Annotated in this window: 118 protein-coding genes and 7 pseudogenes (1 of these 125 only partly in view); 72 read left to right on the forward strand and 53 right to left on the reverse strand. The window is 67.9% G+C overall.

The genetic code is table 11. The features are described 5' to 3' along the window. Window positions 1-467 precede the first annotated feature (467 nt). A pseudogene (locus AB0L97_RS21320) lies at window positions 468-686 on the forward strand (helix-turn-helix transcriptional regulator); the annotation flags it as partial. A 24-nt stretch (window positions 687-710) separates the two neighbouring features. Here AB0L97_RS21320 and AB0L97_RS21325 read toward each other — a convergent pair. Further along, window positions 711-1691 carry a zinc-dependent alcohol dehydrogenase family protein gene (locus AB0L97_RS21325; protein ID WP_364432123.1) on the reverse strand — a complete coding sequence of 327 codons (981 nt, stop codon included), beginning with the start codon at window positions 1689-1691 and terminating at the stop codon, window positions 711-713. Between the two features lie 99 nt (window positions 1692-1790). Between AB0L97_RS21325 and AB0L97_RS21330 the strand changes: the two genes are divergently transcribed. Next, window positions 1791-2360 carry a TetR/AcrR family transcriptional regulator gene (locus tag AB0L97_RS21330; RefSeq protein WP_364432126.1) on the forward strand — a complete coding sequence of 190 codons (570 nt, stop codon included), beginning with the start codon at window positions 1791-1793 and terminating at the stop codon, window positions 2358-2360. Window positions 2361-2510: 150 nt separating this feature from the next. On the opposite strand, the gene AB0L97_RS21335 is transcribed toward AB0L97_RS21330, so the two are convergent. Beyond that, complete coding sequence (locus tag AB0L97_RS21335) at window positions 2511-3476, reverse strand: DMT family transporter (protein ID WP_364432129.1); 966 nt, start codon at window positions 3474-3476, stop codon at window positions 2511-2513. Between the two features lie 280 nt (window positions 3477-3756). Here AB0L97_RS21335 and AB0L97_RS21340 point away from each other — a divergent pair, with 280 nt between their 5' ends. Next, entirely contained in the window at window positions 3757-4320 is a 564-nt protein-coding gene (locus AB0L97_RS21340) for an RNA polymerase sigma factor (protein ID WP_356965622.1), read from the forward strand. Further along, window positions 4317-4688, forward strand: a complete 372-nt coding sequence (locus AB0L97_RS21345) for a hypothetical protein (RefSeq protein ID WP_355075117.1) — start codon at window positions 4317-4319, stop codon at window positions 4686-4688. Before AB0L97_RS21340 ends, AB0L97_RS21345 begins: the two co-directional genes overlap by 4 nt. A 208-nt stretch (window positions 4689-4896) precedes the next feature. Here AB0L97_RS21345 and AB0L97_RS21350 read toward each other — a convergent pair whose 3' ends face one another. Together AB0L97_RS21350 and AB0L97_RS21355 are read right to left on the reverse strand one after the other, a co-directional pair. Then, a complete protein-coding gene (locus AB0L97_RS21350) occupies window positions 4897-5082 on the reverse strand; it encodes a hypothetical protein (protein WP_364432134.1) in 186 nt (61 codons plus the stop codon). 483 nt (window positions 5083-5565) lie between these two features. Further along, entirely contained in the window at window positions 5566-6462 is an 897-nt protein-coding gene (locus AB0L97_RS21355) for a LysR family transcriptional regulator (protein ID WP_364432137.1), read from the reverse strand. Between the two features lie 100 nt (window positions 6463-6562). On the opposite strand from AB0L97_RS21355, the gene AB0L97_RS21360 reads away from it, so the two are divergent. Both AB0L97_RS21360 and AB0L97_RS21365 read left to right on the forward strand, forming a co-directional pair. Beyond that, window positions 6563-7405: a TIGR03620 family F420-dependent LLM class oxidoreductase gene (locus AB0L97_RS21360; protein ID WP_364432140.1), complete on the forward strand. Its 843-nt coding sequence runs from the start codon at window positions 6563-6565 to the stop codon at window positions 7403-7405. A 51-nt stretch (window positions 7406-7456) separates the two neighbouring features. Continuing rightward, a pseudogene (locus AB0L97_RS21365) lies at window positions 7457-7570 on the forward strand (ABC transporter permease); the annotation flags it as partial. Window positions 7571-7703: 133 nt separating this feature from the next. Here the strand turns inward: AB0L97_RS21365 and AB0L97_RS21370 are convergent. Further along, window positions 7704-8261, reverse strand: coding sequence for a helix-turn-helix domain-containing protein (locus AB0L97_RS21370; protein ID WP_364432143.1), 558 nt, complete (start codon window positions 8259-8261; stop codon window positions 7704-7706). Between the two features lie 74 nt (window positions 8262-8335). Between AB0L97_RS21370 and AB0L97_RS21375 the strand changes: the two genes are divergently transcribed. The 6 genes and pseudogenes from AB0L97_RS21375 to AB0L97_RS21400 all read left to right on the forward strand — a co-directional run. Further along, window positions 8336-9562: an FAD-dependent monooxygenase gene (locus tag AB0L97_RS21375; RefSeq protein WP_364432146.1), complete on the forward strand. Its 1227-nt coding sequence runs from the start codon at window positions 8336-8338 to the stop codon at window positions 9560-9562. Window positions 9563-9631: 69 nt separating this feature from the next. Next, window positions 9632-10102: a DIP1984 family protein gene (locus tag AB0L97_RS21380; RefSeq protein WP_355075129.1), complete on the forward strand. Its 471-nt coding sequence runs from the start codon at window positions 9632-9634 to the stop codon at window positions 10100-10102. A 557-nt stretch (window positions 10103-10659) separates the two neighbouring features. After that, window positions 10660-11133 carry a hypothetical protein gene (locus AB0L97_RS21385; RefSeq protein WP_364432151.1) on the forward strand — a complete coding sequence of 158 codons (474 nt, stop codon included), beginning with the start codon at window positions 10660-10662 and terminating at the stop codon, window positions 11131-11133. A 414-nt stretch (window positions 11134-11547) separates the two neighbouring features. Then, window positions 11548-12768, forward strand: a complete 1221-nt coding sequence (locus tag AB0L97_RS21390; protein ID WP_364432396.1) for a helix-turn-helix domain-containing protein — start codon at window positions 11548-11550, stop codon at window positions 12766-12768. A 282-nt stretch (window positions 12769-13050) separates the two neighbouring features. Continuing rightward, complete coding sequence (locus tag AB0L97_RS21395; RefSeq protein ID WP_355075138.1) at window positions 13051-13275, forward strand: hypothetical protein; 225 nt, start codon at window positions 13051-13053, stop codon at window positions 13273-13275. Between the two features lie 51 nt (window positions 13276-13326). Next, window positions 13327-13512, forward strand: a pseudogene (locus AB0L97_RS21400) (CoA transferase); the annotation flags it as partial. 56 nt (window positions 13513-13568) lie between these two features. On the opposite strand, the gene AB0L97_RS21405 reads toward AB0L97_RS21400, so the two are convergent. Then, window positions 13569-14189 (reverse strand): hypothetical protein, encoded by a 621-nt coding sequence (locus AB0L97_RS21405; protein ID WP_355075140.1) that lies wholly within the window; start codon window positions 14187-14189, stop codon window positions 13569-13571. Between the two features lie 74 nt (window positions 14190-14263). On the opposite strand from AB0L97_RS21405, the gene AB0L97_RS21410 reads away from it, so the two are divergent. From AB0L97_RS21410 to AB0L97_RS21430, 5 genes are all read left to right on the forward strand, one after another. Next, complete coding sequence (locus tag AB0L97_RS21410; protein ID WP_364432156.1) at window positions 14264-14395, forward strand: hypothetical protein; 132 nt, start codon at window positions 14264-14266, stop codon at window positions 14393-14395. Window positions 14396-14613: 218 nt separating this feature from the next. Next, window positions 14614-16464 (forward strand): SCO2524 family protein, encoded by a 1851-nt coding sequence (locus tag AB0L97_RS21415; protein WP_355075144.1) that lies wholly within the window; start codon window positions 14614-14616, stop codon window positions 16462-16464. Between the two features lie 10 nt (window positions 16465-16474). After that, a complete protein-coding gene (locus AB0L97_RS21420) occupies window positions 16475-17389 on the forward strand; it encodes an SCO2523 family variant P-loop protein (RefSeq protein ID WP_355075146.1) in 915 nt (304 codons plus the stop codon). Beyond that, window positions 17390-18400 carry an SCO2522 family protein gene (locus AB0L97_RS21425; protein WP_355075148.1) on the forward strand — a complete coding sequence of 337 codons (1011 nt, stop codon included), beginning with the start codon at window positions 17390-17392 and terminating at the stop codon, window positions 18398-18400. Window position 18401: 1 nt separating this feature from the next. After that, entirely contained in the window at window positions 18402-19373 is a 972-nt protein-coding gene (locus AB0L97_RS21430; protein WP_355075150.1) for an SCO2521 family protein, read from the forward strand. Between the two features lie 12 nt (window positions 19374-19385). On the opposite strand, the gene AB0L97_RS21435 is transcribed toward AB0L97_RS21430, so the two are convergent. The 4 genes and pseudogenes from AB0L97_RS21435 to AB0L97_RS21450 all read right to left on the reverse strand — a co-directional run bounded on the left by AB0L97_RS21435 (window position 19386) and on the right by AB0L97_RS21450 (window position 21857). Further along, window positions 19386-20207 (reverse strand): hypothetical protein, encoded by an 822-nt coding sequence (locus tag AB0L97_RS21435; protein WP_355075152.1) that lies wholly within the window; start codon window positions 20205-20207, stop codon window positions 19386-19388. A gap of 1 nt (window position 20208) precedes the next feature. After that, window positions 20209-20685 (reverse strand): GNAT family N-acetyltransferase, encoded by a 477-nt coding sequence (locus AB0L97_RS21440; protein WP_355075154.1) that lies wholly within the window; start codon window positions 20683-20685, stop codon window positions 20209-20211. Between the two features lie 233 nt (window positions 20686-20918). Further along, a pseudogene (locus AB0L97_RS21445) lies at window positions 20919-21026 on the reverse strand (3-hydroxyacyl-CoA dehydrogenase); the annotation flags it as partial. 177 nt (window positions 21027-21203) lie between these two features. Continuing rightward, window positions 21204-21857 carry a TetR/AcrR family transcriptional regulator gene (locus AB0L97_RS21450; protein WP_364432164.1) on the reverse strand — a complete coding sequence of 218 codons (654 nt, stop codon included), beginning with the start codon at window positions 21855-21857 and terminating at the stop codon, window positions 21204-21206. Between the two features lie 37 nt (window positions 21858-21894). Between AB0L97_RS21450 and AB0L97_RS21455 the strand changes: the two are divergent. Beyond that, window positions 21895-22089 (forward strand): annotated as a pseudogene (locus AB0L97_RS21455) (hypothetical protein); the annotation flags it as partial. A gap of 71 nt (window positions 22090-22160) precedes the next feature. Here the strand turns inward: AB0L97_RS21455 and AB0L97_RS21460 are convergent. Continuing rightward, window positions 22161-22670, reverse strand: coding sequence for a threonyl-tRNA synthetase editing domain-containing protein (locus AB0L97_RS21460; protein ID WP_364432167.1), 510 nt, complete (start codon window positions 22668-22670; stop codon window positions 22161-22163). Window positions 22671-23225: 555 nt separating this feature from the next. Between AB0L97_RS21460 and AB0L97_RS21465 the strand changes: the two genes are divergently transcribed. The 6 genes from AB0L97_RS21465 (at window position 23226) to AB0L97_RS21490 (ending at window position 26829) form a co-directional block, all read left to right on the forward strand. Then, window positions 23226-23519, forward strand: coding sequence for a WXG100 family type VII secretion target (locus AB0L97_RS21465; RefSeq protein WP_364432170.1), 294 nt, complete (start codon window positions 23226-23228; stop codon window positions 23517-23519). Between the two features lie 32 nt (window positions 23520-23551). Further along, window positions 23552-23872: a WXG100 family type VII secretion target gene (locus AB0L97_RS21470; protein WP_364432173.1), complete on the forward strand. Its 321-nt coding sequence runs from the start codon at window positions 23552-23554 to the stop codon at window positions 23870-23872. Then, the gene (locus AB0L97_RS21475; RefSeq protein WP_364432176.1) at window positions 23869-25383 is read left to right on the forward strand and encodes a hypothetical protein; all 1515 of its coding nucleotides are present in this window, start codon (window positions 23869-23871) and stop codon (window positions 25381-25383) included. The genes AB0L97_RS21470 and AB0L97_RS21475 overlap by 4 nt, the downstream gene beginning before the upstream one ends. Before the next feature lie 18 nt (window positions 25384-25401). Beyond that, window positions 25402-25659 (forward strand): hypothetical protein, encoded by a 258-nt coding sequence (locus AB0L97_RS21480; protein ID WP_364432179.1) that lies wholly within the window; start codon window positions 25402-25404, stop codon window positions 25657-25659. Window positions 25660-25922: 263 nt separating this feature from the next. Further along, window positions 25923-26309, forward strand: coding sequence for an HIT domain-containing protein (locus AB0L97_RS21485; protein ID WP_364432182.1), 387 nt, complete (start codon window positions 25923-25925; stop codon window positions 26307-26309). A 340-nt stretch (window positions 26310-26649) separates the two neighbouring features. Next, window positions 26650-26829 carry a hypothetical protein gene (locus AB0L97_RS21490; protein WP_364432185.1) on the forward strand — a complete coding sequence of 60 codons (180 nt, stop codon included), beginning with the start codon at window positions 26650-26652 and terminating at the stop codon, window positions 26827-26829. Between the two features lie 379 nt (window positions 26830-27208). On the opposite strand, the gene AB0L97_RS21495 is transcribed toward AB0L97_RS21490, so the two are convergent. After that, window positions 27209-27514 carry a hypothetical protein gene (locus AB0L97_RS21495; RefSeq protein ID WP_364432188.1) on the reverse strand — a complete coding sequence of 102 codons (306 nt, stop codon included), beginning with the start codon at window positions 27512-27514 and terminating at the stop codon, window positions 27209-27211. Window positions 27515-27698: 184 nt separating this feature from the next. On the opposite strand from AB0L97_RS21495, the gene AB0L97_RS21500 reads away from it, so the two are divergent. Next, window positions 27699-27974, forward strand: coding sequence for a hypothetical protein (locus AB0L97_RS21500; RefSeq protein ID WP_364432191.1), 276 nt, complete (start codon window positions 27699-27701; stop codon window positions 27972-27974). Between the two features lie 154 nt (window positions 27975-28128). Here AB0L97_RS21500 and AB0L97_RS21505 read toward each other — a convergent pair whose 3' ends face one another. Further along, window positions 28129-28344, reverse strand: a complete 216-nt coding sequence (locus tag AB0L97_RS21505) for a hypothetical protein (RefSeq protein ID WP_364432195.1) — start codon at window positions 28342-28344, stop codon at window positions 28129-28131. A 584-nt stretch (window positions 28345-28928) separates the two neighbouring features. Between AB0L97_RS21505 and AB0L97_RS21510 the strand changes: the two genes are divergently transcribed. The 8 genes from AB0L97_RS21510 to AB0L97_RS21545 all read left to right on the forward strand — a co-directional run bounded on the left by AB0L97_RS21510 (window position 28929) and on the right by AB0L97_RS21545 (window position 34784). Further along, window positions 28929-30410 (forward strand): phospholipase D-like domain-containing protein, encoded by a 1482-nt coding sequence (locus tag AB0L97_RS21510; protein ID WP_364432198.1) that lies wholly within the window; start codon window positions 28929-28931, stop codon window positions 30408-30410. A 68-nt stretch (window positions 30411-30478) separates the two neighbouring features. Further along, entirely contained in the window at window positions 30479-31396 is a 918-nt protein-coding gene (locus AB0L97_RS21515; RefSeq protein WP_364432399.1) for a helix-turn-helix transcriptional regulator, read from the forward strand. Next, complete coding sequence (locus AB0L97_RS21520) at window positions 31386-31592, forward strand: DUF397 domain-containing protein (protein ID WP_364432201.1); 207 nt, start codon at window positions 31386-31388, stop codon at window positions 31590-31592. Before AB0L97_RS21515 ends, AB0L97_RS21520 begins: the two co-directional genes overlap by 11 nt. Before the next feature lie 236 nt (window positions 31593-31828). Further along, window positions 31829-32194: a hypothetical protein gene (locus AB0L97_RS21525; RefSeq protein ID WP_364432204.1), complete on the forward strand. Its 366-nt coding sequence runs from the start codon at window positions 31829-31831 to the stop codon at window positions 32192-32194. Between the two features lie 32 nt (window positions 32195-32226). Next, window positions 32227-32367, forward strand: coding sequence for a hypothetical protein (locus AB0L97_RS21530; RefSeq protein WP_364432207.1), 141 nt, complete (start codon window positions 32227-32229; stop codon window positions 32365-32367). Between the two features lie 195 nt (window positions 32368-32562). Continuing rightward, window positions 32563-32985 carry a hypothetical protein gene (locus AB0L97_RS21535; RefSeq protein WP_157170822.1) on the forward strand — a complete coding sequence of 141 codons (423 nt, stop codon included), beginning with the start codon at window positions 32563-32565 and terminating at the stop codon, window positions 32983-32985. 76 nt (window positions 32986-33061) lie between these two features. After that, window positions 33062-33907 (forward strand): LLM class F420-dependent oxidoreductase, encoded by an 846-nt coding sequence (locus AB0L97_RS21540; RefSeq protein WP_364432211.1) that lies wholly within the window; start codon window positions 33062-33064, stop codon window positions 33905-33907. Window positions 33908-34037: 130 nt separating this feature from the next. After that, window positions 34038-34784: a DUF6882 domain-containing protein gene (locus AB0L97_RS21545; protein WP_355075187.1), complete on the forward strand. Its 747-nt coding sequence runs from the start codon at window positions 34038-34040 to the stop codon at window positions 34782-34784. A gap of 9 nt (window positions 34785-34793) precedes the next feature. Here the strand turns inward: AB0L97_RS21545 and AB0L97_RS21550 are convergent, their stop codons facing one another. Further along, on the reverse strand, window positions 34794-35987 hold the full coding sequence (locus AB0L97_RS21550; protein ID WP_364432215.1) for a hypothetical protein: 1194 nt from the start codon (window positions 35985-35987) through the stop codon (window positions 34794-34796). A 425-nt stretch (window positions 35988-36412) separates the two neighbouring features. Here AB0L97_RS21550 and AB0L97_RS21555 point away from each other — a divergent pair, with 425 nt between their 5' ends. Together AB0L97_RS21555 and AB0L97_RS21560 are read left to right on the forward strand one after the other, a co-directional pair. Continuing rightward, complete coding sequence (locus tag AB0L97_RS21555) at window positions 36413-36997, forward strand: hypothetical protein (protein WP_364432218.1); 585 nt, start codon at window positions 36413-36415, stop codon at window positions 36995-36997. A 123-nt stretch (window positions 36998-37120) separates the two neighbouring features. Next, complete coding sequence (locus AB0L97_RS21560; RefSeq protein ID WP_364432221.1) at window positions 37121-39076, forward strand: GMC family oxidoreductase N-terminal domain-containing protein; 1956 nt, start codon at window positions 37121-37123, stop codon at window positions 39074-39076. Between the two features lie 17 nt (window positions 39077-39093). Here the strand turns inward: AB0L97_RS21560 and AB0L97_RS21565 are convergent, their stop codons facing one another. From AB0L97_RS21565 to AB0L97_RS21595, 7 genes are all read right to left on the reverse strand, one after another. Beyond that, window positions 39094-39468, reverse strand: coding sequence for a DUF742 domain-containing protein (locus tag AB0L97_RS21565; protein ID WP_355075194.1), 375 nt, complete (start codon window positions 39466-39468; stop codon window positions 39094-39096). Then, complete coding sequence (locus tag AB0L97_RS21570; protein WP_355075196.1) at window positions 39465-39881, reverse strand: roadblock/LC7 domain-containing protein; 417 nt, start codon at window positions 39879-39881, stop codon at window positions 39465-39467. The genes AB0L97_RS21565 and AB0L97_RS21570 overlap by 4 nt, the downstream gene beginning before the upstream one ends. 30 nt (window positions 39882-39911) lie before the next feature. Then, window positions 39912-42239 carry a nitrate- and nitrite sensing domain-containing protein gene (locus tag AB0L97_RS21575; protein WP_364432226.1) on the reverse strand — a complete coding sequence of 776 codons (2328 nt, stop codon included), beginning with the start codon at window positions 42237-42239 and terminating at the stop codon, window positions 39912-39914. Window positions 42240-42937: 698 nt separating this feature from the next. Further along, window positions 42938-44644: a 3-deoxy-7-phosphoheptulonate synthase gene (locus tag AB0L97_RS21580; RefSeq protein ID WP_364432229.1), complete on the reverse strand. Its 1707-nt coding sequence runs from the start codon at window positions 44642-44644 to the stop codon at window positions 42938-42940. Between the two features lie 50 nt (window positions 44645-44694). After that, window positions 44695-46164, reverse strand: coding sequence for an NAD(P)/FAD-dependent oxidoreductase (locus AB0L97_RS21585; RefSeq protein WP_364432232.1), 1470 nt, complete (start codon window positions 46162-46164; stop codon window positions 44695-44697). A gap of 786 nt (window positions 46165-46950) precedes the next feature. Then, window positions 46951-47433 carry a nuclear transport factor 2 family protein gene (locus AB0L97_RS21590; protein WP_364432235.1) on the reverse strand — a complete coding sequence of 161 codons (483 nt, stop codon included), beginning with the start codon at window positions 47431-47433 and terminating at the stop codon, window positions 46951-46953. Window positions 47434-47600: 167 nt separating this feature from the next. After that, window positions 47601-48257: a TetR/AcrR family transcriptional regulator gene (locus AB0L97_RS21595; RefSeq protein ID WP_364432238.1), complete on the reverse strand. Its 657-nt coding sequence runs from the start codon at window positions 48255-48257 to the stop codon at window positions 47601-47603. A gap of 172 nt (window positions 48258-48429) precedes the next feature. On the opposite strand from AB0L97_RS21595, the gene AB0L97_RS21600 reads away from it, so the two are divergent. Beyond that, complete coding sequence (locus tag AB0L97_RS21600) at window positions 48430-48921, forward strand: GyrI-like domain-containing protein (RefSeq protein WP_364432241.1); 492 nt, start codon at window positions 48430-48432, stop codon at window positions 48919-48921. A gap of 154 nt (window positions 48922-49075) precedes the next feature. On the opposite strand, the gene AB0L97_RS21605 is transcribed toward AB0L97_RS21600, so the two are convergent. Both AB0L97_RS21605 and AB0L97_RS21610 read right to left on the reverse strand, forming a co-directional pair. After that, window positions 49076-49228: a hypothetical protein gene (locus AB0L97_RS21605; RefSeq protein ID WP_355075209.1), complete on the reverse strand. Its 153-nt coding sequence runs from the start codon at window positions 49226-49228 to the stop codon at window positions 49076-49078. A 192-nt stretch (window positions 49229-49420) separates the two neighbouring features. Further along, a complete protein-coding gene (locus AB0L97_RS21610) occupies window positions 49421-50029 on the reverse strand; it encodes a helix-turn-helix domain-containing protein (RefSeq protein ID WP_364432245.1) in 609 nt (202 codons plus the stop codon). Between the two features lie 55 nt (window positions 50030-50084). Here AB0L97_RS21610 and AB0L97_RS21615 point away from each other — a divergent pair, with 55 nt between their 5' ends. Together AB0L97_RS21615 and AB0L97_RS21620 are read left to right on the forward strand one after the other, a co-directional pair. Further along, window positions 50085-53270 carry a carboxyl transferase domain-containing protein gene (locus tag AB0L97_RS21615; RefSeq protein WP_364432402.1) on the forward strand — a complete coding sequence of 1062 codons (3186 nt, stop codon included), beginning with the start codon at window positions 50085-50087 and terminating at the stop codon, window positions 53268-53270. A gap of 183 nt (window positions 53271-53453) precedes the next feature. After that, the gene (locus AB0L97_RS21620) at window positions 53454-53576 is read left to right on the forward strand and encodes a hypothetical protein (RefSeq protein ID WP_364432248.1); all 123 of its coding nucleotides are present in this window, start codon (window positions 53454-53456) and stop codon (window positions 53574-53576) included. A gap of 54 nt (window positions 53577-53630) precedes the next feature. Here AB0L97_RS21620 and AB0L97_RS21625 read toward each other — a convergent pair whose 3' ends face one another. Further along, window positions 53631-54806 carry a serine hydrolase domain-containing protein gene (locus tag AB0L97_RS21625; protein WP_364432251.1) on the reverse strand — a complete coding sequence of 392 codons (1176 nt, stop codon included), beginning with the start codon at window positions 54804-54806 and terminating at the stop codon, window positions 53631-53633. Window positions 54807-54961: 155 nt separating this feature from the next. Here AB0L97_RS21625 and AB0L97_RS21630 point away from each other — a divergent pair, with 155 nt between their 5' ends. The 7 genes from AB0L97_RS21630 (at window position 54962) to AB0L97_RS21660 (ending at window position 61347) form a co-directional block, all read left to right on the forward strand. Further along, entirely contained in the window at window positions 54962-55375 is a 414-nt protein-coding gene (locus AB0L97_RS21630) for a YciI family protein (RefSeq protein ID WP_355075219.1), read from the forward strand. Window positions 55376-55377: 2 nt separating this feature from the next. Beyond that, a complete protein-coding gene (locus AB0L97_RS21635; protein ID WP_364432255.1) occupies window positions 55378-56619 on the forward strand; it encodes a DUF6596 domain-containing protein in 1242 nt (413 codons plus the stop codon). Between the two features lie 80 nt (window positions 56620-56699). Continuing rightward, window positions 56700-57344: a pentapeptide repeat-containing protein gene (locus AB0L97_RS21640; RefSeq protein WP_356965676.1), complete on the forward strand. Its 645-nt coding sequence runs from the start codon at window positions 56700-56702 to the stop codon at window positions 57342-57344. Window positions 57345-57512: 168 nt separating this feature from the next. Then, on the forward strand, window positions 57513-58553 hold the full coding sequence (locus AB0L97_RS21645) for an AraC family transcriptional regulator (RefSeq protein ID WP_364432259.1): 1041 nt from the start codon (window positions 57513-57515) through the stop codon (window positions 58551-58553). Between the two features lie 495 nt (window positions 58554-59048). Next, the gene (locus AB0L97_RS21650; protein ID WP_364432262.1) at window positions 59049-59870 is read left to right on the forward strand and encodes a protein phosphatase 2C domain-containing protein; all 822 of its coding nucleotides are present in this window, start codon (window positions 59049-59051) and stop codon (window positions 59868-59870) included. 35 nt (window positions 59871-59905) lie between these two features. Beyond that, the gene (locus AB0L97_RS21655; protein WP_364432265.1) at window positions 59906-60766 is read left to right on the forward strand and encodes an SDR family oxidoreductase; all 861 of its coding nucleotides are present in this window, start codon (window positions 59906-59908) and stop codon (window positions 60764-60766) included. Between the two features lie 53 nt (window positions 60767-60819). Then, window positions 60820-61347: an AAA family ATPase gene (locus tag AB0L97_RS21660; protein WP_355075229.1), complete on the forward strand. Its 528-nt coding sequence runs from the start codon at window positions 60820-60822 to the stop codon at window positions 61345-61347. A gap of 16 nt (window positions 61348-61363) precedes the next feature. Here the strand turns inward: AB0L97_RS21660 and AB0L97_RS21665 are convergent, their stop codons facing one another. From AB0L97_RS21665 to AB0L97_RS21685, 5 genes are read right to left on the reverse strand one after another with little or no spacing between them, the layout of a single operon-like run. Continuing rightward, window positions 61364-62869, reverse strand: coding sequence for an FAD-dependent oxidoreductase (locus tag AB0L97_RS21665; protein ID WP_356965686.1), 1506 nt, complete (start codon window positions 62867-62869; stop codon window positions 61364-61366). Window positions 62870-62921: 52 nt separating this feature from the next. Then, window positions 62922-63857, reverse strand: a complete 936-nt coding sequence (locus tag AB0L97_RS21670) for a glycosyltransferase family 9 protein (RefSeq protein WP_364432269.1) — start codon at window positions 63855-63857, stop codon at window positions 62922-62924. Next, on the reverse strand, window positions 63854-64171 hold the full coding sequence (locus AB0L97_RS21675) for a hypothetical protein (protein WP_356965690.1): 318 nt from the start codon (window positions 64169-64171) through the stop codon (window positions 63854-63856). The genes AB0L97_RS21670 and AB0L97_RS21675 overlap by 4 nt, the downstream gene beginning before the upstream one ends. Beyond that, entirely contained in the window at window positions 64168-64626 is a 459-nt protein-coding gene (locus AB0L97_RS21680; protein ID WP_364432273.1) for a hypothetical protein, read from the reverse strand. Before AB0L97_RS21680 ends, AB0L97_RS21675 begins: the two co-directional genes overlap by 4 nt. Before the next feature lie 57 nt (window positions 64627-64683). Beyond that, a complete protein-coding gene (locus AB0L97_RS21685) occupies window positions 64684-65019 on the reverse strand; it encodes a hypothetical protein (protein ID WP_364432276.1) in 336 nt (111 codons plus the stop codon). A 195-nt stretch (window positions 65020-65214) separates the two neighbouring features. On the opposite strand from AB0L97_RS21685, the gene AB0L97_RS21690 reads away from it, so the two are divergent. Then, complete coding sequence (locus AB0L97_RS21690; protein ID WP_355075241.1) at window positions 65215-65634, forward strand: CBS domain-containing protein; 420 nt, start codon at window positions 65215-65217, stop codon at window positions 65632-65634. Between the two features lie 12 nt (window positions 65635-65646). Here AB0L97_RS21690 and AB0L97_RS21695 read toward each other — a convergent pair whose 3' ends face one another. Genes AB0L97_RS21695 through AB0L97_RS21705 form a run of 3 tightly spaced genes read right to left on the reverse strand, consistent with a single transcriptional unit; the run spans window position 65647 to window position 67205 of the window. Further along, window positions 65647-66366 (reverse strand): metallophosphoesterase, encoded by a 720-nt coding sequence (locus AB0L97_RS21695; RefSeq protein WP_355075242.1) that lies wholly within the window; start codon window positions 66364-66366, stop codon window positions 65647-65649. Window positions 66367-66371: 5 nt separating this feature from the next. Further along, window positions 66372-66641: a BON domain-containing protein gene (locus AB0L97_RS21700; protein WP_355075244.1), complete on the reverse strand. Its 270-nt coding sequence runs from the start codon at window positions 66639-66641 to the stop codon at window positions 66372-66374. Further along, window positions 66642-67205: a nucleotidyltransferase family protein gene (locus tag AB0L97_RS21705; protein ID WP_355075246.1), complete on the reverse strand. Its 564-nt coding sequence runs from the start codon at window positions 67203-67205 to the stop codon at window positions 66642-66644. A gap of 141 nt (window positions 67206-67346) precedes the next feature. Between AB0L97_RS21705 and AB0L97_RS21710 the strand changes: the two genes are divergently transcribed. Beyond that, window positions 67347-67772 (forward strand): ChaB family protein, encoded by a 426-nt coding sequence (locus AB0L97_RS21710; protein ID WP_364432282.1) that lies wholly within the window; start codon window positions 67347-67349, stop codon window positions 67770-67772. After that, window positions 67759-68271, forward strand: a complete 513-nt coding sequence (locus AB0L97_RS21715; protein WP_355075250.1) for a DUF6328 family protein — start codon at window positions 67759-67761, stop codon at window positions 68269-68271. The genes AB0L97_RS21710 and AB0L97_RS21715 overlap by 14 nt, the downstream gene beginning before the upstream one ends. Window position 68272: 1 nt before the next feature. Here the strand turns inward: AB0L97_RS21715 and AB0L97_RS21720 are convergent, their stop codons facing one another. Further along, a complete protein-coding gene (locus AB0L97_RS21720; protein WP_364432286.1) occupies window positions 68273-69484 on the reverse strand; it encodes a glycosyltransferase in 1212 nt (403 codons plus the stop codon). Between the two features lie 384 nt (window positions 69485-69868). Between AB0L97_RS21720 and AB0L97_RS21725 the strand changes: the two genes are divergently transcribed. The 11 genes from AB0L97_RS21725 (at window position 69869) to thpD (ending at window position 78815) form a co-directional block, all read left to right on the forward strand. Then, window positions 69869-70282, forward strand: coding sequence for an STAS domain-containing protein (locus tag AB0L97_RS21725; protein WP_355075253.1), 414 nt, complete (start codon window positions 69869-69871; stop codon window positions 70280-70282). 90 nt (window positions 70283-70372) lie between these two features. Continuing rightward, on the forward strand, window positions 70373-71056 hold the full coding sequence (locus tag AB0L97_RS21730; protein WP_364432290.1) for a PAS and ANTAR domain-containing protein: 684 nt from the start codon (window positions 70373-70375) through the stop codon (window positions 71054-71056). Window positions 71057-71224: 168 nt separating this feature from the next. Beyond that, window positions 71225-71656, forward strand: a complete 432-nt coding sequence (locus AB0L97_RS21735) for an anti-sigma factor (protein WP_355075255.1) — start codon at window positions 71225-71227, stop codon at window positions 71654-71656. Then, window positions 71646-72431, forward strand: coding sequence for an RNA polymerase sigma factor SigF (locus tag AB0L97_RS21740; RefSeq protein ID WP_364432294.1), 786 nt, complete (start codon window positions 71646-71648; stop codon window positions 72429-72431). Before AB0L97_RS21735 ends, AB0L97_RS21740 begins: the two co-directional genes overlap by 11 nt. A gap of 513 nt (window positions 72432-72944) precedes the next feature. Then, window positions 72945-73292, forward strand: coding sequence for a hypothetical protein (locus AB0L97_RS21745; RefSeq protein ID WP_356965703.1), 348 nt, complete (start codon window positions 72945-72947; stop codon window positions 73290-73292). 446 nt (window positions 73293-73738) lie between these two features. Then, on the forward strand, window positions 73739-74449 hold the full coding sequence (locus AB0L97_RS21750) for a response regulator transcription factor (protein WP_355075261.1): 711 nt from the start codon (window positions 73739-73741) through the stop codon (window positions 74447-74449). Beyond that, the gene (locus AB0L97_RS21755; protein WP_356965705.1) at window positions 74436-75545 is read left to right on the forward strand and encodes a HAMP domain-containing sensor histidine kinase; all 1110 of its coding nucleotides are present in this window, start codon (window positions 74436-74438) and stop codon (window positions 75543-75545) included. The genes AB0L97_RS21750 and AB0L97_RS21755 overlap by 14 nt, the downstream gene beginning before the upstream one ends. An 84-nt stretch (window positions 75546-75629) precedes the next feature. Continuing rightward, on the forward strand, window positions 75630-76232 hold the full coding sequence (gene ectA, locus AB0L97_RS21760) for a diaminobutyrate acetyltransferase (RefSeq protein ID WP_355075265.1): 603 nt from the start codon (window positions 75630-75632) through the stop codon (window positions 76230-76232). Beyond that, window positions 76229-77506 carry a diaminobutyrate--2-oxoglutarate transaminase gene (ectB, locus tag AB0L97_RS21765; protein ID WP_355075267.1) on the forward strand — a complete coding sequence of 426 codons (1278 nt, stop codon included), beginning with the start codon at window positions 76229-76231 and terminating at the stop codon, window positions 77504-77506. The genes ectA and ectB overlap by 4 nt, the downstream gene beginning before the upstream one ends. Beyond that, window positions 77503-77901, forward strand: a complete 399-nt coding sequence (locus AB0L97_RS21770) for an ectoine synthase (protein WP_364432301.1) — start codon at window positions 77503-77505, stop codon at window positions 77899-77901. Before ectB ends, AB0L97_RS21770 begins: the two co-directional genes overlap by 4 nt. A gap of 8 nt (window positions 77902-77909) precedes the next feature. Then, complete coding sequence (gene thpD, locus AB0L97_RS21775) at window positions 77910-78815, forward strand: ectoine hydroxylase (protein ID WP_355075271.1); 906 nt, start codon at window positions 77910-77912, stop codon at window positions 78813-78815. Between the two features lie 94 nt (window positions 78816-78909). Here thpD and AB0L97_RS21780 read toward each other — a convergent pair whose 3' ends face one another. The 4 genes and pseudogenes from AB0L97_RS21780 to AB0L97_RS21795 all read right to left on the reverse strand — a co-directional run bounded on the left by AB0L97_RS21780 (window position 78910) and on the right by AB0L97_RS21795 (window position 83531). Then, on the reverse strand, window positions 78910-80073 hold the full coding sequence (locus tag AB0L97_RS21780; protein WP_364432305.1) for a lactate 2-monooxygenase: 1164 nt from the start codon (window positions 80071-80073) through the stop codon (window positions 78910-78912). Window positions 80074-80422: 349 nt separating this feature from the next. After that, window positions 80423-80803, reverse strand: a pseudogene (locus tag AB0L97_RS21785) (rRNA adenine N-6-methyltransferase family protein); the annotation flags it as partial. 294 nt (window positions 80804-81097) lie between these two features. Then, a complete protein-coding gene (locus tag AB0L97_RS21790) occupies window positions 81098-83254 on the reverse strand; it encodes a hypothetical protein (protein ID WP_364432308.1) in 2157 nt (718 codons plus the stop codon). Between the two features lie 142 nt (window positions 83255-83396). Further along, window positions 83397-83531, reverse strand: coding sequence for a hypothetical protein (locus tag AB0L97_RS21795; protein WP_364432310.1), 135 nt, complete (start codon window positions 83529-83531; stop codon window positions 83397-83399). Window positions 83532-83658: 127 nt separating this feature from the next. Here AB0L97_RS21795 and AB0L97_RS21800 point away from each other — a divergent pair, with 127 nt between their 5' ends. Both AB0L97_RS21800 and AB0L97_RS21805 read left to right on the forward strand, forming a co-directional pair. Next, the gene (locus tag AB0L97_RS21800; protein ID WP_364432313.1) at window positions 83659-84741 is read left to right on the forward strand and encodes a dihydrodipicolinate reductase; all 1083 of its coding nucleotides are present in this window, start codon (window positions 83659-83661) and stop codon (window positions 84739-84741) included. Continuing rightward, the gene (locus tag AB0L97_RS21805; protein WP_355075281.1) at window positions 84738-85229 is read left to right on the forward strand and encodes a carboxymuconolactone decarboxylase family protein; all 492 of its coding nucleotides are present in this window, start codon (window positions 84738-84740) and stop codon (window positions 85227-85229) included. Before AB0L97_RS21800 ends, AB0L97_RS21805 begins: the two co-directional genes overlap by 4 nt. 16 nt (window positions 85230-85245) lie before the next feature. On the opposite strand, the gene AB0L97_RS21810 is transcribed toward AB0L97_RS21805, so the two are convergent. Both AB0L97_RS21810 and AB0L97_RS21815 read right to left on the reverse strand, forming a co-directional pair. Further along, a complete protein-coding gene (locus tag AB0L97_RS21810) occupies window positions 85246-85953 on the reverse strand; it encodes a hypothetical protein (protein ID WP_364432317.1) in 708 nt (235 codons plus the stop codon). 77 nt (window positions 85954-86030) lie between these two features. Next, on the reverse strand, window positions 86031-87593 hold the full coding sequence (locus tag AB0L97_RS21815) for an amino acid permease (protein WP_364432320.1): 1563 nt from the start codon (window positions 87591-87593) through the stop codon (window positions 86031-86033). 151 nt (window positions 87594-87744) lie between these two features. Between AB0L97_RS21815 and AB0L97_RS21820 the strand changes: the two genes are divergently transcribed. Next, the gene (locus tag AB0L97_RS21820) at window positions 87745-89118 is read left to right on the forward strand and encodes an FAD-dependent oxidoreductase (protein WP_364432323.1); all 1374 of its coding nucleotides are present in this window, start codon (window positions 87745-87747) and stop codon (window positions 89116-89118) included. 5 nt (window positions 89119-89123) lie between these two features. Here the strand turns inward: AB0L97_RS21820 and AB0L97_RS21825 are convergent, their stop codons facing one another. Both AB0L97_RS21825 and AB0L97_RS21830 read right to left on the reverse strand, forming a co-directional pair. Further along, window positions 89124-89513 carry an ankyrin repeat domain-containing protein gene (locus AB0L97_RS21825; protein ID WP_355075288.1) on the reverse strand — a complete coding sequence of 130 codons (390 nt, stop codon included), beginning with the start codon at window positions 89511-89513 and terminating at the stop codon, window positions 89124-89126. Between the two features lie 27 nt (window positions 89514-89540). Continuing rightward, window positions 89541-90176: a UdgX family uracil-DNA binding protein gene (locus AB0L97_RS21830; protein ID WP_364432327.1), complete on the reverse strand. Its 636-nt coding sequence runs from the start codon at window positions 90174-90176 to the stop codon at window positions 89541-89543. 125 nt (window positions 90177-90301) lie between these two features. Between AB0L97_RS21830 and AB0L97_RS21835 the strand changes: the two genes are divergently transcribed. Continuing rightward, entirely contained in the window at window positions 90302-91609 is a 1308-nt protein-coding gene (locus AB0L97_RS21835) for a glycosyltransferase 87 family protein (protein WP_364432330.1), read from the forward strand. Window positions 91610-91633: 24 nt separating this feature from the next. On the opposite strand, the gene AB0L97_RS21840 is transcribed toward AB0L97_RS21835, so the two are convergent. Next, window positions 91634-92080 (reverse strand): nuclear transport factor 2 family protein, encoded by a 447-nt coding sequence (locus AB0L97_RS21840; protein ID WP_364432333.1) that lies wholly within the window; start codon window positions 92078-92080, stop codon window positions 91634-91636. Window positions 92081-92153: 73 nt separating this feature from the next. Further along, the gene (locus AB0L97_RS21845; protein WP_355075296.1) at window positions 92154-92345 is read right to left on the reverse strand and encodes a hypothetical protein; all 192 of its coding nucleotides are present in this window, start codon (window positions 92343-92345) and stop codon (window positions 92154-92156) included. Window positions 92346-92455: 110 nt separating this feature from the next. On the opposite strand from AB0L97_RS21845, the gene AB0L97_RS21850 reads away from it, so the two are divergent. Continuing rightward, a complete protein-coding gene (locus tag AB0L97_RS21850; protein ID WP_364432336.1) occupies window positions 92456-93649 on the forward strand; it encodes a GNAT family N-acetyltransferase in 1194 nt (397 codons plus the stop codon). A 58-nt stretch (window positions 93650-93707) separates the two neighbouring features. After that, entirely contained in the window at window positions 93708-94472 is a 765-nt protein-coding gene (locus AB0L97_RS21855; protein ID WP_364432338.1) for a trans-aconitate 2-methyltransferase, read from the forward strand. A gap of 13 nt (window positions 94473-94485) precedes the next feature. Here the strand turns inward: AB0L97_RS21855 and AB0L97_RS21860 are convergent, their stop codons facing one another. Next, window positions 94486-94770 carry an ANTAR domain-containing protein gene (locus AB0L97_RS21860; RefSeq protein ID WP_355075299.1) on the reverse strand — a complete coding sequence of 95 codons (285 nt, stop codon included), beginning with the start codon at window positions 94768-94770 and terminating at the stop codon, window positions 94486-94488. 173 nt (window positions 94771-94943) lie between these two features. Between AB0L97_RS21860 and AB0L97_RS21865 the strand changes: the two genes are divergently transcribed. Beyond that, entirely contained in the window at window positions 94944-95225 is a 282-nt protein-coding gene (locus AB0L97_RS21865) for a hypothetical protein (protein WP_355075301.1), read from the forward strand. A 37-nt stretch (window positions 95226-95262) separates the two neighbouring features. Here the strand turns inward: AB0L97_RS21865 and AB0L97_RS21870 are convergent, their stop codons facing one another. The 4 genes from AB0L97_RS21870 to AB0L97_RS21885 all read right to left on the reverse strand — a co-directional run bounded on the left by AB0L97_RS21870 (window position 95263) and on the right by AB0L97_RS21885 (window position 97135). Next, on the reverse strand, window positions 95263-95463 hold the full coding sequence (locus AB0L97_RS21870) for a hypothetical protein (RefSeq protein ID WP_157170965.1): 201 nt from the start codon (window positions 95461-95463) through the stop codon (window positions 95263-95265). A gap of 177 nt (window positions 95464-95640) precedes the next feature. After that, window positions 95641-96060 (reverse strand): MerR family transcriptional regulator, encoded by a 420-nt coding sequence (locus tag AB0L97_RS21875; protein WP_355075304.1) that lies wholly within the window; start codon window positions 96058-96060, stop codon window positions 95641-95643. Window positions 96061-96069: 9 nt separating this feature from the next. After that, window positions 96070-96624, reverse strand: coding sequence for a class I SAM-dependent methyltransferase (locus AB0L97_RS21880; RefSeq protein ID WP_364432343.1), 555 nt, complete (start codon window positions 96622-96624; stop codon window positions 96070-96072). Between the two features lie 340 nt (window positions 96625-96964). Continuing rightward, window positions 96965-97135, reverse strand: coding sequence for a hypothetical protein (locus AB0L97_RS21885; protein ID WP_355075308.1), 171 nt, complete (start codon window positions 97133-97135; stop codon window positions 96965-96967). Between the two features lie 489 nt (window positions 97136-97624). Between AB0L97_RS21885 and AB0L97_RS21890 the strand changes: the two genes are divergently transcribed. The 3 genes and pseudogenes from AB0L97_RS21890 to AB0L97_RS21900 form a co-directional block, all read left to right on the forward strand. After that, window positions 97625-98386 (forward strand): hypothetical protein, encoded by a 762-nt coding sequence (locus AB0L97_RS21890; RefSeq protein ID WP_355075310.1) that lies wholly within the window; start codon window positions 97625-97627, stop codon window positions 98384-98386. A gap of 72 nt (window positions 98387-98458) precedes the next feature. Then, window positions 98459-100075, forward strand: coding sequence for an FAD-dependent monooxygenase (locus AB0L97_RS21895; RefSeq protein WP_364432348.1), 1617 nt, complete (start codon window positions 98459-98461; stop codon window positions 100073-100075). A 155-nt stretch (window positions 100076-100230) separates the two neighbouring features. Further along, window positions 100231-100833 (forward strand): annotated as a pseudogene (locus AB0L97_RS21900) (phosphoribosyltransferase); the annotation flags it as partial. Here AB0L97_RS21900 and AB0L97_RS21905 read toward each other — a convergent pair. Together AB0L97_RS21905 and AB0L97_RS21910 are read right to left on the reverse strand one after the other, a co-directional pair. Beyond that, window positions 100814-101935 (reverse strand): CapA family protein, encoded by a 1122-nt coding sequence (locus AB0L97_RS21905; RefSeq protein ID WP_364432351.1) that lies wholly within the window; start codon window positions 101933-101935, stop codon window positions 100814-100816. The pseudogene AB0L97_RS21900 and the gene AB0L97_RS21905 sit on opposite strands and share 20 nt — an antisense overlap. Before the next feature lie 89 nt (window positions 101936-102024). Then, window positions 102025-102564 (reverse strand): hypothetical protein, encoded by a 540-nt coding sequence (locus tag AB0L97_RS21910; RefSeq protein ID WP_355075316.1) that lies wholly within the window; start codon window positions 102562-102564, stop codon window positions 102025-102027. A gap of 726 nt (window positions 102565-103290) precedes the next feature. Here AB0L97_RS21910 and AB0L97_RS21915 point away from each other — a divergent pair. Further along, entirely contained in the window at window positions 103291-104067 is a 777-nt protein-coding gene (locus tag AB0L97_RS21915; RefSeq protein WP_355075318.1) for an MHYT domain-containing protein, read from the forward strand. Window positions 104068-104233: 166 nt separating this feature from the next. Continuing rightward, window positions 104234-105202: a TIGR03557 family F420-dependent LLM class oxidoreductase gene (locus AB0L97_RS21920; RefSeq protein WP_355075320.1), complete on the forward strand. Its 969-nt coding sequence runs from the start codon at window positions 104234-104236 to the stop codon at window positions 105200-105202. Between the two features lie 177 nt (window positions 105203-105379). Here AB0L97_RS21920 and AB0L97_RS21925 read toward each other — a convergent pair whose 3' ends face one another. The 3 genes from AB0L97_RS21925 to AB0L97_RS21935 form a co-directional block, all read right to left on the reverse strand. Beyond that, the gene (locus AB0L97_RS21925) at window positions 105380-105991 is read right to left on the reverse strand and encodes a TetR/AcrR family transcriptional regulator (RefSeq protein WP_364432356.1); all 612 of its coding nucleotides are present in this window, start codon (window positions 105989-105991) and stop codon (window positions 105380-105382) included. Further along, on the reverse strand, window positions 105988-107619 hold the full coding sequence (locus AB0L97_RS21930; RefSeq protein WP_364432359.1) for an FAD-binding oxidoreductase: 1632 nt from the start codon (window positions 107617-107619) through the stop codon (window positions 105988-105990). Before AB0L97_RS21930 ends, AB0L97_RS21925 begins: the two co-directional genes overlap by 4 nt. A 100-nt stretch (window positions 107620-107719) precedes the next feature. Beyond that, window positions 107720-108757 (reverse strand): cupin domain-containing protein, encoded by a 1038-nt coding sequence (locus tag AB0L97_RS21935; protein ID WP_355075326.1) that lies wholly within the window; start codon window positions 108755-108757, stop codon window positions 107720-107722. A 363-nt stretch (window positions 108758-109120) separates the two neighbouring features. Here AB0L97_RS21935 and AB0L97_RS21940 point away from each other — a divergent pair, with 363 nt between their 5' ends. Then, window positions 109121-111135: the start of an amino acid adenylation domain-containing protein gene (locus AB0L97_RS21940; protein ID WP_364432363.1), read on the forward strand. Its footprint extends 7093 nt past the window's final position; the window shows 2015 of its 9108 coding nt (coding positions 1-2015); the start codon lies at window positions 109121-109123; its stop codon lies off the right edge, out of view.

The raw sequence follows: 111135 nt of genomic DNA on the forward strand, positions 1-111135 counted from the left end.
AGCTGTTGGCGCGGAACTGATGACGGCGGGAATCGTCGCTGCGATCAAGGCAACGATGGTGAGTTTCGTGTGGTTCATGGTCTCCCCCTTGGGTGCTGCGATGCATGCACATCAGCAACTGTTGAGTTGCCCTCTGGGATAAGCCCTCTCATTCATCTACTTGGACGTGGCCGTTCCAGACGCCGTTCCATTATGGGATATACATCACATGCCATCGGCCGTGGCGTCGTCAGAAGAGGGTGTCGCGGCCAGCAACGGCCGTAGCCGGTGGGTCCACACTGGGCTGGTTCGGCGTCGATATCGACCTCGATCGCACCGACGAGGTCAATGTTGTCCGAGTGGGCCGGTGAGATATGGGCAGGCTATTGATTTGCGCGATTTCACCGGCTCTCGTATTCAACTGCGCCCCAAGTGATGTGATCTCATCCAGATCGGTCTTCAGCGGCTCGACCATCGGGAGCTCTCCATTGTTAGCACCAAATCCCCGCTACAGCAGGCGCGAACGCATCACTCCGGAGGCGGCGGGGTTGCGGCCCGGCCTGGCCCATCGACGGGTGCCGGGGTTGCGGCGCGAGGAGTTGGCGCGCGCGGCGGGGGTCTCGGTCGACTACTACGTGCGCATGGAACGCGGCAGCCTCGCAGGCGCCTCCGAATCCGTCCACGACGCCCTGGCCACCGCGCTGCAAGCCCCGCTGCACGCAACGCGAGGGTCAGATGGTGACGACGATTTTGCCGACCTGATGTCCCTGTTCCAGGTGATGGTGTGCGGCGACGATGTCGTCGAGGGTGAACACGCTGTCGATCGTGGGGTGCAGGGCGCCGGTGCGGATTCCCGCGGTCAGGAATGCCGCGATGCGGCGCACCGCCACAGGGTCGAGGGTGTGCTCGAAGCTCATGTACCGGATCATCGTGATCGGGCTGGCCGGGAACGGCGCGGGCCGGGGATCGAGCCAGCCCACCGTGACCAGGGTGCCGCTGAATGGCTTTGCCGCGTCGGCCAATTGGGCCAGGCCGGGACCCATGACGGAGTCCAAGACGATGTCGGCGCCGGCCCCGGCGGTGTGCCGGTGCGTGGCCTCGACGACATCGTCGTGGTCGGTGACGATGACAGCGGCGGCGCCGGTGGCCAGCAAGATGTCCCGCTTCGCGGCGTGCCGGGTGACGGCTAGGGGAACAGCGCCGATCTGGTTGGCGATCTGGATGGCGGCGAGGCCGACAGAGCTGGAGGCGGCGGTGATCAGGACATGGTGACCGGGTCGCATCGCGGCCTTCTCGACGAGGGCGCCGTAGGCGGTGGAGTAGGCCACCCATAGCGCTGCGGCGCTCGTGGCGTCCAGTCCGGCGGGTCGAGCGATGACCCGATCGGCGGGCAGGACGATGTGTTCGGCGTAGGTGCCGTTGATGTCCATGTCGGGCACGGCGGTGACGACGACCGCATCGCCGATCGCCCATCCCTCGACCTCGGCGCCGAGGGCATCGATCGTTCCGGTTGCTTCGACTCCGAGACGGGCGTGTGGCATTCGGATCGGCCGCGGGGACATGCCCGCACGCACCATCTGGTCCAGTCGGTTGATGCCGATGGCTTCGACCTTGATTCGCACCTCGTCGATGCCCGGGTCGCCGACCGGCTCGTCGATGATGCGCAGGACTTCGGGGGCGCCGGTCTCGTCGAAGACGACGACTCGTGACATGGAAGGCTCCTGACTCGAATTTCTTGTACAGTCGTTCTAGGAACAATTTCTAGTACAGTCGTTTTAGGAATGTCAATCCGCGAACGAGGGAGCGCAACGATGGCAGGGCGGCCGGTCGACCATCGACACCGGGAAGAGCTGCTCGAGGCGGTGGTCGACTACACGATCGAGCATGGGCTCTCCGAACTGTCGTGGCGGCCGGTCGCGGCAGGCCTCGGGGTCTCACCGACCACCCTGGTGCACCACTTCGGCACCAAAGAACAAATGCTTCAGGCCATCCTCGAGCGGTTGCGGCGGCGCATGTTCGCTGCCACCGGTGCTGCGGCGGGCGCGCATCCCGACCTTGCGACGGCAGCCCGCGCGGTCTGGACCCGCAGCTCCGACCCGCGGCGGTGGGCGGAGTTCAAACTGTTCTTCGCCGTCTACGGGCGCGCTCTGCAAGCTCCGCGCCAATTCGCCGACTTCCTCGACCATGTCGTCACCGACTGGAAGATCGCACTGTGCGAAGCCCAGGCGTCCGACACCGACCCCGAGACCGCGGCTCGCACAGCCACATTGGTGATCGCCACGATCCGCGGCCTGCTGCTCGACCTGCTCGCCACCGGCGACCGCGACCGGGTCCAGGACGCCGCCGAGAGCTTTCTGGGAACTCTCGAGCGCCGGGCGTGACCATCGCGGTGACCCGCGGGCGACACCTCAGGAAATCTCGCTCGGCTAGACGGGGCGGCCGGTGAAGCCGTAGGCGCAGAAGTTCCACACCTCGGGGTCGAGTGGCGACGGTCATCTCGCCCGCTCGACGAGACTTACCGGCTGCGGATTTCAGGCGGCGGCGTTTCGCGAGTCGCCCAGTCGTTTCCGGACGGTGGCCGTGATCCGGCGTCGTCCGGAGCCGGACGTCGAAGCCGCGTAGGCGCTGACGAGTATCAGTGCGCAGCCGGACAACTGGAGCATCGTGGGCTGCTCGCCGAGGACGACCGCCGCCAAGGCGAGCGCACCGACCGGGGTCAGCATGAGCATGGCCGCGCTCACCGTGCTGCTCAGGTGGGCGGTGGCCAGGGCGATCAACAGCCAGCCGCCGATCTGTCCGCACACCGCCGTCAGGGCCAGCCAGCCCAGAGCCGCCCAGCCCGGCGTGAATGTGACCCCTGGCCACAGCGCTCCGACGACGGCCGCGGACAGGAGCACCACCCGGTAGGACTGGACCACCTGCCCGTTGTGCCCGCCGCGGCGCAGGAGGAACAGGAACGCCGAGTAGCACAACGCGGCGAGGACGGCGTGGACCGTGCCCGATACGGGGTCGCTGCCGGAGGCTCCGGTCTCGAAGACGCCGCCGGTGAGCAGGATGCCCGCCACCAGGAACGGCGAGACGACGAGGAACGCGCCCCGAATCGGCTCGCGGTCGATGAGCAGCGCCAGCAGCGGAACGATGACGACCTGCGCGTTCACCAGCACCGCGGTCAATCCGGCGCCGACCTCGTAGATCGCTCGCGTCCACAGCAGCGCATCCGCGGCGAACAGCACACCGGCGGTGACGGCGACCGCGGCCTGTCGCCAGGACAGCGCACCTTCCCGGCCCCGTTCACCACCGGCCAGCGGCCACAGCAACGGCAACGGCAACGCACAACGGAAGAACGTGGCGGTGGCCGGTGCGACGCCGGACAGATCGATGAAGACCCCCGAGGTCGCGACGCCGAGCGCGCCCACGGCCATCGCCGACCGGGGCCGTGCCCGAACTCCGCGCGACACCGCTCCCAGAAATCGCTGCCGCCGCGAACCATTGAGCATCGGCCGACGCTACAACCGAAGGATCGGCGAGGGCATCCGATTATCCGCGCGATGGCGAGGTGCGCAGGCGATTGGACCGGAGCACTGGTTCGAACGCGCGTGGCGTCGTGCTGAGATTCGGTGTGAATCCTTTTCCCGAGGTCGGTCCTCTCATAGTCGTGCCGGCAATCGGGTCGGCACGGTAACGAGGAGGTCGTTGTGATCATTGCCGCTGTCGCTGTCGCCGCCGTGCTGGTCGGCTGGTGTAGCGTGACGCTGCTTCGTCGCCGGAGCCGCTCCCGTGACTGACCGGATCTGGCCCGACGAACAGTTGGTCGTGGCAGCGCGCGAGGGCGACGCCGCGGCGATCACCACACTGGTATCGGGCTCCTATCCGCATGTCCGCCGGTTCGCCCACACACTGTGCGCCTCCGCCGAAGACGCGGAGGACGCCGCACAGGAGGCGCTGATCATCCTCTACCGCAAGATCGGGACCTTGCGGGCCTCCGGCGCGTTGGCGTCGTGGATGTTCCGCATCGTCCGCAACGAGTGCCTGCGGCAGTGGCGAACGAAGACCAGGCAGCCCGAGCCGATTCCCGACGCCGCCGTGGCGTCGGCCGAGGAGGAGGCGGTGCGGCGGCTCGAAGCGGGCCGGGTGGCGGCCGTGATCGCGGCGCTGCCCGCCGACCAGCGGCGGGTACTGATCATGCGCGATGTGCAGGGATACAGCGGCCGCACGGTCGCGGGCATGCTCGGGCTCAGCGTCGCGGCGATGAAGTCACGGCTGCACCGCGCCCGCGCGACGGTCCAGCACGAGCTGCGGAACACACCGTGGCCGGACTCCGGAGAGGAGCGAACGAAATGACCGACGAGCGAAGCTTCGCCAGCGCCTCGGTGCCCCGGCACCTGGCCCGCGGTGTCGCGGGCTTCGGCGCGCTGATCGGCGCGATCGCATTGCTGCCGGTATTCGGGGCGTTCAGCTTGCTGCTCGCGCCGGTGGGTCTGCTCGCACTGCGCGGGTGCCCGACCTGCTGGGCGATCGGATTGGTGCAGACGATCTCCCGGGGCCGGTTGCGGCGTTCGTGCGTCGACGGTCAGTGTCGATTGACCCCTGCCGGGCACGGTCGGACAGAGCACACGACAGTCGATCAAGTGCCCGACTCGGCGGTATCGCTCTTCGCCGATCACCGTGTCGCGGTTCGGTCACCGCGGGACTTCTCACGCCGGGACTGACGGGGCCGTCGTCCATCGAGGTCGAGCGCATGATCGCGGGGTGCGCTCGGCTCGGTGCGGTCCGGGTCGCTGTGCGCCGCTGAGCTGCCGAATTCCCTCCGGACAGGTCGAACGAGGTCGTCGCGATGGACGGCGACATGGCGCTATCGCGGTGGCGATGTGGGTTGTACGCTCCGGCGACTCGAGTCCGAGTCCGAGTCCGCGATGATCAGTCGGACTTCACCGGCGACCGCGCGACCTCGGGAAGTCCCCCGATGACACCGTCGGCTTCCGAAGCGTGAATCTCCTTCTCGCTCAGGCCGAGTGCGGTGAGCAGCTCCGTGTTGTGCTGGCCGAGCAGGGGAGCGGGCCGACGGTGATCGCGGCGCGGGTTGCGGGAGAACCCGACCGGCACGGTGCTGTGGCTGGCCGTCTCGGCGGCAGAATGGGCGACCGGCTCGAAGTGCTCCCGGAACCTTCACCTGTCCAGCAGCACGTTCCGGACACGATTCACTGGCGCGCGACTTCGCGCCGGATGGGGAACGAAGAGATACCGCCTCGACGTCGTCGCGACCAGCATCGTCGACGTAATCCAGCACGCGGGCGGATGGTTGTTCGACCGCTCGGTCGCCGGGTGGGATGTCACGGCGCTGGTGACCGACCCGTCGGACACGCGATCGCTGCGCATCCTCGGCGCGGAGGTGCTCGACCTCGAGCAAGTGCTCGCCCCGCGCGGGCAGGGGCGTCAGCCGCACGCTCTCGCGGTGGCCGCCGACGTCTGCGAATGCGATCGCCGGGCGCGCCGGGGTCTGCTGAAGGCGCTGGACGACGGCGGCGTGCAAGTGGTGTTCTGGGGTGAGTCTCGAACCGCCTCCCGCGCGGGCGCATTCCGCCCGCGTCACATCCCGTTGTCCGCGTCTGCCGTGGCGTCGCCGAACGCCGAAACCGCGCAGGCGACGGTGCAGCAGGCGTGGTCTGAGAGCTGCTCGAGGGTGATCACGCTGCCGGTGATCGCTATCGGTGGTGTGACCGGCAGTACGCGGACTCGGAGGGAATCGGTTTCGGCGATCTGGTCCGCCGGAAGCAAGGCCCAGCTGTGCGGGTCGGAACCGATCTCGACCACGGCGTCCTGGGTGGTTCCGATAGGCCGGCCGAACTTCGGACGCACTCCGGCTTCTCGGAACGCGGCGTCGATGGCGTCGTGCAGCGGCGGATCGGACTGCCGGGACGGGACCCGCAGTGCGTCCCCGGCCAGGTCGGTGATGGCGGCTACGCCGCGCGCCGCGGCGGGATGATCTCTGGACACCACCGCGCGCAGCGGTTCCGACCAGGTCGGTGAGACGGTGAGCCCTGGCGCGGAGACCACACCGCGGGCCAGCGCCAAGTCGAGTTCGCCGCGCCGCAGCGCGTTCAGCCGCTCGACGACCGGCAGATCGACGAGGACGACTTCGAACGCCGGGGTGTGTTCGCGCAGCGCATCGATGCCGCGCTCGAGGCGGGCGGTCAGTCCTGCCGTGGTGCCGATGCGTACTGTCGCGGCGGGCCGACCGGCGACAGCGCGAACTCGGTCGGCGGCGGCGAGCGCGTCCCGCGCCGCGGCGAGCACGCGACGCCCCGCCTCGGTGAGCTGGACGCGGCGTGGCGATCTGTCGAACAGCCGGACCCCCAGTTCTCGTTCCAGTCGTGCGATCTGCTGGCTGACCGCCGGTTGCACGATGCGCAGCCGCTCGGCGGCCCGGCCGAAATGGAGCTCCTCGGCGACGGCGACGAAGTATCGCAGAGCACGTAATTCCACTGTGCCTCCCGTCGGTACCTGCGGCGATCACATCATGTTATTGCTGCGCAGCGGAATCGGGTCTGGCTGCCTCCAACCATCCCGTGCTGGAGTCGAAGTCATGAGCATCGAACTGGGTACGCTCGGAGCCCACCTGCGCCACAGCGAGGTGACCCTGCGGCAAGCGGCCGAAATCGAAAGATCCGGGTACGGCGCGTTGTGGCTGACCATCTCGCCACCCGCCGATCTGACCGTGGCCGCGCGGATACTCGACGCCACAGAGCATCTCGTGGTCGGCACCGCCGTGGTGAACATCTGGACCACCGACGCGAGGACGGTGGCCGCCTCCTACCACCGGATCGCGGCCGAACACCCCGATCGGTTGATCCTCGGGATCGGCGCCGGACATCGCGAAACGGATCCGGAGTACGCGTCGCCCTACGACGCGATGGTGGCTTACCTCGCCGAGCTGGCCGACGCCGGTGTGCCCTCGGACCGGGTGGTGCTGGCGGCATTGGGGCCGAGGATGCTGCGCCTGGTGCGCGACCGCGCCGCCGGGACGATCCCGGTTCTGGTGACGCCCGAATATATTCGGCGAGCGCGGGAGATCCTCGGCGCTCGCCCGCTGGTGTTGCCCGGCCAAATGGTGGTGCTGGACAGCGACGTCGAACGAGGCCGCACGACCGGCCGAGCCCACGCCGCGGCCCCTGCCTTGCACGTCGCCAACTACACCGCCAATCTGCGCCGCATCGGCTTCACCGACGCCGACCTCACCGAGCCGGGCAGCGATCGCCTGATCGACGCTCTCGTGCTGCACGGCGATCCGGCCACCGTGGCCGCGGGCATCCGGGTCTCCCTCGAAGCGGGCGCGAACCACATCGGCCTCACCGCCCTCGGCCACGACCCGATCGGCACGCTCCGTACGATCGCCGACGCGGTATTCAGCGCCGTGCCACGGAACTGACACCGGCTACCCGTTCGTTCACGAACCGCCTGGCCTCATCGAATTCGCCCGATGCAGGCCGTCGGAGGGCTGTTCGCCATGTCGACGGACGCGGTGCGGTTCTTGTTCCGGAGACCGTTCCAGATCAGAGCGTTCCTCGAGCAGTCATGGTTCATCGTGCGGGTTCGATCGGCACGGAAACGCCACCGGCACCGCTGTGCTGGTTCGGCTTCGAACCCGGTCGCTCGACACCACTCGCCACTGGAACCTCACCCGGGCGTGTGGCAGGCGAAAGTGGCGGTGTCCCGCGTCGGCGATCTCAACGAGTGGGATCGGTGATGCGGCGCAGGGCTTCGGCGAGGTCGCTTCCGGTCGGCGCGCTCTCGGGGTCGATGAGGTATTGCGCCGCGACGCCGGTGAGCAGGGCTTGATAAAGGGTGCCGAGACTGCGCGCCGCGGCGGTGTCGGTTTCGGCGACGCCGTCGAAGAGTCGGGCCAAGCCGGAACGGGCCTCGTCGAGGTTCTCGGCGAGCCGGGCGCGGGCCTCGGGGTGGGCCAGCGCGTCGAAGGTGGCCGACCACACCCCGCGATGGGCGGCGAGCGTGGCCAGCACCGCGTCCCAGCGGTCGGCGAAGCGCTGCCACGGGTCGGTCTCGTCGGGCAACCGGGTGAGCGCGTGTTCGAGATCGGCGCCCCATTCGCGGGTCGCCTCGGCCAGCGCTTCGGTGAGCAGGGCCTCTTTGGTGCCGAAGTGGTAGCCGATGGCCGCCATGCTCACCCCGGCGGCGGTGGCGATGTCGCGCACCGTGGTACGTGCGTAGCCCTTGTCGAACAGGCAGCGGCGTGCGCCTGCCAGCAGATCCTCACGGTTTCCCATATAGATCATGGTAGCGCAATCGCCTTAGACATTTGTCTTGCGCAGATGCGCAACACGGTTGTACGGTTCGTGGCATGCGGCAGATGAGCAATCGAAACGTCCTGATCTCCGGCGCCAGCATCGCCGGTCCCGCCCTGGCCTTCTGGCTCAAGCGCTACGGGTTCACCCCGACGATCGTGGAGAAATCGCCGACCCTGCGCGAGGGCGGGCAGGCCATCGACGTGCTGGGCACCGCCACCGAGGTGGTGCGGCGCATGGGCCTGCTCGACCGGGTGCACGAGATGAGTACGGGCAAGCGCGGCACCTCCTACGTCGACGCCACCGGCAGAACGCGGGCCAGCATCAGCAGCGAGACGTTCAACGGTGTCGGTGCCAACGGGGACACCGAGATCCAGCGCGGCGATCTCGCGCGAGTGTTGTATGAGGCCACCAGGGACGACGTCGAGTACCTCTTCGGCGACTCCATCACCGCTCTGGAGCAGGACGAGGAGGGCGTGCGGGTGAGCTTCGAGCACGCCCGGTCACGCACCTTCGACCTGGTCATCGGCGCCGATGGTGTTCATTCGAACACGCGCACAATGGTTTTCGGTCCGGAGTCGCAGTTCGCGCGGCATATGGGCTACTACATCTGCATCTACACGATCCCGAACTTCCTCGACCTCGATCACTGGGAGCTGGACTACAACACTCCCGGCAAGATCGCCGGAGCCTACAGCGCCCGGGAGAACACGCGAGCCAAAGCGATTTTCGCGTGGGCATCCGATCCGATCGACTACGACTACCGCGACATCGAGCAACAGAAGAAGATCGTCGCCGACACCTTCGCCGGCCTCGGCTGGCAGGTGCCGCAACTGCTCGCCCACCTCGATCCCGCGCCGGATTTCTATTTCGACGCGATGGCGCAGATTCGCATGGACAGCTGGCACAAGGGCCGCATCGCCCTCGTCGGTGACGCAGGCTACTGCGCGTCACCGCTGTCCGGGCAGGGCGCGGACCTCTCCCTGGTCGGCGCCTACACCCTCGCGGGCGAGTTGGCCGCCGCCGCAGGCGATCACAGCATCGCGTTCGCTCGCTACGAAGAACGGATGCGGCCCATGGTCGACGCCTGCCAGAAGTTCGCCGAGGGCGTGGGCGGGTGGTACGCACCCGCGAGCAAGGCGATGATTCGCTTCCGCGATCTCAACGTGCGCCTGCTGCCGTACCTGCCGTGGCGGGGCCTGATCGGCGGCGCCCCGCAGAAAGTCGCCCGCACCATCTCGGCCGGAGATTACGCGGACCTCGAGCGAGCCTCAGGGCGTTAATTCGGGTGACTCCTACCGTGACATGGTCGATACTCGACCGTTCATGGGTCGATGTCCGGAGGTGGGGAAGTGAAGTTGGCGGAGGCGTTGGCGTTGCGCGCGGATTCGGCGCGCCGGATCGAACAGTTGCGTGCTCGGATCGTGAGTAACGCTCGCTTTCAGGAGGGGGAGGAGCCCGCTGAGGACGCGGCGGATCTGCTGGCGGAGGCGGGACAGGTGCTCGGTGAATACGAGACGCTGATCCGGCGCATCAATCGGACCAACGCCGCCGCGCGGATCGGAGACGACGGCACCTTGACCGACGCGCTGGCCCGCCGGGATGCGTTGCGGCTGCGGCACTCTCTCGTCACGGCTGCGGCGGACGCCGCGGCGGGCAAGGGGCAGCCCGGGTACGCGCGCCAGTTGCGATCCGAGTTGAAGATGTTCTCGGCGTTGCCGGTTGCGGAACTGCGCGGGCAGGCCGATGACCTCGCCAAGGAACTGCGGGAACTCGACGTGCGCATCCAGCGCTCCAACTGGGAGGTCGACCTGCTGGATTGACGCGAGAGGTGGAGCGGGTAGCCGTCACGGAGGCGTGCACGAACCCGACGGGCCGACGGGATATCCGGCCCACTTTCTCGGCGCACGAGGGGCAGTGCGAGGGGTTCGATTCCCCGTCTCACACCGCAGCCCAGCACCGCGCACACGAGACAGTGCACAGCACACAGCACACCACCATGTGCAGATCCGTGACGACGAGGGCGGGTAAGGGGCACTCCACCTCTCGCGTCGACCCCAGAGTGCGCCGCACGGCAGGGGCGGCAGGCCGGGGCGTACGTCGTCGTCGACGGTGATGACGAATCCGCTGTGGGCGCCCAGGTCCGCGACGTCCGCGATCTGCGCCGTGCCCGCGTGGTAACCCCGGCGAAAGCGCCCGCGTCGAAGGTCCGATCGGATTTCCGGCGCGCTCCGTGTGGGCGGCCCGGGACATCAGGGTGCCCGGTCGCGCGGAGCGCCTACGCAGCAGCAGGGCGAAGAGCAGCACGAGGACGCTGGCGAAGGCCAGACCGCCCAGCCGGGTGGCGCTGCTCGCACCGGCGGCTTGGAGCATTTGGAGCATGTCGATCGGCTCGGCCGGTTTGCGCGCTGGGGTCTCGGTGGCCGGTGTCGCGGCGACACCGGCCACCGGCACCGCCGACAACGTGCCTGGCTCCGGCCCGGCCTGCGCCGAACCCGATCTACGTGGTCCCGAGTTCGCCGAGGTCACCCTGTTCGAGTACGTCGGCGCGGACGACGACAGCGTCATCTCGGTGGCCCCGGCGACCTGCCGGGGCTGGGTCCCAACGCACCAACTGAGCACGTGCTCGGTGATTCGACCGCTTGCGCACACGGTCCTCGACGTGCTGTTCTTCGCCGGCGCGGCTCCCGCTTCTCCCACTCGCGCCCGGCCGGGAGTGGATCGGGAGATGTGCTACAGCGCTCCAGCGCCGAGTAGGTTTGTGCGCCGGCCACCCTCTAGGGCTTGGGTGACGCCGGCTCGATCCACCCGTATCAATGGCTCGATGCGCAGCAGCAGGCCCGCTGGACCTTGATTAGGGAAACGAACTTCCGAGGGCTGTCGGACTTCCATTGGTCGCATGGTCGACCGAGTTCCGCGCGGCCCAGGCAGACCGTGTCTGCGGCGGATGCGTACGCGAGAGGGCGTGGATTCGCGCCGTTGCACTCGCCGGTTACTCTCTTTTCGACCACTTGCCCGGGCTATGCTCGAATCGTCGCTCGCGCCATCTCGGCCCATCGGCGGCAGTGCAGTCGAACCGCCATTGTGAACAATCACTATCGCTTGCCGACCGCGCTTGCCGAATATCACGTTACTCGGAGTAAACCGTTCTCTACGTTCTTGCGCTGGCTACGCTGGTGCAATAGCTCAGTTAACGGGGGTGGAAGGAAGCTCCACCATGGCTCTCACCTTCGCCGGACGGCAAGGACTCACTGTATCCGGTCGGCCCATGTCGCTGCCGCTGAAAGACGTGCGCGCCTTGTCGCGGCAGATGGTCGGGCATTTTGTCGAAACCGTCGCACCCTGCGGCACCTTGCCTGGTGACGCGATCCATGGCGACATCACCATCATCACCCGTGTGTGCTTGGAGCTGGCAGTCAGCATGCTGGACGGCAGCAACATTTCGGAGAAGACCGGGCAACTCGAGGAGGCTGCGGCGCAATGGGCTCGCGAAGGTGTGCCCATCGGTACCATTCACCACGCAATCCATGAGGGTTTCAAGATCGGCTTCGACCTGGTGGTGTCCACAGCCTTGGCCGAGCAGCGTGCCTCCGGCTCAGCTGACACCGATCCGATGCTCGCCGTCAGTACGGCCGATTATCGAAGCATCCTCGACGGCGCCAAACTCGTCGTCGAAATGCTCGACACCATGACCACGGCGGTGTCGGCGGCCTATGTGCGTGAACTGCGCGCGGTCGTGTCGGAGCACCACACCGCGGTGCACACGCTGACCTCGGCGCTGCTCGGGGGCCATCCCACTTCCACCATGGCCCGAGAGTGTGGCATCGACATCTCCGAGCGCTATCGCGTAATAGCCCTCGCCATTCCGTCTCACCCGGACGAGTCCAATCCGGTGCTGGACGCGAAAGTCGTTGCCCGCCGCAAACTCCGGCGGGTGCAGGCGGAATTGGCCACCCGCTGCGACGATACCGTGCTGTCGCTGCTTTCGGTCGACGGTGGCACGCTGCTCATCCCCGCCGATCACATCACCAAGGGCGCCCTGAAGGAACTGATCGGGCATCTGTCGCGGGCGGCTCGCGTGCACATCACCGCCACCGAGGTGACCGCCTCTACCGACACCGTGCCCACCGCCGCGGATCAAGCCCACGAACTGCTCGACATGGTGACCCGGCTCGGGTCGGTGCCGGACCTGTACCACTTCGACGAGCTGGCTCTGGAATACCAGCTCACCCGCCCCGGCCCTGCCCGCGAACAGCTCGGGTCGCTGCTCGATCCCCTGGATGAATATCCGGAACTGCTGGAGACTCTGCAAATCCATATAGCGCACAACCTGAACCGCCGGCGCACTGCGCGGCTACTGCACGTACACACCAACACCGTGGATTACCGGCTCAAGCGGATCGGTCAGCTCACGGGTTTCGATCCGGCCGAGGCGAGCGGGCTTTGGCGCCTGCGTTCTGCGTTGGTCGCCCGCACATACCGCACGTGATCGGCGTGCGGTCGAGTGGGTGTGGAATCACTCCAGTCGATCAGCGTGCGCCGTTCCCGGTCGCAGCGCGGTAGCGCTGACGCCGGGCGAGCGTCAGTAGATGCGATATAGGGGCATGTTTGCATTCTCCATTCATGCCCGGACCCGACCCGACCGATTATCCGTGAACCAAAATCAGCAGGAGGCCGACATCGATAACGGTTGAAATGCATTGGGCCAGAGTCGAAGAGTTGGAAACCGAACATGAATGATATGCGAAGAACCGAGGTCGAAGGATTTCACGTGACATGGCGGCTGTTCCAGGATCACTTGATCTCCATCGTCGCCGTCCACGAGGCATCCGGCGTCACGCCGATCGTATCCTTCGGTCCCGAGAACTTTCCGGATCTCGCACAAGCGCGAGAACTCCTTCCGGAAATGACCAAGTTGTGGGACGCGGTACGCCATGACTTCTGGACGAAACTCATTCCGCCGCAACCGCGGTGCCGGCAGCGGCGATGGAAATGATTTCGAAACCAGATCAGTCCCGGCGCCAGCGCATTCGACCGCTCCACCCTGGGACAGCAGCGCCGCCCGCTCGGCATTCCCGCCGCCGCGGTCGGCGACCTGCCGGAAGCGCTGGATGCCAGCCCCGAAATCGTGGTGACGGCGGGGATATTTCGTTTGGTCGGCAGCCCGATCCGGATCGCCGGTTACGAGCCCCGCTACGCGCCACCGCCGCGATTGGGCGAGCGCGGCAGCTGAGGCCGTGACCGGCGGGCCTGTGCGGGGCGGCCGCGATCACGAAGCCGGACGAGGCACTAGGCCTCGGGGCAAGGCGTGAGCCACCACCATCCGCCTGCCAGCTCCGTCGTTGGGCAGATAGGATCGCCGAACCCGTCGTACGGCCCGGCTCCGGGTGTTCCGGTGAAGTGCCCGTAACCGATTGCGCCGTCCGGGATTCCGACGTAGTCGGGCACGAACCGTACCGGCTGTCCACCGCTGGTGCCGATGACAGCCACCTTGCAGTTCGCCGAAACGAAGCACAGGTGACGCGGTAGCGCGACACCGTAGTAGTCGCCTGCGCCATGCTCCGGCACTTCCACTGTGGCCGCCGCTGCGAACGCTGGGCGCTCGAGCTGAAACCGGGTCCACGCGGCGGCCTCGGGTTCGAGGATGAGGAAGACAGGTCCGCAGAGACCGATCACCGCGAGTACCGCCGTGACAGCCAAGGGCCACCGCTGCGCGTCGCGTCGCGCCTGCCACAGCGCGAGAGTGAACAGTGCGATCGAGATCAGGAACGCCAGCGCGGACAACGGCAAGGCGAGGAGCCACAGCTGAGTCAGTATCCAGCCGCGATGCAACGTATAGCCGAGTGTGACCACAGTCAGGAGAGCGGCCGCAAGAGGTGGCGTGGCCGAACCAAGCGTCTTCACGAACACAACGGCAAACCTACGTCGGCTGTGTGGAGAACTCGTGCGTGCGGTGTGCGGATGGTGTGTGCCGGGCGTGCTCGATGCGGTCACGACCGGTGGACGTCAGGGCGGTGCCGGCCGCCCTGGATTACGCGACGACCGCGGAGGATCTCTCCTTCCAGACCGCGGACTTCCGCGCGGTGATCAGCAAACACACCGCGGGCCGGGGCTGACGCCGCGTCGCCGGTCGCGGGCAGCGACGCCGGAACAGTAGCCGTGCAATAGCCCGTCGGACGCGCGAAGATTGCGCGGAACCAGATGCACCGCAGGATATCTCGCGGCAACCGGCGGTCCTGGAAAGGGTGCTTGGCTAAGTGAACATTCGCGGGGCACACTCTAGGTAACGACGTCCGGCGCCGCCGGTCGAATGCGGGGGCGAGGTCCGAGAAAGATGAGGATTCGGCCGAGGCAGCAGTTGCTCGAGCTGTGGCGAGCGGTGCTGGCCTACTCCTATCGGAACGGAACGTGGACGTGGGGCGGGCGCGACGGCGCCAACTCGATCAGCGACGCCGAACAACTGCTCTGCCTGCTGTATCCGGCTACCGAGATCGCGGCGTTCGCGCTGGACCAGCCGAACGACATGAGTCCCGACGTCCGGTCCGCGCTCGCCCCGTTCGGCGAGGAGACCCGCATCGGTGGCGTCCTGGTCGACTTGGTGGAGGACTATCTGCGCCGCTACACCGGACCCGACGGCGAACCGGTCTTCGCCAGCGGCTCCTACTTGCGCTCGGGCGACGACACTCCGCTCACCCCGGGTCAGCAGGCGGTGGAGGTCGTCGACTCGTACTCGATGTCGTTGAGTCTGTGCATCGCGGCGCTGCGATTCCTGCGCGGATTCATGCGCTTCGTCAGCGGTGAGGTCCGGCTGGAGGCTCGCCAGCTGCGCGAGCGGATCCCCATGGTGATCGAACAGGTCAGCGCGCGGCTCACCGCGGCGATGGCTGGCCTGGTCCGCAGTTTCGTCATCCACACACCGGAGCCGAAGACCGAATACGGTCAATCGATCGTCTACATGCTCAATCAGTCCCGTACGCCGTCCGACGAGGTCATCGAACGGCTGTCGACACAGCTGGAACGCCTGCGGGTGCAGGCGGCCAACGAGGTCAGGCTCAGCCAGACCACCGAGATCGATATCGCCGACGACGGGCGGCTGTTCGAATGCGGATGGAGCTGGGGCATCGTGCGCAGCGCCGAACCCATCGACCTCGTGCCCGGCCGGGTCAGCAGCACGCCCGGGCACGCCGAATCTCGTCCCTACCTGTACTTCACGGCCGTCGCGCTGGACGGCATCAGCGACCTGTCGTCGCAGCGCATCCGGGAACTCGATCTGCTGACCGACGAGCAGCGCACGCTCGCCGACGCGCTGCAGTTGCGCTTCGAGCTGACCCGCAACTACTGGTCGAGGGTCGCCCGCTTCGACAGTGGCCGCTGGCCGCTGGAGGACATCCCGTGGCGTACCTCCGACGGCGAGGAATCGGAGTACTTCAGTCTCGTGGTCGCCGCCGTACTCATCCAGGACCTGGTCTACCGGGAGAGCACCGAGGATCTGGCGCGCACAGTGTCGGTGCTCGATCAGCTTGCCCGCCGGGGGCGCATCACCAGCCGGTTCACGGTCGATGATCCGGCCGCGCCATTGCACTTCCCGGGTGTGCGACTGAACCTGGCCGGCAGCGAGGACGTCGCCGACGGATCCCGATTGATCTGGTACGTCCCGGATTTCGCGACCTTGCTGCTCAAACGCTGCCTGGATGCCGCACGCCTGCGCACCGACGTAGACACCCGCGATCGGTTGATGGAACTCGCCGAGGCGGCGATGGATCACCTCGACCGGCGGGTGCTGCGGAACGGCTCGGTGGTCGGTTTGTGGGACGACATCGGCAGGCTGGTCGGCACGGGCGACATACGGACGGAAGGGCCGTCCTGGTTCGTCACGGAGCGAATGATGGAGTGCTTGGTCATCGCGTACAGCACCTTCGAGCAACCGCCGCTGGCTCCGCAGGCGATGGTCGCCCGCGCGGTGGACCTGCTCAGCGAGGCCGAGCATCTGCTCAATCAAGAGGAACTGGAGGTCGAGGGCCAGGATCGCTCGCCGAAACAGGCTGCGATCAACCGGATCCGGCAGTCGCTGGACCGGGCCCGCCGCGTGCTGCGCGAACGTCCCGGCACCGCCTACAGCCTGGCCACCCAGGCGTTGGTCCAGCTCGACGAACTGGCCTACGCCCGCCGGGACGCGACACGGTAGGGGCGGCATCGTGCTGGTGTTCTCCACCTCCGACAAGGGCGGCACCGGACGGTCGGTGACCAGTTGCAACATCGCCTACCGGCTGTGCCGTTCCGGCCTCAACGTCGTCTACGCAGACTTCGACCTCGGCTCGCCCACGGCCGGTGCGCTGTTCGAGATCGGCGCGGCCGAACGCGGCGTGCCCAGCGGCGGCGTGCATTCCTACCTGCTCGGCGAGAGCGGAACCGTCGCCCGCGTCGACGTGGGCGCGGCGACCGATCGGCCGGAACTGCGCCGGATCGGCCCCAACTCGGGGCGGCTGGTGCTGCTGCCGGGAGACGAGGGCGGCGCCGAATTCCTCACCGACGACGACGCGGTGGTCGAGCGCTGCGCGGAACTACTGGTCGCGCTGGATCACGAGTTCCGGGTGGTGTTCGTGGATCTGAGCGCGGGCCGTTCCGCGGCGCTGCAGATCGTGTTGCAGGCGACCGCCTTACCGCAACTGCGCGGGCTGACCGCTCGATGGTTGATCTTCCACCGCTGGACGCGCCAGCACATCCTGGCCGCCGCCGGCCTGGTGTACGGCTCGCACGGATTGCTGAAGGCCGGAGCCGAGTGCGGCCACGACCCGGAGGAGTTGCTCGGGTCGGTGCGTTACGTGCGCACCGCGGTGCCCGACGCCAACTGGGACGGTGTCGCCCAGCGCCCGGCGCAGGCGGCGTGGCTGCAAGAGCAGGACACCGCGCTGCGGCGGCTGGCCACCGCCAAACGGCTCGGCACGACGGCGGTGCTCGGCTCGACCCCGATCGAGCCGGTGCTGCAACGGCGCGAGCAGCTCATTCTCGACGCCGACGTCAACGCCCAGATCGCCAACGAGCAGACCGCGCAGGCCTATGCCGAGCTCGCTCGACGACTGGTCGACAACGCGACCTGGGAGAGGCTGTAGATGGGGGAAACACAGGGCTACAGCGAGGCCACGGAACAGCCGCGAATCGCTCAGGTCCCGTTGTCGCACTTGTCGATCGAGGTCGGGCATTTCTATCTCAACGACATCAGTTCCGACATCGAACGGGTCGGCGCGGAGTTTCGCCGCATCGTCCCGCTGGTATCTGCCTTCACCGAGTCGGCCAAGGTGCAGTTCGGACCGAACGCCCGGGTCAGCACCTGCTACCTGATCGACGACTACTTCCAGCCCGACACCGACCCCGCCGCCATCCTCACCAAGCTGCTGGGCGCCGCGGACGAAGCCGGGTTGGTCATCGACTATCTGGCCCGGGAGTCCGCCTGCTGGCGGGCCTCGAGGTTCGTCGACGGTGTGGCGTTCGGTGAGCCGATTCCCGTGGCGGAGATGGTGGCCGCGCGCATCGTCGCCGAGCCCGCGCCGCCGAGCACGGGCCGCAGGCCGCCGACCGCGGAATCGGGCTGGCTGTGCAACGGGCGGCGGTCCTCCGAGGACGAACGCGGCCAGGCCATGCGGCAGCGGATCTATCAGCCGCCGGAGGAGTTCGGCCGCCGCGAGCATTCGATCTTCCTGGACGTGGAACTGTGGAGCAAGCACGTCGTCGACGGGGTGGCGGTGACGCGCTGGTCGTGCCCGTTCCTGGCCGCGGTCTGGCATCTGCTGCGGCTGGGCATGCTGCGCTACCACGGCGCCGCCGTGGTGGATCCGCAACCATGGCGCCGCGAGGATCTCGCGCCGCGCCGCTGGCACGACATTCCGCCGGTGGTGCGGCTCAATCCGTCCGCCGCGCCGTTCGCCGCTTACAAGACCTTGTCGATGCTGCCCAAGCGGTACATCGGCATCGAGCACGCGGTGCGGCTGGTGCTCGACCATCTCGATCTCGACGACGACGTGGTCGAACAGACCATCGTCCGTGGCGGCGGAGAGGTGCCACCGGTGCCGGTGCCGCGCGCGGTCAGCGAACGGCTCTCGCACCTGCTGCTCGACGGAGCCTGACATGGCCTCGACCACGCCTTTGGTCGTGCTCGGTGAAGTACGCACCTGCCTGCTGCCGTCGGCGACCGCGCTGACCGGACCCGAGGCCTGCGATCTGCTGGCGCTCATGCCGGGCTGCACGGTGCGCTGGCGGGAGCGGCCGGGCACGCTGGCGGTGTCGCCGACCACCGCGGTCGGCGTCGATTGCGATCTGGCCGTGGGCGAGCAGACCGCCCACATCGTCGGGACCGTGGCGACCAGCGCGGTCCTGTCCGGCGGCCGCGTGCTGCAGTCCAGCGCACGCACCCAGGTGGTCCGCGCGGCCAACCGGCGCAGGCAGACGTGGTCGCACTACCTCAGCCGCAAGGGCGTGACCGAGGTCATCAGCCGCCTGCCCGAAAGAAGCGGCAGCGCTGAGGCTTTGGCCGAGGGTTATCTCACCGGTCCGGTCGGCTCCGAGACGTTGGACCTGGCTTCGATCAGCGAGCGGCTGCTGGCTCGCCTGCGCGCCGACACCAGGCTGGACCAGAAGCCGCCGGTGCGGACCGGCGCCACCCGGTTGCGCTGGGTTGCCTGGATCGGGGGCGGTGCGGGCCCCACCGCCAAGCTGCACCTGGACGACGCCACCGTGCGCACCGTCCGGATGCGGGTGCGCAACGAGGCCGATCTGCATGAGGCGCAGCGGTTCTGCGAGGACCTGGCCGCGCACGACTGGCTGCTGACCGTCGTCACCGACGCGCTGGCCGAGGCCGACCGCTTCCCCTCGCACAGTCGCGAACGCACCGACATCCTCGCCCCCGTGCTGGAGGATCTCACCGGACTGTGGATGCCGGGAGCGCACACTCCGGCATCGATGCGGACGTTGTGGCAGAAGTTGCAGACGGATCCCGGGTTGTCTCGCCAGTGGAACGCCCTCGTCGCGCGGTTGCAGAACCGTATCGCCATAGCGACGCTGGACGCGCTGCGGCACAAGGCTTTCGACGCCGAATGGTAGCGCCGCGTCGCGCTACATCCGGAACCACTTGCGCACCAGCAGCGCGAAGAACACCGACATCGACACCGTGCCCATCCACGCTTCCACGGCGAACAACGGCCGGGCGATCGGGCGCAGATCCTCGGTGTCACCGGGGCCCAGGGGATTGATGAAGCTGGTCACGCAGGTATAGACGGTGGCGGCGGGCGAGGGATTGCCGTTCAGGGCCAAAGCGGCGACGGTGAACAGCACCAGCTGCACCGCGACCCAGCCGAGCAGCCAGAACGGCCGGTACCCGTAGCCGCACAGCACATACGACAGTTGTCCGGTCCACCGCCGCCAGCCCGGCGGCAGCGCGAGCGTGCGCGCCCGCGCCAAGCGCAGACCACAGCGGTCCTGCGCTTCGTCGTCCTCGTTCATCCGGTACAGCGCGGCGCCTCTGCGATAGGCGAGGGCGGCGTGACCGGGCAGACGCGCCGCGGAGAGCTGAGCGCCCAACTGCTCGTACACCTCGGCCAGCATGGTGTTCTGTCGACTGCTCAGCCGCAATGGGCCGCGGAATTCGAGTTCCGCGGCCAGCAGCGCCGCCGGGATCGCGCTCGGCACCCGCCAGCCGGCCTCGTCGGGTATCGGTTGCCGTGCGGCGGCGTACAGATGCCGGAACACCAGGGAATCGGAGCGCCGCCGCGTGCTGGGCGGGTCGTAGTCGGCCAGAATAGCCTCGGCGTGCGCTGCGAACCGCTCCAGTTCGGTCTGCTCGGAGCGCTCACCCCGATCGAGTTCGGCGGTGTATTCGTCGGCGCGCCTTGTGATCCGGGTCGAGACGGATGCGACGAAGGGCGAGATCTCCCCCATATCACGAGTCTAGCGGTCGGCCTTTCAGCCGGTATTCGAAAACGTCGCGGGGCTCGCCGGGGCCGAAATACCGGTCGTCGTGCTCGACGAACTCGAAGCCCGCTCGTTTGAACAGGTTGCTTGCGTGCTGATTGTCCGGCCGCACGGTCAGATACACCACTTCGGCTCCCACTTTCCGGCACGTCTGCAGTGTGCGGCTCAGCAGGCCGCGCCCGTACCCTCCGCCCTGGTGCCTCTTGGCCACCGCGAAGGTGAACAGCAACGCCCGGCCCTTCTTCTCCAGGGTCAGCGCGTAACCGATCACCGTGCCGTCCACCTCCACGACCAGCCATTCGGATCCGTGCAGGTCGAACAGTTGGCGCAGCATCAGATACAGGTACGGCTCGGCGAACACCTCGGCCTCGATGGCCGCGATGTCGTCCAGATCGGCGAAGCAGGCCCGCCGGTATTCCGGCTGAGGCGCTTTGGCGATGTTCATCCGCTCCCTACTGCCAGGGCATAGGCCGTCCGATTCCAGCTTAAACGTCACTCACCGAGCGGGGTCAGTGTAGAACCAGCGAAATCGTTCCCCGGCGCGGCGGGCGGTCGGTGTCGCGTCCGCGCCGGACGACCCGGACGCTGCCGCGAGGCTGTAACGGAGGCAGTCGGGCTCGCTCGCCGCGCAGCGGGCTACTTCGGCGGGAAGCGCAAGGCGGCGTCGAGGCGGATGACTTAGACGTTGAGGTAGTCGTTTTCGATGATGGCGGCGGCCAGCTCGGCGTACTCCTAGGAAGGGCCCATGCGCTCGGGGAACGGCACCTGCGGGCCCCAGTAGGCCTCCTCCGTGGGTGTCGACCGAGATGCGCAGGGGCCCGAGCGATTCCGCTCCGGCTACGGCGGCGAGCACAGAGTCGCGTCGGTGGCGTCGGTGTGCATGTAGCGGATTCCGAGTTCGGTCTCGAAGATCGGGCATGCACCCGAGTGTAAGTTAAACTCTCTATTGGGAGAATGGAGTTCTCAGTCGCGAGCGAAACCGTGGGCGCAGAAGTTCCATACTTCGGACGCGGTGATCGGATGCTGCGTCTCGTCGTCGGCCGCTCCCGCGGATTGCGCGGTGAACATGACGGTCTGCATGACCATGGCCGCCGTCCGGCGCGAATCGACCTCCGGGCGCAGTTGGCCCGCGTTCTTGGCCAGGTCCATCAGTTCGGTGAACAGCGCCAGCATCGGCGCGTGCGCGACCTTCACGTGATCAGGATGCGAGATCAGCAGCTGGGATGCGAAATCGGTGAACAGTGGGCGTTGCGCCGACGGATCCGGCCGGCACAGCTCGAACAGCAGCTCGACGGCCACCTGGAGTTTGTCCAGCGGGTCGGTCTGGCCGTCGGCGGCGGCGCGCAGCTGGTCGGACGTGCGGCTCAGGGCGTCCTCGAAGAGGGCGAGCAGCAGTTCGTGTTTGCCGTCGAACTGCAGGTAGAAGCTGCGCAGGGACTGCCGTGAGCGGTCCACCACCTCCTGCACCGTGAAGTCCGTGCTGCCCTTCTCGGTGATGATCGCCTGGGCGGCGTCCAGGAACCGCTGCACGCGCTCCTCGGCGCGCAACTTGGCGGTGCGAAGGGAGCGCTCGACGGCGCGCTGCTTCCAGGCCGGTTTCTCGCTCGGGCTGGTCACGGGCGCCTCGGTCCTCGGTCATATGCAGAGAACATGAATGCACTGTATCGGAGAACGGTGTGTCATCGGGTTCTCGAGTCGCCGTGTCCGCCCAGTTGTGAGACTATCCTTTCCTGATACGAGAATAATATTCTCGCAACCGAGTGACGTACTCGACGCCGCCTGGGTGCGTGCCGCCGAGGACGACGAGGTCGCGGTCATCGTGCTGCGCGGTGCGGGTGAGCACTTCTCCCACGATCACCACCGGGATAAGCCATTGCGGGCGGCGGAAATGCGCTTCGCGCGCCCGCTACTTCCCGGCGGTCACGGGCTCGTCAACGCGCGGGGCTCGGAGCTCGAGCGTTCAGCTCTCACGCCTTCGAGCCGGGCGCGATCGTTGCGGTCGGCATGAATCGGCGGGAGGCGGGTCATCCGTTGCTCCCACTCGCCGTCGCGTACTTCCATGCGCCAGGTCTTGTTCCAGCCGAATGGCATCATGTGCACGGCGAAGTCGTGATCGCGCAGGTGTTCGGCGATCCGGGCGAGCACGGTTCTCGCCGTCGTGGTGTCGCATTCGTGACCCGGCCGGGTGAGATGCGAGAAGCCATTGATGACGATCCAAGTAGTGTCGGTCTTGCGCGCGATACGGCGGATCGCTTTGGCTGCGGCACGGGCGAACGTCGCGTCTCCGCACTCGACACCGATGAGAAGAAGCAGGCACTCGCCGAATTCGTGCGTTACTCCTGGTATGTCGGGCTCGAGCGGCATCGCGGCGGAACTGGGAGTGGTTACGGCATAGTTGAGTGTTCGACAACGTTGACTCAATATGTTCACGCCGAGTCCTCACCTGGAAACCATCTGATCACCAGCCAACCGTCATCGCCCTTGATGGCCGGCCGCAGTGTGAACTATAAAGGCCGACCATCGCCGCGGCGCCTTCCCTCGGTTGGAGGGCTTGGGCCACCACTCGGACTGAGGAGCCTGCCGTGGTGCCGACTACATCGAACACTCAGATCTACACCTTGCGTGCCGACAAGGTCGGTTACGCCGAGATCTGCGCCCCGTGCCGACATCGCACAGGTCGCCGCTGATCGACCTGAAGCCGTAGATGAGCCCATGGAGTGTTACGAAACTGGGATGTTCTCGGGCACTCGCTCGTCAGCACTTGCTTCGACCTGCAGATCCCGGAGCCGCCCTCGCGCGGTCCGCCTGTCGGGCGACGCTCGCCCATCACACTCGGTTTTGGGTCGGAAGATCCGGTGTGAGAGTTTGAGTTTTAGATGGAACCGAATGACTGTCCGGTGCGTCCAACCATTCGAAACCATCCTGTGGGGGGATGAGAGGGCACAGCAGTTGACGTACGACCCGTCCGCCACAACCACGTTCACCGTGGTTCCTGAAACCGTCTCCGATGCAGGGCGCTATGTGCAACAGACCGCGCAGGCCCTCATCAGCGGGTTGCATTCGGCCAGTGCCGAAGTCGACGGGCTCATGTCGAGCTGGCGCGGCGCGGCGGCCAGCGCATACGCGGGCGCCTGGGACGAGACCCATAGTGCCGCACTCGAGGTGTTCGAAGCGCTGGCCGACATGGCCGACTTGCTGGGCGTGGTGGTCGACCGCAGCGCGGCCGCCGATACGGAGGCCGCGAACCAGTACAGCTCGTTGAGCTTGCCCCCGATCTGACCGCGATCCAACCGAAACCGCTGGGAGAACCCGTGACCGAGTATCGCGTCGATCTCGCGCACCTGGAATCCGTAACCGCCCGAATAGAGGGCCTGAACGGATTTGTGGCCGATTCCCTGGTCGAGATAGACGAACGCATAGCCGCTCTGAAAGGAACATGGAACGGTGAAGCCGCCGAAGCTCACGCCCTGGCTCACGCCGAGTGGACCGCTGCCGCTGCGAAGATCCGTGACGGGCTCGCGAGGATGAAGTCCGCCGCCGCGTCCGCTCGCAAGGAATACGAGGACGTCGTAGCGGCCAATCTCGCCATCCTCGGGCGTGGCGGTAGCGGTGGCGGCGGGGCCCCGCGGTGACCGTGCTCGACGTGTCGGTGCCGGTCTACTACGACACCGCGCAGAAGTTAGCCGATGCCGCGTCGCGATTCTGGATGTCCATCGATGACGAGTGGCCGAACATGGCCATGGCTACGAATATGGCGGGCTCGTATTCGGATGCGAAGAAGTGGGGCGAGTCCTACGACAATCGGGCCGCTGCCATTCTGAGCATGGTATCGAAAATCGCTACCGCCGCGCACGACTACGCCACGATATTGCAGACCCTCGGCTACAACCACGAGCTGGCCGAACACAAAGCAACCATCGGTGAGGCAGCGCCTCCACCCGCCCAGCCCCCGCCGTTCCTGCCTCCGGTGGTGGTGTGCCGAATCCCGTTGCCCTCGGCCGGCGGTCCCGGAAATGGCTTGGTCGATGAGGGCATCGGGCTCGCCGAGATGATCGGCATCATCGTGCCGGACGGCAACGCCACGACCATCTCCAATGCGGGCGATACGTGGGCGCGGACTGCGGCAGCCGAAGCGGTGGCATCTTTCCCGGCCGCGCTCGAGGCGGCGGCCATGGCCTTCGATTCGCTCACCGCACCCGAAGTCGCGTTCATCGATGAAGACCTGCGCACGGTCAAGGCTTCCGCCGAATCGGTGATCGCCGCGATGAACGATCTTGCCCAATCCTGCCGCGACCACCGTGTCGCGCTGGACGAGCTACGCGCCAACCTCGAGACCCAACTCGAGGCGATTCGGGATGCGCTGCTGACCGAGCTGGCCATCAACGCGGCCATCTCGATTGCCTCGAGCTGGATCACCTTCGGCGTCTCCGCGGCTGTCGGTGTTGCCGGTGCCGCTGCGATCTGTGCGCGGTATGCCCGGCCGATCCGGCTCATGATCGAGCAATGGCAGACCGAACGCAGGATCGCGGCCGGGGTGAAGATGGACGAGGATATCGCCCGGCACGTGCGGGACCTGGAAGCTCTCCCGGGTGGGCGCCTGCCGGTCAAACCCGATCCAGTGGGGCCGCCGAAGAAGGACCCGATCGAGCTGCCCAAGATCGAGCACCCCGAAGGCATTCCTAAGGTGGATCTACCGCGGGCGGATATCGATACGATCGGGCGCTACACCGGAAACAGTGCACCACTCAACACCGCCATCCGATCCGGCGAGCCCTTGACACCCGCACAGATAGCCGAACGCGACGCGATGGACGCAGCATTGGACAAGTGCCCCGTCTACCAGGGGGCGGTGACCCGGCGCGTGGACATTTCCGCAGAAGACCTGGCACGGTACGAGCCCGGATCAACGATCATCGAAAAGCCGTTCACCTCGGGGTCCGCGACACCGGAGGCTGCGAAGGACCTGCCGGTGGAAATGCAAATATGGTCGGCAGACGGCCGCTACATCGGCCACCATTCCGGCGTCCCCGAAGAACTCGAAGTCGTATTCAAAACCAATACACCGTTCAAAATCGAAGACAGGTTTCCCGATCCGGAGACAGGGCGCATCATCATCCAAATGCGCGAACTGCCCCGGCCCTAGAAAGGACAAAGAAGGACGATGCCAGAAGAGGTCAACGGGAAGATTTTTTACGCACCCGGCGAATACCCGTATGAGGACAATATTTCAGACGAGGAACTGGCGAAGATCAAAGCGGGATTCGCGGCATTCAACGCACGCCGCGACGCCGTACCGGAAAACGAGCGAATCCACTTGCGCGACCGGTTCGGAGACGAAGACAAATTAGGCACCCCGCAGGAAGCCGAGTACCTGGCCGAAGTGGAGGAGCGCAAGAAGCGGGGCGAGTACTGGGGGTAACCACGCGGGTCGGGTCGGGGCGGATGCTCATCGGGCGAACTGTGAGCACCCGACGGCACGGTCTCTCCGGAGCGAATCAGTTGCTCGGATCAGATTCTGAGCCGGAGTGGGCGGGCGCTTGATTGCCGTACAAGGACTGGCTCTGAACCAGGGTGATGCTCTTGCGATCTCTTCAGCGTGGGGCTCGCTGCCGCAGCAGCGGTACTGTGATCCGCATGCGGGGGTGCATGATCTGCGACAAACACCGTGGGAGCGGACCGCTGGTGAGCCCGGTGATCCATGCCGATGAGCTCGTGCTGGTGACCCACCGGCCTGCCCACGGCGAATGGGCGCGGCCGGGGTACCTGTTCGTCGAGCCTCGCCGCCACGTCGCGGCCCTCGACCTGCTCGACGACGCCGAGACAGTAGCGCTTGCCCGCTCTGTCCGCTCGTCGATCGGCGCCCTGCGCCGGGTCCTCGAACCCGCCCACGTCTTCACCTTCGTCGCCGGCCTGAGCGTGGCCCACGTCCACCAGCACGTCTTCACCCGCCCATCCGACACCGCACGAGATGTGCCGTGGCACAACGCCGATACCCCGGACGCACCTCGGATCCCCGCATCCGAACTCGACGCGCTGTGCGCCGAACTGGCGGCGGCGCTGCCAGGCTGAGGTAGATCAACTCGACCTTCGGTTCGCCAGACTGAACGGCTCACCGTTCTGCGGTCGGCGCTGATTGCGGCTCAGTTGCCGGGATGGGCGTCGCGGTCGTGGCTGGTGGGGTGGCCGTCCTTGTCGTACCACTGGCCGTTCGCGTTGCGGGTCCAGCCATGGAAAGCGATACCCGTTTCGCGTGGTCGACAAATTTCCTGGACCAGATGGTCATACCATCATTCAAATGCGAGAATTGCCCAAGTAGGAAGGAACCCAGTAATGCCCGAAAAAATCGGAGGACAAAACCTTCTGCGCACCGGGTGAATACCCTGGCGACGATGATATCTCTCCCGAGGAGTTGGAGAAGATCAAAGCGGGATTCGCGGCCTGGAATGCCCGCCGCGACGCCGTACCACCAGAGAAGTGCAAGCATCTGCGCGACCGGTTCGGCGACGAGGACAAACTGGGCACTGACGAGGAAGCTGCATACCTGGCCGAAGTGGAAGAGCGGAAAAAGCGCGGCGAGTACTGGGGGTGATCCTGCGAACCCGGTTTGGGCGCGTAAACGCGTCGGGTCGCTGGCCTGCTTATAGGACGGCGGCCATTCGCCGCCCCCACATCTGCATCATGTGCGGTCACGTCGTCTACACGCCGCGCGTCTTCGCGGACTGCGAGCACCCGACGACAGGGTCGACGTGAACCGATCAGTTGGTCAGATCAGAGTCGGCGGCTACTTGATGTCGTACGGGAGTGCGACTCAAACCACGTGACAACAATTTTGGTGATTTTACTGTCGGCTTGTGGAACTGGCCCTCGCATAGGTGCCCGACTGCCGTCTGCCTCTGATCGAATGACGCAACCCTTATGTCGGCTTCGGCACAGAAGGCAGTCTTGAACCGGCCGACCGGCTCGGAGGCCTACACGAAGACTCCTTCGTGCCACCAGCGATCGGGGTCGCTGAACCAGGGGCCGACCCGGCCAGCGCCGAGGACGCGTAATTCGCTCAGGTCGATGTTGTATCTCCGGTAGAGTGCGACGATTTCACACAATCCGCCTTCATCGACGGCTTCGAGATCGATGGTGAGGTACAAGGTGCGCACTCGTCCGTAGTACGACTCGACGCAAGCGATCTTGTCTAGCCACCCGAAGAACGCCGCCTCGTCCTCCGGCGAATAGTAGGTGACGCCGGTGGCCTCGATGACCACGGTGCCGATGTCGCTCACCGTGACTTCCCGCCTGGATACACGTTCGTATAACCACCTTTCTTCACCGTGAACCCTATCGGTGCGACCCGGACATCATCGAGTTCGGCAACCGAAAGTTTCACCGTGCTTGCTGATCCGGGATACGTGCAGCACGCCGGGCGTTGCATTGATGCAGTGGTGGGGGCCGTCCCACGGCGACCACATGCGCCGCACCTACGGCGACGACGACCTGAATTCGAAGGGGCGGAGTGACCAGCGCGAGACCGACGATGTGAGGTCGATCTTCGACCTGCTGTACATCGTCTACACGCAGCGGCGCCGCGCCCACCGGTATAGCGGGGGCGTACCGATTGGACTTTCGGAGGACATCGCCTTCACGATGCTGGAAGCGATACTCGCCGAACCCGGCTACGACCCCACCTCGGTATACACCCGCGGGTCTACCTGCAAAATGTGTTCCCACGCAGCGACGCGTTGAAGAACGAGGCGACGCTTCGCGCAGCATAGGTGCGTCGCCGCGCCGACGGTACATCCGGAGTCGTGTGCGCTCCGGCGGCCCTTCGGAGACTACGCGTCTTGCTCGAACCGATCCCACCCCGCCAGGCGTTGCGTGATCGGGACAGACAGGACTCTCATCCTGCGATGTTTCGAATCGCCGCCAGCGCGTCGTTGATCTCGTCTTCGTAAAAGCCGGTTCGGTAGCGCGCTTCCTGGCTGCCCAGAAACTGAAAGGTGAGATCCAACAGAGGTGGCCACACGTCGGCGATGGACGTCGGCAGGTGCCGCACGAAGTCGCCGGTCGAGTCGGCCGCCTCCTCGTCGCCCCCCTCGCCTTCGGAGGCGACCACCCTCACTCGCGTATCCGGGTCCAGTTGGCGGGGCACGGAACGGACGAGTCGCTGCAGGCAGTCCTGGACCCCGGCATCCCAGCCCAAGGGAATCAGGAGGTCTTCCCGAACATTCGATATTTGAAGAGTGAGTTGTCGAACCGCTTCGAACCGTTCGACACTCAGAGGAACCTCTCGTCCAGGCCGAACTGAAGTCATTCCCTGCTCCACTCTGCGTCACTCCAGATCGTCAAAGTACACCTTTCCTTTCCTTGGGAGTGTGTCGCTTCTTGCAGAATGCGGTCACCGCTGATGTGTTCGAGTTGGATGCCGAGCAGGCTGAGGTGCCAGGTCAGGTAGTCGTCGGTGACCGGGGCTGTGTCGAGTACGGACTCTCGATTGCCGCGGAGAGGCGTCGGTGAGGTCGTCCTCTGCTGGGCGGGTGAGCAGGTTGCATCGTCACACCGGGTCCGTGAAGTCGCGGACCAGCAGGGCGGAACGGGATCGCGGTGACGATGCTCACCGAGAAGGCGAGCGACCGCGCAGTACTGTGAATCGGTCACCTGCGGTGCGGGTGTCCGGCTGGACGAGAGAACTGACTACCCATGAGCGACGAGCGACAAATCCTCATACCCGGCGAAACCTGCTGGCAGATCGCACGGGCCGACCGGCTGGCATGCATTGTCGACGCGGCGGACTATTTCCGCTTTGCCAAGTCCGCCATGTTGCAGGCCCGTAAACGCATTGTGCTGATCGGCTGGGACTTCGATACCCGGATCAAGTTCGAGCCGCAGGAGAAGACTCTCGAAGGGCCGAATCGGCTGGGTGAATTCCTGTCCTGGCTGCCGAAACAGCGACCGGATCTCGACATCTACCTGCTGAAGTGGAATGTCGGCGCGTTCGCGGCGATCGGCCGTGGGATGACACCGATCTTCGTCGTCAATTGGATGACCGATCGGCGGTTGCACCTGGAAATCGATGGCGCGCACCCGATCGGTTCAGCGCACCATCAGAAGATCGTGGTGATCGACGACGCGCTCGCCTTCTGCGGTGGTATCGACATGACCGTCGATCGCTGGGACACCAGCGACCATCGGGACGACAACCACTACCGAACCGAGCCGAACGGCAACCGGTACGGACCATGGCACGACGCGACCACCGCCGTCGACGGCGACGCGGCGAAGGTGATCGGCGAATTGGCCCGGGCCCGGTGGAAGGCGGCGACGGGAGAGCAGTTGGCCGCGGTCGACGAGATCGCCGGTGACACGCTGTGGCCGGACGGGTTGGAGCCGACGATGCGGTCTGTGGATGTCGGTATCGTGCGGACCTTCCCAGAGCTCGCCGACCGCGCCGAAGTCAGGGAGGTCGAGGCGCTGTATCTGGCGGCGATCGCGGGCGCCACGCGGTCGTTGTACATCGAGAGCCAGTACCTGGCCTCGCGCACTCTCGCCGAGGCGATCGCCGCGCGGCTACGTGAGCCGAATGGTCCGGAGATCGTGCTGGTACTGCCGCGTCACGCCGATGGCTGGCTCGAGCAACAGGCGATGGATGGGGCTCGCCGCCGCTTACTCCATCTGTTATGGAAGGCCGATACCGAAAACCGGTTCGGTGTCTACTATCCCGTCACCGAGGCGGGCGCGCCGATCTACGTCCACGCCAAGGTGCTGGTGGTTGACGATCGGCTGCTGCGGGTGGGATCGTCGAACCTCAACAACCGCTCGATGGGCTTCGACACCGAATGCGACCTGGCCGTCGAGGTCACCCCCGCCACCGAGGAAGGTGACCTGCTGCGGGACACCATCCTCGGTATCCGGCGCCAGCTGATCTGCGAACATCTCGATGCCGAACCCGCGAAGTTCGACGCCACACTCGCCGAGACGTCGTCGCTGCTGCGCACGGTCGAGACCCTGCGCGGCAACGGCCGGACCCTGGTGCCGTTCGAGCCGGGGACCGTCGAGGACGAAGACAGCCCACTGGCGGACAACGAATTGTTGGATCCCGAACGCACGCCACCGCGCCTGCGGAACAACCCGTTGCTGATCCGGGGTATCCGCAGGCTGAAGACAGCGGTGGGTGTGCGCTGACCGCGAATCGCAACGACCAACCGCCGAACGTCGTTCCAGATGCGGTGACGGTGGTCGGCAGCACGCCTATGACGTTGCGCAGCAATTGTCGGCAGCTCAAAGCCGACATTCGCGGGACGGGAGGCGTTCCACACCGCAGCCTCGGCCGCTGCCTGCGCGGCATGAGGCAGGAGGCGGGGTTGTCCATCGAAGTGGCGGCGCGGGCCATCGGGCGCGGAGCGGGGACGCTGCACCGTTTGGAAACCGGTGCGCCGAACGTGGTCGTCCGGGAGGAAGATCTGCGGCGGCTGTGCAGGCTGTATCAGCGGGTGGACATGCTGCCGGTGTTGAAATCGCTCGCTGCACAGGGGAGGACGCCGTCGTGGTTGGACGAGTTTCCCGATCAAGTGAATCCGACATTCAACGCCTACATCCAGATGGAGGCGGCGGCCTCCCATCTCACGAGCTACCGTACTGATCTGCTGCCCGGCATCTTTCAGATCCCCGAGTACGCGCGTGCGCTCGACCGGGTGTACTTCCCGATGGATACCGCCGAGGAGATCGAGCGGAGGGTGAGGGTTCGTCGCAACCGGCAAGGGTTGATCACCCGCGATATCGCCCCGCTGAACGCGATGCTGTTGCTGGACCAAGCAATGACCAGGCGAGTGGTCGGTAGCCCTCGCGTCATGTCGGTGCAGTTGCGGCACCTGGCGGACCTGCCGCCGAATGTTCGCGTGCAGGTGCTTCCATTCGGGGCAGGATATCCGCTGGGGACTTCCACCGGACCGTTCACAATTCTGGACTTTGCAGCAGACAACGACGGGCGGGTGCTGGAGCCATCGGTGGTCTACGTCCAGAGCTACACCGGTGATATCTATCTGGAGCGACCAGGCACTGTTCGCCGCTATCGGGCTGCAATCGAGGTCATGCAGCGGGTAGCGTTGGACGTGCCGAGTAGCAAACGCCTGTTGCGGCAGGCAGCGAAGGAGTTCGACTGTGTCCGTTGATCTATCCGGAGCGCGCTGGTTCAAGAGCACTCGTAGTTCCGCCGGTAGTGACTGTGTCGAGATCGCGCATCTGGACGGCGGGCGCGTGGCGGTTCGTGACTCGAAGAATCCTCACGGTGGGGCGTTGGTGTTCACGCCCTCGGAGTGGGATGCGTTTCTGTCGGTCGCGCGGGGCGGCGAGTTCGACCGACCTTGAACTCCGCCTGCTCGATCGCCGGTGTTCATCGAGGACCGCAGTAGGTACGCTGCTGCGGCCAGCAGTACTTCCGAGACCGAGGGCTTCGACGGATATCGTGCGCTACATCGGCTGCGTCGGCGGGTCGGGGGACCTGCCGACCTCCCCGCGCAGTGCACCGCCGATATCAACGATCGACGGTGTCTTCAGAATCGGCACCGCATACATTTCATGACGCGGCGAGACCGATGAGACCGATGAGTACACCGATTCCGCCGCGAACGTTGACCGACCTCGAAACCAGTGTCGCCATGAAGCTGCTGTCGTCGGGCGACCCCTGCGCCTCCGAGTACCAGGCGCAGGTGCCGTATTCGCAGGTCGTCGCCACCTGGGGTATCGGTTCACCCAGCATCGATCTGGCGGTGCGGGCCGGTGCGGTGCGAGCATCCGGTTCGCCGGACGGGATCTTCGCCAGCGGAGGGGTCACCGACCGCAACGGATCACCGATCGGCGAGGTCATACTGTGGGTCGAGAACGGCTGGCTCAGCGGAATCGAGTACGCCTGGTATACGGACGAACGCCCGCACGCGCTGCCCGAGCCCGGTCGAATCGAGCTTCTGTAGCGCGAGATGATGATTGGGCCATATTGAGCCGCATGCCGCACACCGAGATCGAGATCACCGCGGAGTTGGTGCGGGATCTACTGCGTGACCAGCACCCCGACCTAGCCGACCGCCCTGTGCGGCTCGGCGCGCGTGGCTGGGACAACCAGCTGTGGCGGCTGCGATATCAGTGATGCGCTCGAGCTTCGGCTCGTAATCCCTTCGGGTCGATGCTGTATCTGCGGTACATGTCGTGCGGCGTAACGACTAGAGGTTGATCACGGATAAGACGTGCAGCCGGGCCGGTGTTCTCGAACTCCCGGTACCGAGGCCCGGCGGCCGTGTATCCGGGCATGTCGATCAGTGTGCAGACTCAGAGGGGAAAGATCATGCGCTCAGTTACCAAATTGGCCACGACCGCCGCTGCCGCCGTAGTGGCCTGCGCCCCGGCGTTCGTCTTCGCCGGTACCGCCTCGGCCGAGGCCGTCAACCTCCCGGTGCTCTACACCACGGCGACGGAAGCGGGCCTGTGCTACGGCACGATTCGCGGGAACGTTGACCAGGACTCCTCCCAGGGACTTCACCTCACCAGCGCCTTCGAGGGCATCGGCACCTGCGCCACCACCGCCTACGTCTCCTGGCACAACATCGACACCGGCGCGCGGGGGAACACCACGATCAAGCTGGTCGGCTCCTGGTACAACTCCGCCACCATCCCCTCCGGCCCCGGCCACGTCGAGTTGTCCGTCACCACAAAGGAAATCTTCCACTCGCCCGATTCGGTCCAGGTGCAGTACGTCATCCCGGGGTGATCGGCAGTGAAGCCGGGCATCACGGCCGCGGCAAGTCGCATTGGCGGCCTCGGGTTCGGCAGGTAACTTCGAGCAAATGGATGCCGGCGTAGCCTACTTCCCGACCCACGACGGCCTCGGGCCCGCGGAACTCGCTCGAACCGTTGAGGAGCGCGGCCATCGGTGGCTGATGTGGGCCGAGCACACGCACATCCCGGCGGCGCGGAAGACGCCATGGCGCGGCGAGCAGGGCGCGCCGCCGCTGCCGCGAAAATACGCGCACACCTACGACCCCTTCGTGGCGAGCGCCTACGCATTGGGCGCCACGAAAGCGCTGCGGGTCGGGACCGGTATCGCGCTCGTGGCCCAGCGCGACCCGATCATCACCGCCAAGGAGGTCGCGTCGCTCGATCATCTGTCCGGCGGGCGATTCGACTTCGGCATCGGCGCAGGCTGGAACCGTGAAGAGATGGCGAATCACGGCACCGATCCACGGACCCGGATGAAGCGCATGGGCGAGTACGTCCGAGCGATGAAGGTGATCTGGACGCAGCACGAGGCCTCGTTCGACGGCGAATTCATCTCTTTCGACCGGATCTGGAGCGACCCCAAGCCGATCCAGCGGCCGCACCCGCCGATCCTCGTCGGAGGCGGCGGGCCGACGGTGCTGGATCGCGTGCTCGAATACGGCGACGCGTGGATGCCCAATCACGGCCCCGGGATCATCGAGCGGATCACCGAGCTGCGCGAGCGGGCCGATCGCCCGATCGACGTCGTCGTGATGGGCGCCCCCGTCGACGACCTCGAGGCTCTCGAATCCTATGCGGAAGCGGGAGTCGACCGCGTGCTCTTCTGGTTGCCGTCGGCACGCCGGAGCGTCGTCGATCGCGAGCTCGATCGGGTCGAGGCGACGATGGCCGAGTTGCACGACCGCCCGGTGTGAAGTCGGAGGTGGAGTCGCCCCGGTTTCCTCCCGCACCCTTTGCCGGGACGGCCGCCCGCTCGGGGCTGAGCACGGCCCGACAGCCGGTCCGGAAGCGGAGCGATGGCTCCGCGTTGACTACGCTGACGCGGTGTCCCAATCCGTGCCACTGACGAGACTTCTCGATGACGCGGGCTTGCTGTCGCTCGAGCACCGCCTGCACCTCGAGGAGGTGCTCGGCGCACACGTGTTGGAGGCCGACCTGGACGGACGTCGGCTCGAATTCCTCGGTGACGAAGGCTCCTTCGTGTGCACCGACGTCCACCTGCTCGGAACGGCGGATGCCGACACGTGGCTGTGGGGATGGGTCAACCCGTGGGGCTACCCGCCGTCGCTGCTGCGCGCGGCGGAGACGGTGCGCGAGTTCGGGTCCCGCTACCGTGTCGCCGAATTGTGTTCGGCCGAACTGCCCGTGGTCCTCGGTGGCGCGGCGCCGGAGCCTTATCAGGTGGCCGGCTTGATGGCGGATGCCGCGAAGATCGTCTGCGGGCGCTGGAACTCCTACTGTGGTGTCATCGATGGCGCCTGCGTGGCGTTCCTCATCGACCACCCGGCCTTCGAATTGCCCGCGCCCACCCCCTCCGGCCTCGCTCGCGTGCTGGCGCACGGCTTCGGAGCACTGCCACTGACGGATCACCGGCGTGCCGTGTACAGCTACCTCACCCGGCGGGGACTGAACACCGAATTCCTCGACGACTACCGGTTGCTGGAATTCGGCGACGACGGTCTCGCCGGCGAGGTCGAGTTCGACGCTTCGGGTCGGATCGCGAACCTCGATATCCGGATCGTCATGGACGGGATCGACGCACCCTTCGAATCGCAGCCCCAGCCGGCGTGAGCCGCCCGGTCAGCTCGGCGGGAACTGTTGCTCGAACCAGCCGATAATCTCGGGGACGGCTATCCGTGCCGTTCCGGCGTGGTCCACGTCGCCAAGGTCCCGCAGCGTGGCGTCGCCGCCGCCGAGAGCTTGCAAGCAGTGCTCGGCATTCGGAAACGGCACGGCGCGGTCGCCGCGGGCAGCGTAGAGGTGGACCGGCACCCGCGGCGTCCAGTCGCAGGTGCCGTCGCTCTCGGTGATAGCCGCCGCGGTGGCGCCGGTCGGCTCGGCGGCGGACCGGACGAACCCGGGGGTCAGCAATTGTCCGGGGGTGGGCGCCAGCGAGGTCACGATGGTGATCTCGGTGTGGAAGCCGTCGAAGAGTTCTTCGACTTTGTCGGCGTAGGGCTGCTGGAAGGCCTCGGTCGGGTCGTCGTAGAGGTGGTGGATCCGGTTCATGGAAGTGATCCAGTAGGAGAGGAAGAGCACCGCCGCGCCCGGTAGGACCCGCCCGTCCAGTGCGGCGGGCGCCTGGACGTGCCGTAGGTCGTAGGGTCCGCTTATCGGGGCCAAGGCAGCCACCCCGAAACCCGGGATCGCGCCGGAGGCCAGCGCTTTCCCGAGCGCCATCGCGGCGTGGCCGCCTTGGGAGAAGCCGGTCACCAGCACGTCCGGATCGAGCTCTCGGCGCTGCTGGGCCACGAGGGAAGCGGTCGCGCGCAACAGGTCGGCCGAAGCGCTGACCTCCGAAGGCGCATGGGTGTAGGGATGCGTTCCCGGACCGTTCCCGAGGCCCAAGTAGTCCGGTGCGGTCGCCGCGTAGCCCGCGGCGGCGAAGGCCACCGTACGCAGCCGATCGGGGAGGTTGCGGGTGTCGACCGACGGCGCGTCGCTCTTCAGCGTCATGGTTCCGTGCTCGTAGCTGACCACCCGCAGCCGCCGGGAGTCCGTGCGCGGCAGCGCCACCAGCCCGCTGGCGGTGGTCGGGTCGCCGTGCGGGGTGATCGTCCGGTACTCGATGCGGAAGGCGTCGACGCCGTTGCGCACCGGAGTGGAGATTCCACCGTTGGTCAACAGCGCGGCGGTCTGCTCGGGCGGCAGACTCAGCAGGGGCGTCGTGGAAACGATCTCACCGCGGGCGGGCGGCGGTTCGTGTTCGGTCCCGCAGCCGGCGGCTGCCAACAGGACGACCACCGCGACCAGGCAGCGCCTCAGACGGTACATCCGTCGGTCCTCTCGACGATCATCGGCTTCGTTCCATCATCGCGCGTACGCGTACAGGTCGTCGGGCGGTGCGGCCGAGCCGCCGGGATCTGGGGGTGGTTTCGGGTCTCGTGGAAGGCTCGAAGTTCGCGGCGGGCGGAGGGAAGCCGCTCCGATCGTCCGCATCCCCCGCGTCCGGTGCCTGGTCGTAGCTGATCCGGCCACACGCAGTTCACCCGACCGTTAAGTAAATGGCTGTTTCAAGCAATATAGGCTATCTACCAGTCCAGAGAAGCGATATGTTATGAATCATTATCGTCGACTGTGGTAGTTCGGTGTGGTTGCTACCCGGGCGGCGTGGGGTTGTCGGCGCTACCCGGCCGACGCCGTCCGGGCGGCGTCGACACCCCATCGCGGCTGATCGAGGGACTACCCGAGGAGTGGGCATGAGCACGCCGACGGCGAGCGCGACTACCGAGATCTACTTTCGCGCGGCGGCCGCGACCCTGGTCGAGGCAGCGACGGTGCTTGCGGACTTCGGATGCTCGCCGGTCGACGTCTCCGGGATACTCGAGCGCTCGCGCCGAGTCGAGCACGCGCTCGGCGTGGTCATCGGCAACTTGACCGCCGCGCTGGAGTCCGAGCCCGTGGCCGCCGACGGCGCGCAATTGTCCGAACTCGGGCGGGCGCTCGGCCGCGTCGTCGAACGGATCCGGGCGGCAGCAGCGCTCGCGGACGCCTGCCTCGTCACGTCGGTGCCGGACGAGGTGCTCGAAGTCGTGATGACGATAGGTCGCTGCGCGCATCTCACCGCTGCGGCAATGGGCGCCTGCGACCAACCGCTGCTCGGGTCATATCGCGCCGAGTTGCTGCGTCTCGCGGTGCACGCCGAGCGGACGTTCACCCGGTGGTCGCTGTCGCGGCCACGGACCGGCGCGAACCCGACGGCGGAACTCGGCAAGGCGCTCGTCTCGGTCGTGCACGCGTTCCTGGCGGTCGGTTACGCGGCCGCGATCGTGATCAGGGCGTGAACGCTATGTGGCCATGCATTCTTTCCGAGCGATTCGAAATCACCAGGGCAAACGGGTCTTTAGTTAGTGGTTGTTCATGTCGTGTGATAGAACTCACTGGCGAAACGAAGGGGACTGTTCGACATGGAACCAACAGCCAAGCAACGCGCGGCGATGAACGTCATCTGCGACACGTTCAACCCCGGCGACGGGTTGACGCTGCCGTCGGCGAGCGCGCTCGGAGCCGTTGACACCGTCTTCCAACTGCTGGGGCGCAATCCGCGCGATGCGGAGAAGAAGCAACTGGCCACGCTGCTGAACCTGTGGGATTCCCGGCTGACCGGCCTGCTCACCGGCAGCGGTCTCCGGCGCTTCTCCCGCCTGTCGCAGGAGGAGCGGGAACGGGCATTGCTGCGGCTGGCCGATTCGCGTTTCGAATCCGTGCGGGTGATCTTCGGGGCGCTCAAACAAGCGTCGCTGCTGTCCTACAACATCACTCCCGGCCCGACGGGCGTCAATCCGCTGTGGAAGGAGATCGGGTATCCGGCCCCTTCCGGTCCGCTGACCACGGCGCCCGCGCCCGTGTTGACACCGCTGCGCTGCACCGAGACGACCGAATTCGACTGTGATGTAGTGATCGTCGGTTCCGGCGCCGGAGGCGGTGTGGCCGCTGCGGTATTGGCCGAAGCGGGCCTGGACGTCGTGGTGCTGGAACGCGGAAACTACTACGACGACCGCGATTTCGGCGCGGGCGAGCTGGACGGGTTGCAACACCTGTACGCACCGGGGCCGCCGGGCACCGCCGACGGTCAGATCACCCTCGTCGCGGGCACGTGCCTGGGGGGTGGGACGGTCGTGAACTGGAGTACGTCGTTGCCGACGCCGGAGGATGTCCGGGCGGAGTGGGCCGCCCTGGGCGCCGCCCAGTTCGCCGAGGACGAATTCGGCGACGCGCTCGACGTGGTGCGGCGGCGGCTCGGTGTCACCGATCGGCGGTCGGTGCTGTCGGCTCGCGACGGCGTTCTCGAGCGCGGCGCCCGCGCGCTCGGCTGGGAGGTGGACACGTTGCCGCGCAACGTGACCGATGCCTGCGACGCCGGTGTGGAGTGCGGCCGGTGCGGTTACGGCTGCCGCCTGGGCGCCAAGCAGTCGGTGACCAAGACCTGGCTCGCCGATGCGGCGGATCGGGGCGCGCGACTGGTCGTGGACGCCGACGTGCGGCGGATCAGTGTGCGAAATGGTCGCGCGGAAGGCGTTTCGGCGGTCACGTCCGACGGCCTGGCGATCGAGGTGCGCGCTCGTGCGGTGGTGGTGGCGGCCGGTGCGATCCAGACTCCGGCGTTGCTGCGGCGTTCCGGGCTGCGCAACCAGAACATCGGCCGCCACCTGCGCCTGCACCCGGCGGCCGCGGTGTTCGGGGTGTTCGAGGAAGAGATCCGGCCGTGGGAGGGCGGCTTGCAGACCCGGATCTGCCGCGAGCACAGCGATTTGGACGGCAACGGCTACGGCGTGATCTACGAAACCGGCCCGATCCATCCCGGTCTCGCCACCGGGTTCATGAGCTGGCGCGGCGCCGAGAACCATCGGACCACCATGCTCGATTTCGCGCGTTCGAACGCGATCGGCATCATCACGCGCGACCGCGATTCGGGCACCGTGTCCGTCGACCGCGGCGGTGAGCCGATCGTGAACTACCGGTTGTCGGACTACGATGCCGCCCATTTGCACACCGGGTTCGAGGGGGCGGCGAGCATTCTGGAAGCAGCGGGTGCGCAGCGCATCTTCTCCGGGCACCAAGCGGGTGTCTCCTACGAACCGGGCCGCCGCGGCTCGCATGCCGATTTCGCCGCCGCGTGCCGGGCCGCCGGGTACGGACCGGGGCAATGCTCCCTGGGCGCCCTGCACATCATGGGTTCGGCGCGGATGGGCAGCTCAGCGGAAACCTCGGCCACCAACCCGGACGGCGCCACGTGGGAGGTGGCGAACATCGTCGTCGCCGACGCCTCCAGCTTCCCCACCGCGTCGGGCGTCAACCCCATGGTCTCGATCGAGGCGATCGCCTACATGAACGCGAAAAGGCTTGTCGCGCGGTTGAGCTGAATACCGGCCGGGTCGGGTCAGAGCGCGCGGATGCCGTCGAGCACCGCGCGCAGGAGGCCGAGATCCGATTCCGACCCGGCCGTGGGCTGCGCCGACCGGTAGATCAGCCTGCCGTCGTCGAGCAGATCGCCGATGAGGACCTTCGTCATCGTCAGCGGCAGGTTCAATCGCGCGGACACCTCCGCTACCGACTGCGGGGTGCGGCAAAGCTGCACGATGGCGGCGTATTCCGGTTCGGTGCGCCGCAGTGCGGTGCCCGGCGCGCCATCGACCACCAGGGTGACCAAGTTCAGTTCCGGGCGCACGGCACGACCCCGGCCGCGGGTGATGGCGAAGAGCCGGACCATCGGACCGGCGTCTTCCTCGTACCAGGGATCGTGCTGATAACTCATGGCTGTGTCGAAGCGGGTGGGTGCGGGCGCGTGTCGACCGACAGATGTGTTCCGACTCGCTGCACCGTCTGATTCATTTCGTAGGCCACCATACCCATATCGGCGGTCTCGGACGCCAGCAGTGCCAGGCAGGCGTTGGTTCCGGCCGTGGTGACGAACAGCACGGCGTGGTCGAGTTCCACCACGGTCTGGCAGACGCCGCCGGCGTCGAAATGGTGGCCGACGCTGCGGGATAGGCTGTGCAGCGCCGATGCCATCGCGCAGAACCGCTCGGCGTCGGCCTTGTCCAGTTGGGCCGAATGGCCGATCAGCAGCCCGTCGGAAGACAGCAGCACCGCGGATTTCGCTCCGACCAATCCGGTGACCAGCTCGTCGAGCAGCCAACCGAGGCCGGTTCCCTGGGAAGTAGTCATCGTCGCCTTCTGCAGAGGGGGGATTGCGGACTAATCGAAGTCGGGACGCTTCCGGCGTCCCTGGCGGGTGCCGTTCTCGATGGCACTCATCAGATTGCGTGCTTCATCGGCGGTCCGCTGTCGTATCGGGGCGGCGGGCGCCGTCTGCTCCTGCTCCTGGGGAGATTGACGGCGGCGGCGTGGGAGCGGCGGCCTGGCGTCCGCGGCCGGACCGGGATCTGGTGTGGCCGCGGTGTCGAAGCCACGGTCGTCGCCGTGCGGGATCGGTGCCGGGGCCGGTCGCTCGGAGGCCGGGGTGAACCATGCCGATCGGCCCGGTACCGGCGCCGGTCGAGGCGGGAGGTCGTCCGGCGTCTGCGGCCGCACGGGTTCGATGGGGTCAGCGTCGCTCTGCTCGCGCGGCGAGGTCTCCGACCGCAGGAGTGCGCTCGGAATGAGCACCACCGCCCGCACGCCGCCGTAGGCCGACTCGCCCAGACGTACCGAAACACCGTGCCGGTGCGCCAATTTCGCGACGACGAACAATCCGAGCCTGGTGTCGCTGGACAAGGTCACCACACTGAAATCCGGTGGGTTGGACAGCAGTTCGTTGCGCGCGGCGAAGTCGGCCTCCGACATGCCCAAGCCCTGGTCGATGATCTCGACCGCGACGCCGCGCCCGACCACGACGCCGGACACCTCGACCCGCGCTTGCGGGGGTGAGAAGGCTGTCGCGTTGTCCATCAGCTCGGCCATCAGGTGGATCAGGTCGGCGACGGCGTTGCTCGACACCTGGAGTTCGGGCAGCCTGCCGGTCTGGATCCTGGCGTAGTCGAGACTTTCGGCGACGGCGGCGCGGACCAGATCGATCAGTGGAACCGGCTTGCGCCACCGTCTACCCGGCTTCTCGCCGCCGAGGATGATGAGGTTCTCGGCGTTGCGGCGGGCCCGCGTCGCCAGGTGGTCGAGCTGGAACAGCAGCTCGAGCTGGTCGGCGTTCTCCTCCTTGCGTTCGGCTTGGTCGAGCAGCGCCAACTGGCGGTGCACCACGACCTGGCTGCGATGGGCGATGTTGAGGAATACCGCGTTGACGCCCGTTCGCGTCTTCGCCTCGGCGACCGCGGCGGACACGGCCGCGACATGGGCGCGGTTGAAGGCGTCGGCCACCTGGCCCAATTCGTCGGAACCGAAATCCAGTCGGGCCAACTCGGCCTCGGAGTCGATGCTTTCGCCTCGGCCGAGCCTGCCCATGAGATCGGGCAGCTGCTGGTCCGCCAGTTCCAGTGTGTCGCGCCGCAATCGCCGCATTCGCCCGATGAAGCGATTGGCCATGATCAACGCCGCGAGGAAGGCGATGGTCGCGACCAACAGCACCCCCGCGCCACCGAGCATGGACCGCCGCGCGGTTTCATCGCCTCGCTCGCGCGCGATCTGGTGCGCGTCGCGGCTCTGGTCGTCCCAAAGCTTCAGCAGGGCCGCCGAGACCTGGCCGGAGGCCTCTTGCCAGGCCGCGACACCCATGGGCAACGACGACGTGGTCCTGGAGGCCGAGCGGCCGCTCTGGGTCCTACCGGTACCGGTGGACTCGTCGGAGTCGGAGCCCGCCTCCACCGGACCGCGCACCAGCACCGCGTCCTGCATCGCGACGAGCTTCTGATAGGCCGGTCCGGCGGTGATCTCCTGGAGTTGGGCGAGTCGCTTGTTCTTCAACACGCGGCCGGAGTAGGCGACCTCACTGCGGAATTCGCCTACCAACCGGCTGAATTCGGTCAATTGCGCGGGAGTGTTCTCGCCGACGGTCAGCGCCACCGCGCCCAGGGTGTCCGCCATCGACAGGGCTTCGGCCGCGCGTAGGGGCTCGACGCCGTAGTTCAGTTCCATGGCGATATCGGCTTCCGGCGCCACCCGTGCGGCGAGCGTCGACGCGGCGATGATCGTGCCGATGACCCCGCTGAAGACTTCGAAAACCTCGTGCGGCGCGGCCTGCCGGGTGTCGACCCCGCCGCGCAGCGTCGGAACCATCGCGAACAGCTTGTTGTAGCCCTCGATATCGGAGGCGGACCCGCCGGGATTCAGTTTGCGGGCGGCATCGCCTTTCGCCATCACCCCCGCCAGCGCCGCGTCCGAACGCTGGCGTGCGGCGGCGAGCCCGCGGGCGACTTCGGTGTCACCGGCCAGGGACAACAGCGACAGGCGACGCTCCTCCTGGAACGCCTGGACCATGAGGATGGCCGGTGCCGTCGTGCTGCTGGCCAGCTCCGCCCATTCCTTGGCCGCCTGGGCGGATCGCACCAGATAGCCGGCCGCGCCCACACCGATGATGAGTAGCGTGACGCTCGATATGAGCACGATCGCCAGCAGGCGTACCCGGACACTCACTCGACCACGGACATCACGCCGGCTCGACCGAACCACTCCCATAGCGGATTCGCGCAGCTCTGACCACTTGCTCACGGCTGGAAAATGCCTACCCTCTGACACGGCCCCGCCCGACCCGGGCGGCACCTCACCTGTACCCGTTCCGAAGAATAACGAAAGTGTAGCGGTTCGATCGCGAATCCCACGGATTCGCTTGGACCAACAAGTGAATCGAAATTATTCCGAAATTCGAGCACGCGAGCTCGGGTGCGCCGGGCTCCGCGCGTGATCGTCGACCGTAAACGCGCCCGGAAGGATTGCCACTCGGCGGTATAGCGTAGCCGATCCGCAGCTGCGAGAACCAGAGCGAACATCAATCTCTAACTTACCGATGGTTCTGGTCGTATATGGACAGCTCGTTCGATTCCTCAGCTGTCCGCCTGTGCGATATGGGTGATCGGTACCGTGTCATCGGACCAGACACCGAGAAGGGCAGCCCAATGTCCACGGAACCGGGTGATGATATAGCGCCCACTTCGATATCCGATTCCCGCTGCTGGCAATAAATCCGTCGCTCGATCGCCACACCGGCACTCGCCGCCGCGACCCGCGCTGTTCGTGCAAGCGTTGCGAAGTCCCGGAGCGCCGCCGGGTGCCCGGCGAACGATTCCAGCGTGGCTCTCGTTACCGGACCGTCGGCGCCGCGCCGGGAGTTCGTGTCATCGCGGTGACCAGGTGGCCCGCAGTTCGAGCGCGGCGATAACGCGATGAAGCGTTTCGACGGGGTCGGGGCCGCATTCGAGATGCAGGCCGCCGGGAACGGTGCCGGTCGTTCGGCACGTGTCGAAGAACGCGCGAATCACGTCGGCGACATCGTCGGCACCGAAGTCGCCGCCGCCGTGCGGCATGCGCGTGGACGGCATCGGATCGCACACCCAGCAGATCGGTGTGTCACACGCGGCGGCCGCGGCGAACAAGGACGGAAGCGTATCGAGGGTACGGGCGACGCCGAGTCGGGGGACCAGTGTGAGCCGCCCCGGCTCTTTCCGCGGATTCAATGTGCGACAGAGGAACTCGATGTCGTCCGGGGTAGTGGCGGGGCCGAGTGCTACCGCGACAGGGTTACCGGCATGGATGGCGACCCGCATTCGGTCGTGGGCGAGAGCCCCCGCCCGATCGTCGAGCCACAAAAGGTGTGCCGAGCGATCCCACCATCGTTCGTCGGGTCCCTGGCCGGGCGGGACGACCGGTTCGCGGGAGATGCGCAGCAGCGGTAGCCAATTGTGCAGTTCACTGGCGCCCGGCGGTGCGATCGCGGCGACGGGCAACAGCCCGCTCACCGCGCGGAGCAGGTCGCGTCGCACCGGATCGTGCGACCGGTCGGCGGCGCGGCGCAAAATGTTCACGCACAGCGTGATCGGCAAGCGGTCGGCGGGCCACTCGTCGAGCGCCGCGGCAGCGCGGAGGTCGCCGCGGTGTCGTCCGGGCGCTCGTTCGATGGTGACCGTCGCTGCTCCCAGCCCATGCGTCATGACCGCGGCCGCCGCGTACGTCAGTGCCCTGCGCGCGGCGACCGTTCTGGTGTCGTCGCCGGCAGAGGCGTCGTCGCGGCCACCGAGGTGCAGGACGAAACCATCTCCCCGTGCTGCTTTCGCCAAATCCGCTGTGAGAACCTCGCATTCGTGGGGTTGTACAGGCCCGGGCCGCGAATGCCGCAGGCGGATGGGTGGCGCTGCGGAGTCCGCACCCCGCTGTACGCTGCCCAGGAATTCGTGCGCCTCGAACAGTCGGCTCGCCACCAGGAACGACCCCGGCCGCGCGGGTTCCGGTTCGTCGGCCCAAGGCGGATCGGCGCCGGCCGTGGCGGCGTGGTCGGGTGGGATGACGTCCGGGTTGAACGACTCCCGGATGTAGCAGAGCGGCCGATCCCCGAGGGTCATGACGTATGCCCGTGCCGCGCAGAGGCGACCGTCCGGCCACCGGACCACGCCGGTCCGCAGGAGATGCCGCCGCTGGGATACGCCACGGGAGATGAGTCCGGTCCCGATCGGCACCCGCACATCGTCCATACCGGAAGCGGCCGCGCCCGCGCGCACCGCGACGACGTAATTGATGGATGCGGTGACCAAGTCGGCGTTGACCAGGCAGGAGCGGCGGACGATGACGCGATCGGAACCGGATACGCCCAGAGCGTCGGTGACCGTGGTCGGCAGCCGACCGGCCGCGATGTCGTCCTGACGCAATACCCGCACGTGCAGGTCGGTGCGAAGTATCGCCGCCAGCGCGGGGGTGGTGAATCCGTCACTCGCCAGCAGCATCCTGGTCAGCGGGTGGTCGAATCGCCCGATCTCGTCGTGGGTGCGCAATCCCGAACCACCGGGCGGGCGATCACCCGGTGGTTCGGGGCCGGTGTGCGTGATCGTCACGACCGGCTCCGTGCAGTGCCTGTCACGAGGAATCCGTGCCGGTACCGGCGCTAAAGGGTGGTGGCAGCCGTCGGTGGGAGAACGGGACGAGCCACGGCGGCGATCTCCGCTTCGGTCCGCGGCCGATCGGTGAGGCCGAGCACCGGCTCGGTCGTGATGCGCAACTGGCCGGTCGTCGTGTCCGCCAACGGGTCGCGCCAGTGATCCCACACGACGGACATGTCGAGGTGGCCCATGTACTCGAGGTTCGCCGACTCCGCGTGCAGGCCTTCGGCCGCGGAGATGATGGTCGCGGTCGCGGCGCGCTGTTGCACGCCCGAGGACTCGTCCATGTCGGTCAGGCCGGCCATGATCTCGGTGAACTGCGCCTGCTTCGTGTCGCCGCTGTGCCCGGTGGTCAAGGTGCCCGCGTGCGCGAAATACTCCTCCGAGCCCACATACTGCTCGTACATCCGCGACACCAGGACGAGGAATCGCGTGTAGGCCCGGCGATAGGCGTCCTCGTAGAAGGCCAGCGCGGCGGACTCGCTCAGTTCGCCGCGCAGGATCGTCGCGATCGCCGCCGCGGCGACCAGGCCGGAGTACGTCGCGAGATGCACGCCGCTGGACAACAGCGGATCGAGGAAGCAGGCCGCGTCGCCGACGACCACCCAGCCCGGACCGCTGAACCGGTCGGAGGTGTAGGAGTAGTCCTGCTCCGCCTTGACCTCCGCGACCTGCCGCGCACCGACGAGCAACTTGCTCATCGCCGCGCTGTCGGCGATGGTCTGTGCGTAGTACGCCTCTCGGCCGAGTTCGCGGAGTTTGGGAGCGGCTTTGCGCGCCGAGACGACATAGCCGACGCTGTGGCGGCCGTTCGAGAGCGGAATGTTCCAGAACCAGCCGCCCTCCGGCGTGGAGACGACGTTGATCGCGCCCTCCGGGCTGTCCGGATGTAGGTGTGCGCCTTCCCAATACGACCACACGGCGACGTTGCGGAAGGCGGGATGCTGCTGACGATCGACGACCTGGTGTTTGGCCAGCACGCCCGCGCGGCCGGAGGCGTCGACGAGAAAGTCGATCTCGGTGGTGTGCACTTCGTCGTCACCGTCGACGGTCCATTCCACGGCCGTCGGCCGGTCGCCGTCGAACAGGACGTTGGTGACCGTGGCCTGCTCGATCACCCGCGCACCCTGCTCTGCGGCGTTGCGCAGCAGCAGTTCGTCGAAGACGTCGCGCTGGACCTGCCAGGACCAGGCCTCGGCGTCCACGAGCTTGGACCAGTCCAGCAACCAGTTGTCGTCCTGCCACTGGAAGTGGCCACCTCGTTTGATCTGGAAGCCGTGGGCGGCCACCGCGTCGTAGGCGCCGGAGACGCGCAAGGTCGACAGGACCGAAGCCAACAGGCTCTCGCCGATGTGGTAACGCGGGAACTTATCTCGTTCCAGGAGGGTCACGCGGACCCCCGATTTCGCGAGCAGGGCTGCGGTGGTGGACCCGGCTGGGCCGCCACCGATGACCAGAACATGCGGATTGTCCATAGCGAACTCCCTGGAACTGCCGACAACGGATCGTGCGCCCGCCTCAGTGGTGGAAGGACTCCGGGCGAGCCGCGGTCTTCGACGCGTCCGAATCAAACTTTGCCACTGATTAGCTAAACTAACGGTGCACGGTTCGATTGTAGCAATTGATAGCCAAACCTCAATAGACACAGGCTATTTGGCAACCCCTGGTCTATCCGCCTGTGGGTTACTGGAGGGTTGCCAAAATGCCCGCAGGAGACCTTGCCGCTGGACTGTCGTCACTGGGCATGAGCTGCGATGCCGAAGATGGTGAACATCGCATCGTCTGTGGAAACCGTTGCGGGAGCGAGTGTTTCCCCAGCGCTATGCGGTCGCGGCGGGGAATGTGGAGGTCAGGGTAGGCGGCGATGACATAGGTCGTTCGGTCATCACCCCTCTTTCCCAACGGATCCAAGGATACGGCGGACCCTCGCGTTGCACGAGTCGTTCACCAAGAGTTACCGCGCTGGTGACCAGGTCTCCGCTTCGGCCAACTCCCGGCGACGGTCCAGGCGAGCGGATGACATTGTGGCGCGGCGGATTTGCCGACCCTTCTGACCTGCGCGGTAAAGAATTTCGCGGTGTCGGTGGTTGTGACACTCCGGTGGGCGAACTCGGTGGCGTGCGCCGAGCCGTCATCGCGGGGGCCGCGAACGGCGACACGACCGCCAAATCATCCAGGAACGGGCGTTCGCGATCACGGAAGTCGGTGTCGCGTCGCGTGAAAGCGGCGGAGTGCCGGGAAATGAGCGAGAAGGGGCGAGTTCAGGCAGGGCCGCGTCCGGCGGCGACCCGGCCCGCGACGGGCCGTACGTCGCGGTGGGATATCAGCCACTCGCCGTCGTATTTCTCGTATCTGTCCTGCACCAGGCCGATGGTGGTCCAGTCCGCGGGGCGGTTGGTGTCGGCGAATTCCCTGGTGGTGAACCAATGCCATACCGTGGCGTAGGCGGTGAGCAGCGGGCCGTCCTCGGTCCACTCGATGGTGGCCTGCCCGGCGACATGCGCCACCATGGCGCGCTGGGATTTCGGCGCGCGGCTCATGTACGCGGTGAACTCGTCGCGTCCGTGGAAGCGCACCACCGGGCCGGGCATGATCCGGTACTCGATCAGCGCGTCCGGTGTGAAACATTCGACGAAACGTTCGCTCTCCCCGGTGTCCGCGAGTCGGAAGAAGTGATAAAACGTGCGGTAGATCGCCCGCTCGGCTTCGATGGTCGCGAGCAGATCTTCGGGTGAGCCGGTCACGTCGGTCCTTTCCCGGCGACAAGGTATCGCGCGGCGAGTCGTACGGTGTCGAATTCGGCGGCAGCGGTACTTCGCAGGTGCGCTGCGGCTCTCGCCAGGTGCGGCGGACGCGGTGCGCTCCTGCGCGTCGACGGTGGAGGCGGTTTCCAAGCGGACGGCCTACGGGCTCAGGGGGTTTCCGTCGCTTCGTAGGCGCGCAAGAAGGTGTCGACCCCCGTCGTGGCGACCGCGCGCATCTCGGTGGTGGAGACCTTGCGGGTGCCCAGCCGTGAGCGGCCCTCCATCGGGCCGGTGATCAGCGCGAGGAACTGTTCCGCGGCGGTGGCCGGGTCGCACGCGCGCAAGCGGCCGGACAGCGACAGGCGCGCCAGCCGATCGGCCAGCGCATCGGCCAGTTGGTCGGACGTGCGGCTCACCACGATGTCGATCAGGTCGGGGAACTGGGCGACCTGCCCGTAGGTCAGACACCGCAGCGACCGGGATCGCTCGGAGCAGCAGACCCGGATCAGCCGGTACGCCAGGTCCTCCAGCGTGGCGCGCAAGTCGGGGCCGGGGTTGCGCAACCGGTCCACGACCGCCAGGTTCTCGGCCAGCACCGCGTCGCCCGCGGCCGCCAGCGTGTGCCGGAACAGGGTTTCCTTGTCGTTGAGGTGGTTGTAGATGGTCGGCTTGGCGACGCCTGCCGCCTCGGCGATCTCCTGCACACACGCCTGCGCGTAACCGCGGCGTGCGAAGACCGCGAACGCCGCGTCCAGGATCGCCTGCCGTTTGTCGATCCGCCCGCGCGAAGCCGCCTGTCCGGCTTGCGATGTCACTGCTGCCACTCCCGCAGTCTAGTACGCCGACGAATATCAAATTGAACCGGCTGGTACAAAGCTTCGCATGTTTCGGCTCGAGCCCGTGACCATGAGACCCGGCGCACGGCGGCACCGATGAGTTTCCGGCGGTCACGGCGTCGTTGGTGAGGGAGTATCCGCGACCTGATCAAGGAGAATCATGACCGACGACCTGGCTGCCGCCTCCACGGCCGATCCCGAATTGCTCGATGTCCCGGAGGTCACCACGGCGGTTATCCGTGACCGTGTCCCACCCGCGGGCTTGCGAGACTTCTTCGACCGGTCGTTCCGGATCCTGCCGGAGGTCGTCGCCGGACAAGGCGCGACGATCGAGGGGCCGGCATTCTGCGTGTATCGGGCGGAGTCCGATGCCACGCTGGATCTGGAGGTGGGGTTCGCGGTCGACCGGGGCCTGCGCCCGGAGCGCGACGTCAGGGCCGGTTGCCTGCCCGCGGGCCGCGTGGCGAGGATCGTGCACGCCGGTGGATTCGACGGCTTGGCTGCCGCCTGGGAACACCTGCGGGCCTGGATCGATGAGCAGGGACTGGCCGCGGAGCCGCTGCGGTGGGAGGTCTACCTGACCAAGCCCGCTCCGGACATGGACCCCACGGATCTGCGCACCGAGCTGAACTGGCCGGTAGCGCAGCGATGATCGAACCCGCGCCCGCCCGACGGCGCAGCCGACGAATTGTCGGCGGCAGCTTCGGCGGGACGGCGTCGAATCGAAGACCTCGCTTCGAACGCGTAACCAGCGGCGTCCCGGAATCTCACGACGCTGATCCTCGCGTCGGCCCGGCTTGGCGGCTTCACGTATCGGGGTCTTCGTCTCGGTCGGTGTTGGGCCCCGGGCCCGCCAGATTGCCGGAGTTCTCGGAGTGGCCTTCGAGAATGCCCTTTTCCCGCGCGTTCGATGTTTCGTGCGAGTCGTCCTTGTCGGTGGTGTCGTGGGGCTGATTCATGACTGCTTCTCCTCGGGAAAGTCGGGTGTCCAGTCCGGGTGGGGCTATCGCGAATCGGCCTACCCCTGGAGCTGCGCGGCAAACCGAGGGGAGCGCCCGGTCCAGCCATATTGGACGCGGCGCTCGACGGGTTCAATCGCGCTGTAAGTCAATTCAATGCGTGATGCACGGCTCTCGCGGTGCGGTGGCGGGCTACAGACCGAGCAGAGTTTCCGCGACCTTTCCCATGGCCTCGCGATACTCCGCACGGCTGGATTCGTCGGCGGTCCGACGCGCGAGGATGCCCGCGGTGAGGGTGTAGCCGATCGTTTCCGCGATCACCCGCGGCGTCGCCACCGGGGTGATGCGGCCCGCGTCGAGTTGACGCTGGAGATACCGGGTGAAGCGGCGGATCGGCCGTTCGGTGATCTCCTCGGACAGCGCCGCAACCTTGGGGTCCACGGACCCGCGCTCATCGATCAGGCGCAGCAGAGGTCCCGCCGCGGCGACCGCTGTGGCAAAGGATTCGATGGTGGCGCGCAACATATGCCGCGGATCTTCGTCCTCGATGCCCGGCTCCTGCGCGGCGAGGAAGTCGTCGCGCACCCGCTCGGCCAGCGCGAGGAAGATCTCCTCCTTGGAGGCGAAGTACACGTACATCGTCGCGCGGGAGACGCCGGCCTCGGCGGTGATGGCGGCGACGGTGGTGTTGTCGTAGCCGCGCTCGGCGAACACGCGGGTCGCGGCGTCGAGCAGATCGCGGTGCCGGGAGGTGTGCGAGCGCTCCCGCGCGGCGCGCACCGACCAGGTGGACTGGGTCACGCCGATATGGTGACCCATATTGACGTTGACGTCAATGTCAACGAGACTGGGCGGCATGCAGGTCGTCGTGGCGAACAGGGGAGAAGTAGCGGTCCGCGTGTTGCGCACCGCCCGGGAACGGGGTTGGCGAACCCTCGCGGTGCACACCGCCGAGGAACGAGACGCGCTGCACGTCCGTCTGGCCGACGATGCCGTGCCATTGCCCGGCGTGGGAGCCTCCGCCTACCTCGATGTCGCGGCCGTCGTCACGGCGGCGAGGAAGGCGGGCCCCGGCGCGTTGGTGCACCCAGGCTACGGATTCCTCAGCGAGAGCGCCGAATTCGCGAAGGCGTGCGCGGCGGCCGAACTCGTGTTCGTCGGTCCGTCGCCCGAAGCGCTCGACATCTTCGGCGACAAGACCGCGGCACGCGCGGCGGCCGAGCGCGCGGGTGTCCCGGTGATCCCGGCGAGCCCCCGCGGCGCGGACATCGCCGAGGTGCGGGCACTGCTCACCGCGCATCCCGACGGGGTGATGGTGAAGGCCGCGGCGGGCGGTGGCGGGCGCGGTATGCGTGCGGTGCGCGAGGCGACCCGCCTCCCGGAGGTGTTCGAACGCTGCCGCGCGGAGGCGTTGGCCGGATTCGGTGACGACGCGGTCTACGCGGAGGCGCTGATCACCGGCGCGCGGCACATCGAGGTTCAGATCGTCACCGACGGAGCCGTGGCGGCGGCGGTCGGCGACCGCGATTGCAGCGTGCAGCGCAGGCAGCAGAAACTGCTCGAGGTCGCGCCCGCCCCCGAATTGCCGGCCGGGTTGCGCGAGCGGTTGCATCGCTGGGCGGTCCGGCTCGCCGAATCCGTCGGCTGCCGCGGTGTCCTCACCGTCGAATTCCTGGCGCGCGGCGACGAGGCGTGGTTTCTCGAGGTCAACCCGCGGCTGCAGGTCGAGCACACCGTTACCGAAGCGGTTCTGGGAATCGATCTGGTGGCGGTGCAATGCGATCTCGCCCGCGGCGCCACGCTGGCCGATCTCGCGCTCCCCGATCCCGGTTCCGCGCGCGGTTACGCGGTGCAGGCGCGCCTGAACGCCGAAACCGTCACCGCGGGCGGCGACGTGCTGCCCGGCACCGGCACGCTGACCCGGTTCGCGCCACCGACCGGAGTCGGCGTACGGGTCGACACCGCCGCGTTCACCGGTATGCGGCAGGACGCGCGCTTCGACTCGTTACTGGCCAAGGTCATCGCCTGCGGACCGTCCTATCCGGCCGCGCTGCGCCGGTGCGCCGACGCGCTGGCCGAGACCGTCGTGACCGGGGTGGACACCAATATCGCCGTGCTGCGCGCGATCTTGACGGATCTGTCGGAGGGCCGCGTCGTGCCGACCACGTGGTTCGAGCGGAACGTCGACGAATTGGTCCGGCGGGCGGATGATTTCGCCGTCGTCGTGCCCGCTGCGCCCGACCGGGAAGAGAGCGCGGCCGCCGAAGTGACGCTGGACGGCGACGAGGAGGCGGTGCGGTCGCCCATGGGTGGCACGGTGGTCGCGCTCACCGAGCCCGGCGTCGTGGTCGCGGCGGGCGGCGAGGTCGCGGTGCTGGAAGCGATGAAGATGCAGCACGTGGTGCGCGCCGAGCAGGACCTGCGCGTGTGCCGCCACGTGGCGGCGATCGGCGCGGTCGTCGATTCGCACGCGCCGCTGCTGACCTTCGTCCCCGCCGAGCACGAGGGCGCGGTCATGGATCACACCGCGGTGGACCTGGATGCGGTGCGCGCCGACCTCGCCGAAGTCCACGCCCGCCGACGGGGAGTGCTCGACGAAGCACGGCCGGAGGCGGTCGCCAAACGCCATCGGCTCGGGCGGCGCACCGCCAGGGAGAACATCACCGACCTCGTCGACGCGGACAGCTTCGTGGAGTACGGCGCGCTCGCGGTGGCCGCCCAGCGCCTGCGTCGCAGTCCGGAGGACCTGATCGCGAACACGCCCGCGGACGGCCTGATCGCGGGCGTGGCCACCGTCGGCGCCGAGCGATTCGGTCCCGGCCGCTCGCGCGCGGTGGTGCTGTCCTACGACTACACGGTGCTGGCGGGCACCCAAGGGATGCGCAACCACGTCAAGACCGACCGCATGCTGGAACTCGCACGCGAACAACGGCTTCCGGTGATCTTCTTCACCGAGGGCGGCGGCGGCAGGCCGGGCGACACCGACTATCCCGGCATCTCCGGTCTGGACGTGACCACCTTCCGCGCGATGGGCGCACTCTCGGGCCGGGTTCCGCTGATCGGCATCGTGTCCGGACGCTGCTTCGCGGGCAACGCGGCGCTGCTCGGCATGTGCGATGTCGTGATCGCCACTCCCGACGCGAATATCGGCATGGGCGGCCCCGCCATGATCGAGGGCGGCGGCCTGGGCGTCTACGCCCCGGAGGACATCGGCCCCGTCGAGGTGCAGCGTCGCAACGGCGTCGTGCACATCGTGGCCGCGGACGAGGCGGAGGCGGTCGCCACCGCGCGGCGCTATCTCGCCTACTTCCAAGGCGACATCGAGGAATGGACCGCGCCGGACCCGCGGCTGGCGCGGCACGTGGTTCCGGAGAATCGGCTGCGTGCGTTCGATATTCGTGCCGCGATCGAGGCCGTCGCGGATGTCGGGTCGGTGCTGGAGCTGCGCCGCGACTGGGCGGCCGGGATCATTACCGCACTGATCCGGGTCGAGGGACGGCCGTTCGGTTTGATCGCCAACGACTGCCATCATCACGGCGGGGCGATCGATGCTCCGGCCGCCGACAAGCTCAGCATGTTCCTACGTCTGTGTGACGAGCACGGCTTGCCGATCGTCTCCTTCTGCGACACACCGGGCTTCATGGTGGGCCCCGACGCGGAGAAGGACGCCACGGTGACGAAGTTCAGCCGCCTGTTCATCGACTCCGCCGCGCTGTCGGTGCCGCTGGGCACCGTCATCGTGCGCAAGGGCTACGGTCTGGGCGCTCAGGCCATGGCGGCGGGCTCGTTTCGCGCTCCCCGGTTCGTCATCGCCTGGCCGACCGGCGAGATCGGCGGCATGGGCCTGGAGGGCGCGGTCCGCCTCGGGTTCGCGAAAGAGCTGGCCGCCATAGAGGATCCGGGCGAGCGGCAGCAGGCGTTCGACAACCTGGTCCAGCTCGCCTACGCCAACGGCAAGGCTCTCACCGCCGCCACCGTTCTGGAAGTCGACGACGTCATCGATCCGGCCGATACGCGCCGCTGGATCCGTACGCTGCGCTGACCGGTACGGCTGCCAGGGATCCGGCGCGACCCGCCACGCGCTTCGGGTCGAGATCATGATCCGCACGCGCGCCCTATCAGGCGCCGTGCCAGGACGGTCCGTCCTCACCGCGGGATCGAGGACCGGCGAGCCGGGCAACGCCCGCGACACATCCACGGCAGAGAGACCTGCCACGAGTTGACCGTGACCACCGATCCAGCGACCGGCGCGGCGCGGAGGCGCGTGGCACTCGGCGATGACGACGCGACGACCACGCGGATCGCCGACCAGCCGGACTCGTCGACGTGCACGTTGACCGTGCGCTGAACCGCCGCACCCGGTGACCGGGTGGGCCTGCGCGCGTCGCGGCGGAGCGAACGCTCAGCGCACGGTCGCGTGCGCGCCGTTCAGCGCGTCGACCAGGTTGCGGGCGCGCAGATCGAGCGCGCCTTCGACGATATGGTTGGTGACGTAGGCGAAGGCGAGACGGCGTTCGGGATCGGCGAACGCGAGACTGCCGCCGCGGCCCGGATGGCCGAACGAGGCGGCTCCGCCCAGTGGCAGTTCCGCGGTGGGCAGCATGTACCCCGAGGCATAACGGCCGGGCAGCATCAGGACGTGATCGGTGCCCGCGACCTGTTCCCGGCTGGCAGCGGCGAGAGTGTCGGCGGTGAGCAGGCGCGTGCCCTCGACCTCGCCGACGAGTGCCGCGTACAGACGCGCCAGGCCGCGGGCGGTGCCGATGCCGTTGCTCGCTGGCAGTTCCGCGGCTTGGACGGCCGGTGAATTGAAGTCGATGTCCGCCGGGTCGGTGATCTGGAAGGCCCGATTGACCAGGGCCTGCGGATCACGCATCGCCGCGAGCAGCGGACGCAGCGACTCGGGAACGGCGTCCTCGGGCACCGCGGTCAAGTCGGGCGCGGGCGCGAATACCAAGCGGCTGACCCGGGCCTGCTCGGACGGTGGCAGGCCGATGAAGAAGTCGATATCGAGCGGACCCGCGATCTCCTCGGCGAGAAACCGGCCGGGCGTGCGACCGGACACGCGGCGGATCACTTCGCCGACCAGCCAGCCGTAGGTGCGCCCGTGATACCCGAACGCGGTGCCGGGGGGCCAATTCGGCGCTTGCGCGGCCAGTGCGTCCACCATCGGCGTCCAGGCCAGTGCGTCACCCAGTTCGACGGGCTTGTCCAGCGCCGCAAGGCCCGCTTGGTGCGTCAGCAGCCAGCGCACCGGGATGTCGGCCTTACCCGCCGCCGCGAATTCCGGCCAGTAGCGTGCCACCGGAGCGTCGAGATCGAGTTCGCCCCGTTGCGCGAGCAGGTGCGCGATGGTGGCGACGACGCCTTTCGTCGCCGAATAGACCAGCTGCAAGGTGTCGCGCTGCCACGGTCGCCCGGTATCGGGATCGGCCGTTCCGCCCCACAGATCGACCACCGGCCGCCCGTCCAGGTACACGCAGACCGCGGCGCCGACGTCGCCCTGCTCGGTGAAATCGGCCGCGAACGCCTCCCGCACGGCCTCGTAGCCGGCGGCGGCCGTTCCCTCGATGATCATGCGGGACAGCATGGCACGACGCGGCCGAGCAGAGCATCCGGCCTGGTGACCACCATCGAGAAGTTTTTTCCACCGCGATGTCCGAGAATGGTCAGCGGCTCCGACGTTCCAGACGAGCGGCGCCACCGGGGCGCCGACGACCCAGAGGAATCGCCATGAAATACATGATCCTGAGCTACGCCTCGCAGCGGGACTATGACGGCATGGTCGGTAAGGACACGGGCAAGCCCGCGTGGACGGCCGAGGAATTCGCGGCACTGACCCAGTTCATGACCGAGCTCAACAAGAAGCTCGAGGAATCGGGCGAACTCGTGGAGACCCGCGGACTGGCGGAGCCGGTACACACCAGGCGGCTGGGCATCAAGGACGGAAAGCCGTTCGTCACCGACGGCCCCTACGCCGAGACCCAGGAAGTGCTCGCGGGATTCTGGATCGTGGAATGCGAGAGCTTCGACCGCGCCACCGAGATCGCGGCCGAACTCAACAAGTGCCCAGCTCCCGCGCACGTGCTCCAATCGGTCTACGCCGATGTGCGCCCGATCGCCGAAGCCGCTCCCGAATTCGGCTGACCATGCCCGATCCAGTGGCGACGGACCTGCTGCGCCCGTTGGCGCCGCAGGTCCTCGCCGCGCTCGTGCGCAAGTACGGGCACTTCGACACCGCGGAGGACGCGGTGCAGGAGGCGTTGCTCGCCGCGGCGACGCAGTGGCCCGCCGACGGTGTCCCGGCCAAACCGCTGGCCTGGCTGATCACCGTCGCCTCGCGCAGGCTCACCGATCTGCTGCGGGCCGAGCAGGCCCGCAGGCAACGCGAACAGACCGTGGCCCGCTGGGCGCTGCCGGAGGACTGGCTGACGCCGCCCGCCGACCGGCAGCCCAGCGACGCCGACGACACCCTGATCCTGCTGTTCCTGTGCTGTCACCCCGCGCTGTCGCCGTCCTCCCAGGTCGCGCTCACGCTGCGCGCGGTCGGCGGCCTCACCACCGCGGAGATCGGCCGGTGCTTCCTGGTTCCGGAACCGACCATGGCGAAACGCGTCGGCCGGGCGAAGCGCACTATCGCACGCAGCGGCGTGCCGTTCGCCCCGCCGTCCGCGGCCGACCGCGCCGACCGGCTGGCCGCCGTGCTACACGTGCTGTATCTGATCTTCACCGAGGGCTACGCCGCCACCTCCGGCCCGCAACTGCATCGGGTCGAGTTGTCGGCCGAGGCGATCCGGCTCACCCGCCTCGTGCACCGCTTGCTGCCCGAGGACGACGAAGTGGCGGGACTGCTGGCGCTGATGCTGCTCACCGACGCCCGTCGTGCCGCACGCACCGGCCCCGGCGGCGAGCTGATCCCGATGGAGGAGCAGGACCGTAGCCGATGGGACGCGGGCACGATCGCCGAGGGAATCGCACTGATCACCGCCGCACTACCACGGGGGATTCCGGGGCCGTATCAGTTGCAAGCCGCGATCGCCGCACTGCACGACGAGGCGCCCAGCTACGCCGCGACGGACTGGCCGCAGATCGCCCTGCTCTACGAACGCCTGCTGGCGGCGGCCGACAATCCGATCGTCGCGCTGAACCACGCGGTCGCGGTGGCGATGGCAGTGGGACCTGCGGCGGGGCTGAAGCTGGCCGACGATCTCGGCGAGCGTCTCGCCGGCGACCACCGATTGCCCGCCGTGCGCGGACACCTGCTGGAGATGCTCGGCGACATCGCCGGCGCCCGCGGGGCGTATCTGGCCGCCGCGGAGCGGACAACGAGTATTCCGCAGCAGCGCTACCTGCTGTCGCGCGCGGCCCGGCTGGAGTCGAGCGGCGACTGATCTCGATCAGCGGCCGAACTTGTCGTTGCGCACCGGAATACTCGTCGCCGACCGATCTTCGTGACGAACTGGAGGAGTGCATGGCGCGCGAACTCGACGACCTGCCCTACGCGCGGTATCTCACCGCCTTGGACGGGGACCTCGAAGCGGAGGGCGACTACGACTGCGTCCGGGTCGACGGCGGTGCGCTGGACGACATCGATGTGTCGCACGCGCGCTTCAACGAGTCGGCGTTCAGCTCGAACACCTTCACCCGCGGCACGCTGCGCTACAGCCGGTTCACCGATGTGTGGCTGCGCCACGTCCGCTGGGTCGGCACCGAATTGGCCGACACGGCGTGGCTGGACAGTGAGGTGGTGGCGGGCGCGATGTCCGGTGTCGACTTCGCGGGGGCGAACCTGCGGCGGGTGCGATTCGAAGGGTGCAAGTTCGACTCGGTGAACTTTCGCCGGGCCCAATTGCGCGAGGTGACCTTCACCGACTGCGTGCTGCGCGATTGTGACTTCGCCGAGGCCGCGCTGACCGAGATCACAGTGCCCGGCTCGGCGCTCGTCCGGCTCTCGCTGCGCAACGCTCGCGTGGTGAAAGCGGACCTGCGCGGCGCGACGGCACTCGATGTCGCCGACGGGCTCGACAGCCTGCGCGGGGCCACGATCAGCAGTCCGCAGCTGATGGATCTCGCGCCCGCCTTCGCGCGTTCCATCGGTATCACCGTCCGGGATTGATGGCGCCGAACTCACGCGACACCGGACACGGCTACCGTTCCGGCGACGAAAACAGCTGGCTGCCAGCGGCTGCCGTGACGACATTTCGGCGAACCGCCGATGCGCACGACACCCGATTGATACATTGCGCCGATACCGCGCAGTACCGCTTCATCGAGGACGCGAGTCATGGTCGATCCGGATTCCCTCCGCAGCACCGCAGGCGTGCGTGCGCTCGTACGCATCGCCGGAGAGCGGGGCATGGCGCCCGCCGAGTGCCTGGCCGGTACCACGCTGGCGCCCGCCGATCTGGGCGACCCCTCCGCCGAGATCACCGCGCAGGACGAACTGCTGGTGGTGCAGACGGTGCTCGGCCGGTTCGGCGACGAGCCGGGACTCGGTCTCGCGGCGGCGGTCCGGCGCGATGTGCGGTCGCGCTGGCCGTGGGGTCTCGCGCTGCTGGGCAGCCGGACGCTGCGTGAGCTGATCGAGGTGGGGTCGCGCTACATCGGTCGCACAGTGCCGTTCGGGCGACTGGCCATCGAGGAAGCCGACGGCGAAGCGCGGCTGGTGTTCGACGACGCCGACATCCCGCCCGAGATGCGGGCGTTCTTCGCCGAAGCGGCCCTGGCCGGATTGCCCGCTTTCGATCGTGAATTGTTCGCCGTGGGCGTCCCGGTGCGGCGGGTCGGTTTCCGGCACGCCGGTCCGCGCGACCTCGAGCGGTACCGCGACGTCTTCGGTGTGGCGCCGGTTTTCGGTGCGCCGACGAGCGCGGTGGTCTTCGACCGCGGTGTGCTGGACCGGCCGCTGCCACCGGCGAACGCCGCCGCGCGGGACAACTGCGGACAACTGTGCCGCGACCTGCTGGACCGGCGCCGGTCACGGACCGGCGTCGCGGCGTCGGTGCGCGACCGCCTCGTTCGCACTCCGGGTGAGATCCCCGATCAGGCGACAGTCGCTCTCGGGCTGTTCATGAGCTCGCGCACCCTGTCGCGGCGGCTGAACGAGGAGGGCACCTCGTTCCGGGCGCTGCTGGACGAGGTACGCCAGACCATGTCGGAGGTGCTGCTCGCGCACACCGACATGACCACCGAACAGGTCGCCGCGCGACTGGGCTATGCGGAGGCGGCGTCCTTCATCCGGGCCTTCCGCCGTTGGCAGGGCTGTCCTCCGCAGACGTTTCGCACGCGGGGGCGGCGGTCGCATCGGTCGCCCGAGCTGGTCTGAGCGACGAGCGGCTGCCCTCGTGCGGATCATCCGGCGCGGGGTGCCATCTCTCGCGGGTGCGGGCAGACCGTCGGCTATCGTGCTGCCGGGCAGCGGGCAGGGAGATCCGGCACCGGGATCCAGACCCGGAACACTCCCGTACTATCGCGATCGGAGTCGGCCTGCCGGGGAGATGAAGGAGGAGGGTGTGGAAGTTCGCACCAGCAATACGCCACTGTGGTTACGGTTGGGCCAACGACTTCCGGAGCATGGCGCGCCCGCCGGCCGCGGCACTGTCGGCAGGGGAGCCGTCCGATGAACGATGAAGGTGCCGACCTACGCTGCGCCGGATGCTCGGCTGTCGGACTCGACGGCCTACGGTGCGGGTCCTGCGGTCGGGAACTCGGTTATCGATACATAGCGCTGCCCGGTCCCGACGCGACGTCGTGCGCCGATTGCGGAGGCGACCACTTCTACGCCGACGGGCGCTGTGCGCGGTGCGGCCGGTCGCGACCGGTGGCGGATCGCTTCGACACCGATCTGGGCGCGGTGGCGGTGCTCACCGATCGCGGCATCGTCCATGCGCGCAACGAGGACGCCGTCGCGGCCGGGGTGCTGGAAGGCGTGGTGCCGGAAACGGACGCGTCGGTCGTGATCGCGGTCAGTGACGGCGTGTCGACTTCGTCCCGGCCGCAGGTGGCCTCCGGTGCGGCGGTCCGGGCCGGTGTCGGCGCGACCGCCGCCGCGCTCGCGGCCGGACAGCCCGCGACCGAGGCGATCATGGCCGGGTTGGCGGCCGCGGTGCAGGCGGTCCGCGACGTGGACGTTCCCGATGGTCCCGCACCCTCGTGCACGTATGTGTCCGCCATCGTCGCCCACCACGGCTCGGAAACCGAGATCACCGTGGCGAACGTCGGTGACAGCCGCGCCTATTGGCTGCCGACCCAGCGCGACGAGCAGGCCCAGCGCTTGACCGTCGACGACTCGTGGGCACAGGCACTGGTCGACGCGGGTGCGATGGACGAGCGCGCGGCGATGGCCGATCCCCGGGCGCACACGCTGATCCGCTGGCTCGGCGCGGACAGTCCGCCGAAGCCGTGGGCGGACAATTGTGTTCGGACGGTGCGCGTCTCGGGGCCCGGTGTGCTGCTGCTGTGCTCCGACGGGCTGTGGAACTACTCGCCCGCGCCCGCCACGCTGGCCGACCAGGTGGCAGCGAAGGCGCCCGCGGAGGCTGCCCGCGCGCTCGCGGAGTTCGCGTTGCGTTGCGGTGGCGGCGACAACATCACGGTCGCGCTCGCGCCGGTTCCGTGGGAGAGCCGTTCGCCTGTTCCATAGACAGTGGTGTTCATGGTTGCGTATGGTCATCGACTATGACGAAGTTCGCCGGCAAAACCTGTCTGATCACCGGCGCGGCCAGCGGTCTCGGTCGCAGCACGGCGCTCGCGGCGGCGACCGAAGGCGCTTCGCTCGTGCTGACCGATATCGCCGCTGACGGCCTCGCGCGGACCGCGGCCGACGCGCGCGCCGCGGGCGCGACCGTCCACGTCGCCGAGGCGGCCGATGTCAGTGACTACGACCAGGTCGTGGCGCTGGCGGCCCAGGTGCACGATGTGGTCGGCAGCGTCGACATCGTCATGAACGTGGCCGGTATCGCCACGTGGGGGACCGTGGACCGGCTGACGCACGATCAGTGGCGGCGCACTGTCGACATCGACCTCATGGGCCCGATCCACGTGATCGAAGCGTTCGTCCCGCCGATGATCGCGGCCGGACGCGGCGGTCACGTGGTGAACGTGTCCTCGGCGGCCGGTCTGTTCGGCCTGCCGTGGCACGCGCCGTACAGCGCGGGCAAGTTCGGCCTGCGCGGAGTGTCGGAGGTGCTGCGCTTCGACTTGGCACGCCACCGCATCGGCGTGAGCTTGGTGTGTCCGGGCGCCATGGCCACGCCGATGGTCGACAGCGTCGACATCGCGGGCGTCGATCGCACGGCCGAAGCGGTGCAGCGGGGCATGGCGCTGTTCATGCGGCACGCGGTCACCCCGGAGGCGGCGGCGCGCTCGATCGTGCGTGGTGTCGAGCGCAACCGCTACCTCGTGTTCACCTCGCCCGACATTCGCGTGGGCTTCTGGGCACAGCGGTATTTCCCGCCCGCGTACAACGCCGCGATGCGCGGATTGAATTGGGCGATGAACCGCTATGTCGAGCAGAAGGCAGGCGCTCGGGCGAACTGAGCGCGGCGGGGTCGCCGTAGCCGGTCGTGGCGGGGCGCGCCATGATCGTCGTCATGGCATCGGCTGTCTATCTGATCACCGGCATCCAGGCCGCGGGCAAATCCACCGTCGCCCAGGCGCTGGCCGAGCGGCTGCCGCGCTCGGCGCACGTGCGCGGGGACGCCTTCCGCCGGTTCGTGGTGAACGGGCGTGCCGAGATGACCGCGGACCCCTCGCCCGAGGCGCTGGCCCAGTTGCGGCTACGGCACAGCCTGGCTGCGGCGACGGCCGACTCCTATGCCGATGCCGGGTTCACGGCTGTGCTGCAGGATGTCTTCCTCGGTGAATTCCTGCCCTGGACGGCGGATCTGATCGTCACGCGACCGCTGTATGTCGTCGTGCTCGCGCCGCGCACCGAAGTGGTCTTGGCGCGTGAGGCCGGACGCGGAAAAGACGCCTACGACGAATTCACCGTCGCGGGGCTGGACAGGGTGTTGCGCGAGACCACTCCTCGGATCGGGCTCTGGCTGGACACGTCGGATCTCACGGTCGAGCAGACGGTCGATCGAATCCTCGCCGATGCCAGGCCGCTGACGGACTGAGCAGCCCGTCGCCGGTTCACCGGGTGTCGCGCGGCTCGTGCAGGGGAGTGAGCGAGCTGGTGGCCGGGCCCTCGAGCAGCGTGCCGTCCGCGGCGAAACGCGAGCCGTGCAGCGGACAGTCCCAAGTGCGTTCGGCGTCGTTCCAGTTGACGATGCCGTAGAGATGCGGGCACACCGCCGAGACCCGGTTGGTGACGCCGTCCACCGTGCACACCGCCGTCGGGTGCAGGCCCTCGCGCAGGACCATGCCGCAGTCTTCGGCTGGAGCGTCGCCGTCGTGGTGGGTCGCGACCCGCAGCCAGCCCGCGGAGAGTTTCTGTGCCACGGCGCCGTTGATCTTCGTCGCCGCGGGCAGTGCCTTGAGCTCGTCCGGACGCCAGCTCGCCAGCGCGCCCGCCCATCGAGGTGCCGCCCCGGTGAAGCGTCCGGCCAGCGCGATCGCCGCGGCGACCCCGTTGGTCAAACCCCACTTGGCGTAGCCGGTGGCCAGCTGAATGTCGTTCTGCCCCGGTAGCAACGGACCCACATAGGGAAGCTCTCCGATGGGGGAGTAGTCCTGAGCCGACCAGCGGTGCGTCAGCTCGGCGCCCGGGAACCAGGTGTGCGCCCAGTTCACCAGATCCTCCACTTTCTCCCGGGTCGATCCGCCGCGGCCGACGACATGACCGTTGCCGCCGACCAGCAGAAGCTCGCCGTCCGGTCCCTGCGCGCGGCGCAGGGAGCGAGTCGGGCTGCCCGCGCTGATGTACATATCGCGCGGAGCCGGTCGGTCCAGGCGGAAGGCCGTCAGATAGGAGCGTTGCGGAGTGAGGCGGGCGAAGAATCCGCCACGATCGAGGATGGGCGTCCCCGTGGCCAGCACCACCCGGCCCGCGCCGAGGTCGCCGTGTTCGGTGGAGACGACGAGATCACCGCCGCCACCGTGATGTACGCCGCGCACGAGGGTGGATTCGTAGATCGGCGCGCCGTGTGACTCCACGTCGGCCGCGAGCGCGGCCAACAGGGCCATCGGATCGAGTTGGGCCTGATCGGCCAAGCGCACCGCGCCGCGCGCGGGAAAGTCGACGTCCAGCTCGCGTAACAGCTCGGTGGGCAGGCCCGCCTTCTGCGTCGCGGCGTATTCCGCTCGCACGGCCGACATTTCGTCGTCGTTCTGCGCGTAGGTCAAGGCTGCTGCCCGCTCGACGGTCACGCCGTGCGCGGCACAGTACTCCAAGAGCCATTCCTGCCCTTCGCGATTGGCCGCCACATAGTCGCGCAGGACGTTGTCGGAATGGTGCCGGGCGATCTGCTGCGCACGCGTCCCCTGCAGCAGGCTGACCTTACCCGTGGTGGCCCCGGTGGTGCCCGCACCGACGCGTCTTCCTTCGACCACGGCCACTTCCACGCCGTTCTCGACCAGCAGCAGGGCGGTCACCAGTCCGGTGAGCCCGCCGCCGATCACCACCGTGTCGAAGCGCGATCCCGGCGTCAACCGCAACCGCGCCGGCACCTGCGCGCCGTGCAACCATAGGGACGTCATATGCCCGAGATAGCCGGTCTCGACGGGGCGAAACGCCCGTGCGGATTCCTTCTCATACTCGCACGTGGCCGCTGAGCTGCCGATCGGCGGCGGCGAGCACCTCGGCGGCGCTGATCATCGCCAATCCGGGCGCGGGTGTGTCCGCCCGCGGGTCGCCGGGGTGCCCGGCCCACAACGCGACATGCGCCGCCCGTTCCGGTGGCGGCCCCCAGACCGCGGGCGAGTCGGGACCGAAGATCAGCACCGACGGTGTGCCGAACGCCGTGGCCAGATGCCCGACGCCGGTGTCGCCGCTGAGCACGAGGGACGCGTCGGCCACCGTCGCGGCGAGTTGACGCAGCGTGAGTTCGCCTGCCAGGACGTCGTTTTCGGGCAAGCCCGCCTGGGCCGCGACGCTGAGGGCGAGCGGACGGTCCGCGGCACTGCCGACGATACGTACCGGACATCCCCACTCGCGCAGGCCGGCGGCCACCGTCGCGAAACGGTCGGCGGGCCAGCGACGCGCCGGGGCTCCACCCGGATAGACGACGATGGAGCGCCGCTCTCCGGTGCACTCCGGTGGTGGCGTGATGTCCAGTCGGGCCGAATCGGCCGGGATGCCCGCCCAATCCAGTAGCCGGCACCACCGCACGGTGTCGGGCAGGCCTGGCTCGTACAGCGGACCCGGCACCTGCGGAAAGTCCTTGTGGCGGTGGGTGATCATCCGTTCCGGATCGCTCGCGAGCAGCGCGCGTATGCTCTCGGCCCCGCAGTCGTTCAGATTGACCGCGAAGGTCGGCGCCGCGGCGTTCCAGCGCAATCCGGCCGCCATCGGCGTCGCGTGGAGTTCGTCGACGCACGCGGCCAGTTCCACCACCGGGCGCAGCCATCCCGGCGCGGCCAGTACGAGCCGGTGTCGCGGGCGGGCGTCGTGCAACGCGCGCAGGGCGGGAACCGCGGTCAGCAGCTCCCGCAAGCCGTGCGCGCGCAACGCGAGCAAGACGCTCATTTCGGCACGAAGACGCCGGTGAGGTCGGCCTTGCGGATCGGGGTGTCCGGATTGGCCTGCGCCGCGCACATCAACTTGATCGCCGTGATCGCCGCGTCGACGGTTCTGGCGTCGGGCGTCTCGTGACCCTCGCGCTCCTCTTCGAGGAACTTCTCGGTGGTGACGCGCTGCTTGTCGGGATCCTGGGCGACGTATTCGTTGCACGGTGTGTCACCGCCCTTGTTCACGATCTTCTCCGGCTCGTTGCCGCACCCCGCCGCGCACACCGCCAGCGCGGCAAGGACGGCGACGCCCATCCGGCGCGCGGCGCTCATCGGCCGAACCCCGCCAGCGCCGAGGCCAGGTCCGGTACGCCGAGCGCCTGCACCGCCTGTTCGCGCACGTCGGGGCAGGTCTGCGTAGTGACGGCGTCGACCGTGTCGCGGTGGGTGACGACGACGTCGTTGAGCCCGCCGTTACGGGCCGCCCAGTTGTGCACGGTGCCGTTGAACGTCACTTTGGCCACCGTGGCGCTCTGGCCACGCCAGGTGTCGATGTCCGCGCCCATCATGTCGCACAGCTGCTTCGCCGCTTCCGCCGTGATCTGGTCAGTGTTCGGCACCTGGCGGCTGTTCGGGCCCGGCATGGTGATCGAGACGGTCGCGGGCTGGGGCGTATCCGCGGCCGGATCGCCGCCGTCGACCGAACATGCCGTGAGCGCCGATCCCGCCGCCACAGCGCCGATGAGCAGGGCGAAGCGGCCCAAAGGCCGATTGGGCTGGTGTGTCATTCCTTCTCCTGGAGTTCGAAGCCGCATCCCCGCGGGCGGCACGCGATCGGGCGAGGATCAGTGACCGGCGGCGTCCCGCAGCCGCTTGCCTTCTCGCGCCTTGATCCGGCGGTGCTCGGCGACGATCACCAAGACGCCCGCGATGATGCAGACGCCGCTGACGATGCCCGCCACCACCGCCCACCCCGCGAATCCGTACCCGGCGGCGGTGAGCGTCAGGGCCATGGCCACGATGCCCACCGCGACCAGGATGATGCCCGGCCAGTTCCGGGCGTCCTCGATGGATTCTCCGGCGTGTGTCCGAATGGTGCGGGTGTCGTCCGGAAACGCGTGGGTCCGGGGTGGGTCTCCGGCGCCGGATCCCGCGGTCGGCTCGTTCGGTGCTGGCAGCATCGGATGTCCTTTCTGCTGAGCGGCAACGATTTCGGTGCGCGGACAACCCGCGGCCCGCGGCGTTGCGAGCGGGCCGTCCTGGGCGGCCATACCGGTCGGATGCCCGCGTTAAGAGATCCGAAACGGGGGTAGGACGTCAGCGAGCGACCCTGTTCCGGGCCGCTCGTACCCGCGAGAAGTTTCAGGAGGATCCCGATGACAACAGCACGGGACATCATGACCCCGAACGTGGAGTGTGTCCGCTCCAGCGACACGGTGGTTGCGGCCGCGCAGCGCATGGCGGAGTTGAACGTCGGTGCCTTACCCATCTGCGGTGAGGACGACAAGCTGAAAGGAATGCTCACCGATCGCGACATCGTCGTAAAGGTGATCGCCCAGCGTAAGGACCCGCTCGGCGTCGACGCGGGCGAACTCGGGGGCGAGGAATTGGTCACCGTCGAAGCCGACGACGACGTACGCAAGGTGATGTCGGTGATGTCGCAGCATCAGGTGCGCCGCGTGCCGGTACTGGAGAAAGGCAAGCTGGTCGGAATCATCGCGCAGGCCGACGTGGCCACCACCGTCGAGAACACCCAGTCGGGCAGCACCGTGGAGGCGATCTCGACCGACTTCTGAGTCCGGCCCTACTCAGACCGCGGCCGGGTGCATGTCGTAGACCGCGTACGCCGCTCGGATCACCGGCTGGGCGACATTACGCACCCGGATGCCGCCCGGAGTGGTGCCGCGCTCGGTGCCCGCGTGCGCATGACCGTGCAACGCCAGGTCGGCGCCGTGTTCATCGATCGCCTCGCCGAGCAGGTAGGAGCCGAGGAACGGATAGATCTCCCTCGGCTCGCCGTGCAGGGTGTCGCTGATCGGGGAGTAGTGCGTGAGCGCGACGGTGACGTCGGTGTGCAGATTCGCCAGCGCATCGCCGAGTGCGGCGGCCACGTCCACGGTGTGCCCGGCGAATTCGCGCATCAGGGGTTCACCGAAGACGCTTGCGCACTTGCCCGCGAAGCCGCCGCCGAAGCCTTTCGTGCCCGCGACCCCGAGCGTGCTGCCGTCGAGGTGCAACGTCACCGAAGTGCCTTCCAGCACCGTGATGCCGTGGTCGGCCAGCACGGTGCTGATCTCCTGATCGGCGTCGCTGTGATAGTCGTGGTTGCCCAGGACGGCGACGACCGGCACGCCCAGGTCGGCGAACTCCTCCGCGACCACCCGGCCTTCGTCGACGGCGCCGTGGCGCGTCAGGTCGCCCGCCAGCAGGAGCACATCCGCTCGCGCGGACAGTCCGTCCAGTGCCTCCCGCCATTGCCCGCGCGAATCCACGCCGAGATGTACGTCACCGACCGCGGCTATCCGCATGCCGCTCAACTCCTTTCGGATCCGTCCGGCTCCAGCGTCTCGGTTTCGACGGGTGCCGTGGGACGGGTGACATGGACGTCGTTGTGAATCCGAGCGTGCGGAAGCTGTTCGCGCACGACAGTTTCCATCTGCTGCTTGCAGTTCTCGCTGCTCACCTCGCCGCACAGCACCACGACGTCGCCGCGAATGGTCACCTGCACACCGAGTTCGGCGGTGCGGGGATCCTCGGCCAGCGCCCGGCGCAATCGTGCGACCAGGTATTGCGGCTGCTCCATCTACTCCACCTTTCCGGTGCGGGTGATGCCGAGATCGTCCAGCAGGCCCAGGAAGGCCCGCGCGTAGGGCGAGGCCTTGGTCTGCTCGCGCACTACCTCCCAGTCGACCTGTTCACGCAGGTCGCGCGCGATGTGCAGAATCGGGCTGAGATCAAGGCGGTGCGCGTCGAAGACGAGCATCTTGTCGATCATCAGGTCGGTACCGCTGATCACCGGGGCCTTGGCGGGCCCGATCCGCATCTCGGTGGCCCGGTCGAGCAGTTCGTCGGTCACCTCGCGATCGTTCGGGCGGTGAATGACGTCCACCAGGATGTCGTCGGCGTAGACCTTGCGTAGCCAGTTCTCCGGCGGGTCGCACACCCGCAGCCCCGCACGCGCCAGCGTTTGGATCGCCCGCCCGCTGTCCGCCGGTTTGACGAAGATGTCCACGTCGTGTTGGGAGGTGGGGCCGCCACGGGCGTAGACCGCGCAGCCGCCCGCCACCGCGAATCGGATGTCTGTCGCCGCCAATGCGTTCACCGTGCGGGTGAGCGCATGCAGCAGCTGATCGGTGGTAACGGCCATGCAGCGGTGGTACCCGGCGGACACCGGGTTAATCGACGTTTCACCGGGTATGCGTCCGGATATCCGGAGGGCCCGATGCGGCCCGGCACCGGGCTTTCGGACCACTTCGGACCAACCTCGCGAGCAGGGAAGGAGCGACACATGCCCAAGACGACAGCGCGCGGCGATGTGAAGAAGTCCGAGTTGCCGAGCACGCTGAAGCGGTCGGAGGAGAAGGCGCAGCGCACCTTCGCCGAGGCGCACGACGCCGCGCTGGAGCAGTACGACGGGAACGAACAGCGCGCCCACCGCGTCGCCTATGCCGCGCTGAAGCACAGCTACGAGAAAGTCGGCGACCACTGGGAGCCCAAGGCGCACCGCGGTCCCTCGGACGAACGCGCCAGGCAACACGGGCCGGACGCGCGAGGTGAGACGGCCGAAGGCGTCGATGCCAACGCGTCGAAACAACACCTGCTGGAGGTCGCCCGGCGACTCGACGTCACCGGGCGCTCGCGGATGAGCAAGGACGAACTCGTCGAGGCGATCAAGAAACGCAACCGCCGGGAGGCCGCGCGTGCCCGAGGGTGAGGACGACGACTGGGCCCGCCGTGCGCGCGGCGAGACCGAGCTGGAACGACTGGACCGGAACTGGGCGAGCCTGATCCAAGAGTTGCGCGTCGTCCAGACCGGTGTGCAATTCCTGTTCGGGGCGTTGCTGGTGCTGCCGTTCCAGGCGTCGTTCGGCACGCTGGCGCCGGGCTTGCGAGCGCTGTACCTCGCCACTTTGGCTGCTGTGCTGGGGGCGACGGTGTTTCTGATCGCACCGGTGTCCTGGCATCGGATCCTGTTCCGCAGGCACCGGCTGGGCAATGTCGTCTGGGCGGCGCACCGGTGCGCGATGGCCGGCGTCGCACTGCTGGGTCTCGCGTTGATCGGCGCGGTGGTTCTCGTGGTCGACTATGTGACGGGCACGGCAGCGGCGGTGGTGACCGGTATCGCCGCCGTCGCGTTGTTCGTGTCGACATGGCTCGTCGCCCCGTGGCGCTGGCGCAGCGCGTCCGAGGACGTCCGCGCCGAGCACTACTGATTCACCGCGCCCAGGAGACGACCTCGCCCGCGTGAGCGGGTGCGCCGCGGTGGTAGGCGCTGAGCGTCTCGACCGCGACCCGATCCCAGGAATTGCGGCTCGCGGCCCGCTGATAGGCTGCCGCGCCCCAGGTTTCGCGCAACGTCGAGTCCGCCAGGAGCGGGCGCACCGCCCGCACGATGGCAGCGGGTTCGGGCGGAGCGACGAATCGTCCCGTGACGCCGTCGACCACGGTATCCAGCAGGCCGCCGACAGCCGTGGCGATCACCGGCTTCCCACAGGCCATAGCCTCCAGCGCCACCCGGCCGAACGGCTCGTACCAGGGCGTGCAGAGCACGACGTCGGCGGAGCGGTACAGCCGGGGCATGGTCGGCCGCGTGACCGGTCCGGTCAATCGAAGCCATTCTCGCACACCATGATCCGATGCGATGCGGCGCAGCCTGCGGCCTTCGGCGTCGTCCTCGTCGTCGGCGGCGGGGCCGCCGACGATCACCAGCTCGGTGTCCGGCAGCTCCGCCAGCGCTCCGATAAGGGGGTCGAATCCGCTGCGGCGCACCAACTCTCCGGCCGCGAGCAGCCGGTGCGTGGCGTGCCGATCGGCGACCGCGCCCTCCGGGGTGAACCTCGTGAGGTCGACCCCGTGCGGCACGATCGAGGTACGGAAGCGCGGCACGCCCATCCTGGCCAGCTCCCCGACCTCGTCGGAGCAGGTCGCCACCACGTGCGCCGCCCGCGTCGCGATGAGCCGCTCGAAGCGGATCCGCGAGCGTGGGCTCGGGTCGGCGAGACCTTCGCAGCGCCGCTGCACGGTGCCGAGCCCGTGGAAGGTCAGCACCACCGGGATGCCGTGGGCGCGGGAGGCCAGTTCGGCGGCGAGCCCGGACTTCCAGTAGTGCGCGTGCACGATGTCGGGCCGATCGGCACCCCAGTGCCGTCGCAGCACGGTGCCGAAGTCACCGAGGTAGGGCAGGGTGCGGTCGCTCGGCAAGGGGTTGGGCGGTCCGGCCGCGACGTGCACCACGCGATAGCCGCCGTCGGCGAGCAACTCGGCCGGGGCGTGCGGACTGATACGTCGGGTATAAACCGTCACGTCGTGGCCCCGGCGGGCATAGGCGGCCGACAACTCCGCTACATAGGCGCCGCGGACGCCCCCGTCGGCGGGGCTGCCTTCGGCGAGCGGGCTGGCATCTTCGGAAACCATGGCAATCTTCACCGGGTGCTCCGTTCTCGTCGCGGGCGGCATCCGGACGCGCGGATACGCGCGGTTGCCCTACGACCAGCATCGCGTGACGTTCGGGAATATGTTCGGTATATGCCCGCGGTCGGCCCGATGAAACCCCACGTCAGCGGCCACATTCCCGGCCGACCGGTCGGTTCGTACCGGCCGCGGGCCCTCCGGCGGCGGGTCACGTTCTCCTACCGAACGCTGTCGGGAAGGGGTCGGCCGTGCCACACTGTAGGGAGGTTGAGATCACAGCCGACCCCGGTTCGACGCATTCGGCGCAGCCGGTCGATGGGACGGCACGGCAACCGATTCGCGCGCTGCCCTCTCCGGCCGTCGCGGAGGACTGGATACCCCCTACACGGGAGGTTCGACTTGTCTGCCATTTCTCTGCTACGGGACCACGCCGAGGGCGTGCATCTCAATGGTTCGGGACCGGGACGTCGTCGGGACAACCGGTTGTGGGCACAGCGGGTGGACCGCCGTCGCGAATGCGTGGTGGTCCGGGTCGAAGGCGAGTTGGACGCCGCCGTGTCGGCCGAGTTCTTCGAGACGGTCGAGCGTGCGTTGCAGTCACCGTGCGATGCCGTCGTGATCGATCTGCGAGCGGCGAGGTTCTTGAGTCTGCGCGCGGCCGTGCGGCTCGGTGCGCTGCGCAGAGAGGGGTTGGGTCGTCCGGACCTGCGCATCGTCGTGGGCGGACCGGGAGTCGAGCGGGCACTCGAGGTGACCGGCGTGCGGTCGTTGTTCCCCCGCTACCAGTCCATGCGCACAGCTTTGGACGCCTGAGCCGAAGACTGTCGCCCGAGACCGGTGCTCGCCGGTGTGACCGCTCCCGATCCGGTCACACCGGGCGCGTCGGCATCGGATACTTCAGCGGTGAGTGAAAGCAGGTCGGTCCAGCCCGAGAATGCCCTCGCGCTGGACCAGGTGATCGGTACCGGAAGGCCGCAAAGTGTCGGCAGTTTCCGTTTCTGGTTCGCCGACCAGCGTTGGGAATGGTCGGACGAGGTCGCGTCGATGCACGGTTACGCGGTGGGGACGGTGACGCCGACCACGGAGTTGTTGCTGAAGCACAAGCACCCGGACGATCGCGAAGCGGTGGCCAGCGCCTTGGCGCGGTCGATCGCCGACGCGGAACCGTTCTCCAGTCGCCATCGCATCATCGACACCGCCGGCGCGGTCCACCACGTGGTCCTGGTCGCCGACCGGATGATCGACGACTCGGGGCTGGTGGTGGGCACCTCCGGCTACTACATCGACGTCACCGACACCCTCGAGGAGCACCGGCAGGAGACGCTGGACGACGCCCTGCCCGAGTTGTACGCCGCCCGAGCGGTGATCGAGCAGGCGAAGGGCGCGCTCATGCTGATCTACGGCGTCGGCCCCGAGCAGGCGTTCCGTGTGCTGAGCTGGCGATCGCAGGAGACCAACGTCAAACTGCGCAAACTGGCCGCGCGGCTGGTCGCCGATCTGCCCGGGCTGGCCGGCGTCACGGTTGGCCTGCGCACCGAATTCGATCATCTGCTGCTCACCGCCCACGAGCGCATCGACGGCGACTGACCGGCGTTTCGATCCCATCCCGGCGGGTACGTCCCGGACGAGGAACGCGGCGATATTCCGCTCCACAGTCCGTGGCGTCCGCGGTGTTCCGGTGGCTGAGAAGGAGAACTCGGCGGCGGTATGCAGGCCGCAGTGGAGTGGCTGTGAGGACAAGGTGGTGATGGGCAAATGGGGGAGTCGACTTCCCGATCCTCGACCGACACGACGACAGTCGGTGTACGGGTGCCCGCTCGGCTGGAACAGTTGACCATGCTCCGCGCGCTCGCCGAGACAGTCGCCCTCATCGCGGACTTCGCCTTGGACGAGGTGACCGATATCCGGCTCGCGCTCGACGAGGTGGCGACCTCGCTCATCATCGACGCCGCCGTTGGCTCGACGATCGACTGCGAGTTCACCTATGACGACGGCAAGATGTTCGTGCACGTCTCCTCGGTGGCGGTCACCGAGTCGGTGCTCGGGCACGCCGGGCTCGGCTGGCACATCGTACGCACGCTGACCGATTCGATCGCCGCCGCGCAGGGCTCCTACGACAGTGTGCTCGGCGGATATCCGACAGTGATCGACTTCAGCTGGGTGCGAGGTGCGCCGAATGGCGGGTGAGCCGAGGTCGCGCGGGGATACCTACGACAACATCGAGCCGCTGTTCGAGAAGATCGCCGCGCTGGATCCCGGCGATCCACGACGTGTGCCGATGCGTCGGGAGCTGATCGAACGATGCCTGCCGCTGGCCGAGCACATCGCCCGCAAGTTCGCCGGGCGCGGCGAGAACTTCGACGACCTGCTGCAAGTGGCCCGCCTGGGGTTGGTGCAGGCAGCGGACCGTTTCGACGTCACGCGCGGATCGTCGTTCCTGTCCTTCGCCGTGCCCACGATCATGGGCGAGGTCCGGCGGCACTTCCGGGACAACACCTGGGCGGTGCGGGTGCCCCGCCGGACCAAGGAGATCCAGCTGAGTATCGGTCCGATCGTCGAAACGCTGTCCCAGCGACTGGGCCGGATGCCACGCGCCAGGGAGATCGCGGCCGAGCTGGACGTCGAGCTCGTGGAGGTGACCCAAGCGCTGATCGCGGGCAACGCCTACCAGTCGTCGTCCATCGACGCGGCCGCCGGTGAGGACGCCGAGAACACCGCGCAGCCGCTACTGGACAGCCTCGGCGCCGAAGAGCCCTCCTATCACCTGGTCGAGGACGTGATGGCAGTCGAACCGCTGCTCGGCGAACTTCCCGAGCGTGAGCGTCAGGTGCTGACCATGCGTTTCTTCGAGTCGTTGACGCAGAATCAGATCGCCGAGCGGCTCGGAGTCTCCCAGATGCACGTTTCGCGCATTCTTTCCCGGACCTTGAACGCGCTGCGCGAGCAGGCGCTGCGGGACTGACGTCGGCCCGTTACACCGGATTCGGCGGAGTCGGGTCCGGCGACGGCCCGGGCAGACCGGGGTCCGGCGAAGGGCGGCCGGGATCCGGCACGGGGGGCGTCGGCGCCGGTCCTGGTACCGGCGGACGTGGCGCGGGGCCTGGCACCGGTGGCAGCGGATGCGGATCAGGTTCCGGCGGAACAGGATTGGGCTCCGGAATGGGGTCCGGCTCGGGAATCGGCGGTACGGGATCCGGTTCCGGGATGGGCGGTACGGGGTCCGGCTCGGGCGTGGGCGGGACCGGCTGTGTCGCGCTGTCGGTGGACATGCGAACTCCTCCTCGTTCGGGTGATCGGCGTGCGCTACGGCGGCGACCGCGCTTCGTCCGGCCGATCATCGGCCGGTTACCCATCGATCACGGCGCCAACCGGTTCGCGCGGCAGCCACGGTTCGGCCGACCAGTTTGCGTAACAGGCCCAACGGGTAGTTAGACAGGAACCGGACAACAGATGCCGATGGCTCGAGGAGCTCGTCATGACCGACCAGCGCCGCCCAGGCACCCGGAATCCGCGGTTCGGACCGGGTGGGCCGGGGGCGTCGATCCAGTCCCGAGGGATCTCCGTCACCAGGAACCACGATGTCATCCGCCGCTGGGCCGCCCAGCGCGGAGCCCGGCCCGCGACAGTGCCGGGCAGCGAGCACGACGGACGGCTCGGGGTGTTGCGATTCGACTTTCCCGGGTATGGGGGCGCCGTGCTGCGCCCGGTGCGGTGGGAAGAGTGGTTCGCCACCTTCGATGCCAGGAAACTTCGCTTCTGGTACGTGGAGCGCGGCACCGATGATCCGCCGAGCAACTTCAACCGTTTGGAGCCGCCGCGATAGCCGGGCGGCCGCTGGATTAGTCGTGAGACCGGTCACGGTCGTGCGCCCGTGATCGGCGCATCGGAAGCAATGTGACGCACGGCACGATCGCCTCGCGAAATCTGTTGTCGACCCTACGGATCGCGCAGGCCCGGCCCGATGTGATCGCTTGTTCGAAAAGGTCTGTTACCGTGCACTTTTCGCGGTCGGTATCGTTCTCCGCGTCGTGCCGCGGTGCGCGGAAGGCGAGTTCCTCTGCCGCCCCGGTGCTGCCCGAGTCGGGCGGGCGTATAGCGTCGATGGAACAACCAAGAGGCCCCACATCGGTCTGCCGGACGTTTACCGGCCGGGCACAGGGGTACTCGAAGCCGAGCAAAGGTTGCTCGAAAAGCGGAAGGTCGCGTCGGTATGGGGATGCGGTTGTCCGCATCGTGACGCGCTTCCGCATGTCTGCAAGGGATAAGGTCTTGAGCGCAAACCTGATGATCGTGGAAGACGACGACCGGGTCCGCGGTGCCTTACGGCTCGCTATGGAAGACGAGGGATACGACGTCGACGAGGCGGAGGAAGCCGAAGACGCGCTCACTCATCTGCGCAGCAACGGTGTTCCCGATGTGATGATCGTCGATCTGATGCTCGGCGGCATGGACGGGTTCGAGTGTATCCGGGAGATCCGCCGCGACCATGACGTCCCGATCATCGTGGTCAGCGCTCGCGACGACACCCACGACGTGGTGGCCGCCCTGGAGGCGGGTGCCGACGATTTCGTGACCAAGCCGTTCGAAATCAAGGAGATCACCGCTCGTATGCGCGCGGTGCGCCGCCGCTTCCGGCTGACCGCCGAACGGGAGACGCCGCAGGAGATGGTGCTCGAGGCAGACGACACGGCTCCGCTGGTCCTCGCGCAGGACAGCGGGGTGGTGCGCCGCGGCGACGAGGAGATCAGGCTGACGCTCACCGAATTCCGTTTGCTGTGTGAGCTGGCCGAGACGCCGGGCCGGGTGCTCAGCCGCACGGCGCTGCTCGAACGGGTTTGGGACCGTGGGTTTTTCGGCGACGAACGCATCGTGGACGTGCACATGCGCCGCTTGCGCACGAAGATCGAGCGGGATCCGTCCGATCCGCGCATCGTGGTGACGGTGCGCGGACTCGGCTATCGCCTCGATGTGCGCCGCTGAACGCTGCTCCGACGCCGAACGCTGGAATCCGAACGCCTGGAGCCTTCGCGCCCGGGTGACCGCCGTCTTCGCGACGATCGCCGCGCTGATGTCGCTGGTACTGGTCGTTTCGGTCTTCGTGATCAGCCGCGGCTACCTGGAAGCGCAGCGAACACACGCGGGCAGCGAATCGCCGGGAGATCTCAACGCGGATCTCGATCTGCTGCGCAACGTGCTCATCTGCTGCGCCGTCGTGGTCACCCTGATCGGCGCGGCGGTCGGCTGGTGGGCGAGCAGGCGGGTGCTGACCCCGCTGCATCAGCTTGCGGGCACCGCCGCGCGGATCGCCTCCGGTGATCTCGACCAGCGGTTGCCCGCGACCGGGGACCAGGATCTGGCGATCACCGTCGAGTCGTTCAACACCATGGTGGACTCGCTGCAACGGCGCATCGAGCGCGAACACCGGCTCTTCGGTGACGTCAGCCACGAGCTGCGCACGCCCCTGACCACCCTGATGGCCAGCGTCGATGTGCTCAACCGGCACCGCGGGGATCTGCCGGAACGTTCGCAACGGGCGCTCGGCCTGGTCACCGCCGAGGTGGAGCACCTGCGCAAACTGTTGGACGATCTGCTCGCCCTGGCGCGGGTGGAAGCGGGCATGCATCACGGCGACGCCGAGCCGCTGTCGGTGCGCGACCTGCTGGTGCACACGCTGAGCGACCGTCGCTATCCGGGTGAGCTGCTCACGGTGCGCCAGGACGTCACCGTGCGCGGCCGCAAGGTCGAACTGGAGCGCGCGGTGGCGAACCTGCTGCACAACGCCGACCGGCACGGCGGCGGTGTGGTCGCGGTCGGCATCGACCGCGACGGCACCGACGCGGTGCTCACCGTCGACGACGCGGGCCCCGGCGTCCCCGCCGCGGACCGCGACCGGATCTTCGAACGATTCGCCACCGCCCGCAGCGGCCGCCGCTCGCCGGACGGGACGGGGATCGGATTGGCGCTGGTCGCCGAGACGGTCGCCACGCACGGTGGCGGGGTGCACTGCACCGACCGTCCCGGCGGCGGCGCGCGATTCGTCGTGCGGTTGCCCCGGCTCGGCGACATCCATCCGTAATACGACCGTAAAGAAGTCGACAGGTTCACCTCAAAGTCGCTTCGCAAGCCTGGATAAGTACTGCTGATCAGACGAGGGAGTTGTATGTCATCGCCAACCCTGTCCCCAGCGGAGATCGAGCGATCGCGCGTCGGGAACGCCGCGGCCGCTCTGGGGGCCACCCCGTCTCGGAGAAGCGCCGGACCCGCCGTGGTCCTGCGCACGCCCCGCTTGGGCGACGGCGCCCCGATGTGGCGCATCGCGAAGAATTCCGCGGTGCTGGACGTCAATTCGAGCTACGCGTACCTGATGTGGTGCCGGGACTTCGCCGGAACCTCGGTGGTCGCCGAATCCGACGGTCGCGTCGTCGGATACGTGATCGGATTCGTCCGTCCGCAGGCGCCCGACACCGTCTTCGTCTGGCAGATCGCGGTGGACCGCGCGCAGCGCGGCCGCGGCATCGGTGCCGAGCTGCTCCACACGTTGCTCAACAGCGTCGCGGCTCAGGGAGTTTCAGTGCTCGAAACCACCATCTCGCCGGACAACGCCGGTTCCATCGCGCTGTTCACGTCGGTGGCCGCTGCGCGCGGCGCCGAGGTGACCAAGCGCCACTTGTTCGACGCGGGCGTCTTCCCCGACAGCCACGCACCCGAAGACCTGTATCGCATCGCCCCGACCGCCCGCACCACCGAGGAGGATCACCGATGATCAACGCGGACACCACCGTTTTCGAGAGTCTGGAGTCGAACGTGCGCGGTTACTGCCGCGCCTGGCCCACCGTGTTCACCACGGCGAAGGGCAGCTGGTTGCGCGACGAGGAAGGCAAGGACTACCTGGACTTCTTCGCGGGCGCCGGTGCCCTGAACTATGGGCACAACAACGATGTGCTCAAGCGCTCGCTGCTGGACTACATCGCGAGCGACGGCATCACCCACGGCCTCGACATGTCGACCGGAGCCAAGCGCGAACTGCTGGAGACGTTGCGCGACACGCTCTTCACCCCGCGCGGCCTGGACTACAAGGTCCAGTTCCCCGGCCCGACCGGCGCCAACGCGGTCGAGGCCGCGCTCAAGCTGGCGCGTAAGGTCACCGGCCGCGAGACCATCGTCAGTTTCACCAACGCCTTCCACGGCATGACCCTCGGCGCGCTGTCGGTCACCGGCAACGCCGCCAAGCGCGCGGGCGCCGGTGTGCCCTTGGTGCACGCCGCGCACATGCCCTACGACGGCTACTTCGACGGCACCACCGCCGACTTCCAGTGGATGGAGAAGGTGCTCGACGACACCTCGTCGGGCTTCGACCGCCCGGCCGCGGTGATCGTGGAGACGGTGCAGGGCGAAGGCGGCGTCAACGTCGCCCGCGCGGAGTGGCTGCGCCACCTCGCCGGGCTGTGCACGGAGCGGGAGATCCTGTTGATCGTCGACGACGTGCAGATGGGCTGCGGCCGCACCGGACCGTTCTTCTCCTTCGAGATCGCGGGCATCACGCCCGACATCGTGACGTTGTCGAAGTCGATCGGCGGCTACGGCCTGCCCATGGCACTGGTGCTGTTCAAGCCGGAGCTGGACGAGTGGTCGCCGGGTGAGCACAACGGCACCTTCCGCGGCAACAACCCCGCGTTCGTCACCGCGACGACCGCGCTGCGCCACTACTGGTCCGACGACGCCCTGCAGACCGCGACCCTGGCCAAGGGGGAGAAGATCGCGCGCAGCTTGGGCGAGCTGGCCGCGCACTTCCCCGGCGTCTCGACCCGTGGACGCGGACTGGTGCAAGGCGTGGTGTTCGACGATCCCTCACAGGCGGGCAAGGTCTGCCAGATCGCCTTCGAGCGCGGGCTGCTGGTGGAGACCTCCGGCTCGACCGACGAGGTGGTGAAGCTGCTGCCGCCGCTGACGGTCACCGACGAGGAACTCGACCAGGGGCTCGGCGTCCTCACCGGCGCCGTCGAGGCGGTGTGCGGCGGGATGGGGGCGATCGCATGATCGTGCGCAACACCGCGGAGATCACCGGTACCGAGCGCGACGTCGCGGGCCCAGGCTGGCGCAGCAAGCGCATCGTCCTGGGCGGCGACGGCGTCGGCTTCTCGTTCCACGAGACCACCATTGACGCCGGGACGGTACACGAGTTCCACTATTTGAATCACGTAGAGGCCGTGTGGCTCGTCGAAGGCGAGGGCACGCTCACCGATCTGGACAACGGCGTCACCTACGAGCTCGCGCCCGGCTCGATGTACCTGCTCGACGGACACGAACGCCACCGCTTGGAGGTGCGCACCACGATGCGGATGATGTGCGTGTTCAACCCGCCGGTCACCGGTCAGGAGGTTCACGACAGCAACGGCGTCTATCCGCTGGTCACCGCGACGATCGGAAGTTGAGGACACCAATGGTTCTGCAGCACACCGAAACACCGCCCGAGACGGCTCGCTACGATCGCTACCCGACCCGTCTCGGCGCGCCCGCTCCGCACTTGGAGCGTGCCGACCCCGCGGTGTGGGGGGAGGTCGAGAGCCCGGAACTGGCCTCGTTCGACGCCGATGGGTTCGCCATCCTGGATCAGCTGCTCACGCCCACGGAAGTGGGCGAGTACAGCGAGGAGATCACCAGGCTGGCGAACGATCCGGCGCTGCGCGACGACGACCGTGTCATCGTGGAGAAGTCGTCGAACCGGGTGCGTTCGGTCTTCGAGGTGCACAAGCTGAGCGAGGCGATCGCCGAACTGGTGCGTCAGCCGCGGGTGCTCCGGCTGGCCGAACAGGTGCTGGGGTCGCCGGTGTACGTGCACCAGAGCCGGGTGAACTACATGCCCGGTTTCCGCGGCACCGGTTTCTACTGGCACTCCGATTTCGAGACCTGGCACGCCGAGGACGGCATGCCCGCGCCGCGAGCGGTGAGCCTGTCGATCGCGCTGACCGACAACTATCCGATCAACGGCAGTCTCATGGTGATGCCGGGCTCGCACCACACCTTCGTGCCGTGCCTGGGCAGCACTCCGGCCGAGCATTACCGGGAGTCGTTGCAGGAGCAGGAGATCGGCGTGCCGACGAGCGACGACATCACCGCGCTCGCGAACCGGTACGGGATCAGTCAGTTCACCGGCCGGGCGGGCTCGGCGCTGTTGTTCGACTCCAACCTGATGCACGGGTCGTCGAACAACATCACGCCGTTCCCGCGCTCGAACATCTTCGTGGTGTTCAACAGCGTGCACAACACGCTCGTCGACCCGTTCGCCGCGCCCGCGCCGCGACCGGGCTACATCGGCAGCCGGGACTTCACACCGCTGTCGGCCTGATTTCGAGCCGCCCCGCGCGTGCCGCCCGCCCTGGTCGTCGGGCGAGCCGTACGCGGGGGGCGTTTCGCCTGACGTCCGCTGTTTTTCGCGTGGATCAGGCGAGCCGCCGGATCGCTTCCGGACCGAGGTCGGCGATCGTCGGGTAGCCGTCCACCGCCATCAGCAGATCGGCCTCGGCGAGCAGCGAACGCACCACGTGCACGAGGCCGTCGACACCGCCGAGGGCGAGCCCGTAGGGGTAGGGGCGTCCGATGCCGACGGCCGTGGCGCCGAGCGCCAGCGCTTTGACGATGTCGGCGCCGGTGCGGACGCCGGAGTCGAACAGCACCGGCAGGCCGTCGGCCGCCGCGACCACCAACGGCAGATGCTCGATCGCGGGGATGCCGCCATTGGCTTGTCTGCCGCCGTGATTCGAGCAGTAGATGCCGTCGACGCCCGCGTCCTTGGCGCGCCGTGCGTCGTCGGGATGGCAGATGCCCTTGAGGACGAGCGGCAGGTCGGTTAGCGATCGCAGCCACGCCAGGTCGTCCCAGGTCAGCGCGTTGCCGAACAGCGAGATCCAGGTGAGGATGGCGGTTTTCGGATCCTGTTCGGGTGGGCTGGGCAGCAGGGCTCGGAAGACCGGATCGCTGAAGTAGTTGGCCAGGCAGTGGCCGCGCAGCTGAGGAAAGTTGGAATTCCTCAGATCGCGCGGGCGCCAGCCGGGCACCCAGGTGTCCAAAGTGACCACGATGGCCTTGAATCCCGCCGCTTCCGCCCGCTGGACCAGGCTCTGCGCGAGATCCCGATCGGTGGGGGTGTAGAGCTGGAACATCCCGGGTGTGTCGCCGAACTCCGCCGCCACGGCCTCAAGCGGATCGACGGTGAGGGTGGAGGCGACCATCGGGACGCCGGTGCGCGCCGCGGCCTTGGCGGTGGCGATGTCGCCGTGCCCGTCCTGGGCGCACAGCCCGATCACGCCGACCGGGGCAAGGAAGATCGGCGTCGGCAGCGTCATGCCGAACAGTTCGATCGAGAGGTCGCGCGTCTTGCTCGCGCGCAACATGCGCGGGATCAGGCCCAGTTTCTCGAAGGCCGTCACATTGGCACGCTGGGTGAGCTCGTCGCCGGCTCCGCCCGCGACGTACGACCAGATCCCCGGTGGCAGCGCCGCCCGGGCCTTGGCTTCCAGGTCGGCATACGTCATCGGGAAATCGGGCAGCACACCGCCGAGCCCTTGGAAGTAGATCTCGTTCTGGTAGTCGCCGAAGTTGGTCACGCTGCTCCTGTCCACGTCTCGATGCATGAATGTATCCGATACGTTCCTGTAGCGGGTCCGGTGCGGCCACGCTTCCCCCTACTCCGGAGAAACCCAACTCGACCAGCCTGCGGTAAGCGCCGAGCTGCTCGCGCGGCACCAGCGGCTCGGTTGCGCAACCGCAGGACGGCGGCATCGACTCGCGGAACCGGATGGAAACTGTGCCTGCCGCCGCGCGCGCCCAGTTCGATCGCCGTCGTCGGCCAGTGGGCGACGGTGAGCTTGGTCCAGCGGCCGTAATCACCGGATGCTTGCGAGCGAATTCGAGCTGGGTGAGCAGGGTCGCGGAGGTGAGCCCGCCCGCGGCCAGGCACCAGCGCACGATGTCGGTGGTGATGGCGAACGGCACGTTGGCCACGACGGCGAACGGCTCCCGAGGCGGGCGCACCGTGCGGAAATCGCTGTGGTACGACTGGATTCGCGGATCGTCCGCGTATCGGCGGCCCAGCAGTGCCGCGTAGCGCCGATCCTTCTCGTAGGCGCGGACCCGGCCGCTCACGGTCAGCAATTGCCTGGTCAGTATGCCGTCACCGGGTCCGACTTCGAGAACGAGATCGTCGGCGGTGACGCCGGAGGCGTGCACGATCAGCCGGGCGGCGCGTGCGTCGGTGAGGAAGTTCTGCGAGAGCCGCTTTCGCGTGGTCGACGGGTCGCTGCCGCGGGCACGCGAAAGGGAATGATGGCGGGACATGGGTGTCCTCCGAACGGAGTGGTCGAATCGGGAAGGTCGATTCGCCCGGACCCATGCCAGGACACGAAGAGTGCGGCGACCGCTACCGGTCACCGACGCGGATTCCGCTCGAACGGATCAGGAGATCGCAGCGGTACGGTGCACCGGCAGAGCCCAGGCCTCCGTACGCAGCCGGAGGTAATGCGCGCCGACCGCGTACGCTCCGTTCATGCCGGGACTGCCACACATGTCCCGCACCGTACGACCGTCACCCAGCCGTGTGCCACTTCTTTTCCGGATGCGGCACCGTGGAGTTCAGCGCGGCGTCGACTGGCCGACCACGTCCGGGTCTTGCCGCTCGGCGGCGTAGGCCCGCCAGGACTTGGCCTCTGCGTGCTTGCCGAGCTGGTCGAGGAGATCGGCGAGTTCGGCGATGGCGCGCGGCTCGTGGCGGTCGGCGGCGGTGCGCCACCAGGATTCGGCCCCGACGGGATCGCCGCGCCGCAGCCGAACCCTGCCGAGTTCGTAGGCGGCACCGGCGTGCCCGGCATCGGAGGCCTGCGCCCACAGTCCGCATGCCTGCTCTTCGTCGCCGCGGCGGTACATCGCGACGCCGAGGTCGTAGAGCGCACCGCGATACCCGGGGTCGCCCGACTGCCTGGACTCGCCCGCCCGGGGCGGGGCGTCGACCGGAGCGGGCCGTTCGCCGGGCTGCGGGACTCCGTTCGGCACCGACGCGGTATCGGGAACCCGGGCACTCGGCACGCTCGCCGGGGGGGTGCTGTTGGTGTCCACCGGGTCGAGCTCACGGACGTGTTTCTCCGCTGCCGGGGGCGTTTGCGACACCTGTCCGCCGAGCGGTGAGTTCGATTCTCGCTGGATGTGATTCGGCTCTGCAGCGCCAGAACTCGAAGGCGAAGTCTGCGCCGGGGGCTGGGCGTGCGTGCCGGCGAGGTCGAATGCGCGATATGGGTCCGCCGTCGGACGGTTCGCGACCCGCGGGCTCGATCCGGAGTGCGGACCGTCCGTCGAGGGGGAGGCGGTGGGCGGGACTCGAGTGTCCTGGGGGACGGGCCCGGACCCGGGAGGTGAGGTGTCTGTTTGGGGTTGGGTGTGTGTGCCGCTGGGGTCGAGTGCGCTGGGGTCCGCCGCAGTTGGACGGTTCGCGCCCCGCGGGTTCGATCCGGAGTGCGGGCCGTCTGCCGAGGGGGAGGTGGTGGGCGGGACTCGAGTGTCCTGGGGGACGGGCCCGGACCCGGGAGGTGAGGTGTCTGTTTGGGGTTGGGTGTGTGTGCCGATGGGGTCGAGTGCGCGATATGGGTGCGCGGTCCAGGGATTCGCGACGATCGGGCTGGCTTCGGTGCTCGGGCCGTCCGCCGCGGGGCGAGCGGGTAGCGGAGCGTTCGGTGCGGGTGGCGTATTGCCGAGCAGCAGGCCGGTGCGGGAGCGTGCCGGGTCCTCGGGCGGGTGTGTATGTGCGACCGGAGGTCCGAAGGTTCCGTACGAGTCCGCCGCCGTTCTCTCGTGCGCGATCCTCGGATGGTGAGCGAGGTTTCGGGCGGGTACTTCGGACTCCGGCTGCGGCCCAGCCGACTGGGTGGTCGAGCTCGACGCCGGCTGCGCGCTGTCCGGGGCTCGGGAGCCGGGAGCGGAAGGTGGAGTTTCCGCAGTGGATCGTGTGGCGCGGGACGACTGCAGATTCACGAAGAGACTGCCTGCGCGGCGGGGCTGGGTCGCTTCCGTCGTTTTCTCGGCACCGCCACCGACGGCTGCCGAGGAAACCCCGGTGAGCCGTTCGGCCGCCGTCGCGGATGCGCTCGCGGCCGTAGCGGCGTCGATACGCGGAACGGGCATGGTAGGCGCGGTGGGCGGGCCCGCCGACGAGATCGCCTGCGGAATGGGCGGATTCATGCCGATCGGAGCCGTCGCGGGCGCGGCGGGAGCCGGAGGCTCCGGGGCGACCGGTGTGGGAGCGGTGGACAGTTCCACGACCAGGTTCGCGAAGTTCGGTGGTCCCTCGCCGATGCTGCACCACAGCACGACGCGACCGTTGGGCCGGTGCTCGACGACGATGCCGTAGTTGCCCGTCCACGACTTCTGCGTGCCGAATTCGTCCACCCAGACGGGGGTCAGTGTCACCAGGGTCACCGGCGCGGTGGGCGTGACGGCGAAGCTGACCCCCGCGGCCAACGCGTCGCTCCACGCGTCGACTCCGGCGAGTGAACGTCCGTGCAGGTCCAGATAGCCGTCGACGACCGACAGACCCATGCCGAGCCCACGCAGCCCTGCGGGCGGTGCGGCGGAGATCATGGTCAAGGCGATGGTGGTGGGCGCGGGGCCGACTTGCTCGGTGTACATCGGGTAGACCATGCTGCCGTGCCAGCGGATCGGATCCGCGCTCTGGTAACGCGCGGCCAGCGGCAGCTCTTCGGGCGTATTCCGGGCAGCCCACGACGAATACCGCTCGTTCACTGTCGCGCGCCTGCCTTTCCACCCGATCCCGACCGCCGCCCCCGCGCCGGGCAGCGGGATATACCGTACTCGCCGCGAACCGGAACTGCGCCGCGATCCCTGGCGGTAGGTAATGCCCCGAGCCCCAACGCTACCGGGTAGTTCACGCCATTTCCCAATGGTGCGTAGTGGCGAGCCGGGCGCGGAATCGGGCGGCGCCGCGTGTGCGGACCCTGTTGTCGATATCCGAAGCGAGGAGAAGGATCGCATCGGCGACGCCGCTGTCCCGCGCTGCCATGGGCGAACGGTCCGCTGCGACCGTCGCTTCCGGAACCGGCGGACGGAGTGCCTGTGGCGCTTAAGGGTGATCGGAGCGCTTTTCCGGAACGCCGAACAGCCGACCAAGCGCTTGCTACGCTCGATCGATGATCTCCACGGTGGTCTGGGGAACCGGCAACGTCGGCCGGGCGGCCATCCGGGCCGTCGACGCGCACCCCGCGCTGCGTTTGACCGGGGTGCTGGTGCACGATCCGGCGAAGGTCGGCCGCGATGCGGGCGAACTCGGCGGGCTGGATCGGGACTTGGGCGTCGCCGCGAGCGATGATGTCGGCGCCGTTCTCGGCGCACGCCCGGACGCGGTGGTCTACGCGGCCTCCGGCGACATCCGGCCGGACGACGCGCTCGCCGATATCGTGCGCGCGCTGCGCGCGGGCGCGGTGGTCGTCACCCCGGCTCTCTACGCCCTCTACGATCCGCGCAACGCACCGCCGGAGGTACGCGACCCGGTACTGGCGGCGATCGCGGAGAGCGGCGGATCGCTGTTCGTCTCCGGTATCGACCCCGGCTGGGGCAACGACGTACTGCCGCTGCTGATCAGCGGGCTCGGGAGCACGGTGGAGACGATCCGCTGCCAGGAGATCTTCGACTACTCCACCTACGACCAGCCGGACTCGGTGCGCTACCTGGTCGGCATGGGGCAGCCGATGGACTATCAGCCGCCGATGCTCGCGCCGTCGGTGCCGACCATGGTGTGGGGCGGGCAGATCCGGCTGATGGCACGGGCGCTCGGTGTCGAACTCGACGAGATCCGCGAGACGCTGGATCGGCGCTCCCTCGACGCCACCGTCACCACGACGTCCATGGGTGAATTCGAGGCAGGCACCCAGGGCGCCGTGCGTTTCGAAGTGCAGGGCATCGTCGTGGGGCAACCGCGACTGGTCGTCGAACACGTCACCCGCATCCATCCGACGTGTGCGCCCGATTGGCCCGTACCGGCCGATGGCGGCGCGGGCGCGCACCGGGTGATCATCGAGGGGCACCCGCGCATCGAAGTGACCGTCGAGGCGACCGACGAAGACGGCAACCGCTCCGCGGGCGGGAACGCCACGGCCGTCGGCCGGCTGGTCGGCGCAATCGACTGGCTGGTGGCGGCGAAACCCGGACTCTACGACGCACTGGATGTCCCGTTGCGTCCCGCCGTCGGCAAACTCGGAAGGAAGCACCCATGATCATCGACGTTCCCGAGGGCAAGGATCCGATCGGCTACGTCTGGGGTGAGATGGTCCCCGGCATCGGCGTCGCCGCCTCGAATTTCTCGCTGTCGGTGTACTCGCACAGCACGCTCGGCCTGCGTGAGTTCGAGGCGGCCCGGCTGCGCATCGCCCAGATCAACGGCTGTCTGTTCTGCATGGACTGGCGCACCGAACGCGACGGGGTGAAGGTCGAGCCCGAATTCGCCGACGCCGTCACGAACTGGCGCACCACCGACGCTTTCGACGAACGCACCCGGCTCGCCGCCGAATACGCCGAGCGTTACGCCACCGACCATCACAACCTGGACGAAGAGTTCTGGCATCGGATGCTCGCCCGCTACAGTCAGGCCGAAGTCGTCGAACTGAGCATGAGCATCGGCTCATGGCTGGCGTTCGGCCGGTTGAACCACGTGCTCGGCTTGGATTCGGTGTGCGTGCTGCCCGGCCATACCGGCAACCGGTGAACCGGCGCCGAAAAAGCTAGACCGGCATTCTCGACACCCACGCGGGCTGCCCGTCGACCAGGCCCAGTTCGAACTCCTCGGGCGCGTCGAGCACGGCGCCGAGTTGGCGGAGCGCTCGATCGGCGGAGATTTCCGCCGGGAAACGGATGTATTCGAGGGTGGCGCCGGATATCCGGGCCCGGAATCGGTACCGGAATTCGACCTGACCCGCGTAGGTCAGCGCGATTCGACCCTGCCAGTCGATGTCGTGCCTGCCGTCGGATCGCCGGGTGAACGACACTTCCTGGTCGGCGACCGAGTCGTGCCCGAGCAGGTAGATGTTGAACGCAAGGTATCCGACGTCGTCGGCGTGCGCGAGGGGCAGCGGGTCGACCGTGAGGCGCTGCGGTTGTTCGGATTTCAGTCGAAAGGGCCGGCCCGGCGCCGCGGCGCGCAGGCCGGTGGCGTCGTCCTCGCCCCAGTACGTGGACGACAGCGTGCAGCTGTGATAGTTCTGCCACACGATCGGCGACAGCCAGTCCTCGCCGTCCTCCTCGCCGTGAGCGGGGTCGCGTTCGGCGTTGTACGCCGCGGAGCGCAGGTGCAGATCGAACCACAGGCTGCCGGCCTGGTCCATGCGGCCGGTCCACGCGAACTCCTCGATCGCGTGCCCTTCCGGCCACGGATTGCCCGGGAACACAATTCTCCCGGCGGGCGAAAAACGCACCAGGTCGGTCCTTTCCATGCCGACACACCCTAGCGACCGAGGCCGACAAACTCGATACGCCAGATCAGGGAAGCCGCGACCGGACCGGTCGTACCTCAGGCGTTGGCCGGCGCCTCCTGCTCAGGCTGGTCGGCGGGCGGCTCGTCCACCGTCCGTTTCGGCCCGGTGAACCAGGTCCGAGCCGACGCCAGCCACCAGATGCCGATCGCGCCCACCACGCCGACCAGGGTGATCGGTGCGTAGTTCACGGTGTTCCAGGTGAATTCGCTGTGCCACGGATAGCCGCGGGCGTCGGTGGGCAGGATGAACAGGAAGCTGATCAGCACGATCCAGATCAACGCGACCACTCCGACCGGGCGATACCACGCGCCCAATCGCCATGGGCCGGTGCGGAATCGGCTCCCGTGCCGCTGCCGCAACAGGATCGGAATGCCGTAGGCGATGTAGAGACCGATGGTCGCGACCGAGGTCGCCGCCGCGTAGGCGGTCGGTGCGTTCGCCGCGGGCACCAGCATGGACGGAATCAGCAGCACGAACGCGAAGAACGAGATGAACAGCACCGCGTGCACCGGTACCTTGCGCGTGGAAAGCCGCGACCAGAACCTCGACCCCGGCACCGCGCCGTCCCGCGCGAACGCGAACAGCATGCGGGAAGCCGAAGTCACCGAGGCATATCCGCAGAACAATTGCGCGACCGCCGCGATGATCAGCAGCGAACCCGACCAGAAGCCGTTCAGCGAGTTCTCCAGGATGTAGATCACGGGATAGCCGCTGTTCTTCGCGGGATCCAGCGCGTCGTCCAGATTCGGGATGGCGAACGTCACCGCCATGATGAGCAGATATCCGGCGATCGCCGACACGACGATCGTGTTGATGATCCCTTTGGCCGCCATCCGCGACGCGTCGTGTGTTTCCTCCGACATATGCGCGGAAGCGTCGTAGCCGGTGAAAGTGTATTGCGCGTGCAGCAGGCCGAGCAGGAAGCTGAACGCGACCCCGCCGAATCCGATCGCGCTGTTGTCCACCGTCTCGGTGAAGACGAATCGGGCACTCTGGTGGTGTTCCGCTCCGAAGCCGAGGACGACCACGAAGATCGCCACACCACCCACGTGCCACCACGCGGACACATTGTTGATCACCGCCGACAGATGCGGGCCGATCACGTTCAAGACGGCGTGCAGGACCAGGATGGCGGCGAACACCAAGAAAATCGCGGTGCGGTCGGTGCCGATGTCGATTCCGACGACGTTCAACACCACGGTGGTGAAGATGGCGGCGCCGTAATCGATCGCCGCGGTCACGGCGATCTGCCCGATCAGGTTGAACCATCCGGTGAACCAGCCCCACACCGGTCCGCCCAGTTCGGCGGCCCACCAGTACAAGCCGCCGGAGGTCGGGTAGGCGGAGGCCAGTTCCGCCATGGCGAGTCCGACGAACAACACCATGAGCGAGACCAGCGGCCACCCCCAGGCCATGGTGATCGGGCCGCCGTTCGCCAGACCGATGCCGTAGCTGGCCAATCCACCGGTCAGGATGGACACGATCGTGAAGCTGATGGCGAAATTCGAGAAACCCGACCATGATCTGGCCAGTTCCTGCTTGTAGCCCAGTTCGGCGAGCCGACGTTCGTCGTCGGAAGGGGGTCGGATCTCGGTCATGTCGTGCTCCCGGGTCAAAACGCTGCCCTCATACCGCGTTTGCCAGAAGATCAGTGTGAAGTACGGATCGGTCACCCGCAGCGCAACCAGCAAATTCGTGGAACGGTGGCCCACGCGGCCGCCGGGTGGACGCCGAACGTAGCGTGAAGCCATGAGCGAGCGACTGGTGGTCATCGGCGGTGACGCGACCGGAATGTCGGCGGCCTCGCAGGCGCGCCGGATGAAGAACGCCGACGCGCTGGAGATCGTGGTCTTCGAACGCGGCGGGTTCACCTCCTACTCGGCCTGCGGCATTCCGTACTGGGTCGGCGGTCACGTCGTCGACCGGGATGCCCTGATCGCCCGCACGCCCGAGGAACATCGGTCCCGCGAGATCGACTTGCGGCTGCACACCGCGGTCACCGAGATCGATGCCGAGCAGGCTCGCGTGCGCTATCGCGACCGGGAAACCGGCGCGTCGGCATGGATGTCCTACGACCACCTCGTCATCGCCACCGGCGCCCGCCCCGTCCGGCCGCGGCTGCCCGGTATCGACGCGAACGGTGTGCACGGTGTGCAGACGCTCGACGACGGGCAGGCGCTGCTCGACACGCTGGAGCGGGCGCGCGGCAACCGCGCCGTCGTGGTCGGGGCCGGTTACATCGGCGTGGAGATGGCCGAGGCCCTCATCCGGCGTGGCTACGACGTCACGATGGTCAACCGCGGCTCGGAACCCATGTCCACGCTCGACCCCGACATGGGGGCTCTGGTGCGCGACGCGATGTGCGGAATGGGCGTCAAGGTGGTCGGCGACGCCGAGGTGTCCGAGTTCCGGACGGATGACGACGGCCGGATCGCCGCGGTCGTCACCGACACCGCGGAATACCCGGCCGACGTGGTGGTGCTCGGCATCGGCGTGCGCCCGGAGACCGAGCTGGCCCGCGCCGCCGGTCTGCCGGTGGGGGAGTACGGCGGGCTGCGGACCGATGTCGCCATGCGGGTACGCGGGCACGAGAACATCTGGGCGGGCGGCGATTGCGTCGAGGTGCTGGACCTCGTCTCGGGCCGGGAACGCCACATCCCGCTCGGCACCCATGCCAACAAGCACGGTCAGATCATCGGCGCGAACATCGGCGGGGGATACGCGGTCTTTCCCGGCGTCGTGGGCACCGCGGTCAGCAAGGTCTGCGAACTCGAGGTCGCCCGCACCGGTCTTCGGGAGAAGGACGCCAGGGCAGCGGGCCTGCAATACGTGACCGTCGCGGTCGAATCCACCAGCCGCGCCGGCTACTACCCGGACGCGGCGCCGATGACGGTGAAAATACTCGCCGAGCGGCTCACCGGACGCTTGCTCGGCACCCAGATCGTGGGACGGGAGGGCGCGGCCAAGCGCGTCGACATCGCCGCGGTCGCGCTGACCGCCCGGATGACCGTCGATCAGATGACGATGCTCGATCTCGGTTACGCACCGCCGTTCTCCCCGGTGTGGGATCCCGTTCTGGTAGCAGCGCGCAAGGCCGTCACCGCTGTGCGCAAGCGCGGGTAGCCCGCTCAGCCGAAGATTTCCAGCAGCTCGGTCTTGCCGAACATGACCGCGGCGTCGCGGGCCGACGGGGTGCCCGCGTCGGGGTCGGCGCCCGCCGCTGCCAGTTGTCGCACGATCTCGCTCTCGCCCTTGAAAACCGCCCCGGCCAGCGGAGTCTGGCCCTTGTCGTTGGCGCGGTCCGGATCGGCCGACCGTTGCAGCAGCGCCGCCACGGCATCGGCGTGCCCGTGGTAGGCGGCGAGCATGAGCAGGGTGTCGCCCGCGTCATTGGTGAGGTCGACCGGCACGCCGGCGTCCACATAGGCGGCCAACCTCGCGGTGTCTCCGCGCCGAGCGAAGTCGAACACCTTGGCGGCCAGTTCCAGCAGTTCCGGGTCGATCTCGTCGGTGCTCATCCACTCACTCCTGTCCTGGCCGCGTGATCAGCGCGCCGCCGCCGACTTGCCGAGGTGTTCCCGCACTATGCGCAGATCGTCGACGAACGCTTCGTAGGCGGCGGTACGGTCGGGCGCGCGCAACACCGACGACGGGTGCACGGTGGCGATCGCGCGGAAGTCGGCCGTTTCGACGACCTCGCCGCGGCGTGCGCTGACCTTGAACATCGGGCCGAGCACAGCCTGCGCCGCGATCGCGCCGAGGCACACCACCAACCGCGGACGCAGCAGATCGAGTTCGGCGTCGAGCCATGCCGAGCAGGCGACCACCTCGGTGCGGCCGGGTTGCTTGTGGATGCGCCGCTTGCCGCGCTCCACGAACTTGAAGTGTTTCACCGCGTTGGTCAGGTAGACCGCGTCGCGGTCGATGCCGACCTCCGCCAGCGCCCGGTCGAGCAGCCGCCCCGCCGGACCGACGAACGGATGGCCTGCCACGTCCTCCTGATCGCCGGGCTGCTCGCCGATCAGTACCACGTCCGCGTCCTGGGGCCCCGCGCCGAACACCGTCTGCGTGGCATGGCGGTAGAGATCGCACCCGTGACAGTCGCAGGCCGCTTGCCGCAGCCGCGTCAGATCCGCGTTCTCGGGGACGTACATCGCGGCGCCGGGCGCCTTCGTCACCATCGGCCGACCTCCTCTGCCCCTCGTGCTGGTGGCGGCTTACCCGTTTCCGCGGCCCTCACGCGACAGTCGCGAATCTGCCTCCCATGTGGTGAACGAGCGGACCCGGGTCGGTATAGTCGCCGCGGATGAGTAGTGTCACCGCCACCGCCGGAACGCCGATGTCCCAGAACCGTCGACTCGCGCGCGCGCTGCGCCCGGCGCCGGTTCTCGCACTCGCGTTCTCCGCGTTCTGTCTGCTGACACCGGTCTGGCCGTTCCACAAGATCACCGGCGGGTTCATCGACCTGCAGGTGTATCGCCTCGGCGTGGACGCCATGCGGCACGGCGCCGACATGTACGGGCAATTGCCGCAGACCACCATCGGAGCGGGTCTGCCGTTCATCTACCCGCCCTTCGCCGCGCTCGCGCTCGGCCCCTTCGCGATGCTGCCCTGGGACGTCGCCGCGTTGAGCTTCTTCGTCTCGTCGGTGGCCGCGTTGGCCCTCACGCTCTATCTGGTGGCGCGGCGGGTGTGGCCGGACGAGTCGCAGCGCCGGCTGGCGGTCTGGGCCACCGCGTGCGCCACTCCGCTGGGGCTGCTGCTGGAGCCGATTCACTCCACGCTGGACTTCGGTCAGGTCAACCTGTTGCTGATGGCCCTGGTCGCCGCCGATTGCCTCACCCACAAGTCGCGCTGGCCCCGGGGCATGCTGATCGGCGTCGCCGCCGCGATCAAGCTGACGCCCGCGGCGTTCGTGCTCTACTTCCTGGTCCGGCGGGACTACCGCGCGGCCGCGACCGCCGCGGTCACCGGCGCGGCCGCCACGGCGCTCGGCTTCGCGATTCTGCCGAAGGAGTCCGTCAAGTATTGGTTCGGCGGCCTGGGCAACGTGTCCGGGCTGAGCGGTTCGGCATTCCACACGAATCAGTCGATTCAAGCGGTGTTCTCTCGTTTCGAAACGCCCGAGCCCGCGTTCACCATCATCTGGTTGATCCTCGGCGCGTTGCTGCTCGCGCTGGTGGTCACCGCCATGCGCCGAGCCGCCGACTTGCCCGCGCTCGCGCTGTCCCTCAACGCCGTCTTCACGCTGCTGGTTTCGCCGATCTCTTGGTCCCACCACTGGGTGTGGATCGCGCCCGCGTTGTTCGCCATGGTCGGTCACGCGTCCCGCCTGCCCGGCAGGCGGGCGATCGGGTGGTGGGTGACGTTCGTGGTGACCGCGGCGATATTCGTCATCGGCCCGCACAACTGGCTGCCCGACGGCGAGCACCGGGAGACCGCGTGGACACCCTGGCAGCATTTCATCGGCAACACCTACGTCTGGTTCAGTGTGGCGCTGGTCGTGCTGTTCCTGGTCGCCCGCAGGCGGAAGGTCGTGTGGGACGGGAGCCCCGCCCGCGAGGAACCGGCCCCCGCGTCCGAGTCCCCGCCCTCAGCGCTGTCGGCGCGCTGAGGAACCGCGGCGGTCTCCGTCGCGTCAGCCCATGCCGGGAGCGGACGGCGCGACGAAGAGGAAGCTCTTCTCCTCGACGCGCTGCTTGATCCGCCACTGTCCGTCCACGCGGACGAACGCGTCGTGGTACCAGAGACCGCACAGCATCATCGTCGGCGGTCCGTCGCCGCCGGACACGAGCATCGGGTTGTGACACATCGTCCGCCCGGTGGCGGTGTCACCGTCGACCCGGATGGACGAGTTGCTGATCAGGTGTTGGAAGGCCGGGAAGTTGGGCAGGACGGCGGCCAGGAATTGCTTCGTCGCCGCCAGATCGCCCACCGATCCGCCCATGGCCGAGTAGTCGATGTGCGCGTCCGGGGTGAACACCTCGTCCAGCAGGTCCCACTGTCGAGTGTCGACCGCGTGCGAATACCGCACCATCAGGTCTTCGATCTCGAGTCGATCCGAAATCTCCTGCAACGACAGCATGCCTGCCTCCCGATTGAGGTCGATACCGGGTAGATGCCACCAGGATTCGGCGTGCGAGGCAAGGTCCGCGCGGTCAAGCCTTGCGCGGCAGGATGTTCAGCACGAGTGTGAGCCCCGCCACGATGCTCACACAGGCCACGAGCGTGGTGAACGCCGATTGGGTGAGCGCGGCGATGCCGATCGAAAAGGCAAGGCACGTGGTCAAAGCTAGCGCGCCGGTTCCCGGTTCCACACCGGCGATGCGGGTTGGTCGGTGATCCGTCATTGCTATGTAATACCCACCGCAGCCCGTTACGAAACCGTGATGCCGACTGATTTTCCGCCGGGGCGTGCCGGCAGGTCAGCGCCCGATGGCGGCTCGGGCAGGATCGAGTCGTGACCGTCGCTGTGCAGACCCTCCTCGCCGAGGACGACATCCGTTCCGCCAACGCCCTTTTCCGCACGGCCATGGTGGGCTTGCCGCCGCTGACCCCTACCGCGGAGCTGTCGGAGCCCGGTCGCACGCTCGGCGCCTACATCGATGGCGAACTGATCGGTACCGCGGAGTCGTACACCAGCAGGCTGGTCGTTCCCGGCGGCGCGCGCCTGCCGCACGCGGCGGTCACCCACGTCGGAGTGCTGCCGACCCACACCCGCCGCGGGGCGCTCACCGCGTTGCTGCACCGTCAGCTCGCCGACATCGCCGAACGCGGCGAAGCGGTCGCCACGTTGCGTGCGTCGGAGGGTGCGATCTACGAACGGTTCGGCTACGGCATCGCCAGCTCGTTCGCGCGGGTGGAGTTGCAGCGCCGTCGGGCCCGGCTGCGTGACACGGTGGCGGCGTCCGGTCCGGTGCGTTTCATCGACGGCGCCGCGGCGTGGAAACTGCTGCCGCAGATCTACGCGACGGCCGACGTCGCCTGGACCGGCGCTGTCGATCGGCCCGAATACTGGTGGCGGTTGCAGGAATTGCTGAGCACGGAGCCGAACTACTGCCTGGTCCACGGCCCGGCCGGCGCCGAGGACGGGTTCGTCCGCTACCAGCCGGTCGATCCGAGGAGCTGGCTGTCCCGGCCGGAAAAGCAGGTGGTGATCAACGATTTCGTCGCGACGACGCCCGCGGCGTATCGCGGGCTGATCCGCGGGCTGATGTCGATCGACCTGGTCGATACGTTCGTGTTCCCGTTCCTCGCCCTGGACAGTCCGCTGCGCCACCTGCTCACCGACGAACGCGCGGTGCGCGTGCTGTCGACCAGGGACGAGACGTGGTTGCGCCTGGTCGATGTCGGGCACGCGCTGGCGCGGCGCACCTATCGCCAGGCCGCCGCGGTCGTGGTGGAAGTGCGGGACCCGATCCTGACGGCGAACTCCGGCCGCTACCGGATCGCTGTCGACGGCGTGCGACGAGTTCGGGAGAACCCGGATCTCACCACGAGTATCTCCGATCTCGCGGCGGTCTATCTGGGCGGAACGACATGGCGCGAACTGGCTTTCGCGGGACGTGTCGACGAAGATCGTCCCGGTGCGGTCGCGGACGCGGACGCGCTGTTCGCCACCGACTCGTTGCCGTTCTCGGGGACCTTCTTCTGAGCGCGAGGCAGGCGTACAGTACGTACGTACGGTTTGGTAGCGAGCCTCGGAGTGGCCTATGTGGGATCCTCAGCAGTACCTCGCCTTCGACGATCACCGGTCCCGCCCGTTCTTCGACCTGCTGAGCCGGGTCGCCGCGGCCGAACCGCGGGTGGTGGTGGACCTGGGCTGCGGTCCCGGGCATCTCACGGCGGTCCTCGCGCGGCGCTGGCCGGGCGCGATCGTGCGAGCGCTCGACTCGTCGCCGGAGATGGTCGCGGCCGCGCGAGATCGTGGCATCGATGCGACGCTCGGGGCGGTACAGGAATGGCGGCCGAGCGCGGAGACCGATGTCGTGGTCTGCAACGCCGTCCTCCAATGGGTGCCCGGGCATCCGGACTTGCTGGCTCGGTGGATGCGAGAGCTTCCAACGGGCGCGTTTCTGGCCGTGCAGGTGCCCGGAAATTTCGACGCGGCCTCGCACCGGGCGATCCGCCAGGTGGCCGCTCGCGACGATTGGCGCGACAGCCTCGGACGAGCGGGCATCCTCGAGCCGAGGGCGGTGCTCGATCCCGCCGGATACGCCGACCTGCTCGCCGCCGCGGGTGGGGCGGTCGATGCCTGGGAGACGACGTACCTGCAACGCTTGAGCGGAGAAGATCCGGTGCTCGAGTGGGTCGCCGGCACGGCGTTGCGGCCCGTGCGCGGGGCCCTCGATGACGCGCAGTGGCGGGAATTCACAGCGCAACTCGCCCCACTGTTGCGCAACGCCTACCCTCGACGCGCCGACGGCACCACTTGGCTGCCCTTCCGGCGAGTCTTCGCCGTCGCCCAGAAGCGATAGGCCGCAGCGGCGCTCAACGGCCGTGCTCGTGCGCGGTCGACAGCAGCCGGTCGACCCGGCTGCGCAGTTCGCTGGTCAGGGCGGGCATGCCGACCGACGGTAGCTCGGCGGCCACATTGGCGGCGAGAACGCGCAATTTGGTGTTGGTTTCCTGCGACCGCACGCGCAGGATGGCGAACGCTTCGTCGGCGTCGAGGCCATAGACCAGCATGACCGCGCCTTTGGCTTGTTCGATCACCGCCCGCGCGGCTACCGGGTCGAGGTCACCGTCCGCCGTGCCGTCACCGTCGTAGCTCACATGCACGCACTACCCGTCCACGGCGGTTCGACACGGCTTCGCGCGCGGGAACACCGGCGTTGCGGTGGCCTCGGCCGGTGAGGGGTTGACGCGAGCCTCCGGGATCGCGATACTTCGAACGTCATAGCGATTGCGTATAACTTGTCCTGTGGAAACGCGACGGAGACAGATCAATGACGATCCATACGGCAGTCGAAGCATTTCTTCTGGCTCAGGTGGACGACCCGGTCCCCGAAGCCCCCCCGAACTCGGAAAAAATTCTCCAGCTGTTCCGGTATTTCACGTGGTTCGTGATTCTCTCCGGAGTCACCGGGATCGCCTATGCGGGTGGAAGATTCGCCTGGGAAAAATGGAACGGCGGTCCGCTCGCGTCGGCGAAAATGGTCGCGGGCGGAATGCTCGGCGGCGTCATCGCCACCAGCGCGGGGACGATCATGAATGCGCTGATCGGTTGAATCGGTCGGCCGGCGCATCCGAATCCGGCCGCCGCGGTCAGTCGGTAACCTCCAATTCGACCAATTGACCCGGCGTGAAAGACTTTTCGCGCCGGTTGGTCTCGACGCCGAAGACCGCGACCACGAGGTCGCCGCCCGGCTGGACCACTCCTGCTTGGGTGAGGGTGCCGTACCCGACGATGGATTCGCCGACATGATCGGCGAGTTCCACCGCGGGAATTCGAATCGTCCTGCTCACGGGGCACCTCTATCGAGTCGAAGTGTTACTGGCTGCTGTGTCCGAGTTCGCAGGACTCGATCCTAATCCCAGAAAAGCGGCGCAGCACCCCCTGTCGCCGCCGATTCACCGCGCCGGGCCCGCACGGCGGCAAACTACGCCGTCAGGACGGAATTCCATGCGCCATAACGATTTACCTCATGGCCTTGACCGGTTCGTGACCAGCGCGAGCGCGTCGGCGACCTTGGCCTGGAAGTGCGGGCACTCACGGAAGTCCGCGGCGGCGCAGTCGAGAGCGTGCGTAATGGTCTCCAGCGCCGCGGTGGACTGCGCGATCCGGCTGACGAGCTGGTCGCGGTGGGCACGCAGCAAGTCGCGGCGAGCGGAGCGGTCGGACGCCTCGGCGAAGAGCGTGGCGAGTTCCTCCAGCGACAAACCCACCTGCTTGCCGATCAGGATCATCGCCACGGTTTCCGCATCGCCGTCGCGGTAGCGGCGACGGCCCGCCCCGTCCCGCCGCGGCGCGAGCAATCCGGCATCCTCCCAGTGCCGCAGCACATGGGTGGCCAGACCGAACCGCGCCGCGAGTTCACCGATCGGCATGTCGTCGCCCGCCATATCCGCACTCTAGGCGGCGCGGGCGGTGAGCCGCGTGTACAGCCCGATGGGCTGACGCCGCGGACGTACCGCTTCCCGCCGCACGGTCGCCGCCTCGAACGAACGGCGCAACGCGCTGAGCGCGGCCGCCGAGCGCAGGAAACAGAAGTCGTAGATCGCCACGGCGCCGCCGGGTCGCGATACCCGCGCCAGCTCGGCTATCGCGCGGTCGACCTCCGGCCACTCGTGCATGCTCAGGCTCGAAACGACCAGATCGAAGCTGTCGTCGGGGTAGGGAAGCGCGGCCACGTCACCGACCGACAGTTCCACCGCGCCGCCGGACAGCTTCGCGTCGGCGAGGTCGATCATGTGCGGCGACAGGTCGACGCCGTGCAGCCGCAGATCCGGCCGCCGAGAACCCAACTGCGCCAATAATTCCCCCGGCCCGGTCCCCACGTCGAGCACACACGCCCCCGATTGCGCGATTGCGTCGACGTCCGCGGCGATCCGGCGGTACAGGCCCCCGAGCAGCCGGGAAGCCCGCTGGTCGTAGCCGCGGCTCTGCTTCGCTCCGAACGTTGTCATGGTCACCTCTCCTCGTGCTGCGCTCAGCTTGCGAGTTGAGGTCGACCTGAAGTCAAGAGCTGCTTGCGGCGCCGAGTCGCCCAGGCTTGCCACCCGCATCGCGCCTCAGTGGACGACACGGCGATCGCGGGTGTGGCACAAAGGAGGTCCGATGACGACAGTGCCGCCGCGACGGTCGATCCACGTGCGGCGGCGACTGCGACGATCTGCCTTCCTCATGTCGGTTCGCGTGACACTGGGCGGGATGCCTCGCACACCGCCGATCATCGGAGCTGGAGAAGACTTCCAGCCGAGAAGCGCGACCCCGCCGGAACGCGGCGGGGCCGCACAACAGGCGCTCTCAGATGCACCAGACGGCGCTGCCGAGCGGTATGCAGAAGACTACCGAGCCGAAAACCGGCGTCGCGGCGCCGGACGGCGTCGTTTCGGCGGTAGCGGCGGGAGCCGCGATGACGCCGAAGGAGACGGCCATTGCGGTCGCTGCGACGATTTTCGTGATTTTGGTCGACATTGTGCATCCTTTGACTCGAGTGAAACTTAACTCTGACTCACGAGATTCATGCTTCACCCATAGTCCGGTGAGCACCAGGCAAGGAAACGTCAAGTTCCCCGGCATTACGTAACAGGACGATCACCGATGGCGCTTTTTCCGGGGTAGTGGCAGCCAACCCGGGCGAAAAACCTACCGGCGGATTCTTTTTGCCCACAATCACCGGAATTACGTGCTTCGATATGTGTTCGAATCTCCTTTGCCCAATGGAGACCTGGCTATCTCCGATCGTGTCGTGGAGTGATAGCCGTCGGCCCGATGCGTTGCCACGGCAGGCGCTGTGTGGATTGGTTCGGCGCGGGGGAGAGCCGTTCGGTAACGGTGATCGTTACGCCCTCGTAGCGGGGTGGGGCCGCCCGTTGGGCCGCGCCGCCGCATCCGCATGGAGACTTCCCACTGTTGGTGAGTTGGGCCCGAATTCGGTCGGTGCCGCGACCCTAAACTGAGGTAATGGTGCAGCCAACGCCCTGGCAGTCGGACGAAACGCGAGACGACCGGTCTGCCCGGCAGGACCGGGCGGGAAGCGGCGCCGTCGTGCCGGCGAAGGCAATTCTGGCCGCGCTGCGCGGATATTGGGGCTATGTGTGGGCCGCGGTCGGAAGCCTGGTGACGCTCGTGCTGCTGTTCCAGCCATGGCTCACCGCCGCGGGCGCCGATGGCAAGGTCAGCACCAACGCGTTCGGCCGGATGGAGATCACCACGCGGTTCCTCAACGTCTGGTCGCGATCGGCGCCTCCCGGCGCCCGGATCACCGGCTTCTGGGCGTTGCTCGCCTGTGCCGCTATCGTCATCGCGCTTTTCGCGATCGTGGTGAACCTGCGCCTTCGTATCGAGGCGCTGAATCGGCTGGCGACGCTGGCCACGTTGGTCGCCGCACTGTTCGTGGTGTTCACCGTGCTCTACATCAACAGCAAGGGCCCCGAGCTGAAGGCGATGGTCGGACGCAAGACGGATCTGGGCGGGCAGATCGGATCGTTGATGAACTGGGCGTTCGGCAACGGCAAACTCGTCGTGCCCGGTATCGGGCAGGTCGCCTACACGTCCGCGACGCTCACGCCGTGGGCGCTGCTCGCGGGCGTGACTTCGCTGGGCTCGGCGGTCGCCGCCGTCACCCAGTGGGTCCGCAACCGATCGGGCAACCTGTTCCGCCTCCCGTTGCGGATCAATGTCGTCACGTCGAAGCCGTCCGCCGAATCCGAAGACGCGGACTGATCGTCTACCCCCGCGGGGCCGAGTAGACTCGCCCGAATCACTGTGTGAGTACGCAGTCCGAGGCGGTAACGCATGGTCGGCACAGAGGTACTCATTGCCGGTGCTGGGCCGGTCGGGTTGACCGCGGCAATCGAGTTGGCCCGGCGCGGTGTCGCCTGCCGAATCGTGGACGCGCTGCCCGAGCCGCCCCGATACGCGAAGGCCGTGGGCATCCAACCGCGAACGCTCGAGGTGTTCGAAGGGTTGGGTGTCCTGCGCCGGATGCTCGACGCATCCCTCCAGTTGCGTGGCCAGCTGGTGTACGTGAACGGCGCCGAGGTGGCCAGGACGGAACTCACGCTGCCTGCGGACGTCCCCTACGGGTTCATCGGGCTGCCGCAATACGTGACCGAGCGAATCCTGCGGGAGCGATTGGCCGAGACGGGCACCCGGATCGAACGCGCCACCTGGCTGACGACCTTCGAGCAGGACGACAGCGGCGTGCGCGCGGTGCTCGTCGACGCCGACGGCGAACACACCGTCGACGCGCAGTTCCTGATCGGCTGCGACGGAGCGCACAGCATCGTCCGCAAGCGGCTGGGTCTGTCCTTCGGGGGAGCGGCGTTCGCCGAGCAATACATGCTCGGCGATGTCGAACTCGACTGGTCGCTGCCCCGCGGCTATGTCATCCGCTCGACGCACCGCACCGAAGGCGTCACCGATGACCTGCTGGTGTGCATACCGTTGCCGGGACGCGGCCGGTACCGAGTGTCGATGCTGGTCCCCGACGAACTCACCACGGCGGAAACGCCCAACCCCGACCAACTCGTGCACGGATTCGAAGGCGGCCCCACGCCGCGGTTGCACCATATCCAAGCCGCCCTCGACCGCCTCGCTCCCGAGCCGGTCACCGCGTCGAAACTGCGGTGGTCGTCGGTCTTCCGGATCAGTCACCGCATCGTCGATGCCTACGCGCGCGGACGGGTTTTCGTGGCAGGCGACGCAGCGCATATTCATCCGCCCACCGGCGCGCAGGGGATGAACACGGGCATTCAGGACGCGCACAATCTCGCGTGGAAGCTCGCGCTGGCGGTCAGCGGCGACAGTGCACCGAAACTGCCTGTCAGCTACGACGCCGAGCGCAGGCCGGTCGGCGAAGAAGTGGTCGGACGCACCGTGCGCAGTGCACGGGAGGGTATCGGGGCCGGGGAGTCGGACCTGGATTTCGTCATCCGGCGTGAGGCGCAACTGCTGATCGACTACCGCGACAGCCCGATCGTGGCGCGCGCGGCCGACCGCTGGCCGGGTCTGCGGGCGGGACTGCGCGCTCCCGACGCCGCCGGGTTGGTCCGCGGCGCGGTCACCTTTCCGATCCGCCTGTTCGCGCTGTTCGGACGGACCGATCACACCCTCCTGCTCTACGCCGACGACAGCGCCGGGACCGAAATCGGGGCGCTGGCCGATCTTGCCGCAGCGGCGCGCCGCCGAGCGCACCGGCACCTGGACGTGTACCTGCTCGCCGCACCCGGAGCGCGGGTCGACGATACGCTGCTGCCGGTCGTCCGCGACCGTGACGCCGATTTCGCGAAGGCCTACGGTGCCACCGGCGCAGCCGCGTATGTCGTGCGTCCCGACGGATACCTCGGTTACGCGGGGTGGGCGTCCTCGATCGACGATCTGACCGAGTACCTCGGCGCGACGTTCCGCTGACGGCGCCACGCCCATTGTGCGGACGAAGGACCTTCCCCCCTTGCGTGCGACCGACTCGATCGGGTACGCCGGATAACAGGAGGTGTTCGATGCCGTCCGCACACCCGTCCCCGACGCGGACAGAAGAGGTCATCGTGCCGTCGGAGTCCACCCGACTGGCCGGGGTGCTGGCTGTGCCGCCGGAGCGCACCGCGTTGATCGCCTTCGCCCATGGCAGCGGCAGCGGCAGGCGCAGTCCGCGCAACCGGTTCGTCGCCGAGGTCCTCAACCAGGCGGGATTCGCGACGATGCTGGTGGATCTGCTGACCGTCGAGGAGGAAGGCGACCGCGCCCGCGTGTTCGACATCCAGTTGCTCGCTCACCGGCTGGTCGAGGTGACGCACTGGCTGCGGACGCGGCCGGAGCTCGGTGGCCTGCCGACCGGATATTTCGGGGCGAGCACCGGCGCGGGCGCGGCACTGTGGGCGGCGACCGAACCGGGCACCGAGATCGCGGCGGTCGTCTCCCGTGGCGGTCGTCCGGATCTGGCCGGTTCGCGGTTGGGCTCGGTCCGCGCACCGACACTGCTCATCGTGGGTGGCAACGATCGATGGGTGCTGGAGATGAATCGGGAGGCGCAGTTACGGATGCCGTGCCCGAGTGAGCTGGACATCGTTCCCGGCGCGACACACCTGTTCGAGGAACCCGGTGCGCTCGAACAAGTCGCCGACTCGGCGGTAGCGTGGTTCCTCCGCCATCTCACCGTCGTGCGCCACTGAACACCACGGGGAGGTCGTCGGTTCCGGGCGCGACGCGGGTGCCGAAACCGCGGCTGATGTCTTCGAGTTTGGCGCAGAGCCAACGGGATTCCGTGCGCGGGGCCCATTCCAGGCGCATGTGCCGCACCTGCAGTGGAATCAGCCGGACCTCCACCGAACCGTGGTCCACCGCCACGAGATACAGCGGATGCAGATCGGTGTGGTACCGCTCGTGGCCGCGGATGCCTTCGTAGTCGTCGATGACGTCGCCGCACCCGTAGAGGATCGGTTTGCCACGGTAGATCTCGATCGGACGCGGATGATGCGCGGAGTGCCCGTGCACCACGTCGACTCCGGCGTCGATCAATCGGTGTGCGAACTGTGTTTCGGTTCGCGTCACGTCGTAGCCCCAGTTCGGCCCCCAATGCACGGAAACGATGCCGATGTCGTTGTCCCGCTTGTGCGCCGCCACCTCGGCGGCGACATCATCGGCCGCCGTGGCGCCGGGGGAGTAGCCCACTCGCCACAGGCCCGGCCGGTCGCGCCGTGCCGACCAGGATTCCGGAACACCGCTGGATCCGGCGGCGACCGACACGATCACCACGCGACGGCCGTCGGCGAGTTCCACCGTGGCGGGGGCACGGGCGCCCGCGAGGTCGGCCCCCGCGCCGGCGCGGTCGATATGCGCGGCGTCGAGCGCTTCGAGGGTGTCGGCGAGCCCGGGAATTCCGAAATCGAGGACGTGATTGTTGGCCAGCGCGCAGACCACCGGTGCGATCGCGGTCAACGCGGGCACGTTGTCCGGATGCATCCGGTAATGAATGCCCTTCGCGGGAGCGAACGCGCCGTCGGCGGTGATCGACGTCTCCAGGTTGAGCAACCGCACCTCGGGGTCGAGCTGGGCGAGCAGCGGCAGCACATCACCCCACAAGTGCCGGTATCCGACCGGATGAGTGAACTCGCCGTGCGCGCGCTCGGCCAGCTCCACGTAGGTTCGTGCGTCGTTGACGTACCGTTCGCGCAGCCTCGGGTCGCCGGGATGCGGCAGGATCTGGTCGACACCCCGGCCCAGCATGACGTCGCCGCCGAGCAGCACCGTCGCCATGTCACCATTGTCGATCATCGCGGCCTCGATGTGAACGCGCCGCTGGTCGCGTGCCGCACCCGAGTATCGGGCGTGACCCGTACTCGCGGACCTCCCGGAGTGGTCGGCTACCGAGTCGCCTGCCGGGCCATCGAAAGCAGCTGCTGCGGGTCGTCGGCGTAGACGGTGGCGATGACGTTCGCTCGCGCGGCGAGATCACGGGCGAGATCGCGGATCTCCTCCGACGCGGCCGGGTCGGCGTCGATCCCGGTCAGCAGATCGCGGGTATGAATCGCGGTAGCCTGCGCGCAGCGTCGCAGGCGTGCTTTCGCGACGGTGTCGAGCGCGGCGGGACTGAGATAGCGCTGAATGTGCTCGCCGCGGTCGGTGACCTGGTTGACGATCGGTTCGGTCGCCGCGTCGGTGAGCCAGCGTTCGGCGTCGGCCGTGATCTCGAAGACGAGATCGTGGTCTCGGATGTCGGTCGGATTGGCGGAGGTGGTCAGCAGGGCCATGCTCGCCCGTCCGATCGCGAGGAACCCGCTCATCGCGTGGGCGAGCAGGATATGCGGGTTTGCTGTCGGCAACTGGTGTAGACGTTCCCCCACGACGGTGACCCAGCAGGCGAGGTGTTCGGCTCCGGTGTCGATCGACGTCGCTGTCGGCATAGCGCGACCATACGCTGTTACCCAGGTGAGATATACGGAGAAACGCTGAAAGTTCGCCAGAAGTCGCGATTGGGCGTGCTCGCCGGCCGGACTCGCTCCGTTGCGCCGCCGCGGCAGCGCCGGAATCGGCGTTCCCTATCGTCGCGTTCATGCTGGCCTCGCCACGACGATCCCGGGGGATACGAGGGCGTGAAGGTCTCTGCCGGAGTGGGTCATCGGGGGCGGAGGCCGGCCGTCGCGTCCGGACTTGGGCGTTAACTGCGATTGTGCCCGCGCTCGGCTTCCGAAAAATTCGGCCGCCGTGCCGAAATCGCATTCGCACGTGCATCCGACCAGGAGTCCGGTTGACCGATACGGCCCTTCGAAGTTCGGCTACCGCTCGGATGCCGGATGCCGGATGCCGGATGCCGGATGCCGGATGCCGGATGCCGGATGCCGGATGACCGGTACCGGCGGCCACGGGTCCGGTGAGTGGGATACGGGTCGTGCTGCCGTCACGTGGAAGCCAGATACTAGCTGTCGAGCGCCCTTACGCGCGGAGGTGGCGCTGTGGGCCGAAGCGCCGTCGCTTCGATGGCCTACCAGCGCACTTCCCGCTATTTGGAACTCATCCTATGTTTATAAAGAGGATAGTAGTACTCTAAACTATCTACCTGCAGTTTCACTATGTGAGATCCGGGCTTCGCGTCGCCGATGGCTCGAATCTATCCAGCGAGGGAGTGTCGCGTGCTGGAAATCGACCACTTCAGTCACGGATGGCTTACGCCCATCGTCGCCTACGTCATGTCGTTCACCGGATCATTGCTGGGACTTCGATGCGTGGCCAGATCTCGTACCGGGTCCGCACGCGACGGCTGGCTGATCGCCGCGGCGGTCGCGATCGGCGGCACCGGCATCTGGGTCATGCACTTCATCGCGATGCTCGGCTTCGCCATCGAGGGGGCGACGATCCGGTACGACGTTCCGATCACCCTGCTCAGCGCCGTGATCGCCATGGTGGTGGTGTGGATCGGACTGCGCATCGCACACCAGCGAGCGCTGGGACCGGTGGGACTGCTGGCCGGCGGCGGGGTGACCGGTCTGGGCGTCGGCGCGATGCACTACGCGGGCATGTACGCCATGAAATCCGACGCGATGATCGGCTACGACGGACGGATCGTCGCGTTGTCCATGGTGATCGCCGTCGTCGCGGCGACCGCCGCGTTGTGGTTCACGCTGCACACCCGCAGCACGCTCGTCACCGTCGGCGCGGCGGCGGTCATGGGTGTCGCGGTGTCCGGCATGCACTACACGGGCATGCTCGCGATGCACGTGCACGAAGCCGAGCACATGCACGCACCTTCCGGGGCCGGCGCGACGCAGTTGCTCACCCCGCTGATCGTGAGCATCAGCCTGGTGACGGTGCTGCTACTGCTGCACCTGGGTGTCACGGAAGTCGACGACGAGAACACCTATGTGCCGCAGGGCCGGCACGCTGCCAGTTACTGGCCGACTCGTGAGTGAACCGACCGGGTAGCGCTTTGTCGCCGGTCGGCCGAATGACGCGGTAGCCCGTTGCCCCGGCACCGCCCGGGGCGCGGCGACGTTTTCACCGCCGCATGCCGGGTACGCGCGCCAAGAGCCGGTTCGCGCGGTGGCCGGACGCTCCCAGTCGAACCAGGAGGTGGCGATGCGCATCGGGTACAAACTGGCGGCCGAGGCATTCGGTCCGAACGAGCTTGTCCGGCAAGCCGTTCGGGCGGAAGAGGCGGGTTTCGACTTCGTTGAGATCAGTGACCACTTCCATCCTTGGCTGGACAACCAAGGGCACTCACCGTTCGCCTGGACAGTGCTCGGAACCATCGCGGCGAAGACCGAGCGGATCGAGCTCGCGACCGGAGTGACCTGCCCCATTCTGCGATACCACCCCGCGATCGTCGCGCAGGCGGCAGCCACTCTGGCGATCTTGTCCGGCAACCGCTTCACCCTCGGTGTCGGTTCTGGTGAACGTCTCAACGAGCATGTCGTCGGCCGGGAATTCCCGCCCGTACGCATCCGGCATCGCATGCTGCGCGAGGCCATCGAGATCATCCGCTTGCTCTGGAGCGGCGGCTATCACTCCTACGACGGGGAATTCCTGAGCCTTTCCGACGCACGGGTCTTCGATCTGCCCGAGACCCTCCCGCCCATCGCCGTCGCCAGCGGTGGGCTGGAGGCGGCCTGCATCGCCGCGGAACTCGGCGACGGCCTGTTCGCGACCGAGCCCGAGTCCGAAATCGTCGAGCGCTACCGCGCGTCGGGCGGCGCGGGCCCCCGATACGCGGAAGTCGGCATGGCGTGGGCGCCCGACGAGGAAACGGCGGCGAAGGCGGTGCTCGATACCACCCGCTGGGCCCTGACGGGCTGGAAGGTGATGAGCGAGTTGCCGAACCCGGTCAATTTCGCCGCGGCGACCACCACCGTCCGGCTCGAAGACGTCCTCGACAACTTCGCCTGCGGGCCGGACCCGGCCCGCTATCTCGATGCCGCCCAGCAGTACACCGATGCGGGCTTCGACCATCTCGTGATGCAGAACGCCGGTCCCGACCCCGACGGCTTCCTGGACTTCTACCGCCGTGAACTCGACAAACCTCTCCGTGCACTGACCCCGAGCGTCTGAGCGCGAAACTTCCGTCACCGACGGGCGCGCGGTCGTCGTCGGTATCTTCCGTCGCGCCGTGCACGTCGCGGGTGGGCAGCCGCTCACGCCCGCCGGCGTGCGGCGCATGTCCGCTTGTTCCGCGCGCAACGCGTCGCCCGCGACGAGGTGTTGCATTGCGACGCAAGGCGACCGCGATCAGGTCCGTCGAGTGGTCGTTCCACGGACCGTGGTGAACAGGCGCAGGCAGCGCTGGGTCATGTCCTCGGGCGTGTGGTCGGGATGGTCGCTCCACCACGAGATGGTGGTGGACACGATGCTGAACCACAGCGCCAGCAGCAGCGAGTGATCGCCGGGATCGGAGATGCCGGCATCGGCCAGAATCTCCGATACCCCTGCCGAGCCCATGCCGTTCAAGGCATCCCGATAATGCCGGGCCACCGCGAAGGCCGCACCCGGACGTGGCAGTGTGGGGTCGTAGACGATCTTCCAGTTCTGGGTGCGTCCGTCCAGTGCGTGGAAGATCCCGGTCAGTGTCGCCAGCGCCCGGTCGTGCGCACCATGCGTGGACTGGGCCGCCGCGACCGCGTCGACCAAGCTCTTCCCGGCGCGGTGCACGCAAGCCGCGTGCAGTGCGTCGCGGGAGCCGAAGTAGGCGTACACGAGCGGCTTGGACACGCCTGCGGCCGAGGCGATTTCGGCGACCGAAGCCTTGGCGTAGCCGCGTTCGCCGAATTCGGTGGTGGCGATGTCGAGGATCTGCTCTTCCCGCCGCTCGCGCGGCACGCCCTTGGTGCCCGGCCTGCTCACCGGTCCTCCCCGGTGGCCCGGTGTACGACCGGGTCGATCAGCACACCGGGATTGAGGATGCCCGCGGGATCGAGTGCCGATTTGGCCGCGCGCAGCGCCGCGGCGAAAGGTTCGGGTCGCTGGCGGTCGTACCAGGGGCGGTGGTCGCGGCCGACGGCGTGATGGTGCGTGATGGTCGCGCCGTTGCGGTGCAGCGCCTCCGACACGGCCGTCTTGATCTCGTCCCATTGCTCGACGGTCCGTCCCCACCGGCCCGCGGCGTAGATGCCGAAGTACGGCGCGGGTCCGTCCGGATAGACATGGGTGAACCGGCAGGTCGAAACACCGGTCACACCGGCGGATCGGAACGCGTCCGTGGTCGCTTCCCGCACCGCCGCTCGCAGGGCCTCGAAACGGTCCCAGGTGCAGGCTGTTTCGAAGGTCTCGACGATCATGGATTGGGCGGCGAGCGCGTCGCGCTGGTAGGGCATGCGGAGGAACGCCGAGCGCCACGCGTCGGCCGCGCCCGTGCGCGCCGAGTCTTCGGCGGAATCGGTGGTGCGGACCCCGTCCGGAATCGTGCCGCCGTGCTCGCGGCAGATCTGCACCGCACGACGCATCGGCTCGTCGACGGGATGGTCGGCGGACTCGAAGCCGAGGACGAGCACCCCGCCCGTCGCGCTGGTGCCCGCGTTGATGAACGCCTCCACCGGATCCAGCAGCCGGCAGTTCGCCGGATACAACGCGGACTGGGCGATGGCGCGCGTCGCGGCCACGGCCGCGCTGTAGTCGCCGAACACCACCGACGCCCCGGACCGCCAGCGCGGACGATCCTGCAAGCGCATCCACGCTTCGGTGATGACGCCGAGGATGCCCTCCGAGCCGAGGAACATCCGATCGGGTGACGGACCCGCGCCGGACGCGGGCAGCCTGCGGGATTCGCTGATCCCGGCCGGTGTGACCACCCGTAGCGATTCGACCATGTCGTCGATGTGGGTGTAGACGGTCGCGTAGTGCCCGCCCGCCCGGGTGGCCAGCCAGCCGCCGAGCGTGGAGAACTCGAACGACTGCGGAAAGTGTCGCAGCGTCAGACCATCCGGCCGCAATGCCGCTTCCAGCGCTGGGCCGAGTATGCCCGCTTGGATTCGTGCGGCTCGGCTGGTGCGGTCGAGTTCGACGATCCGACTCAGGCGGCCGGTGTCCAGCGACACCGACCCGGCGTAGGCGTCGGCGCCGCGGAGTTCGACACCACCCACCACCGACGTTCCGCCGCCGAACGGCACCACGGCGACGCCCGCGCTCGCGCACCAGTCCAGGATGTCGAGGACGTCCTGCTCGGTCCGCGGCCGCAACACCTGGTCGGGTACGTGGTCGACGCGGCCGAGCAGATTGCGCACCACATCGCGGAATGCCTGCCCATGGCCGTGTGCGACCCGGTCGCCGAGGTCTTCGGAGGCCAAGGGGGTCAACGCGTCCGGCACCCGGACGCGTGGCGGAGGCACGCTCAACGACGTCAGGTCCGGCGCCTCGTGCACGGTCAACTCGGCTTTCGGCAGCAGTGCCGCCACGCGTTCGGTCAGGACCTTCCGCTCGGTCCCGGTGACCGCGTCCTCCCGGTTGCCCCAACCCCACCACGATTTCGTCGCCATCGCCGCGCTCCGTCCGCTGAATTGACTCGATGGTAAATTACCTGACGATCAATTGGCAGCGAATGCGTCGACGTCGCGGGCGGTCGACGCCGCGCCGCGACTACCGGACGAGTGCGTTGTTCCGCGTGACGATCAACGGATCGCTCGGCGTGAAGGGCAGGTCGGGAAGAGCGTCCAGGGCGACGCCGAACGTCGCGGCGAGCACTTTCCTGGAATAGGCGCTCATCGAGGCGCGGTAGCCGATGTCCGCGGGCGTGGGTTGGTCGAAGAAGATCAGCAGGTGGATCTCGGGGGAGTCGACGACTTCGATGTGGTGCGGGTAGGCGCGCGGGACGAAGTACACCTCGCCTTCGCGCACGATGTAGGTGTCCAAGGTGCCGTCCGGATCCATGATCGTCATTCGCGCCGAGCCGCGATGGACGTAGCCCATTTCGGCGGTCACCGGATGCCAGTGCGGTTCACGCATGCCGTCTTCGCGCACCCGCAGCGAGTACATCGAGATGTCACGCAATGCGGGCCAGAACTGGGCGCGGGCGGTGCGCGCGGAACCGACCGGCGAGTCCACCGGGGCGGGCATCGCCTCGATCGCGAAGTGGTGCGGATCGCCGTAGCGGGCGGTGCACGGGATGTCGGGCTCGCCCTCGCGTCGCACGACGAGTTTCGCTGTGGTGTCGCGCCGGATCTTCGCGAAGTCCTCGGCGGGCAGGTCGTAGGTGTTGCCGAGCACCGAATCGGTCATCGCGCCGAGGCTCGCGCTGAATCCGAAGTCCTCCGGTCGTTCGTGGCGGAAGGCGAGGATGAACTCGGCCTCGGTATCGCCGACGTTCTCCACGTGATGCAGCGCGCCGGAGTCGATGTGGAACATCTCGCCCGCGCTCACCAGGAACGAGGAGAATCGGCTGCCGTCGTCCAAGACCGAGACCAGGGCCCGGCCCGCGGTGCAATAGGTGAGTTCGGTGGCGTTGGCGTGCCAGTGCGGTTCGCGGATCGCGCCGGGCGCGAGCGTCAGGCGTTTGATCGAGAGCCCGCTGAGGATCGGGAAGCTGTCGGCGGTGAGCCGGGTGAGCGAGCCGAGTTCGCTGCGGTGGATCTGCTCACCCTTCCGTAGGGAGGCCACATGGATCGATGGTGTCTGCACGGTTGCTCCTCGCTCGCGGTCGAAGGATCGGTGTTGCGCGCTCGCGCCGGTATCGGCGCATGGCAGCTCGGGGAGACCGCGCCCCATGCGTCATAGCCGAAAGCCTTGCATAGTGATTTGCGGCACAATGAATAGTGTTGATGGGTGGTGCCCAAACGAATGTTTTTCACATCACACCATGTCATAGCCCAAAGCGGGTGCGGGTAATCCTAGGACCTTTACCAACCTCGGCGCGCCGATCCGATCGGTGTTCGCTAAGGTCCGTTCTGCACGCTCGGGTCATGGTTCACGCATTTGAGGCACCGCTTCTGGCTCCATAGCCGGAGCGGACGATGATCGACCAGAGAGTGAACTCGCCGCCGCATGACCCCGACACGCCGTTCCGCACGTCGCACCCAGCATTCACGAGCACGCAATCTTCTGTTCCCGCAACTGCTCACGGCCGCGGTCGACACGGCGTTCGACTCGGCGGCCCTCCGGTACGATCCCACCGGCGATCCCGTGGACCAGCGTGAGCTCAGCTACCGGGAATTGGACGAGATGTCGTCGCGATGGGCCCGCTACCTGATCGGGTTCGGCGTAGGGCCGGGAGACTTCGTCGCGGTGGCCGTCACCCGCTCGATCGAGTCGGTGCTCGCGGTGTGGGCGGTCGCGAAGACCGGTGCCACCTACGTGCCCGTCGATCCCTCCTATCCGGCGGATCGAATCGCGCACATGATCGCCGACTGTGGCGCCGTCGTCGGCCTCACCACCTCGGCGCATCGCGCGGCACTCGTCGCGCCCGGCATGACGTGGATCGAACTCGATTCCGAAGCGCACCGGGAGAAGGTCGCCGCCGCGCCCGGCCATTCGATCTGCTACCTGGACCGGCTTCGTCCCCTCACCGAACAGCACCTCGCCTACCTGATCTACACCTCCGGCTCGACGGGCAAGCCGAAAGGCGTCGCGGTCACCCACGCCGGTCTCGCGGGCCTGGTCGAGCACGAGATCGCCGCCCGGGCGGTGAGCCGGGCATCACGCGTCTCGCATCTGTGCACGCCGAGCTTCGACTTCTCGGTGATCGAGATGCTGCTCGCCTTCTCGGCGGGCGCGACGCTGGTCGTGGCGCCGCCCACGGTGTTCGGCGGCGCCGAACTGGCCGATCTGCTGCGGCGCGAGCGGGTCACGCATCTGTGCATCACCCCGGGAGCCCTGGAATCCATCGAGCCGGCCGGGCTCGACGACCTCAGGGCCATCCTGTGCGGCGGGGAGCGTGTGGGCCCCGAGCTGGCCGCACGGTGGGCGACCGGCGCTCGGTCCTTCTATATCGTCTACGGCCCCACCGAGACCACCATCTTCGCCACCGGCACCGAGGCGCTGTGTGCGGGCGGCGCGACCCATATCGGCACTCCGGTCCCGGGGCTGGGCGTCCACGTGCTGGACGCGCGGCTGCGGATGGTGCCCACCGGCGTGATCGGCGAGCTGTATCTGTCCGGACCGGCGCTGGCGCAGGGGTACCTCGGACGCCCCGGGCTGACCGCGGACCGATTCGTCGCCAATCCGTTCGCGGCGGCACCCGGCTCCCGCATGTATCGCACCGGCGATCTGGTGCGGCGCGACTCGGCGGGACACCTCGAACACCACGGGCGGGTGGACTTCCAGGTCAAGATCCGAGGGCTGCGGATCGAACTCGGCGAGATCGACAACGCGCTGACCGCCCACCCCGACGTCGACTACGCCGCGACACTCGGCACGACACTGCCGTCCGGCGCCACCGCGCTGGTCTCCTACGTGCTGCCACGAGCGGCGACCGGCCCGGACGGCAGCGTCCGGGTGGCGCTCGACACCGCCGAATTGGCCGATCTGCTGGCGAAAACCCTTCCGGCATACATGATTCCGGCCGCGATCACGGTGCTCGACGAACTCCCGCTGACACCGGTCGGCAAGCTGGATCGCGCCGCGCTGCCGGAGCCGGTGCTCAACACCAGGCAGTTCCGTGCGCCCGCCACGCCGACCGAGCATGTGGTCGCCGACGTCTTCGCCGCGCTGCTCCTCCCGCCGGGCGACTCCGAAACCGCCCGGGTCGGTGCCAACGACGACTTCTTCGAACTGGGCGGCAATTCGCTGATCGCGACGCAGGCCGCGGCGCGGCTCGGTACCACGCTGGGCGTCCGCGTTCCGGTCGCGCTGTTGTTCGAGGCCTCGGTGGTGGCGAAACTGGCCGAACGCCTGAACGAACTGGCTCGAGTCACCCACCCGGCGCCGCGACCGATGGCGCGACCGGACCGGGTGCCGCTGTCGTACGCACAGCGCCGGATGTGGTTCCTCAATCGGTTCGACCCGGCCGCGGCGAGCAACAACATCCCGCTGGCGGTGCGGTTGAGCGGACAGCTGGACGT

It is taken from the genome of Nocardia sp. NPDC051911, assembly GCF_040681035.1.
In the GTDB taxonomy this organism is placed as follows: domain Bacteria; phylum Actinomycetota; class Actinomycetes; order Mycobacteriales; family Mycobacteriaceae; genus Nocardia; species Nocardia sichangensis.

Bases quoted from the DNA above. Each gene is read 5' to 3' on its own strand.
- AB0L97_RS21880 (WP_364432343.1), bottom strand. From the start codon at position 96,624: ATGACAACGTTCGGAGCGAAGCAGAGCCGCGGCTACGACCAGCGGGCT.
- AB0L97_RS21655 (WP_364432265.1), top strand. From the start codon at position 59,906: ATGACGAAGTTCGCCGGCAAAACCTGTCTGATCACCGGCGCGGCCAGC.
- AB0L97_RS21840 (WP_364432333.1), bottom strand. From the start codon at position 92,080: ATGCTGTCGTTGCAGGAGATTTCGGATCGACTCGAGATCGAAGACCTG.
- AB0L97_RS21410 (WP_364432156.1), top strand. From the start codon at position 14,264: ATGCGGTCACGACCGGTGGACGTCAGGGCGGTGCCGGCCGCCCTGGAT.
- AB0L97_RS21895 (WP_364432348.1), top strand. From the start codon at position 98,459: ATGGTCGGCACAGAGGTACTCATTGCCGGTGCTGGGCCGGTCGGGTTG.
- AB0L97_RS21745 (WP_356965703.1), top strand. From the start codon at position 72,945: ATGACCGACCAGCGCCGCCCAGGCACCCGGAATCCGCGGTTCGGACCG.
- AB0L97_RS21415 (WP_355075144.1), top strand. From the start codon at position 14,614: ATGAGGATTCGGCCGAGGCAGCAGTTGCTCGAGCTGTGGCGAGCGGTG.
- AB0L97_RS21755 (WP_356965705.1), top strand. From the start codon at position 74,436: ATGTGCGCCGCTGAACGCTGCTCCGACGCCGAACGCTGGAATCCGAAC.
- AB0L97_RS21645 (WP_364432259.1), top strand. From the start codon at position 57,513: ATGGTCGATCCGGATTCCCTCCGCAGCACCGCAGGCGTGCGTGCGCTC.
- AB0L97_RS21770 (WP_364432301.1), top strand. From the start codon at position 77,503: ATGATCGTGCGCAACACCGCGGAGATCACCGGTACCGAGCGCGACGTC.
- AB0L97_RS21555 (WP_364432218.1), top strand. From the start codon at position 36,413: ATGAGCACGCCGACGGCGAGCGCGACTACCGAGATCTACTTTCGCGCG.
- AB0L97_RS21565 (WP_355075194.1), bottom strand. From the start codon at position 39,468: ATGAGTTATCAGCACGATCCCTGGTACGAGGAAGACGCCGGTCCGATG.
- AB0L97_RS21425 (WP_355075148.1), top strand. From the start codon at position 17,390: ATGGGGGAAACACAGGGCTACAGCGAGGCCACGGAACAGCCGCGAATC.
- AB0L97_RS21810 (WP_364432317.1), bottom strand. From the start codon at position 85,953: ATGGAAAGGACCGACCTGGTGCGTTTTTCGCCCGCCGGGAGAATTGTG.
- AB0L97_RS21550 (WP_364432215.1), bottom strand. From the start codon at position 35,987: ATGTACCGTCTGAGGCGCTGCCTGGTCGCGGTGGTCGTCCTGTTGGCA.
- ectA (WP_355075265.1), top strand. From the start codon at position 75,630: ATGTCATCGCCAACCCTGTCCCCAGCGGAGATCGAGCGATCGCGCGTC.
- AB0L97_RS21530 (WP_364432207.1), top strand. From the start codon at position 32,227: ATGCCGCACACCGAGATCGAGATCACCGCGGAGTTGGTGCGGGATCTA.
- AB0L97_RS21335 (WP_364432129.1), bottom strand. From the start codon at position 3,476: ATGCTCAATGGTTCGCGGCGGCAGCGATTTCTGGGAGCGGTGTCGCGC.
- AB0L97_RS21665 (WP_356965686.1), bottom strand. From the start codon at position 62,869: ATGACGTCCCTATGGTTGCACGGCGCGCAGGTGCCGGCGCGGTTGCGG.
- AB0L97_RS21385 (WP_364432151.1), top strand. From the start codon at position 10,660: ATGTCGATCGGCTCGGCCGGTTTGCGCGCTGGGGTCTCGGTGGCCGGT.
- AB0L97_RS21390 (WP_364432396.1), top strand. From the start codon at position 11,548: ATGTCGCTGCCGCTGAAAGACGTGCGCGCCTTGTCGCGGCAGATGGTC.
- AB0L97_RS21370 (WP_364432143.1), bottom strand. From the start codon at position 8,261: ATGGGAAACCGTGAGGATCTGCTGGCAGGCGCACGCCGCTGCCTGTTC.
- AB0L97_RS21440 (WP_355075154.1), bottom strand. From the start codon at position 20,685: ATGAACATCGCCAAAGCGCCTCAGCCGGAATACCGGCGGGCCTGCTTC.
- AB0L97_RS21800 (WP_364432313.1), top strand. From the start codon at position 83,659: ATGATCTCCACGGTGGTCTGGGGAACCGGCAACGTCGGCCGGGCGGCC.
- AB0L97_RS21540 (WP_364432211.1), top strand. From the start codon at position 33,062: ATGGATGCCGGCGTAGCCTACTTCCCGACCCACGACGGCCTCGGGCCC.
- thpD (WP_355075271.1), top strand. From the start codon at position 77,910: ATGGTTCTGCAGCACACCGAAACACCGCCCGAGACGGCTCGCTACGAT.
- AB0L97_RS21630 (WP_355075219.1), top strand. From the start codon at position 54,962: ATGAAATACATGATCCTGAGCTACGCCTCGCAGCGGGACTATGACGGC.
- AB0L97_RS21700 (WP_355075244.1), bottom strand. From the start codon at position 66,641: ATGGAGCAGCCGCAATACCTGGTCGCACGATTGCGCCGGGCGCTGGCC.
- ectB (WP_355075267.1), top strand. From the start codon at position 76,229: ATGATCAACGCGGACACCACCGTTTTCGAGAGTCTGGAGTCGAACGTG.
- AB0L97_RS21885 (WP_355075308.1), bottom strand. From the start codon at position 97,135: ATGTCGACCAAAATCACGAAAATCGTCGCAGCGACCGCAATGGCCGTC.
- AB0L97_RS21535 (WP_157170822.1), top strand. From the start codon at position 32,563: ATGCGCTCAGTTACCAAATTGGCCACGACCGCCGCTGCCGCCGTAGTG.
- AB0L97_RS21670 (WP_364432269.1), bottom strand. From the start codon at position 63,857: ATGAGCGTCTTGCTCGCGTTGCGCGCGCACGGCTTGCGGGAGCTGCTG.
- AB0L97_RS21510 (WP_364432198.1), top strand. From the start codon at position 28,929: ATGAGCGACGAGCGACAAATCCTCATACCCGGCGAAACCTGCTGGCAG.
- AB0L97_RS21360 (WP_364432140.1), top strand. From the start codon at position 6,563: ATGAGCATCGAACTGGGTACGCTCGGAGCCCACCTGCGCCACAGCGAG.
- AB0L97_RS21825 (WP_355075288.1), bottom strand. From the start codon at position 89,513: ATGAGCACCGACGAGATCGACCCGGAACTGCTGGAACTGGCCGCCAAG.
- AB0L97_RS21500 (WP_364432191.1), top strand. From the start codon at position 27,699: ATGCGCCGCACCTACGGCGACGACGACCTGAATTCGAAGGGGCGGAGT.
- AB0L97_RS21890 (WP_355075310.1), top strand. From the start codon at position 97,625: ATGGTGCAGCCAACGCCCTGGCAGTCGGACGAAACGCGAGACGACCGG.
- AB0L97_RS21605 (WP_355075209.1), bottom strand. From the start codon at position 49,228: ATGAATCAGCCCCACGACACCACCGACAAGGACGACTCGCACGAAACA.
- AB0L97_RS21835 (WP_364432330.1), top strand. From the start codon at position 90,302: ATGAGTAGTGTCACCGCCACCGCCGGAACGCCGATGTCCCAGAACCGT.
- AB0L97_RS21690 (WP_355075241.1), top strand. From the start codon at position 65,215: ATGACAACAGCACGGGACATCATGACCCCGAACGTGGAGTGTGTCCGC.
- AB0L97_RS21815 (WP_364432320.1), bottom strand. From the start codon at position 87,593: ATGACCGAGATCCGACCCCCTTCCGACGACGAACGTCGGCTCGCCGAA.
- AB0L97_RS21675 (WP_356965690.1), bottom strand. From the start codon at position 64,171: ATGAGCGCCGCGCGCCGGATGGGCGTCGCCGTCCTTGCCGCGCTGGCG.
- AB0L97_RS21660 (WP_355075229.1), top strand. From the start codon at position 60,820: ATGGCATCGGCTGTCTATCTGATCACCGGCATCCAGGCCGCGGGCAAA.
- AB0L97_RS21830 (WP_364432327.1), bottom strand. From the start codon at position 90,176: ATGGTGACGAAGGCGCCCGGCGCCGCGATGTACGTCCCCGAGAACGCG.
- AB0L97_RS21435 (WP_355075152.1), bottom strand. From the start codon at position 20,207: ATGGGGGAGATCTCGCCCTTCGTCGCATCCGTCTCGACCCGGATCACA.
- AB0L97_RS21865 (WP_355075301.1), top strand. From the start codon at position 94,944: ATGACGATCCATACGGCAGTCGAAGCATTTCTTCTGGCTCAGGTGGAC.
- AB0L97_RS21430 (WP_355075150.1), top strand. From the start codon at position 18,402: ATGGCCTCGACCACGCCTTTGGTCGTGCTCGGTGAAGTACGCACCTGC.
- AB0L97_RS21695 (WP_355075242.1), bottom strand. From the start codon at position 66,366: ATGCGGATAGCCGCGGTCGGTGACGTACATCTCGGCGTGGATTCGCGC.
- AB0L97_RS21615 (WP_364432402.1), top strand. From the start codon at position 50,085: ATGCAGGTCGTCGTGGCGAACAGGGGAGAAGTAGCGGTCCGCGTGTTG.
- AB0L97_RS21560 (WP_364432221.1), top strand. From the start codon at position 37,121: ATGGAACCAACAGCCAAGCAACGCGCGGCGATGAACGTCATCTGCGAC.
- AB0L97_RS21805 (WP_355075281.1), top strand. From the start codon at position 84,738: ATGATCATCGACGTTCCCGAGGGCAAGGATCCGATCGGCTACGTCTGG.
- AB0L97_RS21330 (WP_364432126.1), top strand. From the start codon at position 1,791: ATGGCAGGGCGGCCGGTCGACCATCGACACCGGGAAGAGCTGCTCGAG.
- AB0L97_RS21570 (WP_355075196.1), bottom strand. From the start codon at position 39,881: ATGACTACTTCCCAGGGAACCGGCCTCGGTTGGCTGCTCGACGAGCTG.
- AB0L97_RS21680 (WP_364432273.1), bottom strand. From the start codon at position 64,626: ATGACACACCAGCCCAATCGGCCTTTGGGCCGCTTCGCCCTGCTCATC.
- AB0L97_RS21375 (WP_364432146.1), top strand. From the start codon at position 8,336: ATGCGGCAGATGAGCAATCGAAACGTCCTGATCTCCGGCGCCAGCATC.
- AB0L97_RS21875 (WP_355075304.1), bottom strand. From the start codon at position 96,060: ATGGCGGGCGACGACATGCCGATCGGTGAACTCGCGGCGCGGTTCGGT.
- AB0L97_RS21740 (WP_364432294.1), top strand. From the start codon at position 71,646: ATGGCGGGTGAGCCGAGGTCGCGCGGGGATACCTACGACAACATCGAG.
- AB0L97_RS21795 (WP_364432310.1), bottom strand. From the start codon at position 83,531: ATGGCAGCGCGGGACAGCGGCGTCGCCGATGCGATCCTTCTCCTCGCT.
- AB0L97_RS21930 (WP_364432359.1), bottom strand. From the start codon at position 107,619: ATGGCGACGAAATCGTGGTGGGGTTGGGGCAACCGGGAGGACGCGGTC.
- AB0L97_RS21345 (WP_355075117.1), top strand. From the start codon at position 4,317: ATGACCGACGAGCGAAGCTTCGCCAGCGCCTCGGTGCCCCGGCACCTG.
- AB0L97_RS21735 (WP_355075255.1), top strand. From the start codon at position 71,225: ATGGGGGAGTCGACTTCCCGATCCTCGACCGACACGACGACAGTCGGT.
- AB0L97_RS21710 (WP_364432282.1), top strand. From the start codon at position 67,347: ATGCCCAAGACGACAGCGCGCGGCGATGTGAAGAAGTCCGAGTTGCCG.
- AB0L97_RS21910 (WP_355075316.1), bottom strand. From the start codon at position 102,564: ATGCCGACAGCGACGTCGATCGACACCGGAGCCGAACACCTCGCCTGC.
- AB0L97_RS21640 (WP_356965676.1), top strand. From the start codon at position 56,700: ATGGCGCGCGAACTCGACGACCTGCCCTACGCGCGGTATCTCACCGCC.
- AB0L97_RS21635 (WP_364432255.1), top strand. From the start codon at position 55,378: ATGCCCGATCCAGTGGCGACGGACCTGCTGCGCCCGTTGGCGCCGCAG.
- AB0L97_RS21855 (WP_364432338.1), top strand. From the start codon at position 93,708: ATGTGGGATCCTCAGCAGTACCTCGCCTTCGACGATCACCGGTCCCGC.
- AB0L97_RS21325 (WP_364432123.1), bottom strand. From the start codon at position 1,691: ATGTCACGAGTCGTCGTCTTCGACGAGACCGGCGCCCCCGAAGTCCTG.
- AB0L97_RS21480 (WP_364432179.1), top strand. From the start codon at position 25,402: ATGCCAGAAGAGGTCAACGGGAAGATTTTTTACGCACCCGGCGAATAC.
- AB0L97_RS21845 (WP_355075296.1), bottom strand. From the start codon at position 92,345: ATGACGGATCACCGACCAACCCGCATCGCCGGTGTGGAACCGGGAACC.
- AB0L97_RS21525 (WP_364432204.1), top strand. From the start codon at position 31,829: ATGAGTACACCGATTCCGCCGCGAACGTTGACCGACCTCGAAACCAGT.
- AB0L97_RS21625 (WP_364432251.1), bottom strand. From the start codon at position 54,806: ATGATCATCGAGGGAACGGCCGCCGCCGGCTACGAGGCCGTGCGGGAG.
- AB0L97_RS21515 (WP_364432399.1), top strand. From the start codon at position 30,479: ATGACGTTGCGCAGCAATTGTCGGCAGCTCAAAGCCGACATTCGCGGG.
- AB0L97_RS21705 (WP_355075246.1), bottom strand. From the start codon at position 67,205: ATGGCCGTTACCACCGATCAGCTGCTGCATGCGCTCACCCGCACGGTG.
- AB0L97_RS21920 (WP_355075320.1), top strand. From the start codon at position 104,234: ATGCGCATCGGGTACAAACTGGCGGCCGAGGCATTCGGTCCGAACGAG.
- AB0L97_RS21585 (WP_364432232.1), bottom strand. From the start codon at position 46,164: ATGGACAATCCGCATGTTCTGGTCATCGGTGGCGGCCCAGCCGGGTCC.
- AB0L97_RS21820 (WP_364432323.1), top strand. From the start codon at position 87,745: ATGAGCGAGCGACTGGTGGTCATCGGCGGTGACGCGACCGGAATGTCG.
- AB0L97_RS21905 (WP_364432351.1), bottom strand. From the start codon at position 101,935: ATGATCGACAATGGTGACATGGCGACGGTGCTGCTCGGCGGCGACGTC.
- AB0L97_RS21600 (WP_364432241.1), top strand. From the start codon at position 48,430: ATGACCGACGACCTGGCTGCCGCCTCCACGGCCGATCCCGAATTGCTC.
- AB0L97_RS21685 (WP_364432276.1), bottom strand. From the start codon at position 65,019: ATGCTGCCAGCACCGAACGAGCCGACCGCGGGATCCGGCGCCGGAGAC.